This window comes from Amycolatopsis sp. NBC_01286, assembly GCF_035982555.1.
GTDB lineage: Bacteria > Actinomycetota > Actinomycetes > Mycobacteriales > Pseudonocardiaceae > Amycolatopsis.
The window spans coordinates 286,355-400,721 of sequence record NZ_CP108428.1; the positions used below are offsets into that span (position 1 = coordinate 286,355).

Sequence of the window (114,367 nt, forward strand, 5' to 3'; positions counted from 1 at the left end):
AAGAAGAGCCTGACCGACCGGCTGGTCGTCCGGCCGGAGATCGGGGCGCTGCTGGGCGCCGTCCTGGTGTTCGTCTTCTTCTCGGTCGTCACCGGCCAGTTCCTCAGCCCGCTCGGCGTGGCGACCTGGCTCGACGACTCGTCGACGCTGGGCATCATGGCCGTGGTGGTCGCGCTGCTCATGGTCGGCGGCGAGTTCGACCTGTCGGCGGGCGTGATGACGGCGTCGACGTCGCTGGTCACCGCGATCCTGGCGACGCAGGCGGGCTGGAACGTCTGGCTCGCGCTGCTGGTCTCGCTGGTGTTCGCGCTCGGCGTCGGCGCGTTCAACGGGTGGCTGGTCATGAAGACCGGCCTGCCCAGCTTCATCGTCACGCTGGGGTCGTTCCTGGCGTTGCAGGGGCTGAACCTCGGCGTGACGCGGCTGGTCACCGACACCGTCCAGGTGTCGGGGATGCGCTCGGCCAGCGGCTACGAGTCGGCCGGCGGGCTGTTCGCGTCGACGTTCGACATCGGCGGCACGGAGTTCCAGTCGTCGATCGTGTGGTGGATCGTGGTGACGGCGATCGCCGCGTGGCTGCTGCTGCGGACCCGGTTCGGCAACTGGATCTTCGCGGTCGGCGGGTCGCAGGTGTCGGCCCGCTCGGTCGGCGTGCCGGTGGTGCGCACGAAGATCCTGCTGTTCATGGGCACCGCCGCCGGCGCGTGGCTGGTCGGCTCGATCAACATCCTGCGCTTCGCCAGCGTGCAGGCCAACCAGGGCATCGGGCTGGAGTTCCAGTTCATCATCGCCGCGGTGATCGGCGGCTGCCTGCTCACCGGCGGCTTCGGCTCGGCCGTGGGTGCGGCGATCGGCGCGCTGATCTTCGGCATGGCCCGCCAGGGCATCGTGTTCGCCCAGTGGAACAGCGACTGGTTCATGCTGTTCCTCGGGGTCATGCTGCTGGCCGCGGTCCTGGTCAACAACGCCTTCCGGCGGCGCGCGGAAAGGGTGCGGCGATGAGTCCTCTGCTCGAGGTACGGGACATCGGCAAGACCTACGGCAGCGTCATCGCCTTGCGCGATGTGTCCACTGTGGTCAACGCGGGCGAGGTCACCTGCGTGCTCGGCGACAACGGCGCCGGGAAGTCCACGCTGATCAAGATCCTGGCCGGGGTGCACCAGCACGACCGCGGCGAGTTCCTGGTCGAGGACACGCCGGTGAAGTTCGCTTCGCCGCGCGAGGCGCTGGACCGCGGCATCGCGACCGTGTATCAGGACCTCGCGGTGGTGCCGCTGATGAGCGTCTGGCGGAACTTCTTCCTCGGCTCGGAGCCGACGGTCGGGTTCGGCCCGTTCAAGGCACTGGACCGCAAGAAGGGCCGCGAGACGACCAAGCAGGCGCTGTCCGACATGGGCATCGACCTGCGGGACGTCGAGCAGCCGGTCGGCACGCTCTCCGGCGGTGAGCGCCAGTGCGTCGCGATCGCGCGAGCGGTCTACTTCGGCGCGAAGGTGCTGATCCTCGACGAGCCGACCGCGGCCCTGGGTGTCAAGCAGGCCGGCGTGGTGCTCAAGTACGTCGCGCAGGCTCGCGACCGCGGCCTCGGCGTCGTGCTGATCACGCACAACCCGCACCACGCGTTCCCGGTCGCGGACCGGTTCCTGCTGCTCAAGCGGGGTGCGCCGCTCGGCTCGTACGAGAAGAAGGACATCGACATCAACGAGCTGACCCGGCAGATGGCGGGCGGTGCGGAACTCGAGGCGCTGGAACACGAACTGCGGCAGGTGGAGAAGGCGTGAGTCTCGAAGCGTTGACGATCGGCCGGGTGGGCGTCGACCTCTACCCCGAGCAGAGCGGCGTCCCCCTGGCCGGCGTCAGCACCTTCGCCAAGTCGCTCGGCGGGACCGCGACCAACGTCGCGGTCGCCGCCGCGCGGCTGGGCCGGTCGGCCGCGGTGCTGACCAAGGTCGGCCCGGACGGCTTCGGCGACTACGTCCGGCAGGCCCTGAGCGGCTTCGGCGTCTCACCGTCCTATGTAGGCACTTCGCCGGACCTGCTGACGCCGGTGGTGTTCTGCGAGCTGAACCCGCCCGCGGACCCGCCGCTGCTGTTCTACCGCTCCCCCGTCGCGCCCGACCTCACGCTCACCGAGGCGGACGTGCCGTGGGACGTCGTGGAGTCGGTGCCGCTGCTGTGGGTCACCGGCACGGGCGTCTCGGTCGAACCGGCGCGAGCGACCCAGCGGAAGATCCTCGAAACCCGGGGCCGCCGCGAGCACACCGTGCTGGACCTGGACTATCGGCCGATGTTCTGGACGTCGGTCGAGCAGGCCCGCGAAGAGATCGGCTCGATGCTGGACCACGTCACGGTCGCGGTCGGCAACCGGACCGAGGTGGAGGTCGCCGTCGGCACCGCGGACCCGGACGAAGCGGCCGATCGGATGCTGGAGCGCGGGCTGCGGCTCGCGGTGATCAAGAAGGGCGCGGACGGCGTGCTCGTCGCCACGCCGGACGGCCGGTGGACCGTGCCGCCGCAGCGCATCGAGGTCGTGTGCGGCCTCGGCGCGGGTGACGGCTTCGGCGGCGCGCTGATCCACGGGCTGCTGTCCGGCTGGGACCCGGTGCGGATCGCCGAGTACGCGAACGCGGCGGGCGCGCTGGTCGCGTCCCGGCTGGCGTGCGCCGACGCGATGCCGACCGCCGCCGAGATCGAGGAGCTGCTGTGACGACCTTGCTGACCGACGACCGCTGGCGCGAGCTGCTGCACACCCGGGCCACGAACCCGGGCGCGGTCCGCCAGGCGTACGCGACGCGCAAACGGCGTTCGAAGCTGCTGTCCGACACCGGGACGCTGTTCCTGGTCGCGGCCGACCACCCGGCCCGCGGGGCGCTCGGCGTCGGCGAGGACCCCCTCGCCATGGCCGACCGGCGGACGCTGCTGGACCGGCTGCTCGTCGCGCTGGCCAACCCGGCGGTCGACGGGCTGCTCGGCACCCCGGACATCGTCGAGGAGCTGCTGCTGCTCGGCGCGCTGCACGACAAGGTCGTCATCGGCTCGATGAACCGCGGCGGGCTGGCAGGCGCGGACTGGGAGATCGACGACCGGTTCACCGGCTACGACGCCGCGAGCCTGATCGACTGCGGCCTCGACGGCGGCAAGATGCTGCTGCGGCTGGTCGACTCCGACCCGGGCACGATCCCGACACTGCAGGCGTGCGCGACCGCCGTCACCGAGCTGGCCGCGTACGGGCTGATGGCGATGGTCGAGCCGCTGCCCTACACCCGCGAAGGCGGGAAACTGGTGCTGCAGAAGGATCCCGCGTCGCTGGCCCGAGCGGTGACGGTCGCGTCCGGCATCGGGACGACGTCGGCGCACACCTGGCTGAAGCTGCCGTCCACCGACTCGCCCGAGGTCCTCGGCGCGACGACGCTCCCGGTCGTCATCCTCGGCGGCGTGCCGTCCGGTGATCCGGCCGGCGACCTGGCGTCGTGGGGCCGGACGCTGCGCCACGACGTCGTCCGCGGCCTGGTCGTCGGCCGTACCCTGCTCTACCCGCCCGGCGGCGACGTCGGCTCGGCCGTCGATGCCGCCGCGAAGGTTCTGGAGGCCGCGAAGTGAGCGCGTTGCACCGTCCACACGGGACACTGTCCGAGGACTCCGACCCGATCGTGCTGACGCCGGAAGCGGCGGGCTGGGCGTACACCGGGTTGCAGGTGCTCAAGATCGGCCGTCGGCTTCCCCGCACGATCGAGACCGGCGAGTTCGAGGCGTTCGTGCTGCCGCTGTCCGGCTCGCTCACGGTCCGCGTCGACGACGAGGAGTTCGAGCTGGAAGGCCGTGACTCGGTGTTCAGCCGCGTCACGGACTTCGCCTACGTCCCCCGCGACGCCGAGGTCGAGCTGACGTCGGCCACCGGCGCGGTGGTGGCCCTGCCGATGGCCCGCTGCACCCGCCGGCTCGAACCGAAGTACGGTCCGGCGGAAGACGTTCCGGTCGAGGTCCGTGGCAGCGGCCAGGCGACGCGGCAGGTGACCAACTTCGGCGTGCCCGGCGTGTGGGACCACGCGGACAAGCTCAACGCGTGCGAGCTGATCACACCGGGTGGCAACTGGTCGTCGTACCCGCCGCACAAGCACGACGAGGCGTCCGAGTGCGAGGTCGTCAACGAAGAGATCTACTACTTCCGGATCGCCGGGCGAGACGGCGTGACACCGTCACGCGAGGGCTTCGGCCTGCACCGGACGTACACCGCGGACGGTGAGCTGGACGAAGACGTCGCGGTGCGCGACGGCGACGTCTTCCTGATCCCGCGCGGTTACCACGGCCCGTGCGTCGCGGCGCCCGGTTACCCGATGTACTACCTGAACGTCCTCGCCGGACCGGCGGACGAGCGGTCGATGGCGTTCTGCGACGACCCGGCACACAGCTGGATCCGCGATACCTGGAAACCCGAGGACCTCGACCCGCGCTGCCCGGTGACCGACCACGAAGGGCGGGTCCGGTGAAGCTGACAACGGCTCAAGCGCTGGTCAAGTGGATCCTCGCGCAGCGTTCGGAAACCCTCGACGGCCGTGAGGTGCCGCTGTTCCCGGGGGTGTTCGCGATCTTCGGGCACGGCAACGTCCTCGGCCTCGGCACCGCGCTGGAGGAGCACCGCGGCGAGATCCCGGTCTGGCGCGGGCACACCGAGCAGGGCATGGCCCTGGCCGCGGTCGGCTACGCGAAGGCGACGCACCGGCGGCAGGTCGGCGTGGTGACGTCGTCGATCGGGCCGGGCGCGCTGAACATGGTCACCGCCGCCGGGGTCGCGCACGCGAACCGGCTGCCGGTCCTGCTGCTGCCGGGCGACACGTTCACCAGCCGCGCGCCGGACCCGGTGCTGCAGCAGATCGAGCCCTTCGGCGACGGCACCGCGACGGTCAACGACGCCTTCCGTGCGGTCAGCCGCTACTTCGACCGCATCACCCGGCCCGAGCAGCTGCTCTCGGCGTTGCCGCAGGTCGCGCGGGTGCTCACGGACCCGGCCGACGCGGGCCCGGTCGTCCTGGCGCTGCCGCAGGACGTCCAGGCGGAGACGTACGACTTCCCCGAGGCGCTGTTCGAGCCGGTCACGCACCGGCCGCTGCGGCCGCGCCCGGACCGCCGGGCCGTCACCGAGGCCGCGGGCGTGCTGCGCGCGTCCAAGCGGCCGCTGCTGGTGCTCGGCGGCGGCGTCCGGTACTCCGGCGCCGGGCGGCGCGCGCTGGACTTCGCCGAGCGGCACGGCATTCCCGTCACCGAGACCACCGCGGGCCGCACGCTGGTGCCGCACACGCACGCCCTCAACGCCGGCCCGCTGGGCATCACCGGCTCGACGTCGGCGAACGTCGTCGCGGCCGAGGCGGACGTCGTCCTGGCCGTCGGCACCCGGCTGCAGGACTTCACGACGGCGTCCTGGACGGTCTTCTCCCCCGACGTCCGGCTGGTCACGCTGAACGCGGCGAGGTTCGATGCGGTCAAGCACGGCGCGCTGTCGGTGGTCGGCGACGCCGACGCGGGCCTCGCGGACCTCGGCGCGCAGCTCGAGAGCTGGCGGGTCGACCCGTCGTGGACGTCGCGAGCCGCGACCGAGCGCGCGAAGTGGGACGCACACATCGACTCGCTGCGGTCGGCGGCGTCGGAGGTCCCGTCGTACGCCCAGGTCGTCGGCGTGGTGAACGACCTGTCCGCGGCGGACGACTACGTCATGACGGCGTCGGGCGGGATGCCGGGCGAGCTGATCGGCGGCTGGCGCGGGTCCGGCTCGGTGTCGATGGACGTCGAGTACGGCTTCTCGTGCATGGGCTACGAGCTGTCCGGCGCCTGGGGCGCGGCGATCGCCCACGACGGCCTGGTCACGACGTTGCTGGGCGACGGCTCGTACCTGATGCTGAACTCGGAGCTGTTCTCGGCGGCGTTCGCCGGGCACCCGTTCGTCGCGGTGGTGTGCGACAACGACGGCTACGCGGTGATCGCGCGGCTCCAGCAGGGACAGGGCGGGAAGCCGTTCAACAACTTCTACGCCGACTGCACGACTTCACACGCCTCACCCCCGCGCGTCGACTTCGCGCGCCACGCGGAATCGTTGGGCTGCTTGGTGTTCACGGCGTCCACAGTGGACGACGTCCGCTCGGCGTACGCCCAGGCCCGCGAGGCCGCGGTGGCCGAGAAGCGCCCGGCGGTCGTGGTCGTCAAGACCCAGCCGTCGACGTGGACCGAAGCCGGGGCCTGGTGGGAGGTCGGCGTGCCCGAGCACCTCGCCGGGCGCGACGAGTTCGAGCGGTCCAAGGGCACGCAGGTGCGCTACCTGCGGTCCTGAGCCGGGACGAAGCTCACGCCGTCGCGGTCGCTCGATCCCGCACCCGGGGGCGCAGGGTGAACCCGCTCGGCTTGAGCGTCAAGGATTCGACGATCTTGAGTTCGTACGCCGGGTCGGCCTCGAAGTCGTAGCGCTGCAACACCATGCCGAGGGCCAGGACGGCTTCGTGCAGCGCGAACTGGCGGCCGATGCAGGCGCGCTCGCCCGTCCCGAACGGCTTGTACGCCTGCGCCGGCCGCTTCTTCACGGCCGCGGGCTCGAAGCGGTCCGGGTCGAACGCCTCGGGGTCCGGGCCCCAGGCCGCCGGGTCGCGGTGCACCAGCGGCAGCGGCACGATCACCCAGTCACCCTTACACAACCGGTACTTCCCGCCGAGGACGACGTCTTCGCGGGCTTCGCGCGAGTAGCCCGGCGCGGTCGGCCAGAGCCGCATCGCCTCGTCGAGCGCGCGGCGCACGTAACGCAGCTTCGCGACGTCGCCGAAGGCGGGCTCGCGGTCACCCCAGACGGCGTCGACCTCGGCGCGGGCCTTCTCCAGCAGCTCGGGGTGTCGCGTCAGGTAGTACAACGCGAACGAGAGCGCGCCCGACGTCGTTTCGTGGCCGGCGACGACGAACGTGATCGCCTGGTTGCGGATGTTGATCGGGTCCAGGCGTTCGCCGGTCATCGGGTGCCCTTCGGTCAGCATCAACCCGAGCAGATCCCGGCTCTCTTCACCGCTGGTCCGACGCCCTTCGATGACCTCGTCGACCAGGTCGGTCATCACGGCGATGTCGGCCTGGTTCTGCTCGGCCGTCCCGGCGAACGCGCGCCGGACGAACGGCAGCTTGACGTTTTGCAGCTGCGCGAACCGCAGCGAACGCAGCATCGCCGTGACGAACGGGTGCGGTTCGGCGCGCTCGAACGAGCCGAAGCGGTAGCCGAACCCGGCGAGGCCGATCGTCTCCAGCGTCAGCCGGGTCATGTCGGCGGCGACGTCGACCGGCCCGGTCGCGGCGTCCCAGCGCGCGACGAGCTCACGGGCGACGTCCAGCATGACGGGGTGGTAGCGGCGCATCGCCTCGGCGGAGAAGGCCGGCTGCAGGATGTCGTGCGCCAGCCGCCAGTTCGGCTCGTGGGTGTGGGCGGTGAACAGGCCGTCGCCGGCGACCGCGCGCAGGTTCTCGATGCCCATGCCGACGTGCTTGCCGAACTTCGTCTCGTCGTTCAGCTCGGTGACCAGGTCGACGCCGCCGACGAAGACGATCTCGAAGCCGAAGACCTTGCGCGTGAAGACCGGCCCGATCTTCCGGCCGATGCGCAGGGTGTCCTGCAGCGGCGTGCGCGGGTTGGCTCCGATCAGGTCGCCGATCACCGGCAGGCGGCCCGGCCGGTGCGGAATGCCGGTGGTGTCCACGACGTCCCCCTATTGAATTCGAATCCAATAACGTCACGATCCCCCGCTACTGAACCCGTGTCAAGTAAGCTCGCGGGATGCGGACGAGGCTGAGCACCGAACAGCGGCGCGAGCAGCTCCTGACGATCGGGGCCGGGTTGTTCGCGAAGCGGCCGTACGACGAGGTCTGGATCGAGGAGGTCGCCGAGATCGCGCAGGTCTCCCGCGGCCTGCTGTACCACTACTTCCCGACCAAGAAGGACTTCTTCGCCGAGATCGTCCGCGGCCAGCGCGACCAGCTGCTGGAGATGAGCGAGCCCGACCCGCAGCTCCCGGTGACCGAGCAGCTGCGGGCCGGGCTCGACGTCTACCTCGAGTTCGCGCGCACGCACCCCGACGGCTACCGGATCGTGCACCGCGCCACCGGCGGCGCCGACGGCGAGATCCGGGAGATCCGCGAAGCCGGGATGGCCGCGAACGCGTCGCGCATCCTGGACGCGCTCAGCCTGCTGACGCCGATCACCGAGACCACCCGCTTGGCCGTCCGCGGCTGGCTGACGTTCGTCGCGACGGTCATCCTCGACTGGCTCGACCAGCCGAAGGTCACCCAGGAGGAGCTGCGCGACCTCTGCGTGCGGACGCTGTTCGCGGCGGTCGGCGTCACCCCGTGACGGCGGGCGAAGCGGCGTCCCCGGCCAGCTTTTCCGGGCGGCCCGAGCCGTCCGCCGGGACCGCCCAGACGGCGTCGTCCAGCCCGTAGAGGACCCGGTCACCCAGCCAGAGCGCCTGGTCGTCGACGCTGCGCGGCTCCGCGAGTTCGGTCTCCTTCAGCGTCTTGAAGTCGAGCACGGACAACCGCCAGCCGCCGTCGCCGACCTTCTTCTTGAACGCGACCCGGGTGCCGTCCGGGGACAGCGACGGGCATTCGACGTTCTCGCGCAGGGTCTTGCCGCGGAAGCGCGCGTAGTCGGCTTCGACGAGGTAGGTCTTCCCCTTGCTGCCGAGCGTCGCGTAGAAGCGGTTGCCGTCCGGGGCGAAGGTGATGCCCCAGTAGTTGACGTCGGCGGCGAAGTAGCGCTGCCCGTCGGCGAAGACAGGCAGTTCCTCGATCGTCTTGACCAGCCGTCCGGTGTCGACCTCGTAGACGCCGGCCCGGGTCGAGAAGCCGGTGGCCGCGTAGGAGTCGCCGGTGACGAAGACCGTCCAGTCGACGCGCTGGCCGTCCGGCGACACCCGCGCGCGGCTCGGCGTACCGGCCACGGCTTCGGAGTGCCGGACGGCGAGGTGGTCGTCGAGGACCAGGACGTCGGTCACCGGCGGGAGCGTCCCGGGCCGCACGGCCAGACACACGGCGGTGGTCCCGGCCACCGCGAACCGGTCGCACTTCAGGCCACTGACCTGTGGTTTCGCTCCCGGCTCGGCCAGCGGGACGGCGGCCACGCGGCCGGTCGACACCTGCCGGAACAGCAGCTGACCGGGGCCGAGCGTGAGCCGCGCGGCCGGTCCCGCCTCGGCTGCGCCGGGACGGGCGTTGACGGTGTAGGTGACGGCCGCGGCGATCAGGAGCGCAGTGCCGGCCAGGGCGACAACGAGTTTCTTCACGGCCGCACCGGCTTCGCGACCGCAGCGGCGAGGACAACGGCCACCAGGCAGCCCGCGGCGACGAGCACCGCCGGCCGCAGATCCCAGAACGTCCAGGCGAGTCCGAAGAGGACGGACGAGAGCATCCGCGCCCCGGCCTGCCCGGTCTGCACGACGGCCAGCCCGGTCGCCCGCAGGTCCCGCGGGATGAGCGGGCCGGCCGCGGCCATCAGGACGCCGTCGGTGGCCGCGTAGAACACACCGTGCAGGCCGAGCGCAACCACGGCGAGCAGCATCGCGGACGGCCCGCAGAGCAGGACCAGCGCCAGGCCCAGCGCGACGTGCCCGCCGAGGAACACCGGCCACCGCCCGATCCGGTCGGCCAGCTTGCCGAGCGGGACGGCCAGGAGCAGGTAGACGCCGGCGGTGCCCAGCGGCAGGAGCGGGAAGTACGTCGCCGCGATGTCCCAGCGCCGTTGGAGCACGAGGTAGACGAACGAGTCGCCGATGGTCACCAGGCCCAGCAGCGCGGCCCAGAGCGTGACGCGGCGGAAGTCCGCGTCACGCAGCAGACCCGCCGCGGCCCGCATCGACACCGCGGCGCGGTCCACCGTGCCGGGCCGGTCGCGGACGAACAAAGCCAGCACCAGCACGGCGATCGCGGCGATGCAGAAGCTGGTGAAGAACACGCTCGTGTAGCTGCCGAGGCTCAGCGCGAGCACGGCCATCGCGACGAGCGGGCCGAGGAACGCGCCGACGGTGTCGAGCGCGCGGTGCACCCCGAACGACCGGCCGAGCGTGCCGGGTTCGCTGCTCAGCGAGATGAGCGCGTCGCGTGGGGCGGTGCGCACGCCCTTGCCGGTGCGGTCCGCGGCGAGCACGACGCCGATCGCGGGGACCGACGAGCCGGCCGCCACCAGGCCGAGCTTGCACACCGCGGACAAGCCGTACCCGAACCCGGCGACCGCCTTGAGCCGCCGCCACCGGTCCGCGAGGTGCCCGCCGAGTACCCGCACGAGGGCGGTGGCGCCCGCGTAGAGGCCGTCGAGCAGCCCGAACTGCAGCGGGTTCAGGCCGAGGCCGAGCACCAGGTAGAGCGGGAGGACGGCGGTGACCATCTCCGAGGAGACGTCGGTGACCAGGCTGACCATGCCGAGAGCCACGACGTTGGCGGACACTCTCTTCAGCGCTGGCTTCGGGTGGGTGCCGGCCGCGAGGTCCGAGGTACGGCTTGCCGCGATGTACATGCCCGGTCCCCTTCTAGTGGCAGGTGTAGGTCGGGCTGCTGTCCAGGACCTTGCCGTCGACGCCGATCAGCTGCGTCTGGAACGACGTGTCCGTCATGGACAGCTTCAGGACGCCGAAGGTCTTCAGCAGCTTCGCGGTCGTCGCGTGCGCCGGGCTCAGGTCGTAGAGGTTCGCGCCGCCCGAACCGCCGACGATCTCGACGGGACCGTTCGCGTCGGCCTTGCCGTCGGCGTTCTGCGGCACGAACCGTTCGTAGTCGTGGTCGTGACCGTTGAGGACGAGGTCGACCTTGTTCGCCGTCATGGTGTTCCACAGCTCGACGCTGTCCTTGTTGTCGCCGTGGTCACCGGAGCTCCACCGCGGGTGGTGGTAGTACGCGGCGACGCAGCCCTTCTTGTTCTTGGCGAGGTCCTGCTTCAGCCAGGTGATCTGCGGCGGCTCGGCGAAGTCGTCGTGGGTGACGAAGTCGTTGGAGTCCAGGGCGATGAAGTGCCAGTTGCCCATCTCCCAGCTGTAGTAGCGCTGACCCTGGGGCTTCGCGATGGCGCCGAAGTAGTCCTCGTAACCCTTGAACCTCGGCTCGTCGTACGACTCGTGGTTGCCCGGGATCGGGTGGGTGATGTTCTTGAACTTGCCCCAGGTCTTGTCGTAGTAGGCCTTGAAGTCGGCGAGGTGGGCGTCGTCGTACTGGTTGTCCCCCATGGTGATCACCGCGGCCGGCGCCATCTGCTCGACGAGTTTCGCGGTCTTGACGTGCGCACAACCGGAGTCGCTCGCGGTGCAGCGTTCGGCGATGTCCCCGGCGGCGGCGAGGACGAAGCCGTTGGCACTGCCCGCTTTGGTCTTGACGGTGACGGGTGCGCTCGCCGGCGAGACGTTGCCCGCGGCGTCCCGGGCGCGGACGGTGTAGGTGTAGCCGGTGTCGGGCGAGAGCCCGGTGTCGGTGTAGGACGGCGTCGCGCTGGTGGCGACGGCCTGGCCGTCACGCAGGACGTCGTACCCGGCGACCCCGACGTTGTCGGTCGCGGCGTTCCAGGTCAGGCCCACGCTGGTGGCCGTCGTGGTCGCGGGCGCGAGCCCGGCCGGGGTGCTCGGCGCCTGGGTGTCGCCGGCGGAGTCGGGCGTGCCGTAGGCCTGGAGCTCCCAGAGCGAGTAGCCGTACTTCGTGGCGCGCGTGACGCCGACGAAGCGCAGGAAACGGCCGTGGGCCTGGAGTCCGGTGAGGTCGTCGGTCTTGCCGTCGCCGTTGTCGACGCTCGCGACGGTGGTGAACTGCGTACCGTCGTCGGAGACCTCGAGCCGGTACTTCTTGGCGTAGGCGGCTTCCCAGGTGAGCTTGACCTGGTGGACGGTGGAAGGTTGCCCGAGATCGACCCGCAGCCACTGCGGATCGGCACTGACAGCGCTGGCCCACCGCGTCTGCGTGTTCCCGTCGACGGCCTTGTCGCCGGTGAGCGACGAGCTTTCCGTAGTGGACGTCGCGACGGGCTTCCCTTGGGACAGAAGGACATCGGCTTGGGCGGTAGTGGCGGCGGCGATCGCGGAAGGCAGCAGGACGACGACGGCGATCGGCGGCGCCAGCCGTGCGAGTGGACGAAGACGGAAGGGGGACACGTCGCGCTCCTAGGGGCCGGACAGTGGCGGGTCTGCTCTGGGCTGGGCTGCGGCGTAGGTGTGCTTTGTTCGAACAGTTAAGAAACTTTCCTAACTAAGAAGACTGTAGCGAGCCGCGGTTTCGGCTGACAAGACTTGTCTCGTCCTTGAATCGGTCAAGAGGGTGAGATTGGTATGATTCCCGCAGGTCAGATGATGTTTCACTGAGCGGCACACTGCCCCGACGCCTGGGACTGCCCGAGTTTCGCCCGCACTCCGCCCGGACTCGAGCGCCGTTTCCCCACCACCAAGCCGTGCCCCGACCGGGGCGCCGCGGGGCACCAACCCCTCCGGCGACCAGCAGCGCGGTGCCACCGATCCCCACTCAACTCGTTCAGCTCACACACTGGCGCCGATTCCCTTGCGTTCAGCGAATTCGCTCGCCATCACGGCACCAGATTCGACCACCGCCACCCGACCGACACCGGCCGGACTTCGCCGCCGATCCGCCTCATCCCGCAAGGGACACGACCTCACGCGCGCCGCGGCTTCCTCGCACACCACCACACCGCGGAAGCACTCCCCCAGCCACTCCCGTACCGATTTTGTCGGTCCCCACCGGTAGCCTGGAATTCGGGGGCTTCTCGCGCCCGCCGACAGCGATTTCTCTTACACAGCAACAGAAATAGCACGCCGGTCCCGCACCCGAGTTTCACTCGATTCAGCGATGATCTTCGCACGCGTGTTCGGTAACGTAAGGGCCATGACCTCGACCGACGAGTTTCCCGTTACCCCGCACCGAAGACCCATGGCCTCAAGAATCCGCGCGCAGCTGCTTCCGGATCTCCGCCACGGCGGCCCGCCCGGCGCGGTTCGCCCCGACCGTGCTGGCCGAGGGCCCGTACCCCACCAGCTGCAACCGCGGCTCGAGCACGACCCGCGTCCCGTCCACCCGGATCCCGCCACCCGCCTCGCGGATGTGCAGCGGCGCGAGGTGGTCGATCGCCGCGCGGAAGCCTGTCGCCCAGAGGATGACGTCCGCGTCGAAGCGCGAGCCGTCCACCCACTCGACTCCCGAAGGCACGATCCGGGCGAACATCGGCCGACGCTCGAGGATGCCCGCCGCCCGCGCGGCCCGCACCTCCGGCGTCACGGCCAGGTCCGTCACGCTGACCACGCTCTCCGGCGGCAACCCGGCGCGCACACGTTCGTCGACCTTCGCGACGACGGTGCGTCCCCAGTCCTCGCTGAAGGGCTCATCCCGCCACACGGGCGGCCGCCGCGTCACCCAGGCCGTCGCGCGCGCGAGCGGGGCGAACTCCATCAGCAGCTGCACCGCCGACGCCCCACCGCCGACGACCACGACCCGCTTGCCCCGGAACGCTTCCGGCCCGGTGTAGTCCGCCGTGTGTACCTGCTCGCCCGCGAAAGTCTCCTGGCCCGGGTAGTGCGGCCAGAACGGCCGGTCCCAGGTGCCGGTGGCGCTGATCACCGCGCGCGCCGCCCACGACTCGGCCGGACTCGACACCACGAGCCGGTCCCCGTCGCGCGTCACGGACTGGACGTCGACGGGGCGCATGACAGGCAGGTCGTACACACGCTCGAAGCGCGCGAAGTAGTCAGAGACGACTTCGGAGGCCGGCCGCGTGACGTCCGGGGTGCCGAAGGCCATGCCGGGCAGGTCGTGGATGCCGTGCACCTTCCCGAGCACCAGCGACGGCCACCGGTACTGCCAGGCGCCCCCGGCCCGCTTGCCGTGGTCGAGCACCACGAACCCGGAACCGTTCGCGAACCCGGCTCGGCGCAGGTGGTAGGCCGCCGACAGTCCCGCTTGGCCGGCCCCGACCACCACCACGTCCGTTTCGTGGTCCGCGCTGCTCATGTCGTGTTCAACGGCTGGCCGCGCCGGGTATTTCGCGCCCTGCATCACATGGCGACCCGGTGGCGGCGCGCATCGTCGGCCCGGTACAACGCCGTCGTAGCCGTCCGTCACACGGCGACGCGGTTGCGCCCCGCGTCCTTGGCCCGGTACAACGCCGCGTCCGCCGAGCGCAGCACGTCATCCAGCGCCGGCCCCGTGTCCGGGAACCGCGCGACCCCGATCGACACCGAAAGGCCACTCACCCGGACCGTCCCGCCTCCCGTCGAGATCACGACGTTCAGCTCCCCCACCGCCACCCGCACCCGCTCGGCGATGCCCAGCACGTCGGCGCGGCCGAGGCCGGGCAGCAGCACGACGAACTCCTCGCCACCGAACCGGCCGACCGTGTCGCCCTGACGCACCGCGCCGGAGATCGCCACCGCGACCGCGGCCAGCACGTCGTCGCCGGTGAGGTGGCCGTAGGTGTCGTTGATCCGCTTGAAGTGGTCGAGGTCGATCATCAGCACCGCGAACTCGCCGACGGCCCCGCGCCGCAACGCGCGGGCGTGCTCGCGGACGGCCGACTCGTGCCAGCCCGCGGTGTTGAGCAGCCCGGTCTTCTCGTCGGTGACGGCGGCGACCTGCAGCTGCTGCTTGAGCAGCAGGTAGCGGTGCAGCAACAACAGCGGCGCGATGACGAACAGGACCAGCACCGGCTGCTCGACCAGGGCCAGCGCGGCGAGCCCGCCGAGGCAGAGCGTCGCCACCTCGAACGCGTTGTCCTCCCAGGTGCCGACGAGGTCCGCGGTCGACCTCTGGCTTGTGTAGAGATAGATCCCGGCGGCGACCAGCCCGACGTTCACCAGCTCGAACACCACGGCGGCCAGGCAGAGCGCGACCAGCCCGCGCGGCGTCTGCACCGGCGTCCCGTGCAACCCCGACCACGTGAGCACGGACGACGCGGCGAAGCAGGAGAGCATCGCCCACGCGGTACTCGCGACGAACCGGTGCGCGGGCCGTGTGCGCACGTGGCGCCAGACCCGCACCCACAAGTGCGCGTAGAGCACGACAGCCAGCAGCGCCACCCAGGCAGGAGGGAGCAGAACGACACCGGCGAGGTACCAGACGGAGGTGACGTTGATGTGCGTCTGTCCGCTCATCCACCGGCGCAGCCGTTCGATCCGGCGGGACATCTCGGCCTGCGCGACGCCGAGCGCGACCAGCACGGCGAACCAGACCGGCCGCACCGGTCCCCCGAAGCCGGCGGCCAGCGCGGCCCCGGTGGTCGCGACGGCGGCCAGCTCACAGCAGAGGGCGTAGGTGATCCAGCGGCGCTTCGCCCCGGTCCACATGACCCACCGCGAGGGCCACCCCGTCCAAGTGGAAAGAGCTTCCCGTCGCACGGCGGCCTCGGCTCTCAAGCGCCGCGACCACGGAGGTGACGGACCGGCATCGTGACGTACCCCTTGCGCGAGTTCGGCCGACCAGGTAGCCCAGCGTAGCCGTTCCGGCGAGCCGCGTCGCCGGTCCGGGCGAATTACGGCGAAGCTACCGGCCCGCGGACCCGCTCAGAGTGGGTCTGACCTGCTCACAGCTTCCCCGGTGATCACCGATGCAGGAATCCGCGGCGAGAACAGCAGGCCGAACTCCGGCCCGCGCCTCCCAAGGTCGGAAACGGCCGCCGGGATACCACCAGCGCGGAAACCGCCCGGCGCCCTCAGCGCGCAGGCGCTCTCAGCGCAGGCTGTTCGGCGCTGAGCAGAGCGGGCTTCTTCGCGCGGAGACATGACTCAGTCGACCCTGGGCGCAGTCGGCTCAGGCGGTAGTCAGCTCAGGGCGCAGCCAGGCCGGGATGAGCGACGGGTTTCGAACCCGCGACTCCACCGGGCGCTCTAACGGCTGGGCGAGGTCACTTGCGCCGCGCGCGGATGACCGCCACCAAGCCGACGACCGCCGCGATGCCGAGCACCACCGGGGCCAGCCGCTTCAGCACGGAGGCTCCCGCGTAGTCGAGGAGGTCGATCGCCTCGGTCTCCGGGACGGCCGGGACGCTGTGCAACGCGGGCCGTTCGGCCACCGGCTTGGGTTCGGTGTTGATCTCCGCCGTGGTCGGCGCCGGCTTGACCGCCGGCTCCGGCTTCGCAACCGGCGCAGCCTTTGCCGCCGATCCGGACTGCGCTGCCGATACCGACTGGGCGGCAGAGCCCGACTGGGCCGCCAGTCCCGACTGGGCCGCCAGTCCCGACTGCGCCGCCGGTCCCGGCTGGGCTGCCGACCCGGACTGGGCCGCCAATCCCGATTGGGCGGCCGGTCCTGACTGCGCCGCCTGTCCCGACTGAGCTGCCGATCCGGACTGAGCGGCCGGTCCTGCCTGGGCAGCTGACCCGGGCTGGGCAGTCTCTCCCGGTGCCTTCTCCCCCGCCGGTGCGGGCTTCGCGGCCGCGGCCGGGGCGGACTTCGCCGCCGGCTCTGCCGTCTTCCCGGCCACCGGCGCGGCGGCCTTCTCCGCTACCGGCTCGGCCGTCTTCTCCGGGGCCAGCTTGCCCGACAGGCAGCCCGCGAAGGTGTCGAGGATCTTGCCGCCCACCTCGGTGATCAAGCCGCGGCCGAACTGGGCGGGCTTGCCTGTGATGGACAGGTCCGTCGCGACGGTTCCGTGCGTTCCGCCGTCGGCCTCGGTCAAGGTCAGGGTCACCGTCGCGGCGGCCGTGCCCGCTCCGCGAGAGTCCTTGCCCGAAGCCTTGATGGTGACCTTGTGCGCGGCGTCGTCCTTCTCCAGGAACTCGCCGTTTCCCTTGTACAGCAACGAGATCGGGCCCAGCTTGACCTTCACCGTCCCACTGAACTTGTCGCCTTCGACCTTGGTCAGCGCGGCACCGGGCATGCACGGGGCGACGCGCTCGGGGTCGACGACCGCCTGCCAGACCTCGCCGATCGGAGCCGGGACGGTGAATTCGTGGTCGAGCCGCACGGGCCGACCTCCTTTCTGCCAGACCTGGGTGCCTGGTGACCCACCCTAGTCGCACCCGGGAGCCGTGACCCGGCGCGAAAACGCCGGGTCACGGACAGCCACGGATTCAGGCGCCGGCCGCGGCCGTGATCGCGCGACCCGTCAGGACCGTCGCCAGGTGACGGCGGTATTCGACGTCGGCGTTGCCGTCGACCGGTGGGTTCGTGCCCTCCGCCGCGTGCGAAGCCGCCTCGCGGATCGCGTCCGCCGAGGCTCGCGCCCCGACCAGGGCCGCTTCGACGCCCGTCGCGCGGACCGGCGTCGAGCCCATGTTCGTCAGCGCGACCCTGGCCTCCTCGATGACGCCGGCCTCGGTGCGGACGGTGACCGCGACGGCGACCATCGACCACGCCTGGGCGACCCGGTTGAACTTCTCGTAGTGCCCCCGCCAGCCCGTGTGCTTGGGCACGCGGACCTCGACCAGCAGCTCGTCCGGGGCCAGCGCGGTGGTGAACAGGTCCTGGAAGAAGTCCGCGGCCGGCACCGTCCGGCGCCCGGACGGCCCGGCCAGCACCAGCTCGGCCTCCAGCGCCACCACCGGCGCGAGCAGGTCGCCCGCCGGGTCGGCGTGCGCGATCGCGCCGCCCAGCGTGCCGCGGTGGCGGATCTGCGGGTCGGCGACCGTGTCCGTCGCCGCTTTCAGCAACGCCGCGTGCTCGGCGACCAGCGAATCGCGCTGGACGTCGTAGTGCGTGGTCATCGCGCCGATCGCCAGGACGTCGCCGTCTTCGCGCACGCCGCGCAGCTCCGGGACGCGCCCGAGGTCGATCAGCGTGGTCGGGGTGGCCAGGCGCATCCGCAGCACCGGCAGCAGGCTCTGCCCGCCGGCCAGGACCTTGGCGTCCTCACCGGCCGCCGCCAGTGCCTGTACCGCTTCGTCCACTGTGGACGGGCGGACATAGTCGAACGAGGACGGGATCACTGGGCACCTCCGGTGGCGTCGATCGAGCCGAGGCCGCCGCCGGCTTCGTTGCCGGGCCCGCCGGCGTCGGTGGTGCCGTACCGGATGGCGTGCCACACCCGCATCGGCGTCAACGGCATCTCGATGTCGTTCACGCCGAAGTGGCGCACGGCGTCGATCACCGCGTTGACCACGGCCGGGGTGGACGCGATCGTGCCCGCTTCGCCGACGCCCTTGGCGCCCAGCGGGTTGGTCGTCGACGGCGTCTCCGTGCGGTCCGTGGTGAACGACGGCAGGTCGGCCGCCGACGGCAGCAGGTAGTCGGCGAACGTGCCCGTGGTCAGCGTCCCGCTCTCGTCGTGCACGGTGCCCTCGAACAGGGCCTGCGCGATGCCCTGCGCGAGCCCGCCGTGCACCTGGCCCTCGACGATCAGCGGGTTCACCGCGACGCCGACGTCGTCGACGCAGACGTAGGAGCGCAGCGTGACCCGGCCCGTCTCGGTGTCCACTTCGGCCGCGCAGAGGTGCGTGCCGTGCGGGTACGAGAAGTTCTCCGGGTCGAACGTCGCGTCCGAGTCGAGCGAAGGCTCGACGCCGTCGGGCAGGTTGTGCGCCGCGAACACCGCGAGCGCGATGTCGCCGATCGACGTCGACGTGTCGGTGCCCTTCACGGTGAACTTGCCGCCCGCGAACTCCAGGTCGTCCTCGGCGCATTCGAGCAGGTGCGCCGCGATCGGCTTGGCCTTCGCGACCACCTTCTCCGCGGCCTTGACGACGGCGATGCCGCCGACCACCAGCGACCGCGAGCCGTAGGTGTCCATGCCCTTGTGCGACGACTGGGTGTCGCCGTGGATGATCTCGATGTCCTCGAACGCGACGCCGAGCTGGTCCGCGACGATCTGGCTCCACGCCGTCTCGTGACCCTGCCCGTGCGCGGACGCGCCGGTGATGACCTCGACCTTGCCGGTGGGCAGCATCCGGATCGCCGCGTGCTCCCAGCCGCCGGCGCCGTAGTCCAGCGAACCGAGCACCCGCGACGGCGCGAGCCCGCACATCTCGGTGAACGTCGAGATGCCGATGCCGAGCTGCACCTTGTCCTTCGACGCCCGGCGCTTCTCCTGCTCGGCGCGCAGGCCGTCGTAGTCGAAGAGCTGCTTGGCTTTCTCCGTCGCGGCCTCGTAGTTGCCGGAGTCGTACGTCAGCCCGCACACCGTGGTGAACGGGAACTCCTCGTGCTTGATCCAGTTCTTTTCGCGCAGCTCCAGCGGATCCATGCCGAGCTCGTCGGCGAGCTCGTCCATGATCCGCTCGATCGCGAACGTCGCTTCCGGCCGCCCGGCGCCGCGGTAGGCGTCGGTCAGCGTCGTCGTGGTGTACACGTTGGTGCACGCGAAGTGGTACGCCGGGAACTTGTAGATCGCGTTGAACATGAACGCGCCGAGGATCGGCACGCCGGTGCCGACCAGGCCGTTGTACGCGCCGAGGTTGGCGAGCAGCTCGACCTTGAGCCCGGTGACCGTGCCGTCGGCGTTCGCCGAGATGGTGATGTCCTGGATCTGGTCACGGCCGTGGTGCGCGGCGAGCATGGTCTCGGACCGGGATTCGTTCCACTTCACCGGTTTGCCGAGTTTCCGCGCCACCAGCAGCGACATCATCTCTTCCGGCAGCACGCCGATCTTGCCGCCGAAGCCGCCGCCGACGTCCGGGGCGATCACGCGCAGCTTGTGCTCCGGGATGCCGAGTGTCAGCGCCGACATCACCCGCAGGATGTGCGGGACCTGGGTGGCCGACCACATGGTGATCTGGGCACCGGTCGGGTCGACAACGCAGGCGCGCGGCTCCATGAACGCCGGGATCAGGCGTTGCTGGCGGAAGCGGCGCTTGACGACGATCTCCGACGACTTGAGCGCGTCCTCGACGTCGCTGCCGGTGCCGGCCTCGGCGGAGTCGAACTTCCAGACCGCGCTGGTGTTGCTGCCCTGGTCCTCGTGGACCAGCGGCGCGCCGTCGGCGATGGCGGCTTCCATGTCGAGGATGACCGGGAGCTCGTCGTACTCGACGTCGATCTCCTCGAGCGCGTCGTGCGCTTCGGCCGAGGACCGCGCGACGACGACCGCCACGCCTTCACCGGCGAAGTTGACCTGGTCGGCGGCGAGCACCGGCCGGCGCGGCGTCTTCATGTCCGGGGTGATCGGCCACGCGCAGGGCATGCCGATGGAGCTGTCCGGGTCGAGGTCCGTCGCGGTGTAGACGGCGACGACGCCGGACGCGCTCTTGGCCGCCGACGTGTCGATCGAGACGATCTTGGCGTGCGCGAACGGGCTGCGCAGGATCGCCATGTGCAGCATCCCGGGCAGCGTGATGTTGTCGGTCCAGCGGGTGCGGCCGGTGATCAACCGCTCGTCTTCCTTGCGGCGCCGTGACTTTCCGACTTCCGGTTCGATCGTCGCGGTCATCAGTCACCACCCACGCCGACGTGCTTGGTCTCGGTGATCCGCTCGGCGTCGGGTCCGGCGCCGGGGCTCATGTGCTGAGCGGCGTCGCGGACCGCGCGGACGATGTTCTGGTAGCCGGTGCAGCGACAGAGGTTGCCTTCGAGGCCCTCACGGACGGCCTGTTCGTCCGGGTCCGGGTTGTCGGCCAGCAGGTCGATCGACTGCATGATCATGCCGGGGGTGCAGAACCCGCACTGCAGCGCATGGTTCTCGTGGAAGGCTTTCTGCACCGGGTGCAGCTGGCCGTCGCGGCTGAGGCCCTCGACGGTGGTGACCTCGCTGCCGTCGGCCTGCACGGCCAGCACGGAACAGGACTTCACGCTGTGCCCGTCCAGGTGGACGGTGCACGCACCGCAGTTGCTGGTGTCGCAGCCGACGACCGTGCCGACCTTGCCGATCCGCTCTCGCAGGTAGTGCACGAGCAGGGTGCGCGGTTCGACCTCGTCGGTGTACTTCGTCCCGTCGACAGTGACGGTAATGCGCATCAGGCCTCCAAAGCCGGTTCGGGAGCGGCCAGGCCCGACCGTGATCGGGCTCACAAGACCCGAGCGTGCTACGCCTTCCTGGCGCGGACAAGTCCTGATGTCACACGTTCGGCGGCCGTTCCCGCAGCTGCGGGAGAATCCACAGTGGAATCACCGCATCCGCGGAAACGCCGCCCGGGTGAACTTTTCAGCCGTGGATGCGGCCGGACAGTTCGGCGAGCCGCCGTCCGCCGCCACCCCAGCGCAACGCGATGATCTCCGCGGCGATCGACACCGCCGTCTCCTCCGGGGTGCGGGCGCCGAGGTCGAGACCGATCGGCGAGGACAGCCGTTCCAGCTCGGGCTCGGTGATGCCGGCCTCGCGCAGCCGCGAAAACCGGTCGTCGTGGGTCTTGCGGGACCCCATCGCGCCGACGTACCCGACGTCGAGGCGCAGCGCGACCTCCAGCAGCGGGACGTCGAACTTCGGGTCGTGGGTCAGCACCGCGATCGCGGTGCGCCGGTCGATGCGGCCCGCGTCTGCCTCCGCCGTGAGGTACCGGTGCGGCCAGTCGACGACGACCTCGTGCGCGTCCGGGAACCGGCTGCTGGTGGCGAACACCGGCCGCGCGTCGCACACCGTGACCTGGTAACCGAGGTAGGCGCCCATGCGTGCCATCGCGGCGGCGAAGTCGATCGCGCCGAAGACCAGGAGCCGGGGCGGCGGCTCGAAGGAGTTGACGAACACCGCCATCCCCTCGCCGCGGCGCTGCCCGTCCGGGCCGTAGTGCAGGGTGCCGGTGCGGCCGCTGGCCAGCAGGCCGCGGGCGTCGTCGGCCACCGCGTCGTCCATCCGCGACGAGCCCAGCGAGCCCTCGGTGCGGTCCGGCCAGACGATCATGTGCTCGCCGACCAGGCCTTCGCGCTCGTGCTCGATGACCGTCACGACCGCGACCGGCTCGCCGCCGCGGACCGACGCGACGACGTCGCCCAGCTCGGGCATCGACTCGCGGTCGACGTGCTCGACGTAGATGTCGATGATCCCGCCGCAGGTCAGACCCACCGCGAAGGCGTCGTCATCGGTGACGCCGTAGCGCTGCAGCACCGGCTTGCGCTCGGTGACGACCTCCTGCGCCAGCTCGTAGACGGCGCCTTCGACGCAGCCGCCGGACACGCTGCCCGCAACGGTGCCGTCCGGGGCCACGACCATCGCCGCGCCGGGGGCGCGGGGGGCCGACGAGAAGGTGGCGACGACGGTGCCCAGCCCGACCGTCTCCCCCGCCGACCAGCGGCGGAACACGTCATCCAGTACGTCACGCATCGGAAATCTCCCCGAGCAGTCGTTCCAAGGTGGCCAGGGTGTGCCCGGCCAGCAGCCGGTCGATGTGGGGCAGTGCGGCCACGATGCCCGACTGGACCGGAGCGTACCCCGCACGGCCGACGTGCGGATTCACCCAGAGTACGGCGTGCGCGAGGCGGTGCAGCCGCGCGAGCTGCTCGCCGAGCATCGTGGTGTCGCCGCGCTCCCAGCCGTCGGAGAAGATCGTGACGACCGCGCGCCGGGCCACGCCGCGCTGTCCCCACCGGTCGAGGAAGGCCCGCAGCGTCTCGCCGAGGCGGGTGCCGCCGGCGAAGTCCGGCACCGCGGAACCCGCCGAGAGCATCGCGCGCTCCGGGTCGCGCTGACGCAGCTGGCGCGAAACCCGGGTCAGCCGCGTGCCGAGCGTGAACACCTCTACGGACTGGGGCGCGGACCGGGTGAGGACGTGCGCGAACCGCAGCAGCGCGTCGGCGTACGGGCTCATCGAGCCGGAGACGTCGATCAGCAGCACGACCCGGCGCGGGCGCGAGCCGCGGCGGGTGTGCGCGAGCCGGACGGGTTCGCCGCCGCTGGCGAGCATCGCGCGCAGCGTGCGGGCCGGATCGAGCCGTCCCCGGCGGGCCGGCGTCCGCCGGGCGGCGCGGCGCCGGGGCGGCACGGGACGCAGGGTGGCCAGCAGCTCGCGCAGGTGCTCGCGTTCGGCGGTGGTCAGCTCGGCGAGGTCGCGGTGACGCAGCACCTCCTGGCCGCTCGCGGCGACCTTCAGCTGGTCGGGACCGTCGCCGCCGTCGGCGTCCCCGCCCTCGGAGTCGACGAGCGGCGCGATCCGCGCCTGCTTCGGCGCGGCGGCCTTCGTGCGGCGCGGACCCGGCGGTTCGATCGAAAACCACTGGCTGAAGGCCTCTTCGTAACAGGCGAGGTCGTCGGGGCTCGAGCACAGGGTGAGCCGCCCCGCCCAGTACAGCTGGGTGGGCTCGGCGACGTCGACCTCGCCGACGGCGGCCAGGTAGGCCTGCACGCGGTGCGCGTCGCAGGCCACGCCCGCCTCCCGCAGCGCGGCGGCGAACCCGGCGTACCCGGCGACCGGATCGGAGACCGTGGTCATGTCCCCATTGTGCGCTTGTCGGTGTGTCCCGGCGAGGAGTCGAACCTCGGACCTCGGCGTTCGTAGCGCCGCGCTCTGTCCTGCTGAGCTACCGGGACGGGGCGGCCTGCACACGCCCCTCCCCGGACGGGCGCAGACCGCGCTCTTCGCGGCGGCCGGCCCCGGTAGCGGCGGGGCGGGCGCGAAGAGCCTTCAGAAAGAATTCAGCGGACGGCACGGGAGATCGCGCCGCATCGGAACATCCGGGCTTCGGTCACGATCTCCTCCTCTCGGGTTTCTCGGTGCTGGAGGAAGAATGCCGGACTCTTGGTGGCGCGGCAACGCATTTACGCGGCGTGCGACCATGCACCGGTGAGCTACGACCTGGTTGTGTGGGACGGACCGGCACCGGCGGACGACGCCGGGGCCGCGGCGGAGTACGGCCGCCTCTACATGAAGTACATCGAGCTGTCGGCCGTGCGGCCACCGTGGCCGACGATCACCGAGTACGTCCAGGCCCTGCTCCGCCGGTGGCCCGATCTCGGCGCGCACGATCTCGGCGAGACTTCCCCGTGGGCGTCGAGCGGGTTGATGTCGAACGCGAGCGGCCCGCTGCTCTACTTCGGCATGGGCCGGGACGTGGCCGGCACGGTCGTTTCCGGCGCCGTCGCCGAAGCCCGGCTCCGGAACCTGGTGGTCTACGACCCGCAGGAACGACGCGTCCGGTCTTAGGAGCCGGCGCGCGGTTCCCCCGGAACGACGACGCGCCCGCTCCGATCGTCCTTTGTGGACTTTCGAAGCGGGCGCGCCGGCCGGGTCAGGAGACCTTGATGCCGGGTTTGATCGGTGCGCAGGCGCGGAGGCCGGCGGTCTTGTTGAGCTCCAGGATCGGCGGGAGCGTCTTCTGCGCGTACGCCTGCAGTTCCGCGAGCTTCGCGGGGTCGACCAGGTCGCGGCGGACGTGGTAGCTGACCCAGTTGCGCGAGTCGACGGTGTCGTCGCCGATCGGGCGGTTCACGAAGATCGTCGCGTAGTCGCGGTCGAACCGCGGATCCTTGTCGAACTGCAGCGTCGTGATCCACGAGCCGATGAAGGTGATCATCTCCGGCTTCGCGACGTTGAACGTGTAGTCGCGCAGGCCGGCCATGTCCGCCTTGTGCAGGTAGTCGGCGATCGGCTTGTCGCCGAGGCCGGCCAGGTCGAGCACCCGGATGCGGCTGCCCAGCGACGTCCCGCCGAGGTCGATCAGGCCGACCTGGGCCGTGTCGGGCAGCTTCAGGATGTCCGCGAAACCGTTGATGGCCTGGGCGTCGCGCTCGGCGACGATGCAGAACGCCGTCTTCGCGTGGGCGCGGTAGGTGGTGCCCTGCGTGTAGAGCCCGCTGACCGAGCTGACCAGCGCGACGACCAGCAGGCAGGCCAGCGCGATCCGGCCGCGCAGCCGGGCCGCGGCCAGCGCCTCGACCACCACGATCGCGCCGCCGAACGCGCCGAGCGTCCACACCGGCGTCGCGAACCGCAGCTGGCCCATCCAGTCGTACTCGAGCACGATGAACGCGACCACGGTCAGCCCGAACGGCGCCAGCAGCGCGACCAGGCCGGTGCGCAGCTTCGACGGCCGGACCAGCAGCATCACCAGGCACGCGACGGCGACCGCGACGACCAGCCAGCCGATGTAGTCCACGATCTGGGCGGGCCGGTCGAGGTCGTCGAGGGTGGGCGGGTCCTGCCCCTTCGCGACCGCGGTGTTGGGCACCAGCCGGCCGAACTCGAACCAGCGGAAGACCACGTAGGCGCCGTAGGGCACGGCGAACGCGGCCACCGAGACGACGACCGCGCGGATGCTGCGGGCGAGCAGTTCGCGCTTGAGGAACAGCGCGACGACGATCGGGTACGCGCCGGCGTAGATGATCCCGTCCGGCCGGGTCAGCGCGGCGGCCATGGCGATCAGGCCGGTACCGATGGCGACCTGGTGGTTGAGCAGCTTGCCGCTCTGGACGGCGCGCAGGCAGAGCACCGCGATCGCGGTGACGGTCAGCGCGTAGAACGAGTTCTCCAGGCCGGAGAAGCACCAGATCACGAACGACGGGATCGCGGCGAGCGCCGCCCCGGCGACGAAGGTGATCAGGGCGGGCCGGCGGCTGAGCGTCTTCGCGCCGAAGTAGAACAGGACCAGGATGCCGAGGCAGCAGGCCAGGGCGAGGGCCTTCGGGAACAGGATCTGGTCGTTGACGCCGAAGATCGTGCCGTGGTCGAACAGCCCGACGAGCTTGCCGAGCGCGAGCAGGATCATCCAGGTCGGGTTGGAGTAGCCCTCGACCGGCAGGGCGCCGGGCTGCAGCACCGGGCCGAACCCGTCGGCGACGTCACGCGAGTAGGCGAACGTGATCGCCGCGTCGTCGATCAGCCAGTTGCCGTAGAGCGAGGCGTGCGCGGCGATCAGCGCGGTGCCCCCGAGGATCGCCGCGACGGCGGCCAGCTTGGGCCGCCACCCCCGGCGGGTGTCCGCCGGACCGGCCGGCTGGGGCCGATCCGGCTCCGGCTCGGCCAGTGGTCGCGCCTCGGTCGTCTCCGCCACACTCATGCCTCAGGTCCTCCCACGCCTTCGGTCATCCCCCGGACCGGCCGTCAGGCGAACAGGGCGTCGAGCTTGGCCCTGACCCGGTCGAGGTCTTCGCTGTATTTCAGGACCGCACCGAGCGTTCTCGCCGCTGATGCCGCGTCCAGTTCGTCACGGTGGAGAGTCATCAGGGCTTTCGCCCAATCGAGTGACTCCGCTACTCCAGGTGGTTTCAGCAGGTCCATTTGCCGGAGCCGTTGCACCGCTTCAGCGACCTGCCGAGCCAGAACTTCACCTATTAGCGGGATCCTACGGCGCAGGATCGTGACCTCTCGAACCAGGTCCGGGTGTTCCAGCCAGTGGTAGAGGCACCGCCGCTTGAGCGCGTCGTGCACCTCACGGGTCCGGTTGGAGGTCAGCACCACCAGCGGCGGCTGCTCCGCGCGGACCTCCCCGTACTCGGGGATGGTCACGGCGTACTCGTCGAGCAGCTGCAGGAGGAAGGCCTCGAACTCGTCGTCGGCGCGGTCGATCTCGTCGATCAGCAGCACGCACGGGGCGCTGATGAGGGCCTGCAGCAGCGGCCGGGCCAGCAGGAACCGCTCGGTGTAGAGGGAGCGCTCGGCGGTCTCGACGTCGATGCCCCCGCTCGCTTCGAGCGCGCGCAGGTGCAGGAGCTGCCGCGGGAAGTCCCACTCGTAGAGAGCCTGGGCGGCGTCGATGCCCTCGTGGCACTGAAGGCGCACGAGCGGCCGATCGAGCGCGGTGGCCAGCGCGAGGGCGAGGGCGGTCTTGCCGGTGCCGGGCTCGCCTTCGCAGAACAGCGGACGCCCCATCCGCAGGGCGAGGAACCCGGCGGTGGCGAGCCCGTCATCGGCGAGGTAACCGGTCCGATCCAGCGCGGCGGCGAGTTCTTCGGGTGAGGCGAGCGAGTCGGTCACGAACTCGATCGTAGGGGTCGGCAAGCTTCGGCGCGGTTTACGGCCGAGGGGGCTCGGCAGCTCGACGGGTTGGGAAGGGGTCGCGGCGGGGTGATGAGGCGGCTGCGGCGGGGTCGACCGCGGCTACGACTGGTCGGCAGGGTGGAGCGGTTGTGCGGGGGCAGTGCGGGCGGCCGCAGCTCCGACTGGTCGGCGGGCTGGTGAGGCGACGCGGAGGGGTGCGGCCGAGTAGGCGGCAGGGTCGGCCGCAGCTGCGACGGCTCGGTAGGCAAGTGGCAGCGTGGCCGCGGGGTGGTTGCGCCGTGTGAGGCTCGCGGGGGCAGGCTCGGCGGGCGGGAACGTCAGGCCGGTCCAGTGAGGCGGCAGGGTCGGCCGCAAACCGAGCGGGGACGGCTCGGCAGATCGCCACCGCGTGGTGGAGGGTGACTAGGAATCAGGTTTGTCGCCGGGGCAGGTCGGCTGGGCGGCGCAGGTCACCCTGGACTGCACAAATCGCGCGGGTCCGCCCACGTCAGGCGGAGTGGCTCCGGGGCGACCCATGTCGGGCCGTCCACATCGCGGCTGTTGGCCAGGTTGGGTGGGTCAGGCGGGGTTGGTGGGGCTTGCTTCGTTCGGCAGGTCCGCTCGGTGGTCTACGTCGCGGCCGTTGCCTAGGTCTGCGCACTCGATCAGTGTCAGGTCCTTGCGGGTTGCCAGCCAGTCTCGGGCTCCTCGGTCGCCCTCCGCCGTTTTGGCTATTTCTGGCCACCAGGTGCGGCCCAGTAGGACCGGGTGGCCTGGGGTGCCCTCGTAGGCTGCTCGGGCGACCGTGTTCGCGGTTGCGTTGGTTGCTACCCGGGTGAGGATTTCGGGGCCTACCCACGGGAGGTCGACCAGGTGGACCAATGTCGCTACCGGTTCCTTCAGGTGGTTCAGCTCCGCCAAGCCGGTGCGTAGGGAGGCGCCCATTCCGGTTGCCCAATCCTCCGCTACTACCGCCATTTCAGGGTTTGGCAGCAGGGCTCGGACCTCGTCGGCTGCTGCGCCTATGACTACTCGGATCGGGGTGCAGCCTGCTTCCTTCATGATCCGTAGGGCGCGTTGGACCAGGGGCTCGCCGTTCAAGGTGGCCAGGGCCTTCGGGCCTCCGAATCTGCGGCCGGCACCTGCGGCCAGTAGGAGGCCGGCTACCTGCTCAGCCATGGGCTCGGCCCGGGGCTCCTGCCGACAGGTCCGACTCGATCGCGCGGGCTGTGGCCAGCAGGGGTGGGACCAGGTCTCGCTCCACCGACTCGGCTGTGGTGCGGCTCGCGTGGGTCGAGAGGTTGACGGCTGCGACCACCGTGCCTCGGCGGTCGTGGATCGGGGCCGCTACCGAGCGGAGGCCTTCCTCCAGTTCCTGGTCGACCATGGCCCAGCCCTGCTCGCCGACCCTGGCCAGCTCGGTGCGCAGGCGCTCGGGTGAGGTGACCGTGCGGTCGGTGAGGCGGTCCAGTCTCGCGACCACGAGGTACGCCTCCAGCTCCGCGGCGCTGAGGCCGGTCAGGAGGACGTGCCCCATCGACGTCGCGTGCGCCGGGAAGCGGGTGCCCACGTTGATGCTCACCGTCATGATGCGCGAGACCGCCACCCGCGCCACGTAGACGATGTCGGTCCCCTCCAGCACCGAGACCGAGCTCGACTCGTGCACGTCGGCCGAGAGGTGCTCGAGGTGGGGCTGCGCCACCTCGGGCAGCGTCATGCTCGACAGGTACGAGTACCCCAGCTCCAGGACGCGGGCGGTGAGCGAGAAGTACTTGCCGTCCGTGCGGACGTAACCGAGGTCGGTCAGCGTCAGCAGGAACCGGCGGGCCGCGGCGCGGGTCAGGCCTGTCGCGCGGGCGACGTCGCTCAAGGTGAGTTCGGCCGCGCCCGCGTGGAACGCCTTGATGACGGCCAAGCCGCGCTCCAGCGACTGCACGTGGTGGGCACCGCGGTGGGCCGGCTCGCCGTCCAGTTCGACTTCGAAGGGGGGCAGACTCGCGTCCATTCCGAAACCCTATCCGGCGTCGGCGGGCAGGGCGCTTGGCTCGCCCAGCTCGGCCAGGGCGCGCTGGGCGATGGCGAACGCCGCGTTCGCCGCCGGGGCGCCGGCGTAGACGGCCGTGTGGAGCAGGACCTCGCCGATTTCGGCCGCGGTCAGGCCGTTGCGGACCGCGGCCCGGACGTGCATCGGCAGCTCGTTGTGCGCGTGCAACGCCGTCAAGGCCGCCAGCGTGACGCAGCTGCGGGTGCGCCGGTCCAGGCCGTCACGGGACCAGACCGTGCCCCACGCGCCCTCGGTGATGTAGTCCTGGAAGGGGCGGCTGAACTCGGTCGTGCCCGCGACCGCGCGGTCGACGTGCTCGTCGCCCAGCACCTCGCGGCGCACCTTCATGCCTTGCTCGTGGCGGCTGTCGGTCACGCGGTTGTCGGTCACAGTGCCTCCAGGTGCTCGAGGATCAGCCTGGTGAACTCCTCGGGCTGCTCGTAGCTGCCCAGGTGCGCAGCGTCCGCCACGACCTCCAACCGCGCGCCCGGGATGCCGTCGGCGATCGGGCGGGAGTGCTCCTCCGGCGGGGTGGCCGGGTCGTCGGCGCCCGCGATGACCAACGTGGGGGCGGCGATCTTCGGCAGCACGTCGAGCAGGTCCATCCGCTCGATCGCGCCGCAGCACGACGCGTAGCCCTCGGCCGGGACCTCGGAGATCATCGAGCGCAGGAACGCGGCGCGGTCGGGGTGCCGTTCGCGGTACGCGGGCGTCAGCCACCGGCTGACACCCGCGCCGGCCACGGTCGCCGTGCCCTCCGCGCGGACCGTGCGGGCGCGGTCCGCCCACATCTCCGGCGGGCCGAGCTTGGCGGACGTGCAGCAGAGCACCAGGCTCGCGATCCGGTCGGGCGCGTGGACGCCGAGCCACATGCCGGTCATCCCGCCGAGCGACAACCCCACCAGGTGCGCCTTCGCGACGCCGAGGTCGTCCAGCAGCGCGAGGAAGTCGGCGCCCAGGTCGTCGAGGTCGTACGGGCCGGGCGGCACCGGCGACGCGCCGTGGCCGCGGGTGTCGTAGCGCACCACCCGGAAACCGCGCTCCAGCAACGGAACCACCTGGGGCTCCCACATCCGGAGGTCGCTGCCCAGCGAACCGGCGAACACCACCACCGGCCCGTCTTCAGGGCCTTCGACGACCCTGTGCACCGGTACGGCGTTCACGTTCCCATCTCCGTTCATAGGGCGAAGAACACCGTCTCACCGTCGCCCTGCAACCGCACGTCGAAGCGGTAGCCGTCCGCGGTCTTCGCGGCGATCAGCGTGTCGCGCCGCTCCGCCGGCACCGACGCCAGCGTCGGGTCCGCCGAGTTGTCCTGGTCCGCGAAGTAGATCCGCGTGACGACCCGGTTCAGCAGGCCGCGCGCGAACACCGACACGTCGATGTGGCGTGCCTGGGTGGTGCCGCCCCCGCCGGGCAGCGGGCCCGGAAGCAGGGTCAGGATTCCGTACGTACCATCGGTTTCCGTCGGGCAGCGGCCGAAGGCGCGGAACTCGTCGGACGCCTCGCTGCGGGGGTCGTCGGGGTGGTGGAAGCCGCCTTCGGGGTCGGCCTGCCAGGTCTCGATCATGGCGTCCGGGACCGGGTCGCCGGCGCCGTCACGCACCGTGCCGCGGATCCAGAGCGCGCCGGGGGTGCCTTCCGGGACGACGTACGGGCCGTCGGGCCAGGGCAAGCCGATCGACAGGTACGGGCCGACGGTCTGCGAAGGGGTGGGGAGCAGCCTGGGCATCAGTCCTCGTCCTCTTCTTCCTCTTCGAACACCGATGCCTCGCGCCCGCGCAGCACGATGTCGAACTGGTAGCCGAGCGCCCACTCCGACTGCGTGATCTCGTGGTCGTACCGGGAAACCATGCGCTGCCGGGCCTTCTCGTCCGGGATCGAGTTGAAGATCGGGTCCTGGGAGAACAGCGGGTCGTCCGGGAAGTACATCTGGGTGACCAGCCGCTGGGTGAACGCCGAGCCGAACACCGAGAAGTGGATGTGCGCGGGGCGCCAGGCGTTGTCGTGGTTCTTCCACGGGTACGCGCCGGGCTTGATGGTGGTGAAGGTGTAGCGCCCGTCGCTGTCGGTCAGAGCGCGCCCGACGCCGTCGAAGTTCGGGTCGAGCGGGGACGGCCAGCGGTCGCCGGTGTGCCGGTAGCGCCCGCCCGCGTTCGCCTGCCAGATCTCGATCAGCGAATCGCGCACCGGACGGCCGTCGCCGTCGAGCAGCCGGCCGGTGACGATGATCCGCTGACCCTGCGGTTCCTCCGCGTGCCGGCGGGTGAGGTCGTTGTCGTGCTCGCCGAGCCGGCCGGGGCCGAGCAGCGGGCCGGTGACCTCGGTCAGCATCTGCGGGAGCAGCACCAGCGGTTGCCGTGGGTACCGCAACGCTGTGGACCGGTAGCCGGTGAAACCCAGCGGCGGGTGCGTGCCTTCGGGGTCCGGCCCGTAGTGCGGCAGCTTGAGTTCGGTCGGAGCAGCCATGATGCCTCCTTTACCGGCCTTCGAGGACGACGGCCAGGCCTTGGCCGACGCCGATGCAGATGGCGGCGAGTCCCCAGCCCCCGCCGCGGCGGTGCAGGTCGTGCGCCAGGGTGCCGAGGATGCGGCCGCCGGACGCGCCGAGCGGGTGGCCGATGGCGATCGCGCCGCCGTGGGTGTTGACGATCTCCGGGTCGAGCTTCGGCCAGTCGCGCAGGCACGCCAGCGACTGCGCGGCGAAGGCCTCGTTCAGCTCGACCGCGGCCAGGTCGTCCCAGCCGATGCCGGCGCGCTCCAGCGCGATCTCGGCCGCGCGCACCGGGCCGATGCCGAAGACGTCCGGGTCGACCCCCGCCGCGCCGCGGCCGGCGATCCGGGCGAGCGGCGCCCGGCCGAGCCGGTTCGCCGCCGCTTCGTCACCCAGCAGCAGCGCCGAGGCGCCGTCGTTGAGCGGGGACGCGTTGCCCGCCGTGACGGTGCCGTTTTCCTTGCGGAACGCGGGCTTGAGCTTCGCCAGCTTCTCCGGGCTGGAGTCCGGGCGGATGCTCTCGTCGCGGGTCAGGTCCACGCCCTCGACCGGGACGACCAGGTCGTCGTAGAAGCCCTCGTCCCAGGCCTTGGCGGCGTTGACGTGGCTGCGCGCCGCGAAGGCGTCCTGCTCGTCACGGCCGATGCCGTACTGCTCGGCGAGCTTCTCGGTGGACTCGCCGAGGGAGATCGTCCAGTGCCCCGGCATCGCCGGGTTGACCATGCGCCAGCCGAGCGCGGTGTTGTAGAGGGTCTGGTTGCCCGCCGGGAACGCCTTCTCCGGCTTGGGCATGACCAGCGGCGAGCGGGTCATCGACTCGACGCCGCCGGCGACCACCAGGGACGCGTCACCGACCTGGATCGACCGGCTGGCCTGCATCACCGCGTCGAGCCCGGAGCCGCACAGCCGGTTGACGGTGTTGCCGGGGATGCTCGTCGGCCAGCCCGCGAGCAGGGTGGCCATGCGGGCGACGTTGCGGTTGTCCTCGCCCGCGCCGTTCGCGTCACCGAGAGTCACTTCGTCCACTGTGGACGGATCGAGGTCGTTGCGGGACTGGATGGCCCGGAGCGCGGTCGCGGCGAGGTCGTCCGGGCGGACGCCGGCCAGCGCGCCGCCGTAGCGGCCGAACGGGGTGCGGAGCGCGTCGAGGACGTAGACGTCGGTCATGCGGTGGCCTTCCGGGTCACTTGCTTGCCTTTTCGAGGTGTCGCAGCACGGCCAGCTCCTCTTCGGTGGGGGCGGGGGTGACCGTGAGGTCGTCCGCGACCTTCAGTGTCCACCCGGTCGCCGCCACCGCGCGCTCCAGCTCGACGCCCGGGTGGAGCTCGGTGAGGGTGAGCTCCGCGGTCTCCGGGTCGGGGCGCAGCAGGCCCAGGTCGGTGACCACCAGGGTCGGGCCCCGGCCCGGCAGACCGAGGCGTTCGCGGTCGCCCTTGCCGGTGCCGTGGCCGAAGGACGTCACGAAGTCGACCTTCTCGACGAACGCGCGGGGGTTCTGCCGGAGCACGACGAACACCTCGCGGCAGGACGCGGCGATCTCCGGGGCGCCGCCCGCGCCGGGCAGGCGGACCTTCGGATTGTGGTAGTCCGAGCCGATCACGGTGGTGTTGATGTTGCCGAACTTGTCCAGCTGGGCGGCGCCGAGGAAGCCGACGTCGATGCGGCCGGGCTGGAGCCAGTAGTTGAAGATCTCCGGGACGCTGACCACGGCGTCGGAGGTGTCGGCCAGCTCGCCGTCGCCGATGGAGAGCGGGAGGCGGGACGGCTTCGCGCCGAGGCAGCCGGACTCGTAGATCAGGGTCAGGTCCGGGGCGTGGGTGCGGCGGGCCAGGTTGGCCGCCTTGCTCGGCAGGCCGATGCCGACGAAGCAGGACATGCCGTCGCCGAGGGCGCGGGCGGCCGCGACGCTCATCATCTCGTCGGCGGTGTAGTCGGTGCTCATGCCGTTGCCTCCGCGGTGGAGCCGGTGTCGGGGGTTGGCGCGGTGGGGACCGGGGCCGTGGGCGCCGCCTCGGGGAAGGAGGCGGCGACCGCCCGGCCGGACGGGGTCGCGCGAGCCGGATCCACGCCGGCTCGGCCGAAGACCGCCGCGCCGGAGAAGGGGGCCGCGACCTCGCGGCCGAGCGCCCGGGAAGACGTGCTGCCGGTGGGCTGCGCTCGGGAGAACCCCTGGCCCACGGCCGAGGCGGGGGTCATGCCGTTACCCCGGTCAGGTTGTTGAGCCACTTCGTGAACGCCTCGCGATCGCGGCCCACTTCGTCCCAAGCCTGGTAGGCCGAGTTGTCGCGTTCGTAGTAGCCCGCCGCGTAGGACGGCTTGGCGCCGCCGGGGACTTCCGACACCGCCGTGACTACCCAGCCCGGGAGGATGACCGCGCCGGGGCGCGGTTCCAGTTCGTCGACGATCTCCTCCACAGTGACCAGCGAGCGTTTCGCCGCCAGGACCGCTTCTTTCTGGACGCCGGTGATGCCCCACATCTGGACGTTTCCCGCGCGGTCCGCGCGCTGGGCGTGGACGATCGTGACGTCCGGGTTCAGGGCGGGCACCGCCGTCAGCTGCTCGCCCGTGAAGGGGCAGGTGATCGGCTTGATGGTGTCGGTCTGTGCCGGGAGATCCGTGCCCGTGTAGCCGCGCAGGACCGCGAACGGGAGGCCCGACGCGCCCGCGACGTAGCGGTTCGCCATGCCCGCGTGGCTGTGCTCCTCGATCTCGAGGGGCACCGGCCAGTCGTGCTGGACCGCGTCGCGGAACCGGTGCAGCGAGCCGACGCCGGGGTTGCCGCCCCACGAGAAGATCAGCTTGCTCGCGCAGCCGGCGCCGATGAGCTGGTCGTACACGATGTCCGGGGTCATCCGCACCAGCGTGAGGTCACGCCGCCGCTGGCGGATGATCTCCTGCCCGGCCGCGACCGGGATGAGGTGCGTGAAGCCCTCCAGCGCGACGGTGTCGCCGTCGTGCACCAGCCGGGCCACGGCCTCTTCCAGCGACAGCAGCTCCGCCATCCCGCACTCCCACCTGTTCGCATCACGCACACTCGTTCTGTCATCGAACATAACACGATGGCCGGGGCGGCGACCAGACGTCTTCCACCCAATGGATGACGCAGGCACGACGAAGGGGACTTTTCCCGCCGTTCGCGCGAGACGGTCGCGCTAGAAGAGCCCCTTCGAGAACAACGATCAGCCGATCCGGACCAGCCGTGAGCCGTGGGCCGGAACAGCCGAAGCGGTCCACGAACCCCGGAACCGGCCGAGATCCGTCCGGGCGACCAGGTCACGCACCGGGCTCGCCCCGTGACCACCGAGGTCCACCCGGATGTCCGCCGGTGCCGAGCCCAGGTTGTAAACGGCCGCGTACGTCCGGCCGTCCGGGGCGCGCTTCCGCCACACCTGGAGGTCGCCGCCGGTCACCTGGGTCGGGTAGGCCCCGGCCTGGTCGACGCGGATGACCTCGGGATTCGTCAGGATCGACACCGCGGCGGAGTCCAGGAAGCAGATGTCTCCCCCGACGTACAGCGGCGATGACGCCATCGACCAGAACGTCATCACGCTCTGCCGTTCGACGTCGGAGATGCCGTCCTGGATGCCGCTGCCGGTGTTGTTGCTGATCGGCATCGAGTCCAGGTCCGGCCGGAACTGCGGCCCGAACACGCCCTGCCACGAAGGCAGGTCCGCCCAGCGCGCCTTCACCGAGCTGTCCCAGGAGGACACCGTGTCGCAGTAGCACTCGACGTCGGTGTCGATGCGCACGCCGTTGGCGTGGGGAGCGAGCGCGGGCCCGATGGATCGCGGCACCGGCCACGCGCTCGCCGTCAGCCACATCGGCCGCCGCGCGTGGTCGATGGCCGCGGACCACGCCCTGATGTCGGCGACGTTGTCCGCCGTCGTCCCGTCGACCTTGACGAAGTCGACGCCCCAGGACGCGAACCGGGACACGATCGAGTCGTAGTACTTCTGCGCGCACGGGTTCCCGAAGTCGACCTTCCAGTTGCCGCCCCAGCCGTTGGACGGGGTCAGCGGCCGGTACGCGATGTCCTGCGCGTGGCACGACGTCCCGAGGATGGGCGCGTTCTTGTCGTAGACCTCCTTCTCCAGCCCGGTCACTGCGTACAGGCCGAGCTTCAGCCCGCGCGAGTGAACGTAGGAGGCCAACGCGGGGATCCCGGACGGGAACCGGCCCGGGTCCGGCGTCGGAATGCCGTTGACGTCGGTGTGGAACACCCACGCGAGGTCCGCGTTCCAGCCCGAGTCGATGTTGACGTTGGTGTAACCGGCGGACTTGAGCTTGCCCGCGAGGGCGTCGGCCGCGTCGCGGATGTGCCCTTCGTTCAGCCACGAAGTGCCGTAACCCGCGCGGGTCGACGACTCCAGGCTCCAGCTGCTCCAGCCCATGAACGGCTTGACGAACGGCGTCCGCGCATCGGCCGTGGGCACCAAGAAGGCCAGAAAACCCAGTACAGCGAGGAAAACGGAAAGGAGACGCTTCAAGAGAGACACTCCTCGGGTGGGGAAAGGGGGAACTACTCCTTCAGGCCGCTCGCCGCGATCCCGCTGACGATGAACCGCTGTGCGACCAGGAACATCGCGACCAGCGGCGCGATGGTGACGAGCGCGCCGGCGAACAGGGCCGGCAGGTTGACCGACTGCGCGGTCAGGAACGTGGAGAGGGCGATCTGCGCGGTCCACGACGACGGGTCCTGCCCGATCACCAGCGGCCACAGGAACGCGTTCCAGCTTTCGATGAACATCAGCGCGCCGAGCGACGCGATCATGCTCCCCGAGTTCGGCAGCACGAGCCGCCGGTAGACGCCGAGGTAACCGAGGCCGTCGAGCCGCCCGGCCTCCTCGATCTCGGCCGGGAACCGCAGGTAGAAGTTGCGGAAGAGGATCACGGTGAACGCGCTGAACAGGTTCGGCGCGATGATCCCCCACTCCGTGTTGACCCCGCCCAGCGAGCCGACGACGACGAACGTCGGCACGAACGTGACCGACTGCGGGATCATCAGCGTGACCAGCACGTACGTGAACACCGCACGCCGTCCCGGCACATTGATCCGGGCCAGCGCGTAGCCGGCCATCGAGCCGAACAGCGTGCCGACCGGCGCGGTCACGATCGCGACCAGGAACGAGTTCCACAACGAGTGCGCCATCGGGACCGACGCGTCGGCGAACAGGTCGCCGAAGTTGACCCACGACAGCGGGTCCGGTAGCCACGACCAGTCCGGCGAGGTGACCTGCTGACGCGTCATCAGCGCGTTGCGCAGCATGATGTAGAACGGCAGCAGGAAGATCACCGCGAGCACCGAGGCCAGGACGTACTTCGGCGCTTTCCGGGGAACTGTGAGGACGGCCATCAGTCCTTCTTCCCGAAGCCGACGAACCGGCCCTGCAGCAGGGTGATCACGACGATGAGCACGGTCAGCAGGAACGCGCCCGCCGAGCCGACGCCATAGTTCTGGTCGCCGAGCGCGGAGTCGTAGAGGTAGACCAGCGGCGGCTTCACCGGCGCCGTCGCGGTGCCGGACAGCCCGGTGCCGAACAGGTTGTAGAACTCGTCGAACGCCTGGAACGCCGCGATCAGGATCAGCAGCAGCACCGCGACGGACGTGTTCCGCAGCTGCGGCAGCGTGATGTAGCGGAAGGCCTGCCACTTGGTCGTGCCGTCCAGCTCCCCCGCCTCGTACAGCGACGGCGAGATCGCCTTCAGCCCCGCGAGGAACAGGATCATGTACAGCCCGACCTGCAGCCACAGCCGCAGCGTCACCACCGCGACCCAGTACACCGGCGGGCTGGTCTCCGACAGCCACGGCACCGGCTCGGCGCCGAACAGGCCGCCGAGCACGTTCGCGACGCCCGAGGGCAGGCCGTTGAACAGCGCCATCTTCCACACCAGCGCGGCGACGACGTACGACACCGCGGCCGGGATGAGGAACACCGTGCGGAAGAACGCCTTGCCGCGGCGGATGCTGTTGATCAGCACGGCGAGGCCGAGCGACGCCACGAAGGTGATCGGCACGATGAACACCGTGAACAGCGCGATCGTCGACAGCGACGTCAGGAAGGCGTCGTTGCCGAGCAGGAACGCGTAGTTGTCGAAGCCGATCCAGTGGCCGATGGTGATGGTGCCGCGCGCTTCGTTGAAGCTGAGCAGGAAGCTCCACGCGATCGCGACGTACTTGAACAGCCCTAGCCCGAGCACCACCGGGCCGGTCAGCACGGCGAACGCGCCGATCGCGCGCCAGTCCCGGCGGCGACGGCGTGGTTTCTTCGCCGCCGCCGGGACGGCCGGGGCCTCCATCACGGCGGTCATCAGGCCAGCTGCTTGTCGACTTCGGCCTGGGCCTTCTTCGCCGCGTCCCCCAGCTCGGCCGCCGGGTCCGCCCCGTTCGCGATCTTCGTCGCGGCCTGCAGGAACAACGTCGCCGACGCCTTGTTCCACAGGCCCGAGTAGGACTTGTCGTTCTGCTGCGAGATCGTGACGGCGTCCTTGGCCGGGCCGCTCGAGAACTCGGTCGTCTGCGCGGCGACCGGCTTGCGGGCCGGGATGTGGAAGCCGTACTTGACGCACCAGTCCTTCTGCAGGTCGGCGTTCTTGATCCACAGCCAGTCGATGAACTGCTTCACCGCATCCAGATGAGCGGACTTCGCGTTGGCCAGCTGGTACCAGCCGCCGACGCGGGCGACCTGCTTGCCGGCGTCCCCGAACTTCGGCCACGCGACGACGCCGACGTCGTCACCCAGGGCCTTCTTGACGTCCGGCAGCGACCACAGGCCGCCCCACTGCATCGCGGTGGCGCCGTTGGCGAACGCGCCGGGGTCGGACCAGTCGGTCGGGTAGCCCTGGAGCAGGCCGCCGGTGTCGTGCAGCTGCTTGAGCCCGGCGATCGCGGCGACGGCTTCGGGAGCGGCGAACGCGACCTTCTTGCCGCTGCTGTCGAAGAAGTCCGCGCCGGACGACCAGAGCAGCAGGGTCGCGGCCTCGCCGACGCCGTCGGTGCCGACGTACAGGCCTTTCTGCTTGCCGGTGTTCAGCCTGCGGGTCGCGTCGAGCAGCTCGGCGAACGTCTGCGGCGGCTGGACGCCCGCGGCCTGCAGCGCGCTCTTGCGGTAGTACAGCATCATGACGTCGTCGATCATCTTGACGCCGTAGATCTTGTTGTCCACCGTCACCGTGTCGAGCGCGGCCGGGCTGAAGTCGGCCTTGGCCGGCGCGATGACGTCGTCGAGCGGCGCGAGCAGGCCGTTCTTGACGTTCTGGTACCGGAAGTCGCCCAGCTCGAACAGGTCCGGCGCCTGCGCGGTGAGCATCGCCGAGTTGAGCTTGGTCTCGTAGTCGCCGGCGATCCAGCTGACGTTGAGCGCGATGTCCGGGTTGGCCTTGGTGAACTCCTGCGCGTACCGCTGGACCGCTTGCTGCGTCCCGGATTCGCCGTACGCGTGGTACCACTGCTGCAGCGTGACCTTGGCGCCCGAGGGGGCACCGGCGTTCTTGTTCAGCGGGTCCGTGGTGCAGCCCGCCAGGGCCGCTCCGCCGGCGAACAGGACGGAACCGACCAGGAAGCTTCGACGATTCAGCGTAAATTTCTGGGGGCTCACAAGGGACTCCTTAGACGCTCTCGGCGACGAAAAGACTCTGGATGGCGACGGCGGCCGCGCCCCGCGCCCACTCCTCGAACGGCAGCGGCCGGATGACCAGGCCGCAGCGGGCGGCGCTGCCGAACGCCTGGACCGCGAAGGTCCGGCGGATCTGCTCCTCGAACAGGTCGTAGGTGGCGACGCCTTCCCCGGAGACGACGACCCGTTCCGGACCGAACAGGTTGACCAGCGCGGCCAGGCCGAGCCCGATCGCGTGGCCGGCCGCGGCGAACACCTCGCGCAGCGGCTCGTCACCGCCGCGGGCGCGCGTCACGGCGTCGTCCATGGTCAGCGTGGGTTCGCCGGAGACGTCACGGGCGCGCAGAAGGATCGCTTCGGTGGACGCGATCGCTTCGACGCAACCGCGGCCGCCGCAGTGGCAGAGCGGGCCGCCGTCGGCGACCGGGACGTGCCCGATCTCGCCGGCGACGCCGTGCGCGCCGCGGACCAGCGCGCCGTCGACGACCAGCGCGCTGCCGATCCCGGTGCCCACGGTGACCAGGGCGAACGATGACGCGCCGACGCCCTCGCCGAACCACTGCTCGGCCACGGTCAGCGCCTTGACGTCGTTCTCCAGCGTCGTCGTCAGGCCGGTCGCCTCGTCGAGCAGCTCGGCGAGCGGGACGTCGCGCCAGCCGAGGAACGGCGAGTAACGGACGATCCCGGACGCGCGGTCGACGTCGCCGGACACCGCGACGCCGAGGCAGTAGGCCCGCTCGCGGAGGTTGCTGGTGCCGTCCGGCGTCGGCTCGGCAAGCAGCTCCCCGACGAGGTCGGCGAGCGCCCGCACGACGTGCTCGACGTCGTGGCTCGTCAGCGCGTGGTGGGCGGTGGCGCGGACGTCGGCGCGCAGGTCGGTGACCACGCCGATCAGGTCGTCGCCGGTGATCTTGACGCCGACGAAGTACTCGCGGTCGGGGCGGATGGCGAGCGGGTTCGCGGGGCGCCCGGCCCCCGGCGTCGTCCGGCCTTCGGAGGCGAGTTCTTCGAGGTAACCGGCGTCGATGAAGGGCCGGGCCGCCTTGGTGACCGCGGCGGAGGAGAGCCCGGTGCGCCGGGCGACGTCGACGCGGGAGACCGGCCCCTCGGTCAGGACCGTGGTGAACACGGTCGCGGCCGCGGGACTGGTGATCGGCGCCCTTGCCGGTGCACTGCGAGGCATGGCCGGAAGGGTAGGCAGTACTAATTAACTTCGTCAAGAATTTATTTTTCGGCTGGTCGTGCCTACGCTCAGGACCATGTCGCTCGTGGAACACGACCCCGCGCACCGGCTGTGGCTGCTGCGCACCCCGGAGAGCTCGTACGCCTTCCGGCTCGACGCCGACGACCGGCCGCGGCACGTCCACTGGGGGCCGCCGCTCACGCTGGCGCAGGCCACGCAGGTCGCCGAGCGCCGCAACCCGGCCGAGAGCAGCTTCGACGAGCCAGGCGACGAGCGGCTCGAACTGCCGGCCGAGGGCGGCGCGTTTTTCGGCGTCGCGGCGCTGGCCGCGCGGTTCGAGGACGGGACGTCGGCGCTGGAGTGGCGTTACGCGGGGCATTCCAGCACCGAAGACACCCTGGACTTGCGGCTCGCGGACCGGCACTACCCGCTGGAACTCTCGCTGCACTACCGCGTCCGCGGCGACGTCATCGAGCGGTGGACGACCCTGCGCACCACCGGGGACGCGGAGATTGCCTTGCTGCGCACGGATTCCGCGTCCTGGACGCTCCCCCGGCGCGACGGCGCGCGGCTGAGCAGGACGTCCGGTGCCTGGAGTGCCGAGTACGGCGTGCTGCGCGAACCGCTGCCCGTCGGCGAAACCACGCTGACCAGCCGTCGCGGCGTGTCCAGTCACCAGGTCAACCCCTGGGTGATGCTCGACGCCGGTGACGCGACGGAGACGTCCGGCGAGGTCTGGTCGACCGCGCTGGCGTGGAGCGGCAGCTGGCGGATCACGGTCGACCACACGCACACCGGCCGCGTCACCTGGACCGGCGGGTTCGGGCACGAGAACGTCTCTTGGCGGCTGAAGCCCGGAGAAACCTGGGAGACGCCGGTGTTCGCCGGGCTCTACGCGGCCGACGGCTTCGGTGGCACGAGCCGGCGTTGGCACGCTTACGTCCGCGAGTTCGTCCAGCCGCACTCCGGCGAGCTGCGGCCGATCGTCTACAACTCCTGGGAAGCGACCGGCTGGGACGTCGACGAGCAGACCGAAACACGACTCGCCGAGGCCGCGGCGAAGCTCGGCGCCGAGCTGTTCGTGATGGACGACGGCTGGTTCGGCGCCCGCACCGGCGACACCGCCGGCCTCGGCGACTGGACCGCCAACGAGCAGCGCTTCCCCGCCGGGCTCGGGCCGCTCGCCGACGCGGTGCACGCGCACGGGATGAAGTTCGGGCTGTGGGTCGAGCCGGAGATGGTCAACCCGGACAGCGACCTCTACCGCGCGCACCCGGACTGGGTGCTGCACATGGCGAACCGCACGCGCACGACGTTGCGCAACCAGCTCGTGCTCAACTTCGCCCGCCCGGACGTCGCGGACTGGGCGCACAAGTGGCTCGACCGGCTCGTCGGCGAGCACGGGATCGACTACCTCAAGTGGGACATGAACCGCGCGTTCACCGAGGCCGGGTGGCCCTCGATGGCGGATCCGGGACGGCTGTGGGTCGACCACGTCCGCGCGGTCTACGCGATCTTCGACCGGCTGCGGGCCGATCACCCCGGCCTGCGGATCCAGGGGTGCGCGGGCGGCGGCGGCCGCACCGACCTGGGGATCCTCGCGCGCACCGACGAGATCTGGGCGTCGGACAACACGGACGCGGCCGACCGGATCACCATCCAGCACGGCTACGGCCAGCTCTACCCCGCCGGCACGATGTCGGCCTGGGTCACCGACAGCCCGAACCCGACCACCGGCCGGGAGGCGCCGCTGAGCTTCCGGTTCCACGTCGCGATGGCGGGCGTGCTCGGCCTGGGCGGGGACCTGCCTCGCTGGAGTGCCGCAGAACTCGAAGAGGCGACAGCGCTCGTGGCGCTGTACAAGGAGATCCGGCCCGTGGTGCAGCACGGCGAGCTGTACCGGCTGGCCGATCCGGCGCGCTCGGCGCTGACCGCGGTGCAGTACGTCCTGGGCGGTGACGTCGTGGTGATCTTCTGGCGGCGGCCCGCGGAGTTCGCGCGGCCGGTCACGCCGCCGCGCCTGGCCGGGCTGGATCCGGCGGCGCGGTACCGGGACCAGGACGGCGTCGTGCACCACGGCGCGGTGCTGCTGAGCCACGGGATCGACGTCGCGCTGCCGGGGAGCGGCTACGCGAGCGCGGTGGTGCGGCTGACCAGGGTCTGAATACCCACGCCGACCGGAGTCACCAGGACGGGTGAGCAGGATTGACTTTCACCGGCTGCGCGTCGAATGTGAAAGGTCTTCACTTCGCCGCTCGCCAACGGAGGCAGCATGCGCAGGCGCCTGTTCACCCTTCTCGCCGTGCCCGCGATCGCCGCGCTCGCCTTCGCCGCCCCGGCGTCGGCGTCGGCGAGCACCAGCTACCACGAGTACGTGGCGCTGGGTGATTCGTGGACCGCCGACGTCTTCGTCACTCTCCCGCCCACGACGCAGTTCACCCCGCTCGACTGCGCTCAGTCCACTTCGGACTACCCGCACGAGGTGGCCGGCGCGCTCGGCGTCGAAACCTTCCGCGACGCGAGCTGCGGCGGCGCCGCGACGCCCGACTTCACGCAGCCGCAGAAGCTGCCGCTCGGCGGGACGAACCCGCCGCAGTTCGACCGGCTCACGCCGACCACCGACCTGGTGACCGTCGGCATCGGCGGCAACGACATCGGGCTCGCCTCCGCCGTGACCAAGTGCCTCAACCTGCTGCCGGTGAGCACGTGCAAGGCGAAGTTCACCGCGGGCGGCGTCGACCAGCTGGAGAACGCCGTCGCGGCGACCGAGCCCAAGATCGCCAACGCGCTGCAGGCGATCCACGCGCGCTCGCCGCAGGCGCGGGTCCTGCTGGTGAACTACCTCGCCGGGCTGCCCGCGAGCGGGAAGGGGTGCTGGCCGGTGATCCCGATCGCCGACGGCGACGTCGCCTACCTGCAGGCGAAGTTCCTCCAGATGAACGCCATGCTCGCGCGGGTCGCCGGGGCCAACGGCGCCGAGCTCGTCGACACCTACACCCCGACCGTCGGGCACGACGCGTGCCAGGCGCCCACCGTGCGCTACGCCGAGGGCCTGATCCCGGTCTCGGTGAGCAACCCGCTGCTGCTGGCCTTCCCCTTCCACCCCAACGGCGCGGGCGCGGCGGCGCAGTCGGAGATCGTTCTCGGGGCGGTCCAGCGCGGCTAGGCGGTGTCCTGCAAGTCTGCTCGATGGGCTTCGTGATCCAGGTGGTTCCTGACGGCGCGAAGACCGCGAGCTTGACTTGCAGGACACCGCCTAAGCTGTCCGGGTGCCCAAGATCGTGGTGACCCGGTGGATTCCCGACGACGCGGTGGCGGTGCTCGCGCAGGCTGGCGAGGTCGTGGTGTCCCCGGCGGACCGGCCGCTTTCGCCCGCCGAGCTGCACGAGTTCGCGGCCGGCGCGGCGGCGGTGGTCGGCATGCTCCACGACCGGCTCGACGGCGCGCTCGCCGACGCCGCCGGGCCGGATCTCAAGGTCGTCGCGAACGTCGCGGTCGGCTACGACAACGTCGACGTCCCGGCGCTGGCCGGACGCGGCGTCGTCGTCACCAACACCCCCGGTGTGCTCACCGACGCCACCGCCGACCTCGCCTTCGGCCTGCTGCTCGCCGTCACGCGACGCCTCGGCGAGGGTGAACGGCTGCTGCGTTCGCGCACGCCGTGGTCGTTCCACCTCGGGTTCCTGCTCGGCTCGGGCCTGCAGGGCAAGACGCTCGGGATCGTCGGGTTCGGCCAGATCGGCCGGGCGATGGCGAAGCGGGCCGAAGCGTTCGGCATGTCGATCGTCTACACCGGACGGTCGAAGCAGGGTTCCGTTTCCTTCGAAGAACTCCTGGAGCGCTCGGACGTCGTCTCACTGCACTGCCCGCTGACGCCGGAGACGCGGCACCTGATCGACGCCGCCGCGTTGCGCGCCATGAAACCCGGCGCCTACCTGGTGAACACGACCCGCGGCCCGGTCGTCGACGAGGCGGCCCTCGCCGACGCGCTCGAGGCCGGGGAGATCGCCGGCGCCGCGCTGGACGTCTTCGAGCACGAACCCGACGTCGAACCGCGGCTGCTCGGCCGCGACGACGTCGTGCTCAGCCCGCACCTCGGGTCGGCCACCGTCGAGACCCGCACTGCGATGGCCGTGCTGGCCGCCCGCAACGTCGTCGAAGTGCTCGGCGGGCGTGCCCCGCTGACGGAGGTGAAGCCGTGACCCGCGTCGTGATCGCGCCGGACAAGTTCAAGGGCAGTCTCACCGCGGTCGAGGCCGCGGAAGCCATCGCGCTCGGCGTGCGGGACGCGCTGCCGGACGCCGAGATCGTCACCTGCCCGGTCGCCGACGGCGGCGAAGGCACCCTCGACGTGCTGGAAGCCGCGGGCGCCCGGATCGTCCGGCTGACCGTCCGCGGCCCGCTCGACGAACCGGTCAAGGCGCGCTACGCCGTGCTCGACGGCACCGCCTACGTCGAGTCGGCGCGCGCGTGCGGCATCGAGTTCGTCGAGCCCAGCCCGGAAACAGCGCTGGCCGCGCACACCTGGGGCGTCGGCGAGCTGCTCGGCGACGCGCTCATGCACGGCGCGACGCGGCTGGTCCTGACGGTCGGCGGCACGGCCAGCACCGACGGCGGCGCCGGCATGCTGAGCGCGCTCGGCGCCGGCGTGCTCGACGCGTTCGGCGCCCCGGTCGGCCTCGGCGGCGGCACGCTGTCGCGGGTCGCGTCGACCGAGCTGACGCCGGTGCGGGAGCGGCTCGAAGGCGTGCGTGTCGCGGTCGCGACGGACGTCACGAATCCGCTGCTCGGCCCGGACGGCGCGGCGGCGGTGTTCGGGCCGCAGAAGGGCGCGGGCCCCGAAGAGGTGGCGGCGCTCGACGCGGCACTCGGCCGCTGGGCGCACGCGCTGCAGGTGGGCGGCGCCCCGGACCTGTCACGGGTGCCGGGTGCGGGAGCGGGCGGCGGCGTCGCGGCGGGCGCGATCGCGGGCCTCGGCGCGACGGTGGAGTCCGGGTTCGACCTGATCGCCGGGCTGACCGGGGTGGACGCCGCCCTCGACGGCGCGGACCTCGTCATCACAGGCGAGGGATCACTCGACGAGCAGAGTCTCAACGGCAAGGCCCCGGCGGGAATCGCGGCGCGCGCCCGGCCGCGCGGGGTGCCGCTGATGGCGCTGGCGGGGCGGATCCAGCTCGACGAGGCCGGGCTGGCGAGCCTGGGCGTCATCGCGAGCAGCGCGTTGATCGACCACGCGGAATCACTGGACCACGCACGGGCGAACGCGGCCGAGCTGCTGCGCGTGCGGGCCGCGATCCTGGTCAGCGCCTGGCGGGCTCGTTAGCCGGTCTGCCGCGACTGGTCGTGAGTGGTAATGCGGGTTCTAACCCGCATTACCACTCACGACCGCGGTCAGCTCGTGTGCTGCGGCAGCACGGCGAAGGCCACTCCGCCGGCGTCGTCCTCTTGGACGTCGAGCACCTTGTCGTCCAGGAGCGCCGCTGCCTGGGGTTCGAGGAACACCTTCGGTCCCTCATCGGCGCCGAGCACGCTGTCACCCTCCGCGGGTTCCGGCGCCACGGACAACGCCAGCTGGGCGCTTTCGCCCTCGGCGTTCTGGACCGCCAGGCGGAGCCCGGCGTCCCCGTCGCCCTGGCTGGTCAGTGCGGTGATCGCCTCGGCGGCGGCTTCGGTCACGGTCAGCATCTTCGGCCTTCCCTTCGTCGCGGTCCGGTGCACTGGGGTCCCACGCTAAATGCGCCCGAACGGACGCGCAGCGTGAGCGGATCAGCCCTGTCTCGCCTCGCGGATGGCGTCCGCCACGGAGCCGCCCGCGTAGTCCGCCCGCTCGCCCGGATCCGGGTTCGCGTGGCGGTGGGGCACCTCGTCGTCGGGGACGACCTGCTCGTAGTCCGCCGGCGCGTCCTCGACGGTTTCGTCGAGCTCGGCCGCCGGGGTGGCCGCGAGCGGGCGGTCCGGGATCGGGTCCGGCTCGGTGTCCGGCTCCTCTTCCGCGAGCCGCAGGTCGATCGGCTCGCCCTCGCGGACCTCTTCGGGCGTGGTGCCGTACCGATCGGCGGCGCTCCAGTGCTCGGGCGGTTCGACGCCCTCTTCTAGCGGGTCGACGCGCAGCTCGTCCTCGTCCAGCGCCTCGCTGGGGCTCAGGCTGTCCGATTCGGCCGAGTCGCGGTCGCTCACTGGTTTCTCCCGGCGTAGAGGAAGTAGTCATCGGAAATAGTCATTGCCGGGGACCTACCCGAGGTGCCGGAGCCCGAAACGCCCGCGGTGTCACCGGGATCACATTTCTTCAACGGGTTTAACATATTCACAAGTTTGTGAAGGCGGAGTAGCTTCGGATCATGGCCACCACCAGGTGCGCACCGGAACACCGGCTCATCGCCACCGACCCGGACCGCCACCACGAACTCGGCACGCACGCGGCGTGGTACGTCGTGGCCGGCGTCGTGACGACCGGCATCCAGGCGGCCCTGTTCCTCCTGCTGCGCGACCGGCTCGGCTCCCAGGTGGCGAACCTGGTCGCGATCGCGCTGACGACGGTCGGGAACACCGAGTTCCACCGCCGCGTCACCTTCGCCGGGCGGCAGAGCAACGCCGGGAAGCGGCACCTGCAGGACCTCCTCACCTTCGCCTTCTACGCCGGGTACGGCTCGGCGGTGCTGGCGATCCTCGACGCGGTCGTCGACCGGCCGACGTCGTGGGAGGAGACGGGCACGCTGCTGCTGTCCAGCCTGGTCGGCGGGTTCGTGCGGTTCGCGGTGCTGCGCTGGTGGGTCTTCGCGCACCGCAGCGAAGAGGCCGAGGCCGCGCACACCGGCTAGCGTGCCGACGTGGCCCCGCGAGAAGACATCAAGCCCCACGAGGGCGGCACCGAACCGGACTACCGCTTCACGCTGGCCAACGAGCGCACGTTCCTCGCCTGGCTGCGCACCGCGCTCGGCCTGCTCGCCGGCGGGGTCGCCGTGCACCAGCTCGTGCCCGCCCCGGCCGGGGCCAGCGCCGTGCTCGCCGGGCTGTGCGTGGCCCTGGCGGCCGTCCTCGCCGCGGCGGCGTACCCGCGCTGGCGGCGTGTGCAGATCGCGATGCGGGCCGGTGAGCCGCTGCCGCGCAGCCTGATGATCGTGGTGCTGACGGCGGGCCTGTTCCTCCTCATCCTCACGGCGGCGATCCTGCTGGCGCTGTCGTGACGGCCGCCACACCGTTCGGTCACCGTCCGTGGTGCCCCGAAACCGGCGTCCCGGGCCGGCCCAGCGCCCCCGGACCCGTCCCGGCCGCCGGCTTATTGGCAGTCGGATTATCGGCCGTTCGCGACTACTCCGGTCTCACCGCACCGGCGGCACCGTGACCGCCCCCGCCGGTGCGCAGGCCGAGCGGACCGGGCTGGCCTGGCGTCGAACCGCCCTGGCCTCCGCCGCCTGCACCCTTCTGCTGCTCCACTCGGCCGCACTGCGCCACTGGGGCCTCGCGCTCCTGCCCGTTCTGCTCTCCGCGGCGACGTCCGCCCTGCTCGCGGGGGTCGGCGCGGCCCGCGAACGGGCGTTGCGTGCCGCCGAACCGGTGGCCATGCCCCGGCTACTGCCCGCCGTGACGTCGCTCGCCGTGACCTTGACTGCCACGTCCGTGATCGCGCTCCACTGACGAGTGAAGTCGGCACATCCTGAAAGCGATTAATCGCAATGTGAGGCGTCTGGTCGCGGTTGCATCACGGTCGCTCCTGCGAACGGGGTATTGGTGGTTGAAATCTGGACTGATGGGCCAGGAGGTGCTTACGATTACCCAGCGTCGCACGGAGCGCAGGTGGGACCGGATCTCCGGGAGTACCTGCGATCACACCGTTACGGAGAGTTGAACCCCCGGCAGCGACGGTCGAGGGTCGGCCGGGGAGACGACCATGACTGCACCGTCCAGGACCACCGGGGAATCCGCCACGGAGGTTCGCGATTATCGCACTCCGGAATCATTGCCCCGACCTGGTGGGCGACTGACCAAGGAGGACCTCGACCCGCTCGTCAAAGACGCGGGCGAGGGCAATCCCGCCGCCATCCACACCCTGCTCAAGATGATCGAGCCGGTGGTCGTGCGGTACTGCCGCGCCCGGATGGGCGGCCGTGACCTCTCGTACCTCTCGGCGGACGACGTCGCCCAGGAAGTGTGCCTCGCGGTGCTGAAGGCGCTGCCGGACTACCAGGACCGCGGCGGTTCCTTCCTCTACCTCGTGCACGCCATCGCGGCGAACAAGGTCGCCGACGCCTACCGCGCCGTGGCCCGCGACCGCTCCGAGCCCGTTCCCGAGCTCCCGGAGCGCCCGCTGATCGGCAACGAGCCGGAGAACCGCGCGCTGTCGCTCGACCTCGGCGCCCGGCTCGGCCGGCTGCTCGCCACGCTGCCCCGGGTGCAGCAGGAGATCCTCGCGCTGCGCATCGCCGTCGGCCTTTCGGCGCAGGAGACCGCCGAAGCGCTCGGCATCTCGGCGGGCAACGTGCGCGTGACGCAGCACCGCGCGCTCGCCCGGCTGCGCGGCATGATCAGCGACGACGAGTTCTAGAACCAGACCAGACCTTCACGCCGCGGGCGTGGGACCTCCTGTACCCCCTGGGGGAGGTCCCGCGCCCGCATCCATGTGTCAGAGGCCGTAGACCTCGCGCGCGTTGTGCTCGAAGACGCCAAGGCGTTCCGCGTCCGACAGGGACCCGGTCAGCGAGACCGCCGCGTCCAGGACGACTTCGTAGGACGCCGCCAGTTCGCAGACCGGCCAGTCCGAGCCGAACAGCAGCCGTTCCGGACCGAACGCGTCGAGCACGTGGTCGACGTAGCGGCGCAGGTGCGCGACCTCCCAGCCCGACCAGTCCGCCGCCGTGACCAGGCCGGACAGCTTGCACACGACGTTCTCGCGCTCGGCGAGCGCGGCGATCGCGCCGGCCCACGGCTCCCACTCCCCCGCCGCGATCGGCGGCTTCGCCGCGTGGTCCAGGACCAGCCGCAGCCCCGGCAGCCGCAGCGCCACCTCGCTCGCCGCCGCGAGCTGCGCGGGCCGCACCAGCAGGTCGTAGACCAGACCGGCGTCCCCGACCGCGCTCAGCCCCGCCACGATCTCCGGGCGCAGCAGCCAGTCGTCGTCCGGCTCGTCCTCGACCTGGTGCCGGATCCCCACCAGCGGCCCCCGCGACCGCAGCGCGGCCAGCCGGTCCGTGACGTCCGGGGCGCGCAGGTCGACCCAGCCGACGACGCCCGCGACCACCGGTTCCGCCACGGCCGTCGCGAGGAACTCCTCGGTCTCCTCTTCCGCCGCCACCGTCTGGACCAGCACGGTCGCGTGCACCCCGGCCGCCTTGGTCACCGCGCGCAGGTCGTCGGCCGTGTACGGCCGGCGGATCGGGTCCATCGCGCCCCCCGCCAGCCACGGGTACGCCCGCCGCGACGGGTCCCAGAGGTGGTGGTGCGCGTCGATCATGAGACTCCTTCGGCGATGACGGCGTCGGCGCGCAGCAGTCCCGCGTCGACCAGTTCGGCCCACAGCTCCGGCGGCACGACGGCCCGGGCACGCCGCGCGTTCACGCTCACCTGCTCCGGATCATGCGCGCCGACGACGACCGACGCCACCGCGGGATGGGCGATCGGCAGGGCCAGCGCGGCCTCGGGCAGCTCGACGCCGTGCCGCGCGCAGATCTTCGCGATCAGCTGCGCCCGCTCGACGAGCTCGGGCGGCGCCTCGGCGTAGTCGTAGACCCGGCCGGGTTCCGCGGTGGCCAGGATGCCGGCGTTGAACACCCCGCCGGCCACCACCGTGACGCCGCGCTCGGCGCACAACGGCAGCAGCTCGTCCAGCGCGGCCTGGTCGAGCAGCGTGTAGCGCCCGGCCACCAGCACGACGTCGAGGTCGGTCCGGCGGACGAACTCCCCGAGCATCGGCGCCTGGTTCATCCCGGCGCCGAACGCGCCGATCACGCCCTGGTCCCGCAGCTCGCGCAACGCCGGGAAGGCACCGCGCAGGGCCTCCTCGAAGTGGTCGTCCGGGTCGTGGACGTAGACGACATCGACGCGGTCGAGGCCCAACCGGGTGAGACTGTCCTCGAAGGAGCGCAGGACGCCGTCACGGCTGAAGTCCCAGCGGCGCTTGTAGGCGGCCGGGACGGCGAAGCCCTCGTCGTCCTTCTCCCCCGCGCCACCCGGGTTCGGCTCCAGCACGCGGCCGACCTTCGTGGACAGCACGTACTCGTCGCGCGGGAACTCGCGCAGGGCCGCGCCGAGGCGGGCTTCGGACAGCCCGAGGCCGTAGTGGGGCGCGGTGTCGAAGTAGCGGACGCCCTCGTCCCACGCGCGCCGCACGGTCGCGGCCGCCGTCTCGTCGGTGATCGCGTGGTACAGGTTGCCCAGCTGCGCGCAGCCGAGCCCGAGCGGGGACAGGGAGAGGTTCACGCGGTCACTCCTTCACCGGCAGTTCCCAGACCAGCCCGATGCCGGTGTCGTCGCCGGAGTAGTCGTCCTCCACGGCCAGCAGCTCGGCCATCCTGGCCTGCCACGGGACGTTCGCGGGGTGCTCCCGCAACGCCGCGCGCATCGCCGCGTAGTCGTCGACTTCGAGGACGTGGAAAAGGTCGAGGCCGCTACGCCAGATCCGCCAGGTGCGGACGCCGGCCGCGCGCAGCGCGACGTCCAGCTCGGGCGGGATCACGGCGTGGACGGACTCGTACTCGGCTTCCTTGCCGGGTTTCAGCTTCGTGTGCAGGGCCACTCTTTGTGGTGCGGGATCGTGGGTCATGACCACTCCTTCGCCGGGGCATGGCACGCTGGGGAGTAACACCCAAACATCCGAGGTCTGTTGCAGGGAAGGGCGGACACGATGCCCGTCACCGATGTCGCGATCGACAAGATCAAGGACATGATCATCTCCGGCGAGCTGGCGCCCGGCGACCGGCTGCCGAAGGAGGCCGAGCTGGCCCAGCGGCTCGGGCTTTCGCGCAGCTCCCTGCGGGAGGCCGTGAAGGCGTTGTGCCTGATCCGGGTGCTCGACGTGCGCCAGGGCGACGGCACGTACGTCACCAGCCTCGAGCCGAACCTGCTGCTCGACGCGATGACGTTCGTGGTCGACTTCCACCGCGACGACACCGTGCTCGACTTCCTCGCCGTGCGGCGGATCCTCGAGCCGGCCGCGACCGCGCTGGCCGCGCTGCACATGAGCGACGACGACATCGCGGAGCTGGGCACGCTGCTCGGGGAGCTGGCCGACTCGCCGACCGTCGAGGCGCTCGTCGCCAACGACCTCCAGTTCCACCGCAAGATCGCCGACGGCTCCGGCAACCCCGTGCTCTGCTCGCTGCTCGACAGCCTCTCCGGGCCGACCGCGCGGGCCCGGATCTGGCGCGGCCTCACCCAGGAGGGCGCGGTCGCGAAGACCCGGGAACAGCACTCGGCGATCTACGAGGCCATCGCGGCCCGCGAGCCGGAACTGGCGCGCTCGTGGGCGACCGTGCACGTCGCGGGCGTGGAGCAGTGGCTGCGCAACGCACTGGGCACGGCCGACGACCCGACGTCGGACGCCGCCGCCGACCTGCCCGCCGCGGAAGCTTCCTAGCCGCACCCGCAACACCTCCTCGTCCCCACCCTCGTGAGTGTTTAGGGCGGTTAGAACCGCCCTAAACACTCACGAGAGCCGCGGCAGACCCTGGAACGTCGGATGATCACGCTTTTGGACTCAGGTTTGCGGCTTTCCACCCGCATACCGGGCGATGATCAGCGCAACCAGGATGATGGCGCCGTAGATGGCCCCCTGCCACTCCGCCGTGACGTGCGCGTAGTTGAGCAGGCTGGACACCGACGACAGCAGCAGGACGCCGGTCAGCGCGCCGACGAGCGTGCCCTTGCCGCCGTCGAGGGAAACGCCGCCGATCACCGCGGCCGCGAAGACCTGCAGGATCAGCCCGGAGCCCTGGTTCGCGCCCAGCGCGCCGACGTACCCCGTGTACGCGAGCCCGCCGATCGCGGCGAGGATGCCGGCGACGACGAACACCGCCCACGCGATCCGGTCGACGCGCACCCCGGCCGCCCGCGCGGCCTCGCGGTTGCCGCCGATCGCGTACAGCGCGCGGCCGACGCGGTGGTAGCGCAGCACCCAGCCGGCGACCGCGAACAGCACCGCCGCCAGCCACACCGACATCGGCAGCCCGGCGAACGTCGTGGTCGCCAGGTTCGTGAACGAGTCCGGCAGGTTGAACAGCGTCTTGCCCTTGGTCGAGCCGACCTGCACCCCGCGCAGCACGGTGAGCATGGCGAGCGTGACGATGAAGGCGTTCAGCTTCAGCTTCACGATCAGGAAGCCGTTGACGAACCCGACGAGCGCGCCGCACAGCGGGATCACCAGCAGGCCGATCGCGGTCGGCAGTTCGACGCCGAAGCCGGCCGACGCCGCCGGGATCACCACCATCGCGCCGAGCGCGGGCGCCAGGCCCATGGTGGATTCCAGCGACAGGTCGAACTTGCCGGTGATCAGCACCAGCGACTCGCCCAGCACGACCAGCGACAGCGCGGCCGACGCGGTCAGGATGCTGACGATGTTGCTCCAGCCGACGAACGTGTCGTCGACCAGGCCGCCGATGACGAACACCACGACGAGCGCGGGCAGCAACGCGAGTTCCCGCAGCCAGAGCGCCTTGCGACGCTGTGCAATTGGCGCGGCCAGCTCCGCTGCCGGAGGATCGGTCATCACGTCGGTCACGACAGCTCGACTCCTTCGATGTCGGCCACGAGGTCGCCGTCGGACCACCCGGCCTGGTGCTCGGCGACCACGGCCCCGGCGCGCAGCACCAGGACCCGGTCGCTCAGGCGCAGGTCGTCGAGCTCGTCGCTGACGATCAGCACACCCTTGCCCTCGGCGCGCACCCGGTCGACGACCGCGAGCAGCGCCTCCTTCGACTTCACGTCCACCCCGGCCGTCGGGTTGATCAGCACGACGACCCGAGGGTCGCTGGCCAGCGCCCGGGCGAGGACGACCTTCTGCTGGTTGCCGCCGGACAGGTCCGACACCGGCTGCTCGGCGCTCGCGGCGACGATGCCGTAGTCCGCCAGCGCCTGGGACGCCTTCGTGAACCGCGTCTTCGGCGACGCGAGCCCGCCGCGGCCCATCTTGTCCAAAATGGACAGTGTGGCGTTGTCCATGATCGGGTGCTCCAGCACCAGGCCTTCGTGGTGCCGGTCGCGCGGCACGCAGCCGATCCCGGCCTTGAGCGCCGCCGGGATGTCGCCCGGCCGCAACGGTTTGCCGTCGACGCGGACCGTGCCCGCCGACGGGCGCCGCAGGCCGTAGACCGTCTCGGCGACCTGGTGCTTCCCGCTGGCGTTGCTGCCCGCGAGCCCGACGACCTCGCCTTGGTGGAGCCGGAAGGAGACGTCCGAGAAGCCGTCGCCGGAGAGGCCGTCGACCGCGAGGATCTCCGGCGCGTCCGCCTCCAGGGCGTCCCGCGTGGCGGCGTCGCGGACGGACAGGCCGCCCGGTTCGCCGGTCATCGCGTCGACCAGCTCGGCCCGGCCGACTTCGGCGACCGGCGCGGTCAGCACGTGCTTCGCGTCGCGCAGCACCGTGACCGCCTGGCAAACCTCGTACACCTCATGGAGGTGGTGCGAGATGAACAGGAACGTCACGCCGTTCGCCTGCATCTGGCGCATCCGCTCGAAGAGCCGCTCGATGGCCTGCTTGTCCAGCTGCGCGGTCGGTTCGTCGAGCACGATGAACCGGGCGCCGTAGGACAGCGCGCGGGCGATCTCGACGAACTGCCGGTCCTCGACCGACAGTTCGCCGGCCGGGGTGTCGACGTCGACGTGCACGTCCCACGACCCGAGCAGCTCGGTGGCCTGCCGCCGCAGCTTCTTCCAGCCGATCGAGAACCCGCCGCCCGCCTGCCGGTTCAAGAACAGGTTCTCGGCCACCGTGAGCTGCGGGACGACCATCGCGTGCTGGTAGACGCAGGCCACGCGCGCCTTCCAGTCGTCCTGCTTGGTCAGGGGCGGGGCCGGCTCGCCGCCGAACTCGACGTGCCCGGTGTCCGTGGCGGACAGGCCGGTGAGGATCGAGACGAGCGTCGACTTGCCGGCCCCGTTGCGCCCGACGAGCGCGTGCGACTCGCCCGGGTGCACGTCGAGGCTGACGTCGTGCAGCGCCACGGTCGGGCCGTAGCGCTTCCCGACGCCGCGGGCGCTGACCACCGCGGTGGCGGGCGGCGCGATCACAGGTTGTTCCCCCACAGGGCCTTGTCGTCCACGTTGGCCTTGGTGATGACGGGCGCGGGCAGCTGGTCCTCGAGGATGCCGGGGCTGATCTCGACGATGGTGCTGTCGTGGTCGGTCGGGCCCGGCTTGAACGTCTCGCCGGCCATGGCCTTCTTCAGCCAGTACAGGCCGTACTTCGCGTACGCGTCGGCGGGCTGGGACACCGTGGCGTCCAGCTCGCCGGCCCGGATCGCGGCCAGCTCCTGCGGGATGCCGTCGTTGGACACGAGCACGATGTGCTTCGGGTCGCCGACCGGGAAGAACAGGTTCTTGCGCTTGAGCGCCTGCTGGGTCGGGGCGAGGTAGACGCCGCCGGCCTGCATGTAGACGCCCTTGATGTCCGGGTTCGCCGTCAGCATGCTGTCGAGGCCGGAGGACGCCTTGTCGGCCTTCCACTCGGCCGGGATGTCCAGCACCTGGATGCCCGGGTACTTCTGCGCCATGCAGGCCTTGAAGGCCTCCGAGCGGTCGCGGCCGTTGACCGAGGCGAGGTCACCCTGGATCTGCACGACCTTGCCGGACTTGACCTTCTCGCCGATCGCGTCGCACGCCTTGGTGCCGTAGGCCTTGTTGTCGGCCCGCACCACCATCGCGACCTTGCCGCTCTCGGGGGCGACGTCGACCGCGACCACCGGCACGCCCTTGTTCTCCGCCTGCTTGAGCCCGGCGACGATCGCCGCGGAGTCCAGCGGCGTCACGACCAGGCCCTTGACGCCCTGGTTGAGGAACGTGCCGATGTCGGTGATCAGCTTCGCCGGGTCGCTGTCGGCGTTGACCGTCGGGAGGACGTCGACGCCCTCGGTCTTCGCCATCTGCGGCACGTAGTTGTTGTAGGCCTGCCAGAACGGCGAGGTCAGCAGCGGCAGGGTCGCGCCGACCTTGCCGCCGGGACTGCCACCCGCGCTGGGCGCGGCGGCATTGTCCTTAGTGGACCCGCAGGCGGCCAGCACCAGGCCGCAGACGGCGGCCGTGGCGGCCACCTGGATCACCCTGTTGTGCACCGCATCCTCCTTGATGACAGCGAAAAGTCTTATTGGGGTTGCACCGGACCGCGCGGGCGCAGGCCGTACATACCGCCGTCGACCGCGAGCGCGGTGCCGGTGGTCGAAGCGGACAGCGGGCTGGCGAGGTAGACGATCGCGCCCGCGACCTCGTCGGCGGTGACCAGCCGGCCCATCGGCTGGCGCGCGGCGAGCGCCGCGCGTTCGGCCGCCGGGTCGTCGGCGGAGTCGAGCAGCCGGCCCACCCAGGGGGTGTCCGCCGTGCCCGGGCACACGCAGTTGACGCGGATCCGGTCGGGCAGGTGGTCGGTCGCCATGGCCAGGGTCAGCGAGAGCACCGCGCCCTTGCTGGCCGAGTAGAGCGCGCGGCTGGGCAGGCCGGCCCAGGCCGCGATGGAGCAGGTGTTGACGATCGCCGCGGACGGCGAGTTCCTGAGGTGCGGCAAGGCGGCCCGGGCGAGCCGGACCATGCCGACGACGTTGACGTCGAACACGCGGTGCCACTCGTCGTCGCCGTTGGCGGTGACGTCGCCCTGCGCGCCGATGCCGGCGTTGTTGACGAGGATGTCCAGGCGCCCGAAGCGTTCCACGACGGCGTCGACGGCCGAGCGCACTTCGTCGTCCGAAGAGACATCACAGCGGAAGCCTTCGTCACCCGGTTTCAGATCCAGGACGGCCACCTGCGCGCCGCGCTCGGCCAGCAGGGTGGCCGTCGCCAGGCCGATCCCCGAGGCGCCTCCGGTGACGGCGGCCACCAGGCCCTCGAATTCACTCACTTGCGGTCTCCGTCCACTCGGGACCGTCCGGGAAGCGGAACCGGCGCAGCGTGGTGTCGTGCATGCGCGCGGAGAACCCGGGGGCGGTCGGGGCGAGGTACCGGCCGCACTGCACGACGGCCGGGTCGGTGAAGTGCTCGTGCAGGTGGTCGACCCACTCGATGGTGCGGTCGGTGTCCGACGCCGACACCGCGACGAAGTCGAACAGCGACAGGTGCCGCACGAGCTCGCAGAGCCCGACACCGCCGGCGTGCGGGCACACCGGCACGCCGAACTTCGCGGCCAGCAGCAGGATCGCCAGGTTCTCGTTGAACCCGCCGACGCGGGCGGCGTCCAGCTGGAGCACGGAGATCGCGTTGGCCTGCAGGAGCTGCTTGAACATCACGCGGTTCTGGACGTGCTCACCGGTGGCGACGCGGATCGGCGCAAGCGCTTTCGCGATGGCGGCGTGGCCGAGGATGTCGTCCGGGGACGTCGGTTCTTCGATCCAGTACGGGTCGTACGGCGCGAGCGCGGTCATCCAGGTGATCGCGGCGGAGACGTCCCAGCGCTGGTTGGCGTCGACGGCGATGCGGATGTCGTCGCCGACGGTCTCGCGGGCGAGTTTCATCCGGCGGACGTCGTCGTCGAGGTTGCCGCCGACCTTGAGCTTGATCATGTCGAAGCCGTCCGCGACGGCCTGTTCGGACAGCCGCACCAGCTTCGCGTCGGCGTACCCGAGCCAGCCGGGTGACGTGCTGTAGGCGCGGTAGCCGTTGGCTTCCAGCTGCGCGACCCGCTCGGCCCGGCCGGGCTCGGCGGCACGCAGGATGTCGAGGGCTTCGGCCTCGGTGAGCGCGTCACTCAGGTACCGGAAGTCGACCAGGCTGACCAGCTCTTCGGGCGTCATCCGGGCCGCGAACTTCCAGACGGGCAGCGCGGCGCGGCGCGCGGCGAGATCCCAGGCGGCGTTGACGACCGCGCCGACCGCCATGTGCGCGACGCCCTTTTCCGGGCCCAGCCAGCGGAACTGCGAGTCGCCGACGAGTGTGCGCGACAGGTCGCCGAGCGCGGCCGCGTCCGCCGGGACGTCGCGGCCGACGACGTGCGGCGCGAGCGCGCGGATCGCGGCGGCCTGGACGTCGTTGCCGCGGCCGATGGTGAACGCGAGGCCGTAGCCGTCCGGGCCGCCGTCGGTGTGCAGCACGACGTAGGCCGCGGAGTAGTCCGGGTCGGGGTTCATCGCGTCCGAGCCGTCGAGCTCCCGCGACGTCGGGAACCGGACGTCGAGGACCTCCATGCCGATGATCTTCGCCATGGTCAGGCCTGCCTCGCGGTCTGGCGCTGCCGGCCGAGGCCGTCGATCTCCAGCTCGATCACGTCGCCGTCGCGCAGGTACGGCTTCGGGTCGGGCTGCCCGAGCGCGACGCCTTCGGGCGTGCCGGTGTTGATCAGGTCGCCGGGGCGCAGCACCATCACCTGGCTCAGGTGGTGGATGATCTCGGCCACGGAGAAGATCATGTCCTTGGTCGACGAGTCCTGCTTCTTCTCGCCGTTGACCCACAGCCGCAGGCCGAGGTCCTGCGGGTCGGGCACCTGCGCCGCGGGCACCAGGGCCGGGCCGAGCGGGTTGAAGTTCTCGCAGGACTTGCCCTTGTCCCACTGGCCGGCGCTGAACTGGAACGCGCGCTCGGAGACGTCGTTCGAGACGACGTACCCCGCGACGTGGTCCAGGGCCTCCTCGACGCTGTCGAGGTAGCGGGCGGTCGTGCCGATGACGACGCCGAGCTCGACCTCCCAGTCGGTGCTGACCGACTTGCGCGGGATGAGGACGTCGTCGCCGGGGCCGACCACGACGTCCGGCGCCTTCATGAACACGACGGGCTCGGTGGGCGGCGTCGCGCCGGTCTCCTCGGCGTGGCGGCGGTAGTTCATCCCGATGCAGACGACCTTGCCCGGCTGGGCGATCGGCGAGCCGACGCGCAGGGCCGTGACGTCTTCCGCCGGCAGCTCCCCGGCGGCGAGCGCGGCGGCCACCCGGGCGAGGCCGCCGGTGGCGAGGAACCCGCCGTCGACGTCGGCGGTCAGCCCGCTCAGCCCGTAGGTCGTACCGTCGTCGGCGCGGACGTACGGACGCTCGCTTCCCGGCTCTCCGAGGCGTACCAGCTGCACGGATGTTTCCCTTCACCAGCCCGACCAGACATCCGATGTATATCGCAGACGAGGCCTCCGATCCAGAGCCGTCGCACAATCGGCGGGAAAATGATCGGATCAGTGTCGGTGGGAGCCCGGTCGAGCACGGGGTGTCACCAGTCACAGGCGGAATAGGCCCGGTGACCACGTCGCTGCTCCTCGGTGTAACTGGAGGAGGCGCATGACCGACACCGCGGAACCTGCCGCGCCCACCCGGCGCGCGCAGCTGAAGTTCGTCCTGATCCTGGGCGGGCTCTCGGCGTTCGGGCCCCTGTCCATCGACATGTACCTGCCGGCGCTGCCGCAGATGGCGGGCGACCTGCACGCCGCGGACACGACGGTGCAGCTGACGCTCAGCGCGTTCATCGTCGGCCTCGCGGTCGGCCAGCTGGTGCTCGGGCCACTGTCGGACGCGCTCGGCCGCCGCGGGCCGCTCCTCGTGGGCCTCGTCCTGTACGTCGTGGGCTCGGTGCTGTGCGCGGTCAGCCCGGACGCGTGGCTGCTGGTCGCCGCCCGGGGTGTGCAGTCCCTCGGCGCCGCCGCGGGCATCGTGATCGCCCGCGCCGCCGTGCGCGACCTGTACTCCGGCACCGCGATGACGAAGTTCTTCTCGACGCTGATGCTGGTCAGCGGCCTGGCCCCGATCCTCGCCCCGCTGATCGGCGGCCAGCTGCTGAACTGGACGTCGTGGCGCGGGGTGTTCGTCGTGCTGACGGTGTTCGGCGCGCTGCTGCTGGCCGTGGTCGCCTTCGCGATGCCGGAGCCGCTGCCGGTGTCCCGCCGCTCGCCCGCGCGGCTCGGCCGGGTGATGAAGACGTACGGGCGGCTGGCGGTGGACCGGACGTTCGCGGGTTACGCGCTGGCGTCCGGCCTGCTGTTCGCGTCGATGTTCGCCTACATCTCGGGGTCGTCGTTCGCGCTGCAGGGCGTGTACGGGTTGAGCCCGCAGGCCTACAGCGTGGTCTTCGGCGCCAACGGCGTCGGCATCGTGCTGGCGGGTCAGCTCAACGGCCGGCTGGTGGGCCGGGTTCCCGAGCGCACGCTGCTGCTCGCCGGTCTCCTCCTCGGCGCGCTCGGCGGCGTCCTGGTGCTGGTGTCGGCGTTGGCGCACCTGCCGCTGGCCGCGCTGCTGGTGTCGTTGTTCCTGCTGGTGTCGAGCATCGGCCTGGTGATGCCGAACGCGAGTTCCCTGGCGCTGGCCGAACACGCCCGCTCGGCGGGCGCGGCGTCGGCGCTGCTGGGCGTGCTGCAGTTCGTGGTCGGCGGAGTGGCCACACCACTGGTGGGCTTGGGCGGCCCGGGAACGGCCGTCCCGATGGCGGCGACCATCGCCGGGTTCGCGTTGCTGGCGCTGGTGGCGTTCTTGACGCTGACCCGGCCGGTGGTCACGGCTCCGGATCCGCTGCCGTAAGCCGACTGTTCTCCCTCAAGCCGTCGTCGATCGATCCCAGGTCGACGCGCATGGCGTTCGTGAGCAGCTCGAACGCGTCCACGGCGGGGTCCCACACGTCGTCGAAGTTCCGTCCCCGCAGCTTCATGTCCGGCCGGGCGAGCCAGTCCCGGGTCGCCCGGAGCCGGCCACCGAAGCCGCGAGCCGCCGACGTGACGTCTTCGGAAGCGACGATGGCGCACGAGGTGACCAGGTCCTGCAACCTGCGCAGCGCGCCGGCCAGCTCGAGAACGGTCTCCGCGTTGCCCTCGGACCGATCGGAACGAGAGACGGACAGCGCGGTCACGGCGTCCGCGAACACCTGGGTGATCTTCAGGTAGATCTCCGACCTCAACCCGAACAGCAGCTTCCGGCGTTCCAGCTCGCGCTGGTGCTCGAGCTCCTGGGCGAACCGCGCTCGTTGCTGCTCCAGCTCGGTCGCGGATCTCTTGTTCGCGCTTTTCGTCGTCAACCACGTGGTGATCGACGCCGTCAGGAGGGCGACCACCGCTGTCATGCCGGCGACAGCGATGGTCAGCCAAGCGGGAGTGTTGTTCATCTGGGCAGGCTTGACCCTCAGCCGAGGTCCGCGAGATCGCCCGTCTCGAGCTGCTCCGCCGTCACCTTCGTGCGGCCGTCGACCAGCGCGCTCAGCGCGTCGCCGTCGTCCCACATGTTCACGTTCATCGCCGCCGCCACTTCGCCGTCGCGGAGCCAGAACGCCGTGAACTCCCGCGACGCGAGGTCGCCCCGCACCACCAGCTCGTCCGCGGCCGGGTCGGCCAGGCCGCGGTACTCGCAGCCCAGGTCGTACTGGTCGGTGAAGAAGTACGGCGACGCCAGGTAGGGCTCGTTCTCCCCCAACAGGTTCTGCGCCACGTGCATGCCCTGGTCCTTCGCGTTCTGCCAGTGCTCCACGCGGATGCGGCGGCCGTAGCGCGGGTGGAAGTGGGCCGCGATGTCGCCGACCGCGTAGACGTCCGGGGCCGCCGTGCGCAGGCCCGCGTCCACCGCGACGCCGCCGTCGTCGGACAGCTCCAGGCCCGCCGCGTGGGCCAGCTCGACCCGCGGGGCCGCGCCGACCGCCACCAGGACGACGTCCGCCGGCAGCTCGTCGCCGTTGCCCAGCTTGACGCCGCGGACGCCGTCCGGGCCGCCCATGATCTCCGCGACCTGCTCGCCCAGGCGCCAGTGGACGCCGTTTTCCGTGTGCAGGTCCCGGAACACCCCGCCGATCGTCTCGCCGATGACCGTCGAGAGCGGGACCGCGACCGGGTCCACCACCGTGACGTCCGCGTCGTGCGAGCGGGCGGCCGCGGCGGCTTCCGAGCCGATCCAGCCGGCGCCGATCACGACCACGCGCTCCGCCTCGGCGAACGCGGACCGCAGCTTGAGCGCGTCGTCGAGGCTGCGCAGCGTGTAGAGGCCCGGCAGGTCGCCGCCGGGGACCGGGAGGGCCTTCGGGCGCGAGCCAGTGGCCAGCACTAGGCGGTCGTAGCGGTGCTCACCGCCCGCGTCGTCCAGGACCAGCCGCGCGCCCAGCTCGACGCGGGTCGCGGTGACGCCCGGGGTGAACCGGATGTCCTTCTCCGCGTAGTACTTCTCTTCGTGCACCCAATCGGGTTCGTCGGTGGTGCCGAGCAGGACGCCCTTCGACAACGGCGGCAGCTCGTACGGCCGGTGCGGATCGGACCCCATGAGCAGGACTTCGCCGGTGTAACCGCGTTCGCGCAACGCGGCCGCGGCGGACGCACCGCCCAGGCCCGCTCCGACGACGACGATCTTCCGCGGCTCCGACATCCTGACCTCCACCGGCGACAGCAAATCCTGGCGCGAACCTACTCCGGAACCCGCCGCACCACATCCCGGTACGCCGGAACCCCTCGTTCCGCAAGGGAAAACTCGCGAGTAGGCAAATCGGGTGAACCGGCGTCATGGCCCCGTGGCGCAGGTCTCCCACCCCCGCACGAAGCAGAACGTCGAGGGAATCGGAGGCGGCGACCATGAGTCGGGGCGAGTGGTCGGTCACCTGCCGGGATCTGGCCGGCAGGCGCAGGGACGTGACGGTGTTCGTCAGCAACGACAAGGTGGTGCTCGTCGCGCCACCGGGCGAGGCGGCGGTGCTCGGGCCGCTGGACGTCGGACGGCTGCGGGCCGCCCTGCGTGACGCCATCGTGGCTACGGCGGACGACAAGGTGGAAACCTGACAACTACCGTTCCTACTTTCCAGTAGGTTAGAGTCGGCCCGACGACGTCGAGTGCGAGGGGCCGGCCATGACCACCTACTTCGTGACGGGCGCGACGGGTTTCCTCGGGAAACGCCTGGTCGCCCGGCTGCTGCGGCGACCGGAGACGTCCGCGGTGTACGCGCTCGTGCGTGAGACCTCGCGGGAGCGGCTGTCGGTGCTCGCGGAGGGCTGGGCGAACGCCGGCAAGCTGCACCCGGTGGTCGGCGACCTGACCGAGCCCCGGCTGGGCGTCGACGCCGCCGGGCTGCCGCACCTGGACCACGTCGTCCACCTCGCGGCGGTCTACGACTTCACCGCGGACGAGGAGACCAACCGGCGCGCCAACGTCGAGGGCACCCGCCACCTGCTCGCCTTCGCCGCGACGGCCGGGGCGGGGCTCGTGCACCACGTCTCCTCGATCGCCGTCGCGGGCGACCACGCCGGACGCTTCACCGAGGCCGACTTCGACCTCGGCCAGCACTTCGGCTCGCCGTACCACGCAACGAAGTTCCAGGCCGAGAAGCTCGTCCGCGAGCAGCCGCTGCCCTACCGCGTCTACCGGCCCTCGGCCGTCGTCGGCGACTCGCGCACCGGCGAGATGGACAAGATCGACGGCCCGTACTACTTCCTGCCCGCGATCTCGCGGCTGGCGGCGCTGCCCCGGCGTCTCCCGCTGGCCGCGCCCGACCTCGGCGGGACCAACCTGGTGCCGGTCGACTACGTCGTCGAGGCGATGGAGTACCTGATGCACCGGGACGCGCCGGCCGGGGCGACCTACCACCTCGCCGCCGCGCGCCCGCAGTCGCTGAACTCCGTCTACAACGCCTTCGCGCGCGTCGCGGGCGGGCCGGCGATCCGGGCCGTGCTGCCCGCGAGGCCGTCGAACGTGCTGCGGCGGGCGGGCACCCGGCTCGCGCACGCGGCCGCCGCCGGGGTCGACCGCGTGCCCGGCGGGCGCCTGACGCGGGCCGCCGTCCTCGACGAGCTGGGCGTCCCCCTCGAAGTCCTGCCGCACCTGAGCACCGAAGTCGTCTTCGACACCGCGCGGACGACGACGGCGCTCTTCGGCAGCGGCGTCCAGCTCCCCGAGCTGCGGGAGTACGCGGCCCCGCTCTACCGGTTCTGGCAGGCGCACCTCGACCCGGACCGCGCCCGCCGCACCCACGGCCTGGCCGGGCGGACGGTGCTGGTCACCGGCTCGTCGTCCGGCATCGGCCGCGCGTCGGCGCTCGCCGTGGCGCGCAAGGGCGCGAAGGTGATCCTCGTGGCCCGGCGCGCCGACGAGCTCGACGACGTCCGTGGCGAGATCACGGCCGCCGGCGGCGTCGCGGCGGCGTACCCGTGCGACCTCACCGACGGCGACGCGGTCGACGCGCTGGTCAAGGACGTGCTGAGCGACCACGGCGCCGTCGACATGCTGGTCAACAACGCCGGCCGGTCGATCCGGCGCTCGGTTTCGCTGTCCACGGAACGGTTCCACGACTACGAGCGCACGATGGCGATCAACTACTTCGGCCCGGTGCGGCTCATCCTCGGGCTCCTGCCGTCGATGGCGCAGCGGCGCTTCGGGCACGTCGTCAACGTCACCACCATGGGCCTGCAGACCGACACCCCGCGCTTCTCCGCCTACCTGGCTTCGAAGGCGGCGCTGGAGGAGTTCGGGCTGGCCGCCGGGCGCGAGACGCTCTCGGACGGCGTCACCTTCACCTCGGTCCGGATGCCGCTGGTGCGGACGCCGATGATCGCGCCGACCGGTTACCGCGGGATCCCGTCGAGCAGCCCGGAACGCGCGGCCGCGCTCGTCGTCAAGGCCCTCGAAGAACGTCCCGCGATCCTCAGCCTCCCCGAAGGACGGGCCGCGGAGATCGCGACGTTCGTCGCGCCGCGGCTCTCCCGCTTCGCCGCGCACCTCGCTCACCAATCGACGCGGGAGTCGGCGCCGGAGGTCCGCGGGCTGCCGGGCCGGCCCGCGCCGGCGGCCGTCGCGGCGGCGATCACCCGCGTGATCTGGCGCCGTCGTGCGTGATCGGTGCGAATTCCGGCAAAAACCTGGCACCGCGGCGACGGTACTTCTACCCTCGCGCGAGTCTCGTTCATCAGGACGAGCGTGAACTGGGGAGTTCGAAATGCCGGAACGCAGTACTGGGGAACGCACCGCCTTCGCGGATCAGACCGCCGCGATCGGCACCGCCCGCACCACGACCGGGTGACGTCTTGTGAGTGTTTAGGGCGGTTAGAACCGCCCTGAACACTCACGAGCAGGTGGGGGCGGGTGGTCCGGCCGGTATCCGCGGGCGGCCCGGCCGCTACCATCGCTTCCCGGGTGTGATCGGGAGCGGAAGGCGGGCGGCGTGGACGTGGCGAGTCCGGTGCGCGCCACTGCCTCCCCGGAGCCCGCTCCCGTGGAGCGCTCCCGGCCGCTGCTGCGCTGGAGCGTGCACGCCGCCTGGGTCGTGCTGCTCGCGCTGGCCACCGAACTGCGCGTCGGCCGCTTCGGCTTCCACCCGTCCGACCAGGGCTTCATCCTCGCCCAGGCGTGGCGGGTGCTGCACGGCGAAGTGCCGCACGCCGAGATCATCTCCGCGCGCCCGCTCGGGTCGGCGGTGCTGCACGTCGCCGACTTCGCGCTGCCGATGCCGCTGTTCTTCGGCTCGAGCTTCCTGTCCATGATCGAGATCATCGTGGCGACCATCGGGTTCGCCGCGCTGGTCACCCGCCGCCGGGTGCTGGCCTGGGGGCCGGGCATGACGGCGATGGTCGCGGCGGCGTCGCTCATCAACCTCAACGCGTTCCCGCTGATGGCCTGGCACACGGTCGACGGCATCGCGCTCACCGCGTGCGGCGCCTGGGCCCTGGACGCGGGCCTGCGCGGCGGCCACGCGTTCGCCCGCCGCGGCGGGCTGGCCCTGCTGGGCTGCGCGGTGTTCGTCAAGCAGAGCTTCGCGCTGGCCGCGGTGATCGGCGTCTGCTGGCTGCTGCTGCACCCGGCGACGCGGGCCGGCGCGCTGCGGACGGCGCGCTGGTGGCGTCGCCTGGTCGTCGACCTGCTGTCCCTCGGCGCGCCCGGGCTGGCCTACGTGGCCTGGGTGAGCCTGGGCGGCGGGTTCGCGGAGATGGTCGAGCAGCTCACCGGCGGCGTGCCCGCGTACGGCCAGCGGCTGCTCGGGCTGTGGCTGGAGGACCCGGAGGTGCTGACCCGGGCGCCGGTGCGGGAGCTGAGCTTCTTCGCCGCGATCGCCGTGGTGCTGCTCGCGGTCCGGCTGCCGGGCGACCGGCTCGGCGCGGCCGGCCGGGTGGCGTCCTGGGTGCTGGTGCTGGCCGGCGCGACGGCCGTGGTCCTGACCGTGGTCGACGGCCGGTTCACCGGCTCGTCGCGCTGGGCGGACGTGCTGTGGTGGATCGTCGCGGTGAGCGTGCTGGTCAACGCGGCCGTGACGCGCAAGGTGCCGTGGGCCGGGCTGCTGGTGCTCGCGACCGGGTTCATGACCAGCCTGTCGTGGGGCAACGACACGCCGACGCTGCTCACCGGGACGCTCGCGCTGACGGCGTTGCTGCTGCTGAGCGCCGTGGTCCCGCCGCGGCCGCGGCTGGCGCGGCGCTGGGTGACGGCGACGGCGGGCCTGACGGCGGTGGCGGTGTGCGGCTGGGTCGTCGTCGCGCGCCACGACCAGGCGGCCTACCTCGACCTGAGCCACGACAAGCTGACCGAGGACCTCGGCGCGGTGACCCCGGCGATGAGCGGGATCCGCACCAACCCCTCGACGTTCACCTACGTCCGGCAGATCCGCGACTGCCTGGCGGAGTTCCCGGCGGCCCGCACGGCGATCCTGCCGGACAGCTCGTTCGCCTACCCGGCGTTCGGCCTGCGCAACCCGTTCCCGCTGGAGTGGCCGCTGCCGCTGGAGATCGTCGGCGACGCCCCGCAGCGCATGCTCGCGGAGGCCGACGACCTCAACCGCGAGGGCGACTACCTGGTGCTGTTCCAGACGGACTCGATCCGGCAGCTCGCGACCGGCGGCCCGGTGCCGGCCCAGATCCCGCTCGACACCCCGGTGTTCGACTACCTGGGGCTGGAGAAGGCGATCCAGGCGAAGCTCACCGGGCGCGCGGTGACCTGCGGCAGCTTCGTCGGGAAGTACGCGCGCTGAGTCACCCGCCGTCGATCTGCTCCTGGATCCAGCCGGCGACGACGTCCACCCGCGCGATGACCTCGAGCCCGGGCTGGGGGCACGCCGGGCCGTCGTTGACGATGGCCACGAGGGTGCCGGTGCGGTCGTCGTCGGAGGTGAAGAACGGGCCGCCCGAGTCGTCCTTGCACGGGCTGTTCTCGACGGTCCGCGTCACGACCGGCGCGGCTTCCAGGGTGGTCTGCCGGATCTTCGCGACGGTGAACTGACCGCGCTTGAGGTGGTCCGACGGCGCGACGACGGTGGCCGACACCGAACCCCAGCCGATGAACCGCAGTGGCTGCCCCTTCGACGGCGGCTCGGTCGCCAGCTTCAGCGGGGCGATGCCGGTGATGGGCGCGCTGAGCTTCACGACGGCGAGGTCGTTGACCGCGGACTGCCGGACGTCGACGACCTGCGCCGACTCGCCGCCGGTGTCGCTGTCCTTGAGCTTCCCGAGCGTCACGGTCATGTCGTAGCGCGGCTTGCCCCCGACCCGGACGTCGTTGACGTCGTGGAAGCAGTGCCCGGCGGTCACGACCCACCGGGCGTCGATGAGCGAGCCGCTGCAGGCGCCGCTGCGGACACCGCCGCCGGGGACCGGGATGTCCGTGGAAGTCAGCTTCGCGTTGAACGGCAGGATGGGATCCGGTACCGGACGACTGAGCACCGGAGTCGTCGGGCTACTCCCGGTAGTGCTGCTTTCGGTCACCGCGGTGTGACGCGGAGCGTCGGCGCTCGCGATCAGCGACGCGCCGAAAGTGGTGTAAGCGCAGGCCAGCCCGGCTCCCACGACAGCCGCGACAGCGGCAGCCCCCAGCCTCGGCCCGCGGCGGCCGCGCGATTTCTTCCTCACTCTTATGAGTACGTACGCCAGGCCGAGATGGTTGCGTGATCTAGTCCACGAGCAAGTCGTCGGGCGTGCCGGACGCCAGCTCGGCGAGGACTTTCAGGGCCGCGTCGAGCGTTTCGGGAGGCGGCGCCGACACCGCGATCCGCACCGCGTTCGGCGCGTGACCCGGCAGCACCGCGAACGCCGACGCCGGGGACAACGCGATCCCGCGCCGCGCCGCCGCCGCGACGAACGTCTCCGCGCGCCACTGTTCCGGCAGCACCCACCAGCGGTGGTACGACGCCGGGTCGCCGTGGACGTCGAACCCGGCCAGCCGCTCCGCCACCACCGCGGCCCGCGAAGCGGCGTCCGCACGCTTCGCCGTCTCCACCTCCGCCAAGGTGCCCGTCGTGATCCACTGCGTCGCCGCCTCGACCGCGAACCTGGGCGCCGCCCAGCCGCCCGAGCGGACCGCCGACGCCAGCCGGGCCGTCCACGCCGGCGGCGGCACCAGGAACCCCGCCGTCAGCCCCGGGGCGACGCGCTTGGACAGGCTGTCCACGAACACCGTCCGCTCCGGCGCGAACGCCGCGAACGGGCGGACGTCGGCGCGCAGGAACGTGTAGATGCCGTCCTCGATCACCGGCAGGTCCAGCCGCGTCACGACCTCGGCGAGGGCCGCGCGCCGGGCCGCGGGCATCGTCGTGCCGAGCGGGTTGTGCAGCGTCGGCTGGACGTACAGCGCCCGCACCGGCCCGGCCGCCAGCAGCGCCGCGGGCACCAGGCCGTCGTCGTCCGTCTCGATCGGCACCAGCTCCACGCCGAGCCGCGCGGCGACGCCCTTCACCACCGGATACGTCAACGACTCGACCGCGAGCCGCTCCCCCACCGGCACGAACGCGGCGATCGCCGCCGCGATGGCCTGGCGGCCGTTGCCGGTGAACAGCAGCGTCGCCGGGTCCGGGCGCCAGTCGCCGCGGGTGAGCAGTGCGGCCGCCGCGTCGCGCGCGACCGGGGTGCCCGCGGCGCCGATCGGGTGCAGGGCCGCGGTCAGGACGTCCTGGCGCAGCAACGGTTCCAGCGCGCGGGCGAGGCTCGCGGACTGGCCCGGCAGCACGGCGAAGTTGAGCTCGAGGTCGACGCGGGCGTCCCCGGGCTCGGCGAGCGCGGGTTCCGGCGGCGGCTTCGCGGCCCGGATGAACGTGCCGCGGCCGACCTCGCCGACGGCCAGGCCGCGCCGGACCAGCTCGCCGTAGACACGGGCGGCCGTGGAGTTCGCGATGCCGCGCTCCCGCGCGAAGCGGCGCTGCGGCGGGAGCCGGTCGCCGGGGCGCAGGCGGCCGGCTTCGACGTCGGCGGCGAGGGTGTCCGCGACGACGCGGTAGTCGTCCATGTCCACCTTCCTCCCCGGCCGTCCCGGCCATGATCCCACCGGCGTGGATCCCGCTAGGTTGGGTCCCATGAGCGACAACACCTGGGCCGCGGTCGACGACTACTTCGCCGCCGCCGTGCTGAGCCCCGATCCGGTGCTCGACGCCGCGCTGGCCGATTCCGCGGCCGCCGGCCTGCCGTCGATCGCCGTCGCCCCGAACCAGGGCAAGCTGCTGAACCTGCTGGCCCGCCTCGCCGGCGCGCGGTCGATCCTGGAGATCGGCACGCTCGGCGGGTACAGCACGATCTGGCTGGCCCGCGCGCTCCCGGCCGGCGGCCGGCTGGTGACCTGCGAGTACGAGCCCAAGCACGCCGACGTCGCGCGGGCGAACCTGGCGCGCGCGGGCTTCGGCGAAGAGGTCGTCGACATCCGGGTGGGCGCCGCGCTGGACACGCTGCCGACGCTCACCGGGCCGTTCGACTTCGTGTTCATCGACGCCGACAAGGCCAACCTCGACAACTACGTCCGCGAGGCGCTGGCGCTGTCGCGGCCGGGCACGACGATCGTCGTCGACAACGTCGTGCGCGGCGGCGCGGTGGTCGACGCCGGGAGCACCGACCCGAACGTCCAGGGTGTGCGGCGGATGGCCGAGCTGATCGCCGCCGAACCCCGGCTGGACGCGACCGCCGTCCAGACGGTCGGCGGCAAGAGCTACGACGGCTTCCTGCTGGCCCTGGTCAGCTGAGCCGTCACCGCCGCGGGCGGATCTCCGGCGGCGGTGCGAGCGCCACCCCCCGCTTCGCGTCGCCGAGCGGCCGGATCGGCTGCCCTTCGTGCGCCGCGGCCATGAACGCGCGCCAGATGTCGGCCGGGACGACGTCGCCGGTGAGCTTGGCGCCGGTCGCGTCCTTCAGCAGCCGGTCGTCGTCGGAGCCGATCCAGACCGCGGTCGCCAGCTGCGGCGTGTAGCCGACGGCCCAGGCGTCCTGGTTGTCCGGCGAGTTGCCGTGCTCGGCCGCGCCGAACCGCAGCGCCGCCGGGCGCCCGTCCGGCAGTGACGTGCCCAGCGTCGCGGTGACATCCTCGGCGATGCGGCGGCTCGCGTCGCCGTCGTCGTCGAACGCGGGCCGCGCGGTGTCGGTGTGTTCCCAGACGACCGCGCCGCTCTCGTCGCGCACCTTCGCCACGAAGTGCGGGGTGGCGCGCTGCCCGTCGGCGGCGAAAGTCGCGTACGCGCCCGCCATGTCCAGCGGCCGCAACGGGTACCGGCCGATCGCGATGCCCGCGCCGATCAGGAAGCCGTCCTTCTCCCGCATGGTCGGCACGCCGTCGACGGCCTCCGGGATGCCCGCCTGCCGCGCGGCCTCGCTCAGCGCGTCCGGGCCGAGTTTCCTGGCCACGGCGATGAACGGGCCGTCGGCCTGGGACTGCATCGCGGCGACCGGCGTGCACTTCGGGCAGACGACCGGGTACTGGAAGCTCTCGCCGAGGAACTCCTGCTTCTCCGGCGACGGGAGCGGCTGGTCGAGGCCGTACCCGCCGCGCAGGGCCGCGGCGAGCGTGAACGGGTAGAACGCCGAGCCGGCCGCGTGCGGGGTGCTCGCGTAGTCGCGGACGCCCTGGTCACCGCCTTGGTAGGCGCGCACGGCGCCGGTCTTCGGGTCGACGGCGACGACGGCGCCGCGGAACTCCTTCGGTTCGCCCTTCAGCCTGTCCTGCAACGCTTTCGTCGCGGCGGCCTGCGCGGTCCGGTCCAGCGTCGTCTCGACGGTCATGTTGCCCTGCTGGAGCCGGCCGAGCGGGAAGCCGTCCTGCTCGAGCTCGGCCAGCACCTGCTGCTTGACGTGGAATCCGTCGTAGGTGACGCGGCCGGCGCGGGTTTCCGACGGTGGCTGGATCTCGGTGCCGGGGTAGGCCATGCTTTCGTCGCTCTTCACGTAACCGCGCTCGACGAGCTTGTCGTGCACGTACTGCCAGCGCCGCGCGGCGTGCGCGTCGCCGGAGGCCGCCGGGTCGTGCACCGACGGCGACTGGATCATCCCGGCCAGGAACGCGGCTTCGCTCCAGGTCATGGAGTCGTCGAGCTTCTTGCCGAAGTAGGCGTTCGTCGCCGCGGCGGGCCCGAACGTGCCACGGCCGAAGGAGATGATGTTGACGTAGCTCTCGAAGATCTGTTCCTTGCTCTGTTCCTGGGTGATCTTCGTGGCCAGCACGAGCTCGGCGAACTTGCGCCCGACCGTGGCGTCGTCGTCGCCGGTGGACTTCTTGATGTACTGCTGGGTGATCCCGGACCCACCGCCGACGCCGGTCAGGAACGCGCGGCCGATGCCGGTCGGGTCGAAACCCTGGTTGTCCCAGAAGGTCGGGTCCTCGGTGGCGATGATCGCGTCGCGCAGCTTCGAGGGCACCTGCGCGTAGGGCACGAACATCCGGTCGCCGTCGGCCGGAATCACCTTGAGCAGCGGCGATCCGTCGGAGTAGTTCAGCACGACGGTCTTGTCGAGCCCGGCGAGCACCTCCTGCGGGCTGCGCACGTCGAGCACGAGGTAGGCGATCCAGAACGCGATCAGCGGCACGCCGACGAGGAGCCCGAAGCTCCAGTAACCGATCCGCCGCATCCGCCGCCATCGCCGGCGCCGCGGGGTGTCGGGCTTCGCTTCGGCGTCATCGGCACCGTCGGGTTCCGTCGTCGTCGAGGTCACGAATGGATGACGTCCGGTCGAGTGAAAAGGTTCTGTGGAGAATTAACGGAGTTGTTCGAATCCTGTCAAGACGGCCCGATGAGGTGCTTCAGGCCAGGAAGGCGCGCAGCAGCGAGGCTGCGCGTTCGATGTGCTCCGCCATCGCCTGGCCGGCCGCGGGCGCGTGACCAGCCGAGATTGACGTGCGCTGCGCCGGTTCCGACCGGATCGGAGCATCGCGGGCGCGAGCTGGCGGCTCGCGTCACACCGCCGGGATCACGCCGCGCCGCATCGGTTCCGGCCTGAGCCGGAGCCTTGTGCCGGGCTGACCGCCGCGCTCGTCAGGCCAGGAAGGCGCGCAGCAGCGAAGCCGTTCCCTCGATGTGCTCCGCCATCGCGTGGCGGGCCGCGACCGCGTCGCCGGCCAGGATTGCGTCCACTATTGCCTCGTGCTGGGCGTTCGAGTGCTCCAGGTTCGGTTGCAGCAGCGGGATCCGGTCCAGCAGCTGGTTCACCCGGGTGCGCGCGTCGGCCATCGCCGTGGTCAACGATCCGGACGCCGTGACCTCGGCGATCGCCAGGTGGAGGCGGGAGTCCTTGCGGCGGTAGTCGTCGAGGTCGGCGCCCGCCGCCTCGGCCAGGGTGCCCGTGAGGTGCTGACGGTCGGCCGGGCTCAGCGAGCGGGCCGCGGCCATCTCCGCCGCGCCCGTCTCCAGCACGTAGCGCAGGCTCAGCGCGTCCTCCAGCACCACCGAATCGACGGCGACCGCGTCGGGTGCGTGTTCCGGCGGGCCGGGGAGGGTCTCGTTCACGAACGTGCCGCCGTAGCGACCTCGACGTGACTCGACGTAACCGGCGTCGGAGAGTGCGCGGATGGCCTCGCGCAGCGTGACGCGGCTGACCCCGAGCCGTTCGGCGAGCTCGCGCTCCGACGGGAGCCGCTCCCCCGCGCCGACCACGCCCAGCCGGATCGCCTGCAGCAGCCGCTCGACGGTCTCCTCGAAAGCGTTGCCCGCGCGGACCGGCCGGAACAGCGCTTCGCCGGCATTCACCACCGAGGTCGACTCCATCCCGCGAGTTTAGGCCGCGGGCCACGGTGGCCGGGTGGTTCACCCGCCGCGCGCGACCCGGGCACGCTGGGTGTCCGTCACGGTACGCCTCGCACCTTCGAAGTGGACCGAGGCTCGCGCGGCGATCACACTGTGTTCGCGGTGTGAAAAACCTGTGGAACCGAACGGGCACAGTCGGCGACGATGGGCCGCACGACACCGATGAGCGACGCAGGGGGCGAGCCGGTGCACTTTCTGATGGCCGAGGATCTGGTACACGAGCGCGAGAACGAGTTGCGCCACGGCGTGCGCAACCGTCCGCCGGGCCGGGCGACACCACGCCGCCACACCGGGACCCGGCGCCAGCAGTTCGGCTGGACCCTCGTGGAGGTCGGCCTGCGGCTGGCCACCGAGTCCGACGACGAGGCCCGCCGCAACTGACCCGTCAGCACTCGATGACGTTCACCGCCAGGCCGCCGCGCGCGGTTTCCTTGTACTTCACGCTCATGTCCGCGCCCGTCTCGCGCATCGTCTTGATCGCCTTGTCCAGCGTCACCACGTGACTGCCGTCGCCGCGCATCGCCATCCGGGCCGCGTGGATGGCCTTCGACGCGCCGACCGCGTTGCGCTCGATGCACGGGATCTGCACCAGGCCGCCGACCGGGTCGCACGTCAGGCCCAGGTGGTGCTCGACGCCGATCTCCGCCGCGTTCTCGACCTGCGCCGGGGAGCCGCCGAGCACCTCCGTCAGCCCGGCCGCCGCCATCGCGGACGCCGAGCCGACCTCGCCCTGGCAGCCGACCTCGGCGCCGGAGATCGAGCCGGTCTGCTTGAGGATCGAGCCGATCGCGGCCGCGGTGAGCATGAACGTGACGATGCCGTCGTCCGACGAGTGCCGGATGAACCGCTGGTAGTAGTGCAGGACCGCCGGGATGATGCCGGCGGCGCCGTTGGTCGGCGCGGTGACGACGCGCCCGCCCGCGGCGTTCTCCTCGTTGACCGCCAGCGCGTAGAGACTGACCCAGTCCATCGCGTACAGCGGGTCGTCCAGGCCGTCCTCGGCCAGCAGCTTCTCGTGCAGCGCCCGCGCCCGGCGCGGCACCTTCAGCCCGCCCGGCAGCACACCTTCGTGGACGCAGCCGTTGCGGACGCACTCGGCCATGACCGCCCAGATCCGCAGCAGGCCGTCCCGGACCTCTTCGCGCGAACGCCACGACAGCTCGTTCGCCATCATGATCTCGCTGATCGGCAGCCCGGTCGACGCGCAGTGCCCGAGCAGGTCCGCGCCGGTGCGGAACGGGTACGGCACCGGCGTCGCGTCCTCGACGAACACCGCGTCCGTCTCGTACGACTCGTCGCGGACGAAGCCACCGCCCACCGAGTAGTACGTCCGCTCGCGCAACAGCGCGCCGGACGCGTCGAAGGCCCGGAAGATCATGCCGTTCGGGTGCGCCGGCAGGGCCTTGCGGCGGTGCATGGTGAGATCGGTGTCCTCGTCGAACGCGATCTCGTGCGTGCCGCCCACCTTCAGCCGGCCGGACTCGCGGATCTCCGCGACGCGCACCGGCACGGTGTCGGTGTCGATGGCCTCGGGACGCTCACCCGAAAGCCCGAGCAGGACGGCTTTGTCGCTGCCGTGGCCGAAGCCGGTCGCGCCGAGCGAGCCGAACAGCTCGGCCTGCACGCGCGCGGTCTTTTCGAGATCCTCGCCGAGTCCGTCCACAAAGGTCAGTGCCGCACGCATCGGGCCGACGGTGTGGGAGCTCGACGGCCCGATGCCGATGGAAAACAGGTCGAAGACGCTGATCGCCATTGATCCGCCTCTCCTATCTCGCCAGCAGGGAGCTGGCTTCTTGCGCGGCCGGCCCCTGGTCGGTGAGGTGCCGCAGGTTCTCCGGCAGCTCCTCACCGCGGTGGGCCTTGGTCTGGGCGTAGAGCCGTCCCGCGCGGTACGACGACCGCACCAGCGGCCCCGCCATGACGCCCGCGAAGCCCATCGCCTCGGCGGCGTTCGAGTGCTCCACGAACTCCTCCGGCTTCACCCACCGGTCCACCGGGTGGTGCCGCGGCGACGGCCGCAGGTACTGCGTGATCGTCAGGATCTCGCACCCGGCGTCGACCAGGTCCTGCATCGCCGGGGCGACCTCGTCGGGCGTCTCGCCCATGCCGAGGATCAGGTTGGACTTCGTGACCAGGCCGAACTCACGCGCCTTGGTGATGACCTCCAGCGAACGCGCGTAACGGAAGCCGGGACGGATCCGCTTGAAGATCCGCGGGACCGTCTCCACGTTGTGGGCCAACACCTCCGGCCGCGACCCGAACACCTCGGCCAGCTGCTCCGGGTCCGCGTTGAAGTCCGGGATCAGCAACTCGACACCGGTACCCGGATTGAGCGAATGGATCTGACGCACCGTCTCGGCGTACAGCCACGCGCCACCATCGGCGAGGTCGTCACGAGCGACGCCGGTGATCGTCGAGTACCGCAGGCCCATGGCCTGGACGGACTCCGCGACCTTCCGCGGCTCCGTCCGGTCCAGTTCAGCGGGCTTACCCGTGTCGATCTGGCAGAAATCACACCGGCGGGTGCACTGGTCACCACCGATGAGGAACGTGGCTTCGCGGTCTTCCCAGCACTCGTAGATGTTGGGACAGCCCGCTTCTTCACACACCGTGTGCAGACCTTCGCGGCGCACCAAGCCCTTCAGCTCGGTGAACTCCGGCCCCATCCGCACCCGCGTCTTGATCCACGGCGGCTTCTTCTCGATCGGCGTCTCGCTGTTGCGGATTTCCAGGCGCAGCAGCTTCCGGCCCTCGGGCAGAGCGCTCACCGGGACAGGTCCGCGTACAGCGGGTGCTTCTTGGCCAGGGTCTCGACGCGGTCGCGCAGCTTCGCGCGGAGGGCGTCGTCGAAGTCGGGCTTGAGGGCCTCGGCGATGACGTCGGCGACCTCGGTGAAGTCCTCGGCCTGGAAGCCGCGGGTGGCCAGCGCCGGGGTGCCGATGCGCAGGCCGGAGGTGATCATCGGCGGGCGCGGGTCGAACGGGACGGCGTTGCGGTTGACCGTGATACCGACCTCGTGCAGCCGGTCCTCGGCCTGCTGACCGTCCAGAGTGGACTGGACGAGGTCGACGAGCACCAGGTGGACGTCGGTGCCGCCGGTCAACACGCGTACGCCGGCCGAAGCGCAGTCTTCCTGCGACAGCCGCGACGCCAGGATGCGCGAGCCGTCCAGGGTGCGCTGCTGGCGCTCCTTGAACTCCTCGCTCGCGGCGATCTTCAGCGCGACGGCCTTGGCCGCGATGACGTGTTCGAGCGGCCCGCCCTGCTGGCCGGGGAACACCGCCGAATTGATCTTCTTCGCCAGCTCCTGGCGGCACAGGATCAAGCCGCCGCGCGGACCGCCGAGGGTCTTGTGCGTGGTCGTGGTGACGATGTCGGCGTGCGGCACCGGCGACGGGTGCAGGCCGGTCGCGACCAGCCCGGCGAAGTGCGCCATGTCCACCATCAGCTTCGCTTCCACCAGGTCCGCGATGCGGCGGAACTCGGCGAAGTCGAGCTGACGCGGGTACGCCGACCAGCCGGCGATGATCAGCTTCGGCTCGTGCTCGACGGCGAGACGCTCGATCTCGGCCAGGTCGACGATGCCTGTCTCTTTGTCGACGTGGTAGGCGACGACGTTGTAGAGCTTGCCCGAGAAGTTGATCTTCATCCCGTGCGTCAGGTGGCCGCCGTGCGCCAGGTCGAGGCCGAGGATGGTGTCACCGGGCTTGAGCACGGCGAACATCGCGGCGGCGTTGGCCTGCGCGCCCGAGTGCGGCTGCACGTTGGCGTGCTCCGCGCCGAACAGCGCCTTCGCGCGGTCGATCGCGAGCTGCTCGACGACGTCGACGTGCTCGCAGCCGCCGTAGTAGCGGCGGCCGGGGTAGCCCTCGGCGTACTTGTTGGTCAGCACCGAACCCTGCGCCTCGAGCACGCCCACCGGGGCGAAGTTCTCGGAGGCGATCATCTCCAGGGTCGACTGCTGGCGGGTGAGCTCGTCGGCGACGGCCGCCGCGACCTCGGGGTCGACGTCGGCAAGGTGGGCGTCGAAGGTCGTCATCAGCTCTCCTGGGTGAGTGCGGCGTAGGCGGCGGCGTCGAGCAGCTCGGGCACGTCACCGGAGAGACGCACCTTGAGCAGCCACCCTTCGGCGTACGGGTCCGAGTTGATCACCTCGGGGGTGTCCGACGTGGTGCCGTTGACCTCGACGACCTCGCCGGAGACCGGCGCGTACAGCTCGCTGACGGACTTGGTCGACTCGACCTCGCCGAACACCTCGCCCGAGGTGATGGTGGCGCCGACGTCGGGCAGCTGGACGAACACGATGTCGCCGAGCGACTCGGCAGCGAAGGCGGTGATGCCCACGGTGGCGACGTCACCTTCGACGTTCAGCCACTCGTGTTCCTTGGTGTACTTCAGGTTCTCGGGGATGCTCACGGTGAAAGAGTCCTTTACGCGCGGGAGTAGAAGGGCAGGGCGACGACCTCGACGGGTTCGATCCTGCCCCGGATGTCGACGGAAAGTTCGGTGCCGGGCTCGGTGTACGCCCGATCGACGTACGCCATGGCGATCGGGTGACCCAGCGTGGGCGACAGCGCCCCGCTGGTGACCTCGCCGATCACAGTGCTGTCCACGCCATCGGCCAGCAGCTTGTAGCCGTGCCGCGGAGCGCGCCGCCCCTGGCCCTTGAGCCCGACGCGCACGCGCGGGACGTCGGCCTTGGACCGCTCTTCCAGCGCCGCGCGGCCGACGAAGTCACCCGGCTTCTCGAACTTGACAACCCGCCCGAGCCCGGCTTCGAACGGGCTCTGCCCGAGGGTGAGTTCGTTGCCGTACAACGGCATCCCGGCTTCGAGCCGCAGCGTGTCGCGGCAGGCCAGCCCGGCCGGGACGAGCCCGTGACCCTCGCCGGCCTCGGACAGGATGCGCCAGACGGCCGGGGCCTCGTCGGCCGGGACGAACAGCTCGAAGCCGTCCTCGCCGGTGTAGCCGGTGCGGGCGAGCAGGACCTCGTGGCCCTTCACGACCGCCGGCACGCTGGCGTAGTACTTGAGCGCGTCGAGGTCGGCGTCGGTGACCGAACCGAGGATCTTGACGGCGTTCGGGCCCTGGACGGCGATCAGCGCGGTCGTCTCGGACCGGTCGTCGACGACGGCGTCGAAGCCCGCGACCCGCTCGGCCAGCGCGTCCGCGACGACCTTCGCGTTGCCGGCGTTGGCGACGACCAGGTAGTGCTCGTCGGCCAGGCGGTAGACGACCAGGTCGTCGAGCACGCCGCCGCCGGCGTCGCAGATCATCGTGTAGCGCGCCCGGCCCGGCTTGACCCCGGTGAGGTTGCCGACCAGCGCGAAGTCCAGGACGTCGGCGGCCTGCGGGCCGGTGACGTGGATTTCGGCCATGTGCGAGAGGTCGAACAGCCCGGCCGCCTCGCGGACGGCCTTGTGCTCGGCCAGCTCGCTGGCGTAGCGGACCGGCATGGACCAGCCGGCGAAGTCGGTGAACAGTGCACCGAGTCCCTTGTGGACTCCGTGCAGGGACGTTTCGCGAGACATGTTCGCCTTCCGTGGGTGGGGTCGTGAGTGCGTAACAGTGTTAGAACACTGTTACGCACTCACGACCCGTACTCGCTGAGGGGCGGGCAGGAGCAGACCAGGTTGCGGTCACCGCGGGCGCCGTCGATGCGACGGACCGGCGGCCAGTACTTGTTCTTGCGCGACACGCCCGCCGGGAACACGGCCAGCTCGCGGTCGTAGGCCTTGTCCCACTCGCCGACCAGCGTCTCGGCGGTGTGCGGCGCACCGCGCAGCGGCGACGACTCCGCCGTCCAGGTGCCCTTGGCGACCTCGTCGATCTCGCCGCGGATGGCGATCATCGCGGCGATGAACCGGTCGATCTCGCCCAGGTCCTCGGACTCGGTCGGCTCGACCATCAGCGTCCCGGCGACCGGGAACGACATGGTCGGCGCGTGGAAGCCGTAGTCGATGAGCCGCTTCGCGACGTCGTCGACCGTCACGCCGGTCTCCTTGGTGATCTGGCGCAGGTCGAGGATGCACTCGTGCGCGACCAGGCCGTCCTGGCCCGTGTAGAGCACCGGGTAGTGCGGGGCCAGGCGAGACGCGACGTAGTTCGCGGCCAGCACGGCGACCTTCGTCGCGGCGGTCAGGCCGGGCGCGCCCATCATCCGGACGTAGGCCCAGGAGATCGGCAGGATCGACGCCGAGCCGTAGGGCGCGCCGCTGATCGGGCCGACGCCGGTCGCCGGGCCGGCCGCCTCCAGCAGCGGGTGGTTGGGCAGGAACGGCGCGAGGTGCGCGCGCACCGCGACCGGGCCGACGCCGGGGCCGCCACCGCCGTGCGGGATGCAGAAGGTCTTGTGCAGGTTCAGGTGCGAGACGTCGCCGCCGAACTCGCCCGGCTTGGCCAGGCCCAGCAGGGCGTTGAGGTTCGCGCCGTCGACGTACACCTGGCCGCCGCCGTCGTGCACGATCTTGGCCAGCTCGTCGATCGAGTGCTCGTACACGCCGTGCGTCGACGGGTAGGTGACCATGATCGCGGCGAGCGTGTCCCGGTGCGTGTCCACTTTGGACCGCAGGTCGGCCAGGTCGACGTTGCCCTCGTCGGTGCACTTGACGACGACCACGCGCATCCCGGCGAGCACCGCGGACGCGGCGTTGGTGCCGTGCGCGGACGACGGGATCAGGCAGACGTCGCGGGCGTCGTCGCCGTTCGAGCGGTGGTAGGCGCGGATCGCGAGGAGCCCGGCGAGCTCGCCCTGGCTGCCCGCGTTCGGCTGCAGCGACACCTTGTCGTAGCCGGTGACCTCGGCCAGCCACTCGGCCAGCTGCGCGACGAGGACGTGGTAGCCCTCGGCGTCCTCGGCCGGGGCGAACGGGTGGATGCCGGCGAACTCGCGCCAGCTGATCGGCTCCATCTCGGTGGTGGCGTTGAGCTTCATCGTGCAGGAGCCGAGCGGGATCATGCCGCGGTCGAGCGCGTAGTCCTGGTCGGACAGCCGGCGCAGGTAGCGCAGCATCGCCGTCTCGGAGCGGTGGCTGCCGAAGACCTCGTGGCCCATGAAGCCGCTCTCGCGGGCCAGGCCGTTCGGCAGCGCGACGCCGTCCCGCGCGTCCTCTTCGACGCCGAAGGCCTTGAGGACCTTGGCGGTGATCGCGGGGGTGCTGACCTCGTCGAAGGCGACGCGGACGTGGTCGGCGTCGACGTGGCCGAGGTTGACGCCGGCCGCGCGGGCGGCGACGTGGACGTCGGCGGCCTGGCCCGGGACGTGCGCGACGACGGTGTCGAAGAAGGACTCGTGCACGACCTCGACGCCGGTCTTGCGCAGCGCGTCGGCGAAGCCCGCGGCCAGGCCGTGGACGCGCTGGGCGATCCGCTTGAGGCCGTCCGGGCCGTGGTAGACCGCGTACATCGCGGCGAGCACGGCCGGCAGGACCTGCGCGGTGCAGATGTTGGACGTCGCCTTCTCGCGGCGGATGTGCTGCTCACGCGTCTGCAGCGCGAGGCGGTAGGCCGGGTTGCCGTCGGCGTCGACCGAGACGCCGACCAGGCGCCCGGGCAGCGAGCGCTCGAGCCCGGCGCGCACGGACATGAACCCGGCGTGCGGGCCGCCGTAGCCGAGCGGGACGCCGAAGCGCTGCGTCGACCCGGCGGCGACGTCGGCGCCGAACTCGCCGGGCGAGGTGATGAGCGTCAGCGAGAGGAGGTCGGCGGCGACGGTGAACAGCGCGCCCGCGGCCTTCGCCGACTCGGAGATCGCGTGGTAGAAACCGCGGCCGCGCAGCACGCCGGACGCGCCGGGGTACTGGACGACGACGCCGAAGAAGTCCTCGGGCAGCCCGGTCAGCAGGTCGCGGACCTCGACCTCGATGCCCAGCGCCTCGACGCGGGTCCGCACGACGGCGATGGTCTGCGGCAGGCACTCGGCGTCGAGCACGACCTTGTTGGACTTCGACTTGGACGCGCGGCGCATCAGCGTGACGGCCTCGGCGACGGCGGTCGACTCGTCCAGCAGGGACGCGTTCGCGGTGGCCAGCCCGGTCAGGTCGGCGACCATCGTCTGGAAGTTGAGCAGCGCTTCGAGGCGGCCCTGCGAGATCTCCGGCTGGTACGGCGTGTAGGCGGTGTACCAGGCCGGGTTCTCGAGGACGTTGCGCCGGATCACGCCGGGGGTGACGGTGTCGGAGTAGCCGAGCCCGATCATCTGCGTCATCGGCCGGTTACGCGCGGCGAGCGCGCGCAGCTCCGCGGTGGCGTCCTCTTCGGACGCGGCGGGCGGCAGGACCAGGTCGCGAGTGACGCGGATCGCACTCGGCACGGCCGCTTCGAGCAGCGCGTCGAGGGATCCGTAGCCGCACTCGGCGAGCATCTTGGCGCGTTCGGCCTCGGAGGGGCCGATGTGACGGGCGTCGAACTGCGTAGAGGTGATCGGGAGCTCCTCGGGCCGGGCACCGGACACAACGGTGCGCTGGGAACTCCCCCTCTGTCATGGCACCTGAGAGTTTCACCGTGTCAGACACGGCTTTCACCTTGGGTGAGGCGCGGGTGCGCCTGCTTTCCAGAGTGGCCTCGCACGAAGCGGTAGCAGGTACCTGAGAGATTCCGGGGAGTTTGCTCCTTCGGTGCCCCACTGACTTCGTGAGGGCTCTCCCGCCTCGGCTCGACGGCCCGATCTGCAGTTATGGCGGCTACCGTACCTGCCGGGTTCAACCCCCGTCTACTTCACCCGGCCAACACCACACCGGCCCTCGAGCCCGCCTCGACCGACGGCCCACAGTGTGACGTGACCCACTCGGCGGTGGTGTGGCTTACAGCTCGTCCAACTGCCAGGCAATAGCGCTCGGCCGCTCACCGCCGGTGCGGAGGAACTCGTGGGCGGCCTTCCGGATGTCGGCCACCGGCAGCTCGGCATCGGCTGGGAACTCCGTGTCCGATCCCATGTAGTAGTAGATCGTTTCCGCGCCGGGCTCCGCGGCGCCGCGGGAGAAGAAGGCGTCCGCGCCCGGGTCGCCGGCTCCTGAGCAGTAGAGAACACCTCGGCCTCGGGCGCCGTCGATCCCGACGTTCAGCAGAGCACGGCCGGGGTCACCCTCGATGGTCAGCTCGGCCAGGTCAGGCCTGCGAGTGGCAGCGAGAGCGTCCAGGACGGCATCCAGCTCAGCCGGGGACTTCACCGACGTCGGCTCGGCCGACTTGGCGTCGTACCACGCCTCTAGCTCCACCACGGGCGGGCTCCTCCCTCGAAACGCTTGACGTAGGGGGTGCCGTCGGGCTCGACCCCGTGAACCGTGAGTGTGGACCCATCGGGCAGCAGGATGGGCACCAGGGTGTCGCAGCTGAGGATGCCCTTGCAGGGCACATTGTTGATCACGATCGCGGCATGGGTGACACCGTTTTCGGCCATCCGTGCGGCGAGTTTCATTTCGATGTCCGACGTACGCAGCGGCTTCCGGGGAATGCCCTTGGCTTGAAGTTGCCTCAGGGCCAGAGCGGCGTCGTCGTCCCGGCCGCTGACTGTCTCGTTCACCCGGCCGTCGGGGCCGATCCAGCGGCCGTGAGTCTTGCGCCCGCGATCGTCCGGCCCGATGGGCGCCGGGAGCTGCTGCCGCAACTTCTCGACCTGCTCATTCGTGATCTGGCCGGAGGACGTCACAGACGTCGCCGGATCCGGCCGCGCTTTCGTTGAGGCGGGCGAAGCGGTAATGACACCAGGCACCGAGATACCGCCGCTGACATGGGATGCGTAGGCATCGAGGAAGCTCAGTTGTGCCAGCAGACGTCCGACGATCTCGTCGGCAGACGAGATCATGCCGCTGTACACACCAGGCAGATCGCCGATGGCCGAACCGGACGTGACCTGGGCCAGCTCGGTTCTCGCCTCCTCCACCCTCTCGGCCACCTGCCGCAACGCATCGACCGCCACCCGGACCGCGTCCGCCGCCATCGTGACGGCGGCGACGTACTCGTCGTGGGCGCTCGGCATGGAGCTCATGGTTCAGGAGCCATGAGTCTCGGGAGGCGCAGTTCAGCCGTTCGGTGCGTGCGACTCGACCAGGCGCATGAGGTTTCCCGGCGCACGTCAGCGGCCGGCGACCCGGCGGGCGACCGCGCTAGCCAGCGCCGGTGGGCGGCGGACCCGGCCCGAGGGCAGCACCAGCCGTTTCAACGGCCCGCCCAGCGGGACCGGCGGGAGGCCCGCGCCCAGCAGGACGTGCTCCACCACCTGCTCCGCGAGCCACGCCACCGAGTCGTTGAGCCGGTCCAGGGACGGCCGGTCGCCGTCGAAGACGTCCGTGTCGTCGAGGACCACCTCGAAGTACTCGCCCGGCAGCCGGACGACCACCGCGTCGACGGCCGTCTCGATCGCGCGGGCACCTTCCGCCGGGTCGGTGAACCCCGCCTCGAGCAGCGGCTCGCGGTAGATCCGGGCGGCGCGGGCGCGCATCCGCGGGCCGTAGCGGACCACGACCGGGAGCCGGCCGGTCAGGTCCGGCACCTCGAGGCCGTGCAGCAGCATGATCGGCGGCACCGCGTGCACCAGCCGCGGCGCCGGCTCGGCCAGCTCGCGCGCGGTGATCCGGAGCCGGCCGGCCATCGCGTCCGGGAGGCCGAAGTAGCGGAAGTCGACGTTGCCGAACCCGAGGCCGTCCGCGACCAGCGACGCGAGCAGCTCGCCGTAACCCCAGATCGGCGACAGCACCACGACCGGCGGCGCGGTCACGAACGGCGGCGACGGCGACGGCGGCCGGGACGCCTCCTGCTCGGGCACCTGGATCACCAGCCGCGGCGGGTCGTCCCAGTCGTGCGGCTCGGCGACCCGCCAGTACAGCCCGAGCGGCTGCCAGAGCCCGCCGAGGATCTCGCGTTCGATGATCCGGCGCGCTTCGGCGTCGGGGTGCGGGAAGTCGCGGGGCGGCACGATCCCGACGTAGTGGTGGTAGGTGACGCGGATCTCGTCGCCGCGGGTGGCCGATCGGATCCGCATCTCCCAGTCGATCGGCGACGCGGCGATCGCGTTCGCCACCTGCGTGCCGGGCGAGGAGTAGACGAGCGCGGTGGCCTGCCGCAGGAAGTCCCCGGCCCGCTCGATGCCTTCCCGCAGCGACTTCGCGGCCTGCGCGACGTGCACCGGCGTGGCCAGCGACTCGGGCAGCACGCCGGCGACGCGGAGCAGCTCGGCCTCGCCGAGCCCGGTGACCTCGGCGAGCTGCGCCCAGTGGTCGAAGACGGTCACCTTCGGCGCGTGCCGGTGCTCGACCCAGCTGCGCAGGGTGGACGTCGGCACGCCGATCCGCCGCGCGGCCTCGTCGAAGGAGAGCCCCCGGGCCCGGATCCCGGCCCGGACCGCTTCCGCCCACTCGTCGGCGCGCCAGTGCGTCACCTCACAAAGCTAACGAAACCCGCTAGCTTTGCGCAGGGACAAAACGCCCGCACCGCGTCGACGCTGGTGAGCATGACCACCACCGTCCTCGCCCTGACCCTGATCGTCGGCGTGCTCACCTTCGCCGCCGGGGCGTTCCTCGCCGCCGAAACCGCGGTCCGCGTGCTTCGCCGCCGGGAAGCGCGAGTCGCCGCCGAGCGGAAGTCGCTCAACGCCGCGTGGAAGTACCTGCGGGAGGTGTACGGCCTCAAGAAGGCGTGGTTCCCCGGCGAGAAACCCGCCGGGAACCGCAAGCGCCGTTAGATCGGGGTGACGTACGCGCCGGAGATGCCGCCGTCCACCAGGAACTGCGACGCCGTGATGAAGCTGGCGTCGTCGCTGGCCAGGAACGCGACGGCCGCCGCGATCTCGTCGGGCTCGGCGAACCGGCCGACCGGGACGTGGACCAGGCGCCGCGCCGCGCGTTCCGGGTCCTTCGCGAACAGCTCCTTGAGCAGCGGCGTGTTCACCGGCCCCGGGCACAGCGCGTTGACGCGGATGTTCTCCCGCGCGAACTGCACGCCGAGCTCGCGGCTCATGGCGAGCACGCCGCCCTTCGACGCGGTGTAGGAGATCTGCGACGTCGCCGCGCCCATCACCGCCACGAACGACGCCGTGTTGACGATCGAGCCCTTGCCCTGACGCTGCATGTAGGGCAGGACCGCCTTGCAGCACAGGTAGACCGACGTCAGGTTGACGCGCTGGACCCGTTCCCAGGCCTCGATCCCGGTGGTCAGGATCGAGTCGTCCTCGGGCGGCGAGATGCCGGCGTTGTTGAACGCGACGTCGATCGAGCCGAACTGCTCGGCCGTGGTCCGGTAGAGGGCTTCCACCTGCTCGGCGTCGGTGACGTCGGCCTGCACGAACAGGCCGTCGACCTTGTCGGCGGCGGCTTTGCCGGATTCCGGCGTCAGGTCGGCGATGACAACCTTCGCGCCTTCGCTCGCCAGACGGCGGGCCGAGGCGAGGCCGATGCCGCTCGCGCCGCCCGTGATCACCGCGACGCGGCCTTCGAAACGCTGGACCATTACTCCTCCGTGCTGATGAAAACGTTCTTGGTCTCGGTGAACGCCGTCGGGGCGTCGGGGCCCAGCTCGCGGCCGAGGCCGGACTGCTTGAAGCCGCCGAAGGGCGTCCAGTAGCGCACCGACGAGTGCGAGTTGACCGACAGGTTGCCGGCCTCGACGGCGCGCGCCACGCGGAACGCGCGGCCGGTGTCGCGGGTCCAGATCGAGCCGGACAGGCCGTACTCGGTGGTGTTGGCCTGCCGCACCGCGTCCGCTTCGTCGGTGAACGGCACGACGGCCACGACCGGGCCGAAGACCTCGTCGGCCGCGGCCGGGTGCCGCAGGTCCGGCGGGGTCAGGACGGTCGGCGGGAACCAGAAGCCAGGGCCGGCCGGCGCGGTGCCGCGGAACGCGACGGGCGCGTCGTCCGGCACGTACGAGGCGACCTTCTCCCGGTGCGCCGCGGAGATCAGCGGCCCCATCTCGGTCTTCTCCTCGGCGGGATCGCCGACGACGACGCCGTGGACGGCGGGTTCCAGCAGCTCCATGAACCGGTCGTAGACGCTGGCCTGCACCAGGATCAGGGACCGGGCGCAGCAGTCCTGGCCGGCGTTGTCGAAGACACCGTAGGGCGCGGTCGCCGCGGCTTTCTCCAGGTCGGCGTCGGCGAAGACGACGTTCGCGTTCTTGCCGCCCAGCTCCAGCGTCACGCGCTTCACCCGCGCCGCGCAGCCGGCCATGATCTGCTTGCCGACCTCGGTGGAGCCGGTGAAGACCACCTTGCGCACCGCCGGGTGGTCGACGAACCGTTGTCCGACAACGGATCCCTTGCCGGGCAGCACCTGGAAGACGTCTTCGGGGATGCCGGCCTCGCGCGCCAGCTCGCCGAGCCGGATCGCGGTGAGCGGGGTCAGTTCGGCGGGCTTGAGCACGACGGTGTTGCCGGCGGCGAGCGCGGGCGCGAACCCCCAGCCGGCGATCGGCATCGGGAAGTTCCACGGCACGATCACGCCGACGACGCCGAGTGGCTCGTGGAAGGTGACGTTGACCCCGCCCGGCACCGGGATCTGCTGCCCGATCAGGCGTTCCGGCGCGGCGGAGTAGTAGTTGAGCACGTCGCGGACGTTGCCCGCCTCCCAGCGCGCGTTGCCGATGGTGTGCCCGGAGTTCTCGACCTCCAGCCGCGCGAGGTGCTCGATGTCGGCCTCGACGGCGTCGGCGAAGCGGCGCAGCAGCCGCGCGCGGTCACCGGGGGCGACGTCGCGCCAGGCCGGGAACGCCGCCTGAGCACCGGCGATCGCCGCGTCGGTCTCGTCGGCGCTGGTCAGCGCGACCGACCGCACCACCTGCTCGGTGGCGGGGTTGATCACCTCGAAGCTGGTCATGCCCTCTCCTTGCTCGCCGCGACCAGGGCCTGGAACAGCCGGACGTCGTCGGTGTGCTGCTCGGGGTGCCACTGGACGCCGAGCAGGAAGTCCTCACCCGGCGCTTCGGCGGCTTCGATGGTGCCGTCGGCGGACCAGCCGACCGGGTCGAGGCCGTCGCCGAGCCGGTCGATCGCCTGGTGGTGGTAGCACAGCGTCTTGGTCTCCGGCCCCAGGATCCGCGCGGCGCGGCTGCCGTCGGCCAGGGTGACGACGCCCTGGCCGAACGTCGCCGGCGCGGGCTGGTGCTCGGTGGACTCGCGGGCCTCGGGCAGGTGCTGGACCAGGGTGCCGCCGAGGGCGACGCTGATCACCTGCAGGCCACGGCACACGCCGAGCACGGGCTTCCGTTGGCGACGCGCCGCGTCGAACAGGCCGAACTCGAACGCGTCGCGCTGCGGGCGGACGTAGGTCTTGGGGTGCTGCGTCTGGCCGTAGCGCTCCGGCTCGACGTCGGCGCCGCCGGTCAGCACCAGGCCGTCCACTGTGGACATCAGCCGATCGTACGCGTCACTCATCGGTGGCAGCAGCACCGGGATGCCGCCCGCCGCGACGACGCACTCGACGTAGACGCGGTGCAGCAGCGCGACTTCCGTCTCCCACACGAGGAACTTCGCGGGCTCGAGGTAGGTGGTCAGCCCGATGACCGGCCGGCCGTCAGAGGCGCTCGAAGCCACGAACCCGCTCCCAGTCGGTGACGGCGGCGTTGTACGCGTCCACCTCGATCTTCGCCGCGTTCAGGTAGTGCTCGACGACGTCCTCGCCGAAGGCCGCGCGGGCCAGCTCGCTGCCCGCGAGCGCGGCGGCGGCTTCGGGCAGGGTGGTCGGCACCGTGTCGCGGCCGGAGTTGTAGGCGTTGCCGGTGAAGGGTTCTTCCAGCTCCAGCTCATTCTCGATGCCGTGCAATCCGGCCGCGATCAGCGCGGCGACGGCGAGGTACGGGTTGACGTCCCCGCCCGGCACGCGGTTCTCGACGCGCAGCGACTCGCCGTGCCCGACGACGCGCAGCGCGCAGGTGCGGTTGTCGGTGCCCCAGGCGATGGCCGTCGGCGCGAAGCTGCCGGGCACGAACCGCTTGTAGGAGTTGATGTTCGGCGCGAGGAAGTAGGTCAGCTCGTGCAGCGCGGCCAGCTGGCCGGCGAGGAAGTGCTCCATCAGCTTCGAGAAGCCGTGCTCACGGTCCCCGGCGAGCACCGCGCCGCCTTCGGTGGCGCGCAGGCTGATGTGGATGTGGCAGGAGTTGCCTTCACGCTCGTTGTACTTCGCCATGAAGGTGAGGCTCTTGCCCTCCTGCGCGGCGATCTCCTTGGCGCCGTTCTTGTAGACGCTGTGGTTGTCGCAGGTGGCGAGCGCGTCGGTGAAGCGGAAGGCGATCTCCTGCTGCCCGGGGTTGCACTCGCCCTTGGCGGACTCGGGGTAGAGCCCGGCGCCGGCCATGTCGTTGCGGATGCGGCGCAGCAGCGGCTCAAGGCGCGCGGTGCCGAGCATCGAGTAGTCGACGTTGTACTGGTTGGCCGGCTTGAGACCGTGGTAGCGCTTGTCCCAGGCGGCTTCGTAGGTGTCGTCGAAGACGATGAACTCGAGCTCGGTCCCGACGAAGGCGCCGAGCCCACGCTCGGCGAGCCGCTCGAGCTGGCGGCGCAGGATCTGCCGCGGCGACACCGACACGGGCCCGCCCTGCACGCGCTCGACGTCGGCCAGCACCAGCGCGGTGCCCTCCTGCCACGGCACCAGCCGCAGGGTTTCGAAGTCGGGCCGCAGCACGAAGTCGCCGTACCCGCTGTCCCACGACGAGAGCGCGTAGCCGTCGACGGTGTTCATGTCGACGTCCACGGCGAGCAGGTAGTTGCAGGCCTCGGTGGCGTGCCCGACGACCTCGTCGAGGAAGTACTCCGCCGCGCAGCGCTTGCCCTGGAGCCTGCCCTGCATGTCCGTGATCGCGACGAGCACGGTGTCGATCGTGCCCGCCTCGACGAGCTCCCGGAGTTCGTCGAGGGTGAGCATGCCTCGCCTGCGTGCCATCAGCTACCCCAAAGGTTTGATGCGAATCCTTTGCCGGTCCTTCCTACCCTGGTGGCGCGCGACGGGTCAACCCTCGAAAAGGTATTTTCTTGGCCCATTACAGTGACGTTCTCGCGGCGTGGTGGAATGTCCGGGATGCCCGGCTGAGAAGAGTCTGTGAATCCCGTCCGACCGGGAGGAATCCGGGGTACTCCCACGTTGTACGGGGCAAGAGAGGTGAGATCGATGACCACAGCATTCACGCAGAGCACGATCGGGCAACAGCAGCAGGCCCGGCCTCAGCTGCCGACCCTGCCCACGGGCTGGCCGATCGGTTCGTACGAGTCCTACGAGCAGGCACAGCGCGCGGTCGACCACCTCGCGGGCACGGACTTCCCGGTCACCGACGTCACGATCGTGGGTGTCGAGCCGCTGCTCGTCGAGCGCATCGCGGGCAAGATGTCGTGGAGCAAGGTCCTGGGCAGCGCGGCGATGTCGGGCGCGATGTTCGGCCTGTTCCTCGGCCTGGTGCTGAGCCTGCTCAACCCGGGAGCCGGCCTGGTCCCGATCGCGATCGGCCTGATCGCCGGCCTGGGGTTCAACCTGCTGTTCGGCGCCCTGGGCTACGCGACGAACCGCAACAAGCGCGGGTTCATCTCGCAGAGCCAGCTGGTCGCCCGCAGGTACGACGTCCTGTCCCAGCCACGCAACGCGGAGAAGGGACGTGCGCTGCTGGCCGACCTGGCCGCCCGAAGCGCATTCGGCCACTGACGGGTTTCCTCTCGAAGGCCACTTCCCCACTCGGGAGGTGGCCTTCGGCGTATCCCCGATCGGGGTGGCCTCCGGCGTTCCTCGGCAGGTGGCCTTCGGCGCGTCCCCCTGGGTTGCTTCCGCTCGGAACTGTCGGTGCCCGCCGGTAACGTGGGAATTCAGGGGGTGCTCGATCAGCTCACCCGTCCCCCACCTGCGCGCCGGCACCGACTGGTGCCGCGTTCGACCGTTCGACGGCCGCCGAGCGCGGCGGAGGGATCGCGCCAACGGTGGATTCCCGCTCCCAGCGGCGCGGCCTTCAGCTCCACGGCCCGCGGGTCATACGCGCTCGCCTAGCGACTCCGGCCCAGGCGGCGGACTCGCGCCAACGGCGGATTCCGGCCCCAGCGGCGCGCCCATCAGCTCCGCGGCCGCGGGTCGTGCGGCACTCGCCCAGCGACTCCGACCCCAGGCGGCGGACTCGCGCCAACGGCGACTTCCGACCCCAAGCGGCGGCATGCGCGCCACTGGCGCGGCCATCAGCTCCACGCCCCGCGGGTCGTGCGCACTCGCCCAGCGACTTCCAGTCCCAGGCGGCGGTCTCGCACCAACGGTCACTTCCGGACCCCAGCGGCGGCACGCGCGCCAGCGATGCGCCCATCAGCTCCGCGGTCCGCGGGTCGTGCACGCTCGCCTAGCGACTTCCGGTCCAGGCCGCGGGCTCACGCCAACAGCGACTTCCGGACGCAAACGTCACCGATTCACCGGAGCCAGACCGCGACCACCAGGAACCGTCGGTGCCCGCCGGTAGCGTGGGAAACGGGGGCTGCTCAGGTGCCCGACGAGACCGTCGGGGTGCCAGGGGCGTCCTCCGGGTCCGGCAGGTCCGCCGGGCGGCCCGAGCGCAGCAGGTCACCCCAGCGGGAACGGTCGTGGTGCGCCGCCGGGGTCGTCGTCAGGAACTCGCGCAGGATCTCCAGGAACCGCTTCGGGTCGGAGCGGTGCGGGAAGTGCCCGGCGCCCTCGAACAGCACCAGCTTGCTGCCCGGCATCGCCTGGTGGGCACGCAGCGCGTGGCCGCTCGGCACGACGACGTCGTCCGTGCCCCACACCAGCAGCGTCGGGATTCCCTCGGTCAGGTAGCACCGGTCGAGCATGTTGACGACCTGGCCGCGCCAGTCGACGACCGAGCGGAGCGTCCGCAGGAACGCCGTGCGGCTGCTCGGCTGGAGCAGGCGGACGTAGCGCGTCAGCACGTAGTCGAGGTCCGGGCCGAGCCCGAGTCCCTCGGAGATCCGCAGCAGCTCGGCGAACCCGCGCATCGCGGCCAGCGCCGGTTTGGTGCCCAGCAACGGCATCACCAGGCCCGCGCCGGGCGCGGCCGCCAGGCGCAGCAGCGGGTGGACGCTCGCGCCGACCCCGCCCGAGCCCACCAGAACAAGGCGTTCGCAGCGCTCCGGGAACTGGTACGCGAACTGCATCGCGACACCGCCGCCGAGCGAGTGCCCGACCACCGTCACGCGGTCGATGTCCAAAGTGGTCAGCAGGTCCCGCATGCCGCACGCGTAGGCGGCGACCGAGTAGTCCGCGCGCGGCTTGGCCGACGCGCCGTGGCCGAGCAGGTCCGGCGCGATCACCGTGTAGTCGCCGGACAGCGACGCCAGCAGGTCCAGCCAGGTCGACGAGTCGTCGCCGATGCCGTGCAGGAACAGCAGGGCCGGCCCGCGCCCGGCCATCCGGTAGGCGCGCTCGTACCCGTGGACCACCCGTATCCGTGGGGCGAAGGTGTCCGCCCCGATCCCCGTGAGTGCCGGCACCCACCCAGATCACCACGCCGGCGTTCGCGGCACGTTTCGGGCAGGTTCGGATCGGGTGAACGCCAGGAGCGGCCCCGACCTCCGCTCCTGGCGTCCGTTCCCCCCTACCTCGTCGGCGTCGTCGTGGGTGCCGCCGTGGGCGCCGACGTCGACGAAGGAGCACTGGATGAAGGCGGCGTCGTAGGCGACGCCGTGGGTGGCGTCGTCACCTTCGGGATCGCCGCGCTGAACGGCACGTTCGGGTCTTCGCGGCAGGCTGAGCGGTAACCGTTGTAACCGTCGAAGTTGCCCTGGTCGTCGGTGACGCCCTGCTGGATCCGCGGCCGCGGGAACCGGTTGTCCGACCCGATCTTCTCCTTGGTGCCGGACGAGCGTTCACAGGCGTAGCGGGTCAGCGTGATCGGCCGGCCCTCCTCGTCGTAGAGGTAGACCTCGGTCAGCGGTTTGCCCTCGGCGTCGAAGGCGTAGACGTTGCCGATCGACTGACCGCCGTAGGACAGCTGGTCGTTGCCGTACGGGTCGGACGACGACGGGTAGTACGACGACGCGCTCTGGTAGACGTTGCGGTTCGAGATGAGGTCGACCGCGGCACCGAACCCGCCCAGTGACCCGCCGATGACGAACGCCGACACCGGCACGGCCACCCACAGCAGCCGCCGGTCGGCCCGCACCCGCGGCCCGGCCCACACGATCGCGACGCCCGCGAGGAGCAGGAACGGCAGGAGCAGCACCGCGTCCCGGTCGCGCAGCATGAGCAGCACCCCGAAGGCGAGCAGCGCGAGGGCGCACAGCACCCACCACGCCGGCTTGAGCGAACCGAGGTAGCCCAGGAACTTCCCGCCGTCCTCCTGCTCGCGCACCTTCGTCAGCGAGCCGCGCAGCCAGGCGAGCTCCGGCAGTGCCAGCACCGGTTCGACGCCGCCACGCAGCAGCAGTACCAGGCTGATCAGGAACACCGGGGCCACCACCAGCAGGCCGGCGAGGACGTCGGGATTGACGCTGACGGCGGCGCCGAAGGCCAGCAGGGCGAGCGCCACCGCGCAGAGGATGAGCCCCCACAACGCGATCCGCGGCTTCACCCGGCTCGGTGACGCCGGCGCCGCGGTCAGCACGGTCGTCGCCCCCTCCGCGGCCGGCGGATAACCGCCGGACGCCCGCAGCTCGGCGGCGTAACTCTCGGGCGTGCCGAGCCGTTCGATGAGAGCCTCGACGCGCGCGCCCTCCCCCAGCTCGGCTTCCAGTTCCGTCAGGTGCGGGCGGACGTCTTCGAGGATTTCTTCGATCTCGCTCGCGGGCAGGTCGGCGAGCGCGGTCCGGACCCGCGCCAGATACACCCGCACGGCGGTCGGCTTGTCGCTCATGCTGCCTCTCCCAAAAGCACGTTCATCGTCGAAGCGAAGCTGTGCCAGGTCTTGCCCGACTCCGCCAGGCGGAGCCGGCCCGGCTCGTTCAGGCTGTAGTACTTGCGGTGCGGCCCCTCTTCACTGGGCACCACGTACGAGGTGAGCAGGCCGGCCTTGTAGAGCCTGCGCAACGTCCCGTACACCGACGCGTCCCCCACCTCTTCGAGGCCCGACGCCCTGAGTCTTCGCAGGACGTCGTACCCGTAACCGTCTTCCTCGCGGAGCACCGCGAGGACAGCGAGGTCGAGCACACCCTTGAGCAGCTGACTGATCTCCACTGCACCCTCCAGTCGTACGCTTAGGAAGGTACCACGCATTGCGCAGTAGTGTGCACGGCGGAGGGGCGCCGCGAGGTCAACCGGGGTCGACCGGCCGCTCGAAGAAGGACTCCAGCACGACGATCGTCTGCGTCCCGGTGACGCCGTCGATCGTGAACAGCCGCTGCAGCGCCGCCTGCAGCTCCTCGGTCGACGCCGTCCGCACCTTCACCAGCAGCGACGCCGGACCCGCGACGACGTGCGCCTCGATGACCTCGGGCAGCGCCTCGAGGGCGGCCTTCACCGAGCTGTCCCCCATCCAGGCGTTGGCTTCGACGAGGACGAACGCCGCGACTCCCCGGCCGACCGTGGCCGGGTCGACCTCCACGGTGGTCCGCCGGATCACGCCCTGTTCGCGCAGCTTGCGCACGCGCTCGTGGGCCGCGCCGGCCGAGAGCCCGACCGCGCGCCCGAGCGCGGTGTACACCTGAGCCGCGTCCCGCTGGAGTTCCGCCAGCAATTTCCGATCCACGTCATCCACCTCTTGACCATACCAGGTTCGGTGTACCATGATCGAGGCAGGATGACATTCGGACCCGGGAGGTGAGAGATGGATCTGGTCAAGGCGGATTTCCAGGTGCTCGACGAGCGGTTCACCCGCGTCAACGGCGACGAGTGGATGCAGCGCCTGCACACCGGCTGCCGCTGGACCGAGGGACCGGCGTACTTCCCGGCCGGGCGTTACCTGGTGTTCAGCGACATCCCGAACGACCGCACGCTGCGCTGGGACGAGACGACGGGCCAGGTCGGCGTGTTCCGGCAGCCGTCGGGCTACGCGAACGGGCACACGGTCGACCGGCAAGGCAGGCTGATCAGCTGCGAGCAAGGTCCCCGGCGGGTGACGCGCACCGAGCACGACGGGTCGGTCACCGTGCTCGCGTCACACTTTCAGGGGAAGAAACTGAACAGCCCCAACGACGTCGTCGAGCACTCCGACGGCTCGATCTGGTTCACCGACCCGAGTTACGGCATCGACAGCGATTACGAGGGCTACCGCGCGGAGAGCGAGATCGGCGCGTGCCACGTGTACCGCGTAGACCCGGCGGACGGCGAGGTGCGCATCGTCGCCGACGACTTCTCCCGGCCGAACGGGCTGGCGTTCTCGGCCGACGAGTCGCTGCTGTACATCGCCGACACGCGCCAGGAACCCAGCCACATCAGGGTGTTCGACGTCCGCGCCGACGGCACGCTGACCGGCGGCGAGATCTTCGGAACCTGCGACAGCGGCGGCTTCGACGGCGTACGAGTCGACAGCGAGGGCAACGTCTGGGCGGCGGCGCACGACGGCCTGCACTGCTTCGCCCCGGACGGCACCCGCATCGGCAAGCTCCGGATGCCGGAGGTCTGCTCGAACTTCACGTTCGGCGGCGAGAGGAGGAACGAACTGTTCATTACCGCGTCGAGCTCGCTGTATACGCTGCGGGTAACTGTGAACGGCGCTCGCTACCCGTAAGTCCCGGCGACTGTCCTGGCTCGGCGACGGCAGGCGCGGCCGGAGCAGGGCACGTGAACGCTGCGGTTCGGAGTTCGGTTCGGCAGCACCCCACAACCAGGGCCGAAGCCGACACCCGCGGGCGGGCGGGCGCGCAGCAGCCCGAACCTCGTTCGGCGGCACCCGTAGCTGAGACCGAGTCGACACCGCACGTGGTGGGGTCAGTTGAGCGAGGCTGACCGAACCTGGTTCAGCGGAGGCCGACGTGGCTGGCGCCGACAGGAGGCGAGCCGGCTGAGCGGCGCGAGCCGGACCGGGTTCGGCGGGAGCTGGCGTGGCTGGAGCCGACGAGCGGCAGGTCAGCTGAGTGCTGCGGCTCGGACCGGGTTCGGCCGGACCGGCGCACGGAGCTGGCTGGCGACAGGCAGCGGGACAGCTAAGCACCGCGGCCCGAACCTCGTTCGGCTGGAACCGGCGACTACAGCTGGTGAGCGACGGGCAGCGGGCCAGCCGAGTACCGCAGCCCGAAGTGGGTTCGGTTGGAACCCGCAACTCGAGCCGGTTGGTGACACGAGGCGAAGTCAGCTGAGTGTTGCTGTCCGGACCTCGTTCAGCAGGGCGTTGCGGCGCCAGGCTCGGCTCACCCGGACGAGCCAGGCTGCTTCAGCTTGGACGTCTGCGTCCACGTCGGCGATGTGCTTTGGCTCCTCGTCGGCCGGGGCGAACTTGTGGCCTTTGCGCTCTGCCTCGATCGCCGCTGCCAGGGTGACCGCTTCCACCGTTGCCGCCAGGTCGGCTTCGGGGACTCCTGCGCGGCGGGCTTCCTCCTCCGCGCGGGCCGGGAGCTGTGGGTCGAAGTGGGCGCGTAGGGCCAGGTGGCCGTCGCGGATTTCGATGACCCTGCGGTACAGCGCGAACTCGGGGCCGCTCGTCAGCTCGTGGCCCGGGTTGAGCGCGATGCCCGGGACGGCCGCGTGCAACGCCGTCCACAGTGGCTCGATGCGGCGGTACGCCCGGTACGCGCGCACCCGGCCGAGCACCGATGACACCGCCGGTGACCACGCGCTCAGCGTCGCGCCGGCGGTGAGGAAGCTGACGGTCGTCGCCGCGAGGACCGAGGACAGCACGTCCTCGCGGGCGCCGATCCTCGCGGTCCGGAGCAGCTGGCGGACGTCGTCGACGTCCCAGAACGTCCAGGCGAACGCGGCGCCCACCCCGCCCACCAGCAGCCAGAGCCCGGCGCGCAGCGGGCCCGGCTCCGCGTGCCACGCGCTGCGGACGAACACCGTGATCAGCAGGCCGAGGCTGATCAGGCCGTAGGCCAGGAACACGCCCTGGTTGGCGAGCGCGAACGGCAGACCGGCTTTGGAAACGACCATGTCGTCGCCGTCGCGTTCCGGCCCGGACAGCGCGTAACACACCGCGAGCAGCACCATCGCCGCGCCGGTGAACAGCGCGTGCGGGGCGAGCCGGGCACCTTCGCCGCGCCACACCGACTGGCTGAAGGCGACCGCGAAGCCGATCGCGGCGAACTTCAGCTCGTCACCCACCAGTGGCGCGACCCAGTCGAACACCGGGCCCTGGCCGACGAGGGCCTCCATCGCCGGGGTCAGCACGACGATCCCGGCGGCGATGCAGATGCCGAACCCGGCGAGGAACCACATGGTGCGCACCGGCTGGCTGCGGCGCGCCTCGACGAGCTTGTACCCGAACCCGGCGAATCCCACCAGGCACAGGTGATAGGCCAGCGTCTCGATCACGGCGTACGGCGGGGGCCGAACAGCGAATCGAAGCGTCGGACGCCGTCCGGGACGTCGGCCGCTGGTTCGCGCGGTTCTTCGGGCCGCACGACGCGCTGGGCGAGCAACGTCGCGACCAGTTCCGCCTCGCGCTCCTCGACCTCGGTGTAGGTGGTGCGGCCCAGGACCCGCCGGACCAGCTCGGGCGAGAGGTTCGGCATCAGCTGCCGGCCCGCGGCGGCGTCGATGGCCGCGCCGTCGGCGCCGGCGCCCGAACCCGTGTGCCCGCACAGCAGGTGCCCGACCTCGTGCAGGAGGATGTGCCGCCGGTGCAGGGCGGTCGTGTTGGTCGGGTAGAGGATGTAGTCGGCGCGTTCGGTGCTCATCAGCAGCCCGCACGGCGCGCCTTCGGGGGCGCTGACCGGCATCAGCTCGATCGGGCGCCCGCGCACGGCGGCCAGGCCGGCGACGAACGCCTCGGCATCGAACGGTTCCGGAAGGCTGACGGCGTCGGCGACCTCACGGGCCCGCCGCCACAACGCGCGGCCCGGTCGCCGCGCGGAGAGCCGCGATGGTCGTTCCGCCACGTCAGCCCTCCTCGCATCACGCCGCCACGGCCGGATTCGTCGCGGCAGGCGATGGCGCGAGCCCGCTCCGGGATCCGGTTTTCGTCCGCACCGCCATGCCGACCCCGCGAACCTACCGCGACAACGGGCGCCTCGGGGCCACCACGTCAGTTCTCACCTCACCGCGAGGCCCGAAGTGTGCCCGCGCGGCTCGGAGCGATGACGCATTGGCACTCCCCGCGACGCCTTGAGTGGTCCGCCGCCGAGACGACGCCGCGCCAGATCACCGACACGACGCCCGGAGTGTGCGTGCGGCCCCCGAGCCATGACGCAGTGACACTCCCTCGCGACGCCTCGAGTGATCCGCGGCCGAGCTGACACCGCGCCAGCTCCCCGATACAAGGCCCGACGCGTACCCACACAGCCCCGAACGACAACGCATCGGCACTCCCTCACGACGCCTCGAGCGGTCAGCGGCCGAGCTGACACCGCATCAGCTCCCGACACAACACCCGAAGTGTGCGCGCGGCCACGAGCGATGACGTGTCGGCTCTCCCTCACGACGCCTTAAGTGGTCCGCGGCCGAGCTGACCCCGCATCCGCTCCCGACTCAACCCGCCGACGGGTGCCTACGCAGCCTCGAACGAAGACGCAGTGCCTCTCCTCCGCGATGCCTCGAGTGGGTCCGCGGCCGAGTTGGCGCCGCGTCAGATCACCTACACAACGCCCGATCTATACCCACGCGGCCCCGAGGGGTGACGTAGTGGTTCTCCTGGGCCGCCCAGGTAGCGATGCCGTCGCGAAGCCTGGAGGTCGCTGTTCAAGGCAGCGACGCATCACCACACCCGAAGTGCGCCCGGCGGCTTGTTCCCAAGGCGAAGCTTGGGGTGCTTTCGTCGCGACGTCGAAGTGTGGTCGCGCAGTGGGTCAGTTGTCCTTCTTCGGGGCGCGGCTTGCTTCTCGGCGGGCTATTGCGTCGATCATGTCGCTGATCGTGTCCAGGCCGTCCGCTGACAACGTCACCGCTCTCAGGGCCAAGTCGCGGACGCCCGCGTCGCGTAGGGCGCCCAGTAGGGCCAGCTCGTCGGCTATCTTGCGACTCTGCTCGTCGTCGAAGAAGTAGGCCGGGGGGACTCCGAAGAACTGGGCCAGGGCTTCCAGGTGGCGCTTGGTCGGGTTGGTGCGCCGGCCGGTGCGCAGCTGCCACAGGTAGGTCGTCGAGAAGCTCTCGCCCGTGGCCTCGCGGCAGGCCGTCGCGACCTCCTCGTTGCTGTACGGCTCGCGATCAGACCTGCGGACCACGTGGAACAGCTGGTCGACCTTGTCGGCCAGCGTCGACTTGCCGGGCTCCTTGACCACGTTGCACTCCCTCAGCTACCAGGCGTATTCATCCTAGCTGAAAGGCGAACACCTTTTATCAACGCGAGTTCGCCCTCGGCCGGGGCTGGCACCTCGGGCACGAGAACGACGACCGGTTCATGAACGGCTCCCGCCGGATCGGCGAGCCGCAGCGGTGGCACGGCAGGCCCTCCTGGCCGTACGCGTCGAGCGAACGGTCGAAGTAACCCGACTGCCCGTTGACGTTGACGTACAGCGCGTCGAACGAGGTGCCGCCCTGGCCTAGGGCCGCGTTCATCACGTCCGACGCCGCGGACAGCAGCTCGCGGCACTTCGCGACGGTGAGCTTCTCCGTCGGCCGCGCCCAGTGCAGCTTCGCGCGCCACAGCGCTTCGTCTGCGTAGATGTTGCCGATGCCCGAAACCAGGGTCTGGTCTAACAAGGCGCGCTTGATCTCGGTGCGGCGGGAACGCAACGCCTTGACCGCCGTGTCGAGGTCGAACGCCGGGTCCATCGGGTCGCGCGCGATGTGCGCGATCGTGCCGGGCAGCAGCACGCGCTCGCCGATGTCGGTCAGGTCGTCGAGCACCAGGCCGCCGAACGTGCGCTGGTCGACGAACCGCAGCTCCGGCCCGCCGTCGTCGAAGCGCAGCCGGACGCGCAGGTGCTTCTCGTCCGGCGCGTCTTCGGGCTGGACGAGCATCTGCCCGCTCATCCCGAGGTGGGCGACGACGGCTTCCTTGTCGGACAGCTCCAGCCACAGGTACTTGCCCCGCCGCCGCGCGGCTTCGACGCGGACACCCTTGAGCCGCTGGGTGAAGTCGTCCGCACCCGGCACGTGCCGGCGGATCGCCCGCGGGTGCAGGACCTCGGCCTCGCGCACCGTCCGGCCGGCGACGTGCGCTTGCAGGCCCACGCGGACGACTTCGACCTCGGGAAGTTCGGGCATGACGTCATTGTGCCCGGGGGGTACGACACTTTTCGCAGGGGCAGTCGCAGGGGCAGTGCGGGGGCGGTGCCGAGGCAAAAGAAATCCGCCTGTCTCCCGGAGGATTCGTGGCGGCCGGCCACGAACGCCTCTGGGCTACAGGCGGATCAGGGGAACGCGAGCTTCAGGCGTCCCCGGTGTCCTTCTTCTCGGCCTCGAGCTCGGCCGACAGCGAGCGCCAAGCCGTCTCGGCGGCCTTCTGCTCGGCTTCCTTCTTCGTCGAACCCGAACCCGTGCCGAGGGGACGGCCGCCGATGAGGACGGTGGCCGTGAACTCCTTGCGGTGGTCCGGGCCCGTGTCCTCGACGCGGTACTCGGGCACACCGAGACCGGCCGACGCCGTCAGCTCCTGCAGGCTGGTCTTCCAGTCGAGACCGGCACCGCGCAGCGGAGCTTCGGCGAGCAGCCCGTCGAAGAGGTGGTGCACGAGCTTGCGGGCGATCTCGATGCCGTGCGCGAGGTAGACGGCACCGATCACCGCCTCCAAGCCATCGGCGAGGATGCTCGCCTTGTCCCGGCCGCCGGTGAGCTCTTCGCCCTTGCCCAGCAACAGGTGCGCCCCGAGCCCGCCCTCGCCCAGCCCGCGCGCGACCCGGGCCAGCGCGTGCATGTTGACGACGCTGGCACGGAGCTTCGCGAGCTGACCTTCGGGCAGGTCGGGGTGTGTGTTGTACAGGTGATCGGTGACGACCAGGCCGAGCACGGCGTCACCGAGGAACTCCAGCCGCTCGTTCGGCGGCAGGCCCCCGTTTTCGTACGCGTACGAACGGTGGGTCAGCGACAGAACGAGTAGCTCGGGGCCGAGTGTGACTCCGAGCGCTTCGAGCAACGCCGCCGAATCGGCTGGTGGTCCCCCGGGCGTCTTGCCCCCCATATCGGCTACCCGATCAGGCGGGCTCGACGACCTGGCGGCCGTTGTGCTGGCCGCACGACGGGCACGCGATGTGCTGGAGCTTCGGCTGCTTGCAGGCGCGGTTGGAGCAGGGCACCAGCTGAACCGGAGCCGCCTTCCACTGGCTGCGGCGGGCGCGCGTGTTGGATCGCGACATCTTCCGCTTCGGGACGGCCACGAGTAGATCTCCTTAAGACGGTCTGCTCGCGGTGCGAGCGAACTTTCCTCACCGACGAGCTGGACGCTCGTCAGGCTTGCTCTTGCTCAGCGGGGTCCTGCGCAGGCTTTTCGCCCGCATTCTCGTCGAAGCGCTCGACCAGTGCGGCCCACCGAGGGTCTATCTTCTCATGCCCGTGTCCGGGCTCGAGATCGGCCCACTTGACGCCGCAGCCGATGCAGAGCCCGGCGCAGTCTTCGGTGCACAGCGGCGCCAAGGGCAGCGCCAGGACGACGGCGTCGCGGACGGTCGGCTCGAGGTCGATGCGGTCGTCGACCAGCCGCGGGATCTCGTCCTCGTCGGTGGTCTCCTCGGTGACCGACCCCGGGTAGGCGAACAGCTCCTGGACCTCGACCTCGACCTCCTCGACGACCGGGTCGAGGCAGCGCGCGCAGTTGCCCTTCGCGGTCGCCGTCGCGGTGCCGCTGACGAGCACACCTTCGACGACGGACTCGAGCAGCAGGTCGAGCCGGAGCTCGGAGCCGGCGTCGATGGTGATGACATCGGGGACGCCCAGGGGCGTCTCCACCGGCACGCTGCGCTGGAGAGCGCGGCTGAGACCGGCGTGACGGCCGAGCTCACGGGTGTCGATCACCCACGGGCTGCGGCCATCGAGCTGGGGGGTCTTGTTCTCGGACATCCAGTCCAGAGTACGCACGGGGTGCCGGCCCGTTCGAGCTGGCACCCACGCACGTCGGAAAGCGGCCGAGAGGCTCGTCACACCTGATAGTCGTAGAGCGTCGGGCGGCCGCCGCTGTTGGGCAGGTTCGCCGGGGAACGCAGGTGGTTGCGGCCCGAGTCGACGGTGCGCAGCGTCGTCGCCAGCAGCTCCGAGAACTCCGCCAGCTTGCCGTCGACGTACGCGTCGCAGTCGCCGCGCTGGCGGTCCGCTTCCGCGTGCGCCTCGTCGACGATGCGGGCCGACTCGGCGTGCGCCGCCTGGACGACCTCCGTCTGCGCGACCAGCCGGGACTGCTCGAGGCGGCCGTCTTCGATGGCGCGGTCGTAGGCGTCGCGGCCGGCCTGGATCATCCGCTCCGACTCGCCGCGGGAGCGGTCGGTGAGGTTCTGGTACTCGGCCTGGCCCGCCGCGACCGTGCGGTCGGCCTGGTCGTGCGCGTCGGCGAGCATCTGCTCCGCGCGGGCCCGGGCGTCGGCCAGGATGCGCTCGGCCTCGTCGGTGGCCTCGGCGATCGCGCGCTCGGCCTCGGAGTTCGCCCCCGCGACCGTCTCGCCTGCCTCCTTGCGGGCGGCGTGGATCAGGTCGTCACGCTTGTCCAGCACGTCCTGGGCGTCGTCGACCTCCGCCGGCAGTGCGTCGCGGACGTCGTCCAGGAGTTCGAGGACGTCGCCGCGGGGCACCACGCAGCTGGACGTCATCGGGACGCCGCGCGCCTCCTCGACGATGGTGACGAGCTCGTCGAGCGCCTCGAAAACCCGGTACACGGCAACTCCAATCCCCTGTCGCTGGGACCAGTCTGCCCTCATCCGGCGCCGAAGCGGTGAAGGCGCACGGCGCCGGGCGTGTCCGCGTTCCACGACCGGGTGAACGTCGGATCGGTGATCACCTTGACGAGCTGGTCGCGGGTCGCGCCGGGTCTCCCCCGTCCGTGTCCCGAATGGCCACGGACGAGGGAATCACCGCGATCAGGAGTTCAGGTCGACGGCCTTGAAGGTGACGTAGCGGTCGGGGGTGTAGGCCAGCTCGCCGGCCTTGCCGGAGATCACGCGGTCGTTCGTGCCGACGGCGAACAGCTTGTAGTAGCCCGCCGCGCAGGCCGGGAGCACGCCTTCGCGGTTCTCGTAGGTCGTGCCGGTGGACGCGCCGCCGCGGACGTTGTCCACCACGGTCTTCGCGGCCGCCGAGAGCTGCGAGTAGCCGATCTTCGCCAGGCCGGAGAGGTTGCCGCACTGCGACGGCGTGCCGCCACCGCCGATGTCGACGACCTGGAAGGTGGCGTAGTGGTCGCCGGTGTAGAAGTACTCGCCGCCGCTGCCGGTCACGATGCGGCGCGTGCCGCGGTTGCTCGCGCCCGGGGTCGGCACCGTGTACTCGTGGTAGTAGCTCGTCGCGCAGGACGGCAGGATGCCCTCCCGGTTGTCGAACACGACGCCGTCGTTCTGCGGGTAGGGGAACGGCCCGCCCTTCTGGATGAGGTTGTAGGTCGTCGTGGCCTCGGCGGGCAGCGACGAGAGCGCCTTGTGCGTGAACCCGGCGAGGTTGCCGCACTGGTTCTGCGCCGCGACGGCGGGTGCGCTGGTGACCGCTTCGGCGGCGGTGACCCCGGTGAACAGCGTGGCCAGGAGCGCGAAGACAACCGCGACCAGGCGAGATCGGGAGTTGGTCATTTTCGGACCGTAACCCGATCGAGTGATCGTCAGAAGACGGGAATGTGAACTCCATCGCTGCCGGCCCGAAGTCCCGACGTTCGTAGGGGGCCGATCGACGGGAACCGGACGCGCGGGGCTCTTTTGTGGAGCGTCAGCGGCCGAGCGCGGGGAACTTCGCCGACAGCCGCTCGTAGACGATCTCGGGCACCAGGTGCTCGATGTCGCCGCCGAGGGCCGCGACCTCCTTGACCAGCGAGCTCGACACGAACCCGTACGCCGGGTTGTTCGCCATCAGCAGCGTCTCGACGCCGGTGAGCTCGCGGTTCATCTGCGCCATCTGCAGCTCGTAGTCGAAGTCGCTGACCGAGCGCAGGCCCTTGGCGATCGCCGCGATGTCGTTGTCGCGGCAGTAGTCGACCAGCAGGCCTTCCCACGAGTCGATCCGCACGTTCGGCAGCTTCGAGGTGATCTCGCGCAGCATCTCCAGGCGCTCTCCGAGTTCGAAGAGGCCCTTCTTGCTCTTGTTCACCCCCACCGCGACGACGACCTCGTCGAACAGCCCGCTCGCCCGCTCGATGATGTCGAGGTGCCCGTTGGTGGCCGGATCGTAGGAACCGGGACAGACCGCACGCCGCATGGCGCGGACGCTACCGTGCCCGCGCGCTCCACGCGGGGTGGTTCACACCACAGCCGCGAATTCCGCCCAGTACACCGCGGTGTCGCCGTACTTCTTCGCGCGCGAAGGCTCGAAACCGGCCGGCCAGTCCGGCTCGCCGTCGCGCGCGGCGCGTTCGACGACGACCAGCGCGCTCTCGCCGAGCCAGCCACCGGCGGCCAGCGCCGCGAGGACCTTGCCGAGGGCCGCGGCGTCCACGGCGTAGGGCGGGTCGGCGAGCACCAGGTCGTAGGCCCGCGGCGCCGGCGCGGCGACCACCGCCTCGACCTGGCCCGCGCGGATCGTGCCGCCCAGGCCCACCGTCGCGACGTTGGCGCGCAGGACGTCGACGGCGCGCCGGTCGGACTCGACGAACAGCGCGCCGGCGGCGCCGCGGGAAAGCGCCTCCAGGCCGAGTGCGCCGGAGCCCGCGTAGAGGTCGAGCACGTGCGCGCCGTCCAGCTCACCGGCCGTCCCGAGGGCGTTGAACAGGGCCTCCCGCACGCGTTCCGACGTCGGCCGGGTGCCCTTCGGGGGCACCTTCAGCCGCCGTCCGCCCGCCGTTCCGGCCACGATCCTGGTCACCCCCTGATTGTGCGGGGATGACACGGAGCACGGATGGCCGGGACATTGGTGAACGCGCCGGACGCAACGCGTAGAGTCGTTCTTCGCCCTCGGAGGCGATCCAGAGCTGTCAAGGAGCCATGCGTGTCGGAACCTCGGGTCAGACGGGCCGAGATCGCCATCGAACAAGCCCACGTCGATCACGTCTACACCCGTCTGGACGAACTGCGGACCCAGGCCGAGGCGATGCGCACCAAGGGCTACGAGCTCGGCCAGGGCGCGCAGCGCGAGGCGATCTTCGAGCAGGCGTCGATGCTGTTCGAGCGCGACATGATGGTGTACCACGCCAACCAGACGCTCCAGTCGCTCGACGCCGAGTACGAGGGCCTGGTCTTCGGGCGGCTCGACCTGCGCGAGGACAACGAACGCGTCTACGTCGGCCGGCTCGGCATCCGCGACGCCGAGTTCGACAACCTCGTCACGGACTGGCGCGCCCCGGCCGCGGCGGCGTTCTACCAGGCCACCGCCGAAGAGCCGATGGACGTCGTGCGCCGGCGGGTGATCCGCTGCTCCGGGCAGAACGTGCTCGACGTCGACGACGACGTGCTGATGGCCGACGCCGTGCCCGAGGACATGCAGATCGTCGGCGAGGGCGCGCTGATGGCCGCGCTGGGGCGCTCGCGCGGCGAGAAGATGCGCGACATCGTCGCGACCATCCAGAAGGAGCAGGACGAGGTCATCCGGGCGCCGTGGCGCGGCGTCACGGAGATCACCGGCGGGCCGGGCACCGGCAAGACCGCCGTCGCCCTGCACCGCGCCGCCTACCTGCTCTACCGCCACCGCCGTCAGCTCGGCGGGGCCGGCGTGCTCGTGATCGGGCCGTCCGGGGTGTTCACCAGCTACATCTCGCGCGTCCTCCCCTCGATGGGTGAGACGAACGTCGAGCTCCGCGCGCTCGGCGAGGTCCTCGACGGCCTGGAGGCGACGCGGCAGGACGCGGCGCCGCTGGCCGCGATCAAGGGCTCGCTGCGGATGCGGCGGGTGCTGCTGCGCGCGCTGCGCGACACGCCGCCGGACGCGCCGGAGGAGATGCGGATCGTCTACCGCGGCGAGGTCCTCAAGCTGGACGCGCGCGAGCTGGAGAAGGTGCGCCGCAAGGCCCACACGCAGGGCGCGCCGCCCAACCGGTCGCGGATCCGGGCGGCGGAGATGCTGCTGGACGCGCTGGCGACGAAGGCCGAGGGGTACGCGAAGGCCGACGGCAAGCCGTTCGAACGGGCCGACCTGGTCTCCGACCTCGGCGAGCGGATCGAGTTCCACCGCTTCCTGGTCGTGTGGTGGCCGGTGCTGTACCCGGCGCAGATCCTGAAGTGGCTGGGCGAGGAGAAGCGACTGGCGGCGGCGGCGAAGGGCGTGCTGAACCGGCCGGAGATCTCGCTGCTGGCCGCGGACCTCGCGGACCGCTCGCGGGGCTGGTCGATCGCGGACGTCGCGCTGCTCGACGAGCTGCGCGTGCTGCTCGGGCCGCCGCCGAAGCGCAAGCGCCGTCAGGTGATCGAGGGCGAGGTCGAGCGCGGCGGGGGCGGCACCACCCGGCCCGAGCACTACGACGAGTACTCGCACGTGGTCGTCGACGAGTCGCAGGACCTGTCGCCGATGCAGTGGCGGATGGTCGGGCGGCGCGGGAAGTACGCGAGCTGGACGGTCGTCGGCGACCCGGTGCAGAGCTCCTGGCCGGACCCGGCGGAGGCGGCGCAGGCCCGCGACCAGGCGTTCGGGATCAAGACGACCCGGCGGCGGTTCACGCTGCGCACGAACTACCGGAACTCGGCCGAGATCTTCGACCTGGCGGCCAAGGTGGTGACCGGCCACGCGGAGGCGGGCGAGCTGCCGGTGGCGGTCCGCAAGACGGGTGTCGAGCCAGACGTCCGGCCGGTCGAGCCGGCCGGCCTCGCGTCGGCGACCCAGGCGGCGGTGAAGGAGCTGCTGGGCGCGGTCGAGGGCACGGTCGGCGTGATCACGGCGATGGACCGCGTCCCGGAGGTCGCGGGCTGGCTGGCGGACCAGGCGGACGAGCGGCTGAAGGTCGTGGGCAGCCTCGATTCGAAGGGCCTGGAGTACGACGCGGTGGTCCTGGTCGAGCCGATCGACCTGGTCACGGAGTCGACGACCGGACGCCGGGTGCTGTACGTGGCGCTGACCCGCGCGACGCAGCAGCTGACGGTGCTGGCCTCGAACCCCGACTGGATCCCGGCGGGCTGATCCCGAGCGCCCCAATGTGGCGTTCGGTACGTCCAACGCACCCAACGCCACATTGGGGCGTTTGAGCCCGGGCACGCTGAAGGGCTCCTTCGAGGAGCGGGAGGCAACTTCCCGTGCCCTTGAAGGAGCCCTTCAGACCCCCGGTGAGCGAAACGTTCGTGGGACGCGGCCGTCCGAGGGCATGTCTAGTCGATCCGGGTTGTTCGGTGTCCGCGAGCGGCTACCGAACAACAATGCCGAACAATGTCGTTACGCCGTTTAGGTGCACGGCGGGGCGTAGTCCAGGCCCGGCAGGCTCGCCGTCCACTCGTCCTGTGTGATGCGTGGGGCCGCGATCGCGCAGATCCGCTCGGCCGCGCGATCGGGATCCGTTTCCTGCACCCGGACCGTGCCGTCCGCGATGGCTGCGGCGAGCGTGTGACCGTCCGGGGCGTACCGCACGGCGTAGACGCGGTCGCGTTCCTCGGGCAGGACCGCGCGCGGCGCCGCCGTGTCGACGTCCCACAACCGGATCGTGCGGTCGTAGCCGCCGGAGGCGAGGGTGTGGCCGTCGCCGCTGAACGACACCCCCATCACGATGTCGGTGTGCCCGGTCAGCACCGCTGCCGGGCGCGCGGGGGCGACGTCCCACAGCCGGACCGTGCGGTCGGCGCTCGCCGTGGCGACGCGCTTGCCGTCGGGGCTGAAGACGATCGAGAAGATCGTGTCCGTGTGCCCTTCGAGCTTGGTCAGCGGCTTCGGCGCATGTGGCGCCGAGATGTCCCACAGCCGCGCCGTGTGGTCCCAGCCCGCGGTGGCCAGGGTCCGGCCGTCCGGGCTGAAGGCGAGGGTGTGGACGTCGTCGCCGTGGCCTTCCAGCCGGGCGATCTCGACCGGGTGCGCGCGGTCGGCGAGGTCCCAGAGCCGGGCCGTGTGTCCTTCGCCCGCGGTGGCCAGCAGCCGGCCGTCCGGGCTGAACGCGACCGCGTCGATGTCGTCGCCCGGCCGCGAGAACACCACCGGCGGCCCGGGTTTCGCCGGGTCGGTGATGTCCCGCAGCGTCATCGTGTGGTCCCAGCTGCCGGTGGCCAGCGTCCGGCCGTCGGGGCTGACCGCGACGCCGCAGACCGCGTCGCCGAAGCCGCCGATCGTGGCCAGGGGACGCAACGTGCCCAGGTCGCGCAGCCGCACCGTCTTGTCGTAGCCGCCGGTGACGAGCAGGCCGCCGGGGCCGAAGTCCACGTCGCACGCCTTGTCCGGGTGCGCGGGGACGGCGGGGCCCGGCAGGTCCCAGAGCCGGGCGGTCTGGTCGTCGCTGGCCGTGGCGAGGGTGCGCCCGTCCCGGCTGAACACCGCCGAGCCGACAGCGCCGGTGTGCCCCGGCAGCGGCGCCAGCTCACGCGGCCGCCGCGGGTCGGCGACGTCCCACAGCCGCGCCGTGCGGTCGAACCCGGTGGTCGCGAGGGTGTGCCCGTCGGGGGTGAACGCGACCGACCGCACGATCGCCTTGTGCGCGAGGAGCGCCGAAAGCTGCGCCGGCCGGGCCGGGTCCGTGACGTCCCACAGCCGCGCGCTCTGGTCGGCGCTCGCCGTCGCGAGCGTGTGGCCGTCGGGGCTGAAGGCCACCGAGTGCACGACGTCGGTGTGCCCGGTCGCGACGCCGAGCGGGCGGCGGCCGGCGACGTCCCAGAGCCGCGCCGTCTTGTCCGCCGACGCCGAGGCCAGCAGCTTGCCGTCGGGGCTGAAGGCCAGGTTGTTGACGTACGACGTGTGCCCGGTCAGCTCCCCCACCTGCTTCAGGCTCGCGGTGTCGTACAGCCGGAGCGTGCCGTCGACGTCGCCGGTGGCCAGCAGCGGGCCGGCGGGGCTGAACGCGACCGCGTACGCCTTGCCATCGTGGCGTTCCACGACGACGCCGGGCCCGGGCCGGTGCGGATCGGTGACGTCCCAGACCCGGACGGTCCCGTCGAAGCCCGCGGTGGCGACGGTCCGGCCGTCGGCGGCGAAGGCGACGTTGTTGACGTTGCCGGTGTGCCCGCTCAGCGTGGCGAGCTGCTCCGGGTGGTGCGGGTCGTGGACGTCCCACAGCCGGGCCGTGCCGTCCCAGCTCGCGGTGGCCAGCACCTGCCCGTCCGGGCGCAGGGCGACGGTGTTGATCCGGCCGGTGTGCCCGGTGAGCCGCGTCGAATACGGCGTCGCGAACACGCCGAGGACGGCGCCGCGCGCGTCGGCGGCCGGGTCGAGGCGGTACGCGGCGAGGGCGAGCTGCGCGGCGAGCGCGGGGTTGGTGGCGCGCATGGCCAGCGCCTGGCCGGCGACCTTCTGGGCGAGCGCGCTGTTGCGCTGGCCGGTGGCGGTGGACTCGGCGCGCACCGCGTAGGCCGTCGCGCCGACGGCGAAGACCAGCAGCACGGCCAGGAGCGCGACCAGCTGACGCAGCCGCCGCGTGCGACGGCGTTCCCGCTGCTGCTCGGCGTGCTCGACGGCGAGGCTGGCGTCGAGGAACCGCCGTTCCCGCTGGGACAGCACGGAGTCCTGGCGCGCGGCCCACTCCCGCGCGATCGCGAGCCGGGTGCCGCGGTAGAGCCAGCCGGGGTCTCGCTCCACGGACTCCCAGGCGTCGGTCGCCTCGGTGAGCTGCCGGTGCACACGCAGGCCTTCGCGGTCTTCGGTGAGCCATTCGCGCAGCCGCGGCCAGCCGCGGATGAGGGCCTCGTGCGCGATGTCGATGCCGGTGTCGTCGAGGGTGACCAGCCGGGCCGCGGCCAGTTCGGCGAGGACGACGGCGGTGTCGTCGTCCTCGGTGTCGAGCTCGTCGCGGCTGAGCCGGCGTTTGGTGTCCTCGGTGCCTTCGCCGAGCGCGGTCATCCGGAGGAAGATCTGCCGCGCCAAGCGTTGCTGGCGCGCGGAGAGCGTGGCGAACGTGCCTTCGGACGTCTGCGCGACGGCCCGTTCGATACCGCCGGTGGACTCGTAACCGGCCAGGGTGAGGGTCGTGCCGCGACGGCGTCGCCACGTCTCGAGCAGCGCGTGCGAGAGCAGCGGCAGCACGCCGGGCTGGCCGGTGGCGTCCGCGACCAGCCGCGAAACGAGGGCGTTCTCGACGCGGTAGCCGGCGTCGACGGCGGGGCGCGAGATCGCCTGCCGCAGCTCTTCGGTCGTCATCGGGCCGAGGAGGACCTGCGCGTCCTGCATGGCTTCGGCGAGGTCCGCGTGACGCGCGCAGTGGGTGTAGAAGTCGGTGCGGATGCCGAGCACGACCCGGGTCCGGCTGCCGGGTTCGGTGGTCGCGGTGACCAGCGCGGCGAGGAACGCGGCGCGCTCGCCGGCGTCCTGGCAGAGCGTGAAGACCTCTTCGAACTGGTCGACGACCAGGACGACGTCCTCGTCACCGCCGTCGGCCAGCTGCCGTGCGGCGAGGCCGAGGTTGCGCGGGTGGGCGGTGAAGTCGTCGAGCAGCGCGCCGGGGGCGACACCGAGCGCGGCGGCGAACTTGACGGCGCACTCCTGCAGCGGCCGGGCGCCCGGGGTGAGCAGCACGACGTGGCCGCGCAAGGCGGGGACGAGGCCGGCGCGCAGCAGGGAGGACTTGCCCGAGCCGGACGCGCCGAGGACGGCGAGAAAACGCTGTCTCGACAGGCGTGTCGTGAGCTTTTCGACCAGTCGTTCCCGGCCGAAGAACCGGCTCGCGTCGGCGGCCCCGAACGCGGCCAGGCCGACGTACGGCGGCGATTCCCCGGCTTCCGGCTCGGCCGGTGAATCGGCGCCGCTCCGGTCGTCCGCGACCTCGTGCCAGCGCTTTTCCCAGTCGCCGGGGGTGCCGCCGCAGGCGCGGACGTAGGCCAGAGTCACGGCCAGGCTGGGGAGTTTCCGCCCGCCGGCGGCCTCGGAGAGCGTGCCGGCCGAGTAGTGCGCGCGCCGGCCGAGCTCGCGGTAGGTGGGATTCCCGGCACTTTCGCGCAATCGCCGGAGATCGGCGGCGAAGTCGGTGAGCAGGTCGTCCCCGGGATCCAGCGGTCGCTCCGGACGCGGCACCCGTCCTCCTTTGCGGTTCCGGTGCGCCACACGGTATCCGGTCGGACATCCCTCAGAGGGAAAAGGCGGATTTCACAATCGGCGCCGGACTTCTTCCCGGTCGACGCCGAGCGCGGCGAACAGGTCCGCGGCCGGATCCGGCGGGGTCACCGACAACAGCGCCCGCAGCAGCTCCACCGGATCCCGGCGCCGCGGCACGCCGCGGATCGCCTCGTTGACCACCGCCCGGGCGTTCGACGTCAGCGCTCCCGGCGTCAGCTTCGCGCGTCGCCGGGGTGCGGGCGCCGGGCGGAGGCCTTCGACGTCGATGCCCAGGGCCGTCAGGGCTTCGCGGTCCAGGCGGTCGAGGGCGGCGTGGGCCGCGGCCAGGTCGACGCCGAGGGCCCGCGCGCAGTCGGCGTTGTGGAGCAGGCCGAGCAGCAGGTGTTCGGTGCCGAGCCGGCGGTCGCCGCGGCGACGGGACTCCTCGAGGGCCTCCGCGACGACCGAGGCGAACGGGCTCTTGGCGATCATCCGGCCCTCATTTCCCGTGCTTCGTGTGCACCGACTGCCGGGCCACGCCCAGGGCGTCGCCGATCTGCTCCCACGACCAGCCGCGGTCCCGGGCGTGCGCGACCGCCGCCGTCTCGACCTGCTCGGCGAGCCGGTGCAGCGCGCCGACGGCCCGCAGCGCGACCGCGGGGTCGGTTTCGGAAACCCGGCCCGAAAGCTCTTCCGCCTCCATGGCATGTCAGTCTAGCCTGACACACGACGTCAGTTCAAACTGACAGAGCAGAGGAGAGACGTCATGGATGTCGCAGTGATCGGAGCGGGCCCGGTGGGCCTGATGCTGGCGGCGGAGCTGCGGCTCGGCGGGGTCACGGCCGTGGTCCTCGACCGGCGGGCGACGCCGGACGAGCGGCCGCGGGCGAACGGGCTCGGCGGCCGGATCGTCGAGCAGCTGGACCACCGGGGGCTGTTCGAGCGATTCGCGGCCGCGGCGGCGTTCGCCGGGCCGTTCCCCGGGTTCCCGTTCGGGCCGGTGCCGCTGGACTTCACGAAGCTCGGCAGTCCGCCGCTGCGTGGGCTGATGCTGCAACAGCCGCGGATGGAGGCGCTGCTCGCCGAACGCGCCGTCGAACTCGGCGTCGAGATCCGGCGCGGGCACGAACTCGTGGACGTCGATACGGTTCGCGGCCCGGACGGCGAGTACCGGCCGGCCGCGCAGTACGTCGTCGGCTGCGACGGCGCGCACAGCCGCGTCCGCGCACTGGCCGGCATCGGGTTCCCCGGCACGACCGACGACGAGCTGCTGCGGTTCGGGCACTTCCGGACGGACCAGCCGTTCGACCTCTTCACCACGGCTCACGGCCTGCGCCGGGGCTGGAACCGCCGTCCGGCCGGGCGGGTGCTGGTGACGTCGCTGACGCCGGGTGTGGTGATCGTCGGCGTCCGGGAGGTGACGCCGGAGCCGTCGGGCGAACCGACCCTCGACGAGTTCCGCGAGAGCGTCCGGCGGGTGCTCGGCGCCGACCTGCCGCTGGGTGAGCCGCTGTGGCTGTCGCGGACGGTCAGCCAGGCTCGGCTCGCCGAGCGCTACCGGGCCGGGCGGTTCCTGCTGGCCGGCGACGCCGCGCACCTCTTCCCGGCCGGCGGCTCGTCGCTGAACGTCGGGCTGCTGGACGCGGTCAACCTCGGCTGGAAGCTCGCCGCCGTCGTCCGCGGCGAAGCCGATGAGACGCTGCTCGACAGCTACGGTTCCGAACGCCGTCCGGTGGCCGCGCGGACGTTGACCCAGACGCGCGTCCAGGCCCTGCTCGAACGGCTGACCGGTGAGGACGGCGACGCGTTGCGGACGCTCTTCGGCGAGCTGGCCGCGTTCGAGGAGCCGACGCGGCACCTCGCCGGGCTGCTGCGGGACGCCGACGACCTGCCGTACGTCGCCGATCTGGCGCTGACCGTCGGCGGCGAGACGACTCGCGTGGCGGAGATCATGCGGGCCGCCCGGACCGTGCTGTTCGACTTCGCCGACCGCGCCGACCTGCGGGAAGCCGCCGGATCGCGCGTGAAGATCGTCACAGCCACCTGCGCGGCGGCGACGGAGGACGCGCTTCTCGTGCGTCCGGACGGCGTCGTGGCGTGGAGCGGCGGCGATCCGGCGGCGTTGCGGGAAGTTATCGGGACACCGGGGCGTTGACCCCGGTTGTGAGCTCACTGCCTGATGTGCCGCTGTCCGTGCTCGATCTGTCCCCGGTGTCCGAGGGGATCAGCATCGGGGAGACGTTGCGCAACACCCTCGACCTCGCCCGCGCCACCGAGCGGCTGGGCTTCAACCGCTACTGGCTGGCCGAGCACCACAACATGCCCGGCATCGCCAGCTCGGCGACGGCGGTGCTGATCGGGCACGTCGCCGATGCGACCGAGCGCATCCGCGTCGGCTCCGGCGGGGTCATGCTGCCCAACCACGCGCCACTGGTCGTCGCCGAGCAGTTCGGCACGCTGGAGGCGTTCCACCCGGGCCGCATCGACCTGGGCATCGGCCGCGCGCCGGGCACCGACCAGCGGACGGCGCTCGCGCTGCGCGGGCCGGGCGGGCTGTCGGCGGAGAACTTCCCGGAGCACCTGCAGGAGCTGATCGGCTACTTCACCCACTCGGAGGCCCGCGGGGTCAACGCCGCCGTCGCCGAGGGCAACCAGCCGCCGGTCTGGCTGCTGGGTTCGAGCGGCTTCAGCGCGCAGCTCGCCGGGCGGCTCGGGCTGCCGTTCTCCTTCGCGCACCACTTCGCCGCGGAGAACACGATCCCGGCGGTGCAGCTCTACCGCGACAACTTCCGGCCCGGTGCGCTCGACGAGCCGTACGTGATGCTCGGGACGTCCGTGGTCGCCGCCGAGACCGACGAGCGCGCCCAGTTCCTGGCCGGGCCGTCCGGCCTGACGTTCCTCAGCCTGCGCCGCGGCCGGCCGATCGCCATGCCGACGCCCGAGGAGGCGGCGGAGTACCCGTACACCGAGATGGACCGCGCGTTCCTCGCCGACCGCTTCGGCTCGAGCATCATCGGCTCGCCGGAGACGGTCCACAAGGGACTCCAGCAGCTCCTCGACGACACGGACGCCGACGAGCTGATGATCACGACGATGGTCCACGGCCACGCGGACCGCGTCCGGTCCTACGAGCTGATCGCCGGCCTCAAGTCCTGACGGGCTTCCGGCGGACGCGTGATCCGAGGGTCGACACGCGTGATTGAGGAGCCGACTCACGTGATTGAAGGGTCGACACGGCGCGGCATCGCCCGCACCGCCGTGTCGACCCCAGGATCACGCGTGTCGACCTCCTGATCACGCGTGTCGGCTTCGCGATCACGCGGGCCGGCGTTCCGGACATCTCCGGCGAACACGCGTACCGGAAGGGTCGGGTTGTGTGGCTGGACGGGCGGCTCTCTTGCACCTACCCTGCCGGGCAATCTTCCGGCAGGGTTGATGTGTCGTCCATTCGGGTAGACGTGCGTGCCGGGAATGGGCCGGACTGTGCAGGGGTGAACAGTGCGCGCGCCCGGAGCCGTAATTTCCTTTCCTCGGTTGACAACAAGATCCGGGCCGTTTGTCAGTAATCGACAAGAAATGCGCGGTTACCAGGCCGTGACCGCGTGATCATGCTCAAGTTCTTGTCTCCCAGCAGGGCCGTGGTTAGCGTACCGACCAGTAGGAACCGGCACGGTGACCCCCGAGACCGTGAATGGCCGACATGAGATAGCCCGTTCGGACCAGTTCATTTGCTCACCTCGGGTGTATTCGTCGTGCCCGCGAAACACTGGGGAGGCACTCGAATGGCCGAACGGACGACGACGACGTCGTTCCCCGGGGCCGCCGCACTGCGGCAGACCGGGCGGCTTTACGCGCTCGGCCTCGACGTCGTCCGGCTGACGTTCCGGCGTCCCTTCCAGACGCGCGAGCTGATCCAGCAGTTCTGGTTCATCGCGAGCGTCTCGATCCTGCCGACGGCCCTGGTGTCGATCCCGTTCGGCGCGGTCATCGCGCTGCACATCGGGTCCCTCACCACGCAGATCGGCGCACAGTCGTTCACCGGCGCGGCGAGCGTGCTGGCCATCATCCAGCAGGCCGCCCCGATCGTGACGGCGCTGCTCATCGCCGGTGCCGGCGGCAGCGCGATGTGCGCCGACCTGGGCTCGCGGACCATCCGCGAAGAGATCGACGCGATGGAGGTGCTCGGCGTCTCGCCGGTCCAGCGCCTGATCGTGCCGCGGGTGCTCGCCGCGATGGGCGTGGCGATCTTCCTCAACGGCATGGTGAGCGTCGTCGGCGTGCTCGGCGGCTACTTCTTCAACGTCGTCATGCAGCACGGCACCCCGGGCGCGTACCTGGCGAGTTTCTCCGCCCTCGCGCAGCTGCCCGACCTGTGGATCAGCGAGATCAAGGCGCTCATCTTCGGCTTCGTCGCCGGGGTCGTCGCCTCCTACCGCGGCCTCAACCCCAAGGGCGGGCCGAAGGGCGTCGGCGACGCGGTCAACCAGTCCGTGGTCATCACGTTCCTGCTGCTGTTCGTGCTGAACCTGGTGCTCACCACCGTCTACCTGCAACTCGTGCCGCCCAAGGGGAGCTGAACGTGACCACCACGGAAGTCCCCAAGTCCGCGCGGGTGCGCGAAGCCGTCGACCGCCGGTTCGGGTTCCTCGACACCCTCGGCGACCAGATCCTGTTCTTCCTGCGCGCGATCGCCTGGATCCCGCGCGCGCTGCGCCGCTACCTGCGCGAAGTCGTCCGGCTGCTGGCCGAGGTCAGCTTCGGCAGCGGCGCGCTCGCCGTCATCGGCGGCACGATCGGCGTGATGATCGGGATGACCGTCGCCACCGGCACGGTCGTCGGGCTGCAGGGCTACTCCGCGCTCAACCAGGTCGGCACGTCGGCGTTCGCCGGGTTCGTCTCGGCCTACTTCAACACCCGCGAGATCGCGCCGCTCGTCTCCGGCCTCGCCCTGAGCGCCACCGTCGGCTGCGGCTTCACCGCGCAGCTCGGCGCGATGCGCATCTCCGAGGAGATCGACGCCCTGGAAGTCATGGGCATCCCGAGCGTCCCGTACCTGGTGACGACGCGGGTGATCGCCGGTTTCCTCGCCGTCATCCCGCTCTAC

At 71.3% G+C, this 114,367-nt stretch carries 108 protein-coding genes, 1 tRNA gene and 1 riboswitch (2 of these 110 cut by a window edge); of the genes, 31 read left to right on the forward strand and 78 right to left on the reverse strand.

Going from position 1 to position 114,367, the window contains the following annotated elements; all coding sequences use genetic code 11:
* The 6 genes in view from OG570_RS01310 to iolD are tightly spaced (each overlapping or abutting the next) and all read left to right on the forward strand, a layout consistent with a single transcriptional unit that may run on beyond the window.
* Nucleotides 1-1,002, forward strand: partial view of an ABC transporter permease gene (locus OG570_RS01310; protein WP_326955271.1) — the 3' portion only. 111 nt of this gene lie to the left of the window's left edge; only the last 1,002 of its 1,113 coding nucleotides appear in the window; its start codon lies off the left edge, out of view; it ends in the stop codon at nt 1,000-1,002.
* A complete protein-coding gene (locus tag OG570_RS01315; protein WP_326955272.1) occupies nt 999-1,781 on the forward strand; it encodes an ATP-binding cassette domain-containing protein in 783 nt (260 codons plus the stop codon). Before OG570_RS01310 ends, OG570_RS01315 begins: the two co-directional genes overlap by 4 nt.
* Nucleotides 1,778-2,707: a 5-dehydro-2-deoxygluconokinase gene (gene iolC / locus OG570_RS01320; RefSeq protein ID WP_326955273.1), complete on the forward strand. Its 930-nt coding sequence runs from the start codon at nt 1,778-1,780 to the stop codon at nt 2,705-2,707. Before OG570_RS01315 ends, iolC begins: the two co-directional genes overlap by 4 nt.
* On the forward strand, nt 2,704-3,600 hold the full coding sequence (locus tag OG570_RS01325) for a Cgl0159 family (beta/alpha)8-fold protein (RefSeq protein WP_326955274.1): 897 nt from the start codon (nt 2,704-2,706) through the stop codon (nt 3,598-3,600). Before iolC ends, OG570_RS01325 begins: the two co-directional genes overlap by 4 nt.
* Nucleotides 3,597-4,487, forward strand: a complete 891-nt coding sequence (gene iolB / locus OG570_RS01330) for a 5-deoxy-glucuronate isomerase (RefSeq protein WP_326955275.1) — start codon at nt 3,597-3,599, stop codon at nt 4,485-4,487. Before OG570_RS01325 ends, iolB begins: the two co-directional genes overlap by 4 nt.
* A complete protein-coding gene (iolD, locus tag OG570_RS01335; RefSeq protein ID WP_326955276.1) occupies nt 4,484-6,319 on the forward strand; it encodes a 3D-(3,5/4)-trihydroxycyclohexane-1,2-dione acylhydrolase (decyclizing) in 1,836 nt (611 codons plus the stop codon). Before iolB ends, iolD begins: the two co-directional genes overlap by 4 nt.
* A gap of 13 nt (nt 6,320-6,332) precedes the next feature.
* Here iolD and OG570_RS01340 read toward each other — a convergent pair whose 3' ends face one another.
* Nucleotides 6,333-7,715, reverse strand: coding sequence for a cytochrome P450 (locus tag OG570_RS01340; protein ID WP_326955277.1), 1,383 nt, complete (start codon nt 7,713-7,715; stop codon nt 6,333-6,335).
* A gap of 77 nt (nt 7,716-7,792) precedes the next feature.
* Between OG570_RS01340 and OG570_RS01345 the strand changes: the two genes are divergently transcribed.
* Nucleotides 7,793-8,365, forward strand: coding sequence for a TetR/AcrR family transcriptional regulator (locus tag OG570_RS01345; RefSeq protein ID WP_326955278.1), 573 nt, complete (start codon nt 7,793-7,795; stop codon nt 8,363-8,365).
* Here OG570_RS01345 and OG570_RS01350 read toward each other — a convergent pair.
* From OG570_RS01350 to OG570_RS01405, 12 genes are all read right to left on the reverse strand, one after another.
* On the reverse strand, nt 8,355-9,296 hold the full coding sequence (locus tag OG570_RS01350) for a hypothetical protein (RefSeq protein WP_326955279.1): 942 nt from the start codon (nt 9,294-9,296) through the stop codon (nt 8,355-8,357). The two genes, OG570_RS01345 and OG570_RS01350, sit on opposite strands and share 11 nt — an antisense overlap.
* On the reverse strand, nt 9,293-10,522 hold the full coding sequence (locus tag OG570_RS01355) for an MFS transporter (protein ID WP_326955280.1): 1,230 nt from the start codon (nt 10,520-10,522) through the stop codon (nt 9,293-9,295). The genes OG570_RS01350 and OG570_RS01355 overlap by 4 nt, the downstream gene beginning before the upstream one ends.
* Before the next feature lie 13 nt (nt 10,523-10,535).
* The gene (locus OG570_RS01360; RefSeq protein ID WP_326955281.1) at nt 10,536-12,137 is read right to left on the reverse strand and encodes a discoidin domain-containing protein; all 1,602 of its coding nucleotides are present in this window, start codon (nt 12,135-12,137) and stop codon (nt 10,536-10,538) included.
* 793 nt (nt 12,138-12,930) lie between these two features.
* The gene (locus OG570_RS01365) at nt 12,931-13,998 is read right to left on the reverse strand and encodes an NAD(P)-binding domain-containing protein (protein ID WP_326955282.1); all 1,068 of its coding nucleotides are present in this window, start codon (nt 13,996-13,998) and stop codon (nt 12,931-12,933) included.
* Nucleotides 13,999-14,105: 107 nt separating this feature from the next.
* Nucleotides 14,106-15,329, reverse strand: coding sequence for a GGDEF domain-containing protein (locus tag OG570_RS01370; RefSeq protein ID WP_326955283.1), 1,224 nt, complete (start codon nt 15,327-15,329; stop codon nt 14,106-14,108).
* 557 nt (nt 15,330-15,886) lie between these two features.
* On the reverse strand, nt 15,887-16,948 hold the full coding sequence (locus OG570_RS01375; protein WP_326955284.1) for an SRPBCC domain-containing protein: 1,062 nt from the start codon (nt 16,946-16,948) through the stop codon (nt 15,887-15,889).
* 106 nt (nt 16,949-17,054) lie between these two features.
* Entirely contained in the window at nt 17,055-17,909 is an 855-nt protein-coding gene (locus OG570_RS01380; protein WP_326955285.1) for an FAD binding domain-containing protein, read from the reverse strand.
* Nucleotides 17,906-20,344, reverse strand: a complete 2,439-nt coding sequence (locus tag OG570_RS01385; RefSeq protein WP_326947092.1) for a xanthine dehydrogenase family protein molybdopterin-binding subunit — start codon at nt 20,342-20,344, stop codon at nt 17,906-17,908. The genes OG570_RS01380 and OG570_RS01385 overlap by 4 nt, the downstream gene beginning before the upstream one ends.
* Nucleotides 20,344-20,868: a (2Fe-2S)-binding protein gene (locus tag OG570_RS01390; RefSeq protein WP_247062268.1), complete on the reverse strand. Its 525-nt coding sequence runs from the start codon at nt 20,866-20,868 to the stop codon at nt 20,344-20,346. The genes OG570_RS01385 and OG570_RS01390 overlap by 1 nt, the downstream gene beginning before the upstream one ends.
* Before the next feature lie 187 nt (nt 20,869-21,055).
* A complete protein-coding gene (locus tag OG570_RS01395; RefSeq protein ID WP_247062267.1) occupies nt 21,056-22,168 on the reverse strand; it encodes an XdhC family protein in 1,113 nt (370 codons plus the stop codon).
* The gene (locus OG570_RS01400; RefSeq protein WP_326955286.1) at nt 22,161-23,273 is read right to left on the reverse strand and encodes a vWA domain-containing protein; all 1,113 of its coding nucleotides are present in this window, start codon (nt 23,271-23,273) and stop codon (nt 22,161-22,163) included. Before OG570_RS01400 ends, OG570_RS01395 begins: the two co-directional genes overlap by 8 nt.
* A gap of 24 nt (nt 23,274-23,297) precedes the next feature.
* Nucleotides 23,298-23,371: transfer RNA gene (locus OG570_RS01405), tRNA-Arg, on the reverse strand.
* 253 nt (nt 23,372-23,624) lie between these two features.
* On the opposite strand from OG570_RS01405, the gene OG570_RS01410 reads away from it, so the two are divergent.
* Nucleotides 23,625-23,984, forward strand: coding sequence for a hypothetical protein (locus OG570_RS01410; protein ID WP_247062265.1), 360 nt, complete (start codon nt 23,625-23,627; stop codon nt 23,982-23,984).
* A gap of 85 nt (nt 23,985-24,069) precedes the next feature.
* Here the strand turns inward: OG570_RS01410 and OG570_RS01415 are convergent, their stop codons facing one another.
* From OG570_RS01415 to OG570_RS01495, 17 genes are all read right to left on the reverse strand, one after another.
* Entirely contained in the window at nt 24,070-25,836 is a 1,767-nt protein-coding gene (locus tag OG570_RS01415; protein ID WP_326955287.1) for a hypothetical protein, read from the reverse strand.
* A gap of 44 nt (nt 25,837-25,880) precedes the next feature.
* Nucleotides 25,881-26,753, reverse strand: a complete 873-nt coding sequence (locus OG570_RS01420; RefSeq protein ID WP_247062263.1) for an AAA family ATPase — start codon at nt 26,751-26,753, stop codon at nt 25,881-25,883.
* Between the two features lie 582 nt (nt 26,754-27,335).
* Nucleotides 27,336-27,935 carry a nucleotidyltransferase family protein gene (locus OG570_RS01425; protein WP_326955288.1) on the reverse strand — a complete coding sequence of 200 codons (600 nt, stop codon included), beginning with the start codon at nt 27,933-27,935 and terminating at the stop codon, nt 27,336-27,338.
* On the reverse strand, nt 27,928-28,761 hold the full coding sequence (locus OG570_RS01430) for an IclR family transcriptional regulator domain-containing protein (protein WP_326955289.1): 834 nt from the start codon (nt 28,759-28,761) through the stop codon (nt 27,928-27,930). The genes OG570_RS01425 and OG570_RS01430 overlap by 8 nt, the downstream gene beginning before the upstream one ends.
* 9 nt (nt 28,762-28,770) lie before the next feature.
* Entirely contained in the window at nt 28,771-29,175 is a 405-nt protein-coding gene (gene pcaC, locus OG570_RS01435; RefSeq protein ID WP_326959829.1) for a 4-carboxymuconolactone decarboxylase, read from the reverse strand.
* Between the two features lie 11 nt (nt 29,176-29,186).
* Nucleotides 29,187-29,963, reverse strand: a complete 777-nt coding sequence (pcaD, locus tag OG570_RS01440; protein ID WP_326955290.1) for a 3-oxoadipate enol-lactonase — start codon at nt 29,961-29,963, stop codon at nt 29,187-29,189.
* 14 nt (nt 29,964-29,977) lie between these two features.
* Nucleotides 29,978-30,532 carry a protocatechuate 3,4-dioxygenase subunit alpha gene (gene pcaG, locus OG570_RS01445; RefSeq protein ID WP_326955291.1) on the reverse strand — a complete coding sequence of 185 codons (555 nt, stop codon included), beginning with the start codon at nt 30,530-30,532 and terminating at the stop codon, nt 29,978-29,980.
* Nucleotides 30,532-31,269, reverse strand: coding sequence for a protocatechuate 3,4-dioxygenase subunit beta (gene pcaH, locus OG570_RS01450; RefSeq protein WP_326947082.1), 738 nt, complete (start codon nt 31,267-31,269; stop codon nt 30,532-30,534). The genes pcaG and pcaH overlap by 1 nt, the downstream gene beginning before the upstream one ends.
* A 10-nt stretch (nt 31,270-31,279) precedes the next feature.
* Nucleotides 31,280-32,461, reverse strand: coding sequence for a thiolase family protein (locus OG570_RS01455; RefSeq protein WP_326955292.1), 1,182 nt, complete (start codon nt 32,459-32,461; stop codon nt 31,280-31,282).
* A 16-nt stretch (nt 32,462-32,477) separates the two neighbouring features.
* Complete coding sequence (locus OG570_RS01460; protein WP_326955293.1) at nt 32,478-33,236, reverse strand: CoA-transferase subunit beta; 759 nt, start codon at nt 33,234-33,236, stop codon at nt 32,478-32,480.
* Nucleotides 33,233-33,490 carry a hypothetical protein gene (locus OG570_RS01465; RefSeq protein WP_326955294.1) on the reverse strand — a complete coding sequence of 86 codons (258 nt, stop codon included), beginning with the start codon at nt 33,488-33,490 and terminating at the stop codon, nt 33,233-33,235. The genes OG570_RS01460 and OG570_RS01465 overlap by 4 nt, the downstream gene beginning before the upstream one ends.
* Nucleotides 33,487-34,296, reverse strand: a complete 810-nt coding sequence (locus tag OG570_RS01470) for a CoA transferase subunit A (protein WP_326955295.1) — start codon at nt 34,294-34,296, stop codon at nt 33,487-33,489. Before OG570_RS01470 ends, OG570_RS01465 begins: the two co-directional genes overlap by 4 nt.
* A gap of 177 nt (nt 34,297-34,473) precedes the next feature.
* Nucleotides 34,474-35,781 (reverse strand): glycoside hydrolase family 27 protein, encoded by a 1,308-nt coding sequence (locus tag OG570_RS01475; protein ID WP_326955296.1) that lies wholly within the window; start codon nt 35,779-35,781, stop codon nt 34,474-34,476.
* Between the two features lie 32 nt (nt 35,782-35,813).
* Nucleotides 35,814-36,647: a carbohydrate ABC transporter permease gene (locus tag OG570_RS01480; protein WP_326955297.1), complete on the reverse strand. Its 834-nt coding sequence runs from the start codon at nt 36,645-36,647 to the stop codon at nt 35,814-35,816.
* A complete protein-coding gene (locus OG570_RS01485) occupies nt 36,647-37,603 on the reverse strand; it encodes a carbohydrate ABC transporter permease (protein ID WP_326955298.1) in 957 nt (318 codons plus the stop codon). The genes OG570_RS01480 and OG570_RS01485 overlap by 1 nt, the downstream gene beginning before the upstream one ends.
* The gene (locus tag OG570_RS01490; protein ID WP_326955299.1) at nt 37,603-38,889 is read right to left on the reverse strand and encodes an ABC transporter substrate-binding protein; all 1,287 of its coding nucleotides are present in this window, start codon (nt 38,887-38,889) and stop codon (nt 37,603-37,605) included. The genes OG570_RS01485 and OG570_RS01490 overlap by 1 nt, the downstream gene beginning before the upstream one ends.
* A gap of 10 nt (nt 38,890-38,899) precedes the next feature.
* Nucleotides 38,900-40,090 (reverse strand): ROK family protein, encoded by a 1,191-nt coding sequence (locus tag OG570_RS01495; RefSeq protein WP_326955300.1) that lies wholly within the window; start codon nt 40,088-40,090, stop codon nt 38,900-38,902.
* A 76-nt stretch (nt 40,091-40,166) separates the two neighbouring features.
* On the opposite strand from OG570_RS01495, the gene OG570_RS01500 reads away from it, so the two are divergent.
* From OG570_RS01500 to OG570_RS01515, 4 genes are all read left to right on the forward strand, one after another.
* Nucleotides 40,167-42,254 (forward strand): alpha-galactosidase, encoded by a 2,088-nt coding sequence (locus OG570_RS01500; RefSeq protein ID WP_326955301.1) that lies wholly within the window; start codon nt 40,167-40,169, stop codon nt 42,252-42,254.
* Between the two features lie 108 nt (nt 42,255-42,362).
* Complete coding sequence (locus OG570_RS01505; RefSeq protein ID WP_326955302.1) at nt 42,363-43,256, forward strand: SGNH/GDSL hydrolase family protein; 894 nt, start codon at nt 42,363-42,365, stop codon at nt 43,254-43,256.
* A gap of 103 nt (nt 43,257-43,359) precedes the next feature.
* Nucleotides 43,360-44,292, forward strand: coding sequence for a 2-hydroxyacid dehydrogenase (locus OG570_RS01510; protein ID WP_326955303.1), 933 nt, complete (start codon nt 43,360-43,362; stop codon nt 44,290-44,292).
* Nucleotides 44,289-45,413 carry a glycerate kinase gene (locus OG570_RS01515; protein WP_326955304.1) on the forward strand — a complete coding sequence of 375 codons (1,125 nt, stop codon included), beginning with the start codon at nt 44,289-44,291 and terminating at the stop codon, nt 45,411-45,413. Before OG570_RS01510 ends, OG570_RS01515 begins: the two co-directional genes overlap by 4 nt.
* A gap of 68 nt (nt 45,414-45,481) precedes the next feature.
* Here OG570_RS01515 and OG570_RS01520 read toward each other — a convergent pair whose 3' ends face one another.
* Nucleotides 45,482-45,775 (reverse strand): iron-sulfur cluster biosynthesis family protein, encoded by a 294-nt coding sequence (locus OG570_RS01520; protein ID WP_247062237.1) that lies wholly within the window; start codon nt 45,773-45,775, stop codon nt 45,482-45,484.
* 81 nt (nt 45,776-45,856) lie between these two features.
* Nucleotides 45,857-46,267 (reverse strand): hypothetical protein, encoded by a 411-nt coding sequence (locus OG570_RS01525; RefSeq protein WP_247062236.1) that lies wholly within the window; start codon nt 46,265-46,267, stop codon nt 45,857-45,859.
* A 161-nt stretch (nt 46,268-46,428) separates the two neighbouring features.
* Here OG570_RS01525 and OG570_RS01530 point away from each other — a divergent pair, with 161 nt between their 5' ends.
* The 4 genes from OG570_RS01530 (at nt 46,429) to shbA (ending at nt 48,632) form a co-directional block, all read left to right on the forward strand.
* Nucleotides 46,429-46,908, forward strand: a complete 480-nt coding sequence (locus OG570_RS01530) for a GtrA family protein (protein ID WP_326955305.1) — start codon at nt 46,429-46,431, stop codon at nt 46,906-46,908.
* 9 nt (nt 46,909-46,917) lie between these two features.
* Nucleotides 46,918-47,274, forward strand: coding sequence for a YidH family protein (locus tag OG570_RS01535; RefSeq protein WP_326955306.1), 357 nt, complete (start codon nt 46,918-46,920; stop codon nt 47,272-47,274).
* Between the two features lie 154 nt (nt 47,275-47,428).
* Complete coding sequence (locus OG570_RS01540; protein WP_326947066.1) at nt 47,429-47,725, forward strand: DUF202 domain-containing protein; 297 nt, start codon at nt 47,429-47,431, stop codon at nt 47,723-47,725.
* A gap of 253 nt (nt 47,726-47,978) precedes the next feature.
* On the forward strand, nt 47,979-48,632 hold the full coding sequence (shbA, locus tag OG570_RS01545) for an RNA polymerase sigma factor ShbA (protein ID WP_247062228.1): 654 nt from the start codon (nt 47,979-47,981) through the stop codon (nt 48,630-48,632).
* 78 nt (nt 48,633-48,710) lie between these two features.
* Here shbA and OG570_RS01550 read toward each other — a convergent pair whose 3' ends face one another.
* Genes OG570_RS01550 through OG570_RS01560 form a run of 3 tightly spaced genes read right to left on the reverse strand, consistent with a single transcriptional unit; the run spans nt 48,711 to nt 50,846 of the window.
* Nucleotides 48,711-49,538 carry an amidohydrolase family protein gene (locus OG570_RS01550; RefSeq protein ID WP_326955307.1) on the reverse strand — a complete coding sequence of 276 codons (828 nt, stop codon included), beginning with the start codon at nt 49,536-49,538 and terminating at the stop codon, nt 48,711-48,713.
* On the reverse strand, nt 49,535-50,503 hold the full coding sequence (locus tag OG570_RS01555; RefSeq protein WP_326955308.1) for an aldo/keto reductase: 969 nt from the start codon (nt 50,501-50,503) through the stop codon (nt 49,535-49,537). Before OG570_RS01555 ends, OG570_RS01550 begins: the two co-directional genes overlap by 4 nt.
* A gap of 4 nt (nt 50,504-50,507) precedes the next feature.
* Nucleotides 50,508-50,846 (reverse strand): L-rhamnose mutarotase, encoded by a 339-nt coding sequence (locus OG570_RS01560; protein WP_326955309.1) that lies wholly within the window; start codon nt 50,844-50,846, stop codon nt 50,508-50,510.
* A gap of 81 nt (nt 50,847-50,927) precedes the next feature.
* Here OG570_RS01560 and OG570_RS01565 point away from each other — a divergent pair, with 81 nt between their 5' ends.
* Entirely contained in the window at nt 50,928-51,659 is a 732-nt protein-coding gene (locus OG570_RS01565; RefSeq protein ID WP_326947062.1) for a FadR/GntR family transcriptional regulator, read from the forward strand.
* 120 nt (nt 51,660-51,779) lie between these two features.
* On the opposite strand, the gene OG570_RS01570 is transcribed toward OG570_RS01565, so the two are convergent.
* Genes OG570_RS01570 through OG570_RS01595 form a run of 6 tightly spaced genes read right to left on the reverse strand, consistent with a single transcriptional unit; the run spans nt 51,780 to nt 58,274 of the window.
* On the reverse strand, nt 51,780-52,799 hold the full coding sequence (locus tag OG570_RS01570; RefSeq protein ID WP_326955310.1) for an ABC transporter permease: 1,020 nt from the start codon (nt 52,797-52,799) through the stop codon (nt 51,780-51,782).
* Nucleotides 52,796-54,307, reverse strand: a complete 1,512-nt coding sequence (locus tag OG570_RS01575; protein WP_326947060.1) for a sugar ABC transporter ATP-binding protein — start codon at nt 54,305-54,307, stop codon at nt 52,796-52,798. The genes OG570_RS01570 and OG570_RS01575 overlap by 4 nt, the downstream gene beginning before the upstream one ends.
* Entirely contained in the window at nt 54,304-55,335 is a 1,032-nt protein-coding gene (locus OG570_RS01580; protein ID WP_326959831.1) for a sugar ABC transporter substrate-binding protein, read from the reverse strand. Before OG570_RS01580 ends, OG570_RS01575 begins: the two co-directional genes overlap by 4 nt.
* A 41-nt stretch (nt 55,336-55,376) precedes the next feature.
* Nucleotides 55,377-56,123, reverse strand: a complete 747-nt coding sequence (locus OG570_RS01585; RefSeq protein ID WP_326947059.1) for an SDR family NAD(P)-dependent oxidoreductase — start codon at nt 56,121-56,123, stop codon at nt 55,377-55,379.
* Nucleotides 56,116-57,420: an enolase C-terminal domain-like protein gene (locus OG570_RS01590; RefSeq protein ID WP_326955311.1), complete on the reverse strand. Its 1,305-nt coding sequence runs from the start codon at nt 57,418-57,420 to the stop codon at nt 56,116-56,118. Before OG570_RS01590 ends, OG570_RS01585 begins: the two co-directional genes overlap by 8 nt.
* Before the next feature lie 2 nt (nt 57,421-57,422).
* On the reverse strand, nt 57,423-58,274 hold the full coding sequence (locus OG570_RS01595; protein WP_326955312.1) for a fumarylacetoacetate hydrolase family protein: 852 nt from the start codon (nt 58,272-58,274) through the stop codon (nt 57,423-57,425).
* A 202-nt stretch (nt 58,275-58,476) separates the two neighbouring features.
* Between OG570_RS01595 and OG570_RS01600 the strand changes: the two genes are divergently transcribed.
* Complete coding sequence (locus tag OG570_RS01600; protein ID WP_326955313.1) at nt 58,477-59,706, forward strand: multidrug effflux MFS transporter; 1,230 nt, start codon at nt 58,477-58,479, stop codon at nt 59,704-59,706.
* Here the strand turns inward: OG570_RS01600 and OG570_RS01605 are convergent.
* Complete coding sequence (locus tag OG570_RS01605; protein WP_326955314.1) at nt 59,681-60,283, reverse strand: hypothetical protein; 603 nt, start codon at nt 60,281-60,283, stop codon at nt 59,681-59,683. The two genes, OG570_RS01600 and OG570_RS01605, sit on opposite strands and share 26 nt — an antisense overlap.
* A gap of 17 nt (nt 60,284-60,300) precedes the next feature.
* The gene (locus OG570_RS01610; RefSeq protein ID WP_326955315.1) at nt 60,301-61,524 is read right to left on the reverse strand and encodes an NAD(P)/FAD-dependent oxidoreductase; all 1,224 of its coding nucleotides are present in this window, start codon (nt 61,522-61,524) and stop codon (nt 60,301-60,303) included.
* A 203-nt stretch (nt 61,525-61,727) separates the two neighbouring features.
* Here OG570_RS01610 and OG570_RS01615 point away from each other — a divergent pair, with 203 nt between their 5' ends.
* The 3 genes from OG570_RS01615 to OG570_RS01625 all read left to right on the forward strand — a co-directional run bounded on the left by OG570_RS01615 (nt 61,728) and on the right by OG570_RS01625 (nt 66,100).
* Nucleotides 61,728-61,931, forward strand: coding sequence for a hypothetical protein (locus OG570_RS01615; RefSeq protein WP_247062208.1), 204 nt, complete (start codon nt 61,728-61,730; stop codon nt 61,929-61,931).
* Nucleotides 61,932-61,998: 67 nt separating this feature from the next.
* Nucleotides 61,999-63,978 (forward strand): SDR family oxidoreductase, encoded by a 1,980-nt coding sequence (locus OG570_RS01620; RefSeq protein WP_326955316.1) that lies wholly within the window; start codon nt 61,999-62,001, stop codon nt 63,976-63,978.
* A 325-nt stretch (nt 63,979-64,303) separates the two neighbouring features.
* Nucleotides 64,304-66,100, forward strand: coding sequence for a hypothetical protein (locus OG570_RS01625; protein WP_326955317.1), 1,797 nt, complete (start codon nt 64,304-64,306; stop codon nt 66,098-66,100).
* A gap of 1 nt (nt 66,101) precedes the next feature.
* Here the strand turns inward: OG570_RS01625 and OG570_RS01630 are convergent, their stop codons facing one another.
* Both OG570_RS01630 and OG570_RS01635 read right to left on the reverse strand, forming a co-directional pair.
* Entirely contained in the window at nt 66,102-66,788 is a 687-nt protein-coding gene (locus OG570_RS01630; RefSeq protein ID WP_326955318.1) for a S1 family peptidase, read from the reverse strand.
* 226 nt (nt 66,789-67,014) lie between these two features.
* Entirely contained in the window at nt 67,015-68,343 is a 1,329-nt protein-coding gene (locus tag OG570_RS01635) for an aminotransferase-like domain-containing protein (protein WP_326955319.1), read from the reverse strand.
* A 67-nt stretch (nt 68,344-68,410) separates the two neighbouring features.
* Here OG570_RS01635 and OG570_RS01640 point away from each other — a divergent pair, with 67 nt between their 5' ends.
* Nucleotides 68,411-69,067, forward strand: coding sequence for an O-methyltransferase (locus tag OG570_RS01640; protein WP_326947049.1), 657 nt, complete (start codon nt 68,411-68,413; stop codon nt 69,065-69,067).
* 4 nt (nt 69,068-69,071) lie between these two features.
* Here OG570_RS01640 and OG570_RS01645 read toward each other — a convergent pair whose 3' ends face one another.
* Nucleotides 69,072-71,024 (reverse strand): transglycosylase domain-containing protein, encoded by a 1,953-nt coding sequence (locus tag OG570_RS01645; protein ID WP_442788242.1) that lies wholly within the window; start codon nt 71,022-71,024, stop codon nt 69,072-69,074.
* 320 nt (nt 71,025-71,344) lie between these two features.
* On the reverse strand, nt 71,345-72,073 hold the full coding sequence (locus OG570_RS01650) for a FadR/GntR family transcriptional regulator (protein ID WP_247062196.1): 729 nt from the start codon (nt 72,071-72,073) through the stop codon (nt 71,345-71,347).
* A 201-nt stretch (nt 72,074-72,274) separates the two neighbouring features.
* Between OG570_RS01650 and OG570_RS01655 the strand changes: the two genes are divergently transcribed.
* Entirely contained in the window at nt 72,275-72,493 is a 219-nt protein-coding gene (locus OG570_RS01655) for a hypothetical protein (protein ID WP_326955320.1), read from the forward strand.
* A gap of 4 nt (nt 72,494-72,497) precedes the next feature.
* Here OG570_RS01655 and OG570_RS01660 read toward each other — a convergent pair whose 3' ends face one another.
* The 9 genes from OG570_RS01660 to OG570_RS01700 all read right to left on the reverse strand — a co-directional run bounded on the left by OG570_RS01660 (nt 72,498) and on the right by OG570_RS01700 (nt 83,486).
* Nucleotides 72,498-73,865, reverse strand: coding sequence for an L-serine ammonia-lyase (locus OG570_RS01660; RefSeq protein ID WP_326955321.1), 1,368 nt, complete (start codon nt 73,863-73,865; stop codon nt 72,498-72,500).
* Nucleotides 73,866-73,878: 13 nt separating this feature from the next.
* A complete protein-coding gene (gene lipA / locus OG570_RS01665) occupies nt 73,879-74,880 on the reverse strand; it encodes a lipoyl synthase (RefSeq protein ID WP_326955322.1) in 1,002 nt (333 codons plus the stop codon).
* Nucleotides 74,877-76,151 (reverse strand): serine hydroxymethyltransferase, encoded by a 1,275-nt coding sequence (gene glyA / locus OG570_RS01670; protein WP_326955323.1) that lies wholly within the window; start codon nt 76,149-76,151, stop codon nt 74,877-74,879. The genes lipA and glyA overlap by 4 nt, the downstream gene beginning before the upstream one ends.
* Nucleotides 76,151-76,528 (reverse strand): glycine cleavage system protein GcvH, encoded by a 378-nt coding sequence (gene gcvH / locus OG570_RS01675; RefSeq protein ID WP_247062187.1) that lies wholly within the window; start codon nt 76,526-76,528, stop codon nt 76,151-76,153. Before gcvH ends, glyA begins: the two co-directional genes overlap by 1 nt.
* 14 nt (nt 76,529-76,542) lie before the next feature.
* Nucleotides 76,543-77,643: a glycine cleavage system aminomethyltransferase GcvT gene (gcvT, locus tag OG570_RS01680; RefSeq protein ID WP_326955324.1), complete on the reverse strand. Its 1,101-nt coding sequence runs from the start codon at nt 77,641-77,643 to the stop codon at nt 76,543-76,545.
* A 59-nt stretch (nt 77,644-77,702) separates the two neighbouring features.
* Nucleotides 77,703-80,534: an aminomethyl-transferring glycine dehydrogenase gene (gcvP, locus tag OG570_RS01685; RefSeq protein ID WP_326959835.1), complete on the reverse strand. Its 2,832-nt coding sequence runs from the start codon at nt 80,532-80,534 to the stop codon at nt 77,703-77,705.
* Between the two features lie 140 nt (nt 80,535-80,674).
* Nucleotides 80,675-80,768, reverse strand: a riboswitch (glycine riboswitch).
* A 145-nt stretch (nt 80,769-80,913) separates the two neighbouring features.
* A complete protein-coding gene (locus OG570_RS01690; protein WP_326955325.1) occupies nt 80,914-81,330 on the reverse strand; it encodes an Imm1 family immunity protein in 417 nt (138 codons plus the stop codon).
* Nucleotides 81,318-82,088 (reverse strand): DddA-like double-stranded DNA deaminase toxin, encoded by a 771-nt coding sequence (locus tag OG570_RS01695; RefSeq protein WP_326955326.1) that lies wholly within the window; start codon nt 82,086-82,088, stop codon nt 81,318-81,320. The genes OG570_RS01690 and OG570_RS01695 overlap by 13 nt, the downstream gene beginning before the upstream one ends.
* 96 nt (nt 82,089-82,184) lie before the next feature.
* Nucleotides 82,185-83,486, reverse strand: a complete 1,302-nt coding sequence (locus tag OG570_RS01700) for a helix-turn-helix domain-containing protein (RefSeq protein WP_326955327.1) — start codon at nt 83,484-83,486, stop codon at nt 82,185-82,187.
* Between the two features lie 72 nt (nt 83,487-83,558).
* On the opposite strand from OG570_RS01700, the gene OG570_RS01705 reads away from it, so the two are divergent.
* Entirely contained in the window at nt 83,559-83,789 is a 231-nt protein-coding gene (locus tag OG570_RS01705) for a hypothetical protein (RefSeq protein ID WP_326947042.1), read from the forward strand.
* Here the strand turns inward: OG570_RS01705 and OG570_RS01710 are convergent.
* From OG570_RS01710 to OG570_RS01725, 4 genes are read right to left on the reverse strand one after another with little or no spacing between them, the layout of a single operon-like run.
* Nucleotides 83,786-84,553 (reverse strand): 3-oxoacyl-ACP reductase, encoded by a 768-nt coding sequence (locus OG570_RS01710; protein ID WP_326955328.1) that lies wholly within the window; start codon nt 84,551-84,553, stop codon nt 83,786-83,788. The two genes, OG570_RS01705 and OG570_RS01710, sit on opposite strands and share 4 nt — an antisense overlap.
* Nucleotides 84,553-85,917, reverse strand: coding sequence for an aldehyde dehydrogenase family protein (locus tag OG570_RS01715; protein ID WP_326955329.1), 1,365 nt, complete (start codon nt 85,915-85,917; stop codon nt 84,553-84,555). The genes OG570_RS01710 and OG570_RS01715 overlap by 1 nt, the downstream gene beginning before the upstream one ends.
* Nucleotides 85,914-86,633 (reverse strand): gamma-glutamyl-gamma-aminobutyrate hydrolase family protein, encoded by a 720-nt coding sequence (locus tag OG570_RS01720; RefSeq protein WP_326955330.1) that lies wholly within the window; start codon nt 86,631-86,633, stop codon nt 85,914-85,916. The genes OG570_RS01715 and OG570_RS01720 overlap by 4 nt, the downstream gene beginning before the upstream one ends.
* Nucleotides 86,614-87,978 (reverse strand): glutamine synthetase family protein, encoded by a 1,365-nt coding sequence (locus OG570_RS01725; protein WP_247062172.1) that lies wholly within the window; start codon nt 87,976-87,978, stop codon nt 86,614-86,616. Before OG570_RS01725 ends, OG570_RS01720 begins: the two co-directional genes overlap by 20 nt.
* Before the next feature lie 225 nt (nt 87,979-88,203).
* Here OG570_RS01725 and OG570_RS01730 point away from each other — a divergent pair, with 225 nt between their 5' ends.
* Entirely contained in the window at nt 88,204-88,728 is a 525-nt protein-coding gene (locus tag OG570_RS01730) for a general stress protein (protein ID WP_326947039.1), read from the forward strand.
* A gap of 809 nt (nt 88,729-89,537) precedes the next feature.
* Here the strand turns inward: OG570_RS01730 and OG570_RS01735 are convergent.
* From OG570_RS01735 to OG570_RS01750, 4 genes are all read right to left on the reverse strand, one after another.
* A complete protein-coding gene (locus OG570_RS01735) occupies nt 89,538-90,473 on the reverse strand; it encodes an alpha/beta fold hydrolase (RefSeq protein WP_326955331.1) in 936 nt (311 codons plus the stop codon).
* A gap of 155 nt (nt 90,474-90,628) precedes the next feature.
* Complete coding sequence (locus OG570_RS01740; protein ID WP_326955332.1) at nt 90,629-91,885, reverse strand: DUF1700 domain-containing protein; 1,257 nt, start codon at nt 91,883-91,885, stop codon at nt 90,629-90,631.
* Complete coding sequence (locus tag OG570_RS01745; protein WP_323331770.1) at nt 91,882-92,205, reverse strand: PadR family transcriptional regulator; 324 nt, start codon at nt 92,203-92,205, stop codon at nt 91,882-91,884. The genes OG570_RS01740 and OG570_RS01745 overlap by 4 nt, the downstream gene beginning before the upstream one ends.
* A gap of 76 nt (nt 92,206-92,281) precedes the next feature.
* Nucleotides 92,282-92,716, reverse strand: coding sequence for an Lrp/AsnC family transcriptional regulator (locus OG570_RS01750; RefSeq protein ID WP_326947037.1), 435 nt, complete (start codon nt 92,714-92,716; stop codon nt 92,282-92,284).
* Between the two features lie 78 nt (nt 92,717-92,794).
* On the opposite strand from OG570_RS01750, the gene OG570_RS01755 reads away from it, so the two are divergent.
* Complete coding sequence (locus OG570_RS01755; protein ID WP_326955333.1) at nt 92,795-93,697, forward strand: SMP-30/gluconolactonase/LRE family protein; 903 nt, start codon at nt 92,795-92,797, stop codon at nt 93,695-93,697.
* A 560-nt stretch (nt 93,698-94,257) separates the two neighbouring features.
* Here the strand turns inward: OG570_RS01755 and OG570_RS01760 are convergent.
* From OG570_RS01760 to rsmD, 11 genes are all read right to left on the reverse strand, one after another.
* Nucleotides 94,258-95,436: an MAB_1171c family putative transporter gene (locus OG570_RS01760; RefSeq protein WP_326955334.1), complete on the reverse strand. Its 1,179-nt coding sequence runs from the start codon at nt 95,434-95,436 to the stop codon at nt 94,258-94,260.
* The gene (locus OG570_RS01765; protein WP_326951809.1) at nt 95,433-95,954 is read right to left on the reverse strand and encodes a hypothetical protein; all 522 of its coding nucleotides are present in this window, start codon (nt 95,952-95,954) and stop codon (nt 95,433-95,435) included. Before OG570_RS01765 ends, OG570_RS01760 begins: the two co-directional genes overlap by 4 nt.
* Nucleotides 95,955-96,908: 954 nt before the next feature.
* The gene (locus OG570_RS01770; RefSeq protein WP_326955335.1) at nt 96,909-97,340 is read right to left on the reverse strand and encodes a helix-turn-helix domain-containing protein; all 432 of its coding nucleotides are present in this window, start codon (nt 97,338-97,340) and stop codon (nt 96,909-96,911) included.
* A gap of 58 nt (nt 97,341-97,398) precedes the next feature.
* Nucleotides 97,399-98,268, reverse strand: coding sequence for a bifunctional DNA-formamidopyrimidine glycosylase/DNA-(apurinic or apyrimidinic site) lyase (gene mutM, locus OG570_RS01775; protein WP_326955337.1), 870 nt, complete (start codon nt 98,266-98,268; stop codon nt 97,399-97,401).
* A 163-nt stretch (nt 98,269-98,431) separates the two neighbouring features.
* On the reverse strand, nt 98,432-99,181 hold the full coding sequence (rnc, locus tag OG570_RS01780) for a ribonuclease III (RefSeq protein WP_247062160.1): 750 nt from the start codon (nt 99,179-99,181) through the stop codon (nt 98,432-98,434).
* Nucleotides 99,182-99,194: 13 nt separating this feature from the next.
* On the reverse strand, nt 99,195-99,377 hold the full coding sequence (rpmF, locus tag OG570_RS01785) for a 50S ribosomal protein L32 (protein ID WP_247062158.1): 183 nt from the start codon (nt 99,375-99,377) through the stop codon (nt 99,195-99,197).
* A gap of 70 nt (nt 99,378-99,447) precedes the next feature.
* Entirely contained in the window at nt 99,448-100,056 is a 609-nt protein-coding gene (locus OG570_RS01790; RefSeq protein WP_326947033.1) for a YceD family protein, read from the reverse strand.
* A 77-nt stretch (nt 100,057-100,133) separates the two neighbouring features.
* Complete coding sequence (locus tag OG570_RS01795; protein ID WP_247062153.1) at nt 100,134-100,862, reverse strand: DivIVA domain-containing protein; 729 nt, start codon at nt 100,860-100,862, stop codon at nt 100,134-100,136.
* A gap of 201 nt (nt 100,863-101,063) precedes the next feature.
* Nucleotides 101,064-101,765, reverse strand: a complete 702-nt coding sequence (locus tag OG570_RS01800; RefSeq protein ID WP_326955338.1) for a ribonuclease domain-containing protein — start codon at nt 101,763-101,765, stop codon at nt 101,064-101,066.
* A 133-nt stretch (nt 101,766-101,898) separates the two neighbouring features.
* Nucleotides 101,899-102,384 carry a pantetheine-phosphate adenylyltransferase gene (coaD, locus tag OG570_RS01805; RefSeq protein WP_326955339.1) on the reverse strand — a complete coding sequence of 162 codons (486 nt, stop codon included), beginning with the start codon at nt 102,382-102,384 and terminating at the stop codon, nt 101,899-101,901.
* Between the two features lie 42 nt (nt 102,385-102,426).
* Nucleotides 102,427-102,987, reverse strand: coding sequence for a 16S rRNA (guanine(966)-N(2))-methyltransferase RsmD (rsmD, locus tag OG570_RS01810; protein WP_326955340.1), 561 nt, complete (start codon nt 102,985-102,987; stop codon nt 102,427-102,429).
* 123 nt (nt 102,988-103,110) lie between these two features.
* On the opposite strand from rsmD, the gene OG570_RS01815 reads away from it, so the two are divergent.
* Nucleotides 103,111-105,228, forward strand: coding sequence for a HelD family protein (locus tag OG570_RS01815; protein ID WP_326955341.1), 2,118 nt, complete (start codon nt 103,111-103,113; stop codon nt 105,226-105,228).
* 258 nt (nt 105,229-105,486) lie between these two features.
* Here the strand turns inward: OG570_RS01815 and OG570_RS01820 are convergent, their stop codons facing one another.
* The 3 genes from OG570_RS01820 to OG570_RS01830 form a co-directional block, all read right to left on the reverse strand.
* A complete protein-coding gene (locus tag OG570_RS01820; protein WP_442788243.1) occupies nt 105,487-109,242 on the reverse strand; it encodes an nSTAND1 domain-containing NTPase in 3,756 nt (1,251 codons plus the stop codon).
* A 72-nt stretch (nt 109,243-109,314) separates the two neighbouring features.
* Nucleotides 109,315-109,755: a Clp protease N-terminal domain-containing protein gene (locus tag OG570_RS01825; RefSeq protein WP_326955342.1), complete on the reverse strand. Its 441-nt coding sequence runs from the start codon at nt 109,753-109,755 to the stop codon at nt 109,315-109,317.
* A 7-nt stretch (nt 109,756-109,762) separates the two neighbouring features.
* The gene (locus OG570_RS01830; protein WP_247062147.1) at nt 109,763-109,966 is read right to left on the reverse strand and encodes a hypothetical protein; all 204 of its coding nucleotides are present in this window, start codon (nt 109,964-109,966) and stop codon (nt 109,763-109,765) included.
* A gap of 63 nt (nt 109,967-110,029) precedes the next feature.
* On the opposite strand from OG570_RS01830, the gene OG570_RS01835 reads away from it, so the two are divergent.
* The 4 genes from OG570_RS01835 to OG570_RS01850 all read left to right on the forward strand — a co-directional run.
* A complete protein-coding gene (locus OG570_RS01835; protein WP_326955343.1) occupies nt 110,030-111,418 on the forward strand; it encodes an FAD-dependent monooxygenase in 1,389 nt (462 codons plus the stop codon).
* A gap of 8 nt (nt 111,419-111,426) precedes the next feature.
* A complete protein-coding gene (locus OG570_RS01840; protein ID WP_326955344.1) occupies nt 111,427-112,419 on the forward strand; it encodes an LLM class flavin-dependent oxidoreductase in 993 nt (330 codons plus the stop codon).
* Between the two features lie 626 nt (nt 112,420-113,045).
* A complete protein-coding gene (locus OG570_RS01845; protein ID WP_247062143.1) occupies nt 113,046-113,840 on the forward strand; it encodes an MlaE family ABC transporter permease in 795 nt (264 codons plus the stop codon).
* A 2-nt stretch (nt 113,841-113,842) separates the two neighbouring features.
* On the forward strand, nt 113,843-114,367 hold the 5' portion of the coding sequence (locus OG570_RS01850; protein ID WP_326947026.1) for an MlaE family ABC transporter permease. 327 nt of this gene lie beyond the right edge of the window; the window shows 525 of its 852 coding nt (coding positions 1-525); the start codon lies at nt 113,843-113,845; its stop codon lies beyond the right edge, outside the window.

Bases quoted from the DNA above. Each gene is read 5' to 3' on its own strand.
- OG570_RS01315 (WP_326955272.1), top strand. From the start codon at position 999: ATGAGTCCTCTGCTCGAGGTACGGGACATCGGCAAGACCTACGGCAGC.
- OG570_RS01345 (WP_326955278.1), top strand. From the start codon at position 7,793: ATGCGGACGAGGCTGAGCACCGAACAGCGGCGCGAGCAGCTCCTGACG.
- OG570_RS01355 (WP_326955280.1), bottom strand. From the start codon at position 10,522: ATGTACATCGCGGCAAGCCGTACCTCGGACCTCGCGGCCGGCACCCAC.
- OG570_RS01365 (WP_326955282.1), bottom strand. From the start codon at position 13,998: ATGAGCAGCGCGGACCACGAAACGGACGTGGTGGTGGTCGGGGCCGGC.
- OG570_RS01370 (WP_326955283.1), bottom strand. From the start codon at position 15,329: ATGTGGACCGGGGCGAAGCGCCGCTGGATCACCTACGCCCTCTGCTGT.
- OG570_RS01385 (WP_326947092.1), bottom strand. From the start codon at position 20,344: ATGACCGCGACGATCGAACCGGAAGTCGGAAAGTCACGGCGCCGCAAG.
- OG570_RS01390 (WP_247062268.1), bottom strand. From the start codon at position 20,868: ATGCGCATTACCGTCACTGTCGACGGGACGAAGTACACCGACGAGGTC.
- OG570_RS01395 (WP_247062267.1), bottom strand. From the start codon at position 22,168: ATGCGTGACGTACTGGATGACGTGTTCCGCCGCTGGTCGGCGGGGGAG.
- OG570_RS01400 (WP_326955286.1), bottom strand. From the start codon at position 23,273: ATGACCACGGTCTCCGATCCGGTCGCCGGGTACGCCGGGTTCGCCGCC.
- OG570_RS01415 (WP_326955287.1), bottom strand. From the start codon at position 25,836: ATGAGTGTGGCGGAGACGACCGAGGCGCGACCACTGGCCGAGCCGGAG.
- OG570_RS01425 (WP_326955288.1), bottom strand. From the start codon at position 27,935: ATGGCTGAGCAGGTAGCCGGCCTCCTACTGGCCGCAGGTGCCGGCCGC.
- OG570_RS01430 (WP_326955289.1), bottom strand. From the start codon at position 28,761: ATGGACGCGAGTCTGCCCCCCTTCGAAGTCGAACTGGACGGCGAGCCG.
- pcaG (WP_326955291.1), bottom strand. From the start codon at position 30,532: ATGCCCAGGCTGCTCCCCACCCCTTCGCAGACCGTCGGCCCGTACCTG.
- pcaH (WP_326947082.1), bottom strand. From the start codon at position 31,269: ATGGCTGCTCCGACCGAACTCAAGCTGCCGCACTACGGGCCGGACCCC.
- OG570_RS01455 (WP_326955292.1), bottom strand. From the start codon at position 32,461: ATGACCGACGTCTACGTCCTCGACGCGCTCCGCACCCCGTTCGGCCGC.
- OG570_RS01460 (WP_326955293.1), bottom strand. From the start codon at position 33,236: ATGAGCACCGACTACACCGCCGACGAGATGATGAGCGTCGCGGCCGCC.
- OG570_RS01465 (WP_326955294.1), bottom strand. From the start codon at position 33,490: ATGACCCCCGCCTCGGCCGTGGGCCAGGGGTTCTCCCGAGCGCAGCCC.
- OG570_RS01470 (WP_326955295.1), bottom strand. From the start codon at position 34,296: ATGGCGGAGCTGCTGTCGCTGGAAGAGGCCGTGGCCCGGCTGGTGCAC.
- OG570_RS01480 (WP_326955297.1), bottom strand. From the start codon at position 36,647: ATGGCCGTCCTCACAGTTCCCCGGAAAGCGCCGAAGTACGTCCTGGCC.
- OG570_RS01485 (WP_326955298.1), bottom strand. From the start codon at position 37,603: ATGACCGCCGTGATGGAGGCCCCGGCCGTCCCGGCGGCGGCGAAGAAA.
- OG570_RS01495 (WP_326955300.1), bottom strand. From the start codon at position 40,090: ATGCCTCGCAGTGCACCGGCAAGGGCGCCGATCACCAGTCCCGCGGCC.
- OG570_RS01500 (WP_326955301.1), top strand. From the start codon at position 40,167: ATGTCGCTCGTGGAACACGACCCCGCGCACCGGCTGTGGCTGCTGCGC.
- OG570_RS01505 (WP_326955302.1), top strand. From the start codon at position 42,363: ATGCGCAGGCGCCTGTTCACCCTTCTCGCCGTGCCCGCGATCGCCGCG.
- OG570_RS01520 (WP_247062237.1), bottom strand. From the start codon at position 45,775: ATGCTGACCGTGACCGAAGCCGCCGCCGAGGCGATCACCGCACTGACC.
- OG570_RS01530 (WP_326955305.1), top strand. From the start codon at position 46,429: ATGGCCACCACCAGGTGCGCACCGGAACACCGGCTCATCGCCACCGAC.
- shbA (WP_247062228.1), top strand. From the start codon at position 47,979: ATGACTGCACCGTCCAGGACCACCGGGGAATCCGCCACGGAGGTTCGC.
- OG570_RS01550 (WP_326955307.1), bottom strand. From the start codon at position 49,538: ATGATCGACGCGCACCACCACCTCTGGGACCCGTCGCGGCGGGCGTAC.
- OG570_RS01560 (WP_326955309.1), bottom strand. From the start codon at position 50,846: ATGACCCACGATCCCGCACCACAAAGAGTGGCCCTGCACACGAAGCTG.
- OG570_RS01565 (WP_326947062.1), top strand. From the start codon at position 50,928: ATGCCCGTCACCGATGTCGCGATCGACAAGATCAAGGACATGATCATC.
- OG570_RS01590 (WP_326955311.1), bottom strand. From the start codon at position 57,420: ATGGCGAAGATCATCGGCATGGAGGTCCTCGACGTCCGGTTCCCGACG.
- OG570_RS01600 (WP_326955313.1), top strand. From the start codon at position 58,477: ATGACCGACACCGCGGAACCTGCCGCGCCCACCCGGCGCGCGCAGCTG.
- OG570_RS01605 (WP_326955314.1), bottom strand. From the start codon at position 60,283: ATGAACAACACTCCCGCTTGGCTGACCATCGCTGTCGCCGGCATGACA.
- OG570_RS01610 (WP_326955315.1), bottom strand. From the start codon at position 61,524: ATGTCGGAGCCGCGGAAGATCGTCGTCGTCGGAGCGGGCCTGGGCGGT.
- OG570_RS01615 (WP_247062208.1), top strand. From the start codon at position 61,728: ATGAGTCGGGGCGAGTGGTCGGTCACCTGCCGGGATCTGGCCGGCAGG.
- OG570_RS01620 (WP_326955316.1), top strand. From the start codon at position 61,999: ATGACCACCTACTTCGTGACGGGCGCGACGGGTTTCCTCGGGAAACGC.
- OG570_RS01635 (WP_326955319.1), bottom strand. From the start codon at position 68,343: ATGGACGACTACCGCGTCGTCGCGGACACCCTCGCCGCCGACGTCGAA.
- OG570_RS01640 (WP_326947049.1), top strand. From the start codon at position 68,411: ATGAGCGACAACACCTGGGCCGCGGTCGACGACTACTTCGCCGCCGCC.
- OG570_RS01650 (WP_247062196.1), bottom strand. From the start codon at position 72,073: ATGGAGTCGACCTCGGTGGTGAATGCCGGCGAAGCGCTGTTCCGGCCG.
- OG570_RS01655 (WP_326955320.1), top strand. From the start codon at position 72,275: ATGAGCGACGCAGGGGGCGAGCCGGTGCACTTTCTGATGGCCGAGGAT.
- OG570_RS01660 (WP_326955321.1), bottom strand. From the start codon at position 73,865: ATGGCGATCAGCGTCTTCGACCTGTTTTCCATCGGCATCGGGCCGTCG.
- glyA (WP_326955323.1), bottom strand. From the start codon at position 76,151: ATGACGACCTTCGACGCCCACCTTGCCGACGTCGACCCCGAGGTCGCG.
- gcvT (WP_326955324.1), bottom strand. From the start codon at position 77,643: ATGTCTCGCGAAACGTCCCTGCACGGAGTCCACAAGGGACTCGGTGCA.
- OG570_RS01695 (WP_326955326.1), bottom strand. From the start codon at position 82,088: ATGCCGAGCGCCCACGACGAGTACGTCGCCGCCGTCACGATGGCGGCG.
- OG570_RS01705 (WP_326947042.1), top strand. From the start codon at position 83,559: ATGACCACCACCGTCCTCGCCCTGACCCTGATCGTCGGCGTGCTCACC.
- OG570_RS01710 (WP_326955328.1), bottom strand. From the start codon at position 84,553: ATGGTCCAGCGTTTCGAAGGCCGCGTCGCGGTGATCACGGGCGGCGCG.
- OG570_RS01715 (WP_326955329.1), bottom strand. From the start codon at position 85,917: ATGACCAGCTTCGAGGTGATCAACCCCGCCACCGAGCAGGTGGTGCGG.
- OG570_RS01725 (WP_247062172.1), bottom strand. From the start codon at position 87,978: ATGGCACGCAGGCGAGGCATGCTCACCCTCGACGAACTCCGGGAGCTC.
- OG570_RS01730 (WP_326947039.1), top strand. From the start codon at position 88,204: ATGACCACAGCATTCACGCAGAGCACGATCGGGCAACAGCAGCAGGCC.
- OG570_RS01740 (WP_326955332.1), bottom strand. From the start codon at position 91,885: ATGAGCGACAAGCCGACCGCCGTGCGGGTGTATCTGGCGCGGGTCCGG.
- OG570_RS01755 (WP_326955333.1), top strand. From the start codon at position 92,795: ATGGATCTGGTCAAGGCGGATTTCCAGGTGCTCGACGAGCGGTTCACC.
- mutM (WP_326955337.1), bottom strand. From the start codon at position 98,268: ATGCCCGAACTTCCCGAGGTCGAAGTCGTCCGCGTGGGCCTGCAAGCG.
- rnc (WP_247062160.1), bottom strand. From the start codon at position 99,181: ATGGGGGGCAAGACGCCCGGGGGACCACCAGCCGATTCGGCGGCGTTG.
- OG570_RS01790 (WP_326947033.1), bottom strand. From the start codon at position 100,056: ATGTCCGAGAACAAGACCCCCCAGCTCGATGGCCGCAGCCCGTGGGTG.
- OG570_RS01800 (WP_326955338.1), bottom strand. From the start codon at position 101,765: ATGACCAACTCCCGATCTCGCCTGGTCGCGGTTGTCTTCGCGCTCCTG.
- coaD (WP_326955339.1), bottom strand. From the start codon at position 102,384: ATGCGGCGTGCGGTCTGTCCCGGTTCCTACGATCCGGCCACCAACGGG.
- OG570_RS01825 (WP_326955342.1), bottom strand. From the start codon at position 109,755: ATGATCGCCAAGAGCCCGTTCGCCTCGGTCGTCGCGGAGGCCCTCGAG.
- OG570_RS01830 (WP_247062147.1), bottom strand. From the start codon at position 109,966: ATGGAGGCGGAAGAGCTTTCGGGCCGGGTTTCCGAAACCGACCCCGCG.
- OG570_RS01835 (WP_326955343.1), top strand. From the start codon at position 110,030: ATGGATGTCGCAGTGATCGGAGCGGGCCCGGTGGGCCTGATGCTGGCG.
- OG570_RS01845 (WP_247062143.1), top strand. From the start codon at position 113,046: ATGGCCGAACGGACGACGACGACGTCGTTCCCCGGGGCCGCCGCACTG.